An 82,826-nucleotide genomic window follows, 5' to 3' on the forward strand; every position below is an offset into this window, starting at 1 on the left:
GGTGCGAAGTCTCCGATCGTCGGCGCGGTCGAGGAGGCCGGGCATGGCGTCCGCGCAACGGTGGACGGCGTCGAGCTTCGTCTCGGCCGTCCGTCCTTCTGCGATGCCGAGACGCTGGTCGGCGGCACCACGCTCGATCCCGAGGCCTCCGTCGTGGCCTTCAGCAAGGGCAACGAGAAGTTCCTTCTTTCCGTCCGCCAGGGCCTTCGCCCGGATGCGCAGGCCGTGATTGCTGCGCTGAAGGCGCGCGACATCGGTATCGAGATTCTCTCCGGCGACCGCGAGCAGGCGGTGAAGGCGACAGCGCATGCGCTCGGCATTCCCGAATGGCGCGCCGGTGTCACACCGGCCGACAAGATCGCGCGGATCGAGGAATTGAAGCGGCGCGGCGCCAGGGTGCTGATGGTGGGTGACGGCATGAACGACGCGCCTTCGCTGGCGGCAGCCCATGTCTCGATGTCGCCGATCTCGGCCGCGCATCTCAGCCAGGCCACTGCCGATCTCGTCTTCCTGGGCCGGCCGCTGGCGCCCGTCGTCGCCGCCATCGACGCTTCGCGCAAGGCGCTGCGCTTGATGCGGCAGAACCTCTGGCTTGCGATCGGTTACAACGTCCTGGCAGTGCCGGTTGCCATCAGCGGCATCGTGACGCCCCTGATTGCGGCGGCCGCCATGAGCGGATCGTCGATCCTGGTCATGCTGAACTCGCTGCGCGCCCGCAGCGCCTCGCGGGAGATCGTGTGATGGAGATCCTGGTCATCCTGGTCCCGCTGGCTTTGATGCTCGGAGGTGCCGGTCTCGTGGCTTTCCTCTGGTCGCTCAGGAGCGGCCAATACGACGATCTCGACGGCGCCGCCTGGCGCGCCATCGCCGACGATGAGCCGCCGCAGGAAGCGCCGGTCAAGCACTAAGGCCTCAGGCGGCACGCAAGCAAGGCCGCTAACACGAGCGCTGCGCCCACCCCGGCGACGCAAGTCTGCCAGCCGAAGGCATCGAACAGACGGCCGAGCACGGCCGTGCCAATGAGCCCGCCGCAGAAATAGCAGGCGAGATAGGTGCCGCTGGCGACGCCGCGGTTGTCGGCTGCCGCCTGTCCGACAAAGCCGGTCGCCGCCGCCTGTGCGAAGAAGGTCCCGACTGCGACCAGCACCATTCCGATGAGCACTTCGGCGAGCTGCGTCGTCAGCATCAGCGGCAGGCCGATGCCTGCAACGACGAGCGAACCCCAGATCGTTGGACGTGTTCCGAAGCGCGAGGCGACCCGCCCCGCCAGCAGCGTCGTCGCGATCGAGGGCAGGAACACGAGATAGACGAGGCCGAGGTCCATCATGCCGAGCGACAGCGGCGGCCGCACCAGGACGAAATTGACGAAGGTGAAGGTGCCGATGAAGGCAAACAGAATGCAGAAGCCGATGCCATAGGCGGCGCGCAGCGGCGGATTGCGCCAATGCGCGATGCTGGCGGCCAGCGGAGATGCCGCGGGCCTCATCTCGTGCATCGGCGGCATGCGTCCGATGGTGAAATAGACCAACACCGCGCCGGCCAGGTTCAGCGCTGCGAACAGATAGAAATTCCAGGCAAGGCCGAAGCCATCGGCGACAGCCGCCGAGATCAGCCGGCCGACGAGATTGCTGGCGACATTGCCGGTGATGTAGGCGGCAAAGGCACCGCCGGCGTCCATGGCGCTGCATTGCTCGCCGAGATGCGCGAGGGTGAGCGCAAAGGCGGAAGCCATGCAGAGGCCCTGGATGACCCGCAAGGCAGTGAAGACGGCAAGATTTGGCGCGGACGCCAGCAGGCTGGTGGGGATCGCCAGCAGAGCCAGGCTGAGCAGGATGCCGGTTCGCCGGTTGATGTGCGGGCTGAAGAAGCCGACGACCAGCCCGGCGACTGCCATGCCGAAGGTGCTGGCGTTGACCGCAAAGCCCATCGCAGCCGGCGTGACGCCGTAGTGCCGCGTCAGCGAGGGCAGGATCGCCTGCGTCGCGAAGAGGTCGACGACGGTCAGGAATGCGGTGAGGCCGATCACGAGCGAGCGAAGCACGGGACCAGGGGAATGCGCCTCCATCGTCACCGAGCCCGGTTTGATGGCGGAAAGATCGGTCATGGTGTGGCGCTCCTTCATGCCTGAAGTCATTCCGGGTGCGGCTTCGCGACTCGGAATGACGCAGTGCCATCGCATCTCGCGTCTTGTCCGTCCCGAGCGCGCGCCTCGTCCTTCGAGACGACCGCTTCGCGGTCTCCTCAGGATGAGGCTAAGCGAGATTAGCGCCCGCTGAGGCTGCTGCCGCGCACTCCGTCCTCATCCTGAGGAGCCCGCTCAAAGCGGGCGTCTCGAAGGATGGCCGCAGCGAGTTACATGTGATGGTCGTTCGGGTCCTTGCGGACGTCGCCGACATAGAGAATGACGGTCTCCTTGCCGAGGTTCTTCCACCAATGCGAGGTGCCGAACACTTCGGGGCGGATGTCGCCGGCCTTGTGCACGATCGGTTCGGCGCAGTTGGAGGCGTATTCGACTATCTCGCCCTGCTGCACGAAGATCAGGGCGGGGCGATCGTCGTGGCTGTGCCGGGGCACGATGCCGCCGGGCGCGATGGTCAGCTTGCGGAAGCGAAGCTCGCGACCCTCGATATGCGCCGGCTGCTTGCCGAGGTCGATCGCCCCGAGCGTGACGTCGGTGACGCCGACGGCTTTGTGGTCGACCATCTGCTGTGCATTCGGCTTGATCTTGCCGGCCGGGCATTCGCCGGCGACGACCTGCTGCGCCGGAAGCGTCAGTGCGCCGAGGACCGCAAGGCCGGGCCAGACCGCCCGGGATAACGTGCGATGCTTGAACATTGAATTCTCCTGTGTTGGCCGCAACCGCGGTGGTCGCCGGCTGTGGCCGAAGTGTCTTCGAGGCGCTGCTTGTCCTCAAATGCCCTTTCGCTCTCGGTGCGATAGCCCGGGACTATGCCGATAGGCGGCGGCTATCGAACCGATCGTGGATCGGCATTTCCGATCGCGTCGCTTCCATCGTTCGATGGCAAGGCGCCCATTGGCGGGCGTTCACGTCAATCCGGAGGAGCATCCCATGACATCACTGTCCAAGACCCTGATCGCCACCGCCGCGTTTGCGGTCATCGCCACTTCGGCCCTCTCGGAGGCCGCCTGGGATTTCAAGGCCGGCATGGCCTACGTCTATGGCGGACCTGGCAAGATGTCGGCGATGGCGATGGCGCCGGCCGAGAAGAACCACGAGGCCATGATGAAGAACGCGAAGAAGGTGCCGGAGAACACGGTGTTCTTCATGGACAAGGGTACGCTGTACTCCGCCTCGGGGCGGCTGGACCCGACCGGCAATTTCTACGTGAACTGATGACGTGCGCACGACGGCCGCCCCCTTGCGGGCGGCCCGACCGGGCAACTACTATTCGTTCCTCGAACGCCGGAGCAGAAGATGACGTCTCTTGCGGAAGCCGACGCCGAACAGCTCAGGCTTGCCTTTCAGCGCTGCCGCGACATGGACGGAACGCTGAGCGAACAGCTCCGCGCCTATGCCGATGCCAGCCGCAAGGTCTTCCCCGCCTATGGCGAGGCCGTCGATCGCCTGGTCGCGCGATTGAACGGAAACGGCGGTGGCGAGACGGCGCCGCGTCCGGGCGATCCGATGCCGCCGTTCATGCTGCCCGACGAAAGCGGGCGTCTCGTCGCGCTGAACGCGCTGCTGGAGAACGGCCCGGCCGCGGTGATGTTCTTCCGCGGCCATTGGTGTCCCTATTGCCGGCTGAATGTCCGCGCGGTGGTCCAGGCGCTGGATCGCATCAAGGCGATGGGGGCGCAGGTCGTGGCCATCATGCCGGAGATGCAGGAATATACGCGGCAGCTCAAGTCAGATGCCGGCGCGGCGTTTCCGATCCTGACCGATCTCGACAATGGCTATGCGCTGTCGCTCAATCTCGCGATCTGGCTCGGCGCCGAGATTCAGCAATTGTTGTCCCATCAGGATATGGCGAAATTCCACGGCAATGACGGCTGGATGCTGCCGATCCCCGCCGTGTTCGTGGTCGGCCGCGACGGCATCGTCAAAGCCCGCTTCGTCGATCCGGACTTTCGTAAACGCATGGAGATCGACGACCTGATCGCAGCGCTGGCGAGCGCCAGCCGGGAACGCTAGGTCTGCGCGCGGGCTGCTCGTCTTTCTCCCCTTGTTGTCGAACAGATAAATGATGCTCTTGCAAGCAGCGAGATGCATATTGAAGTGCCCTCGCCCCTTGTGGGAGAGGGCGCCGACGCCGGCTGACACGAACTCATTTGGGTGAGGGGTATGCCTCCAAGCTTTCCGTGTGGAGAGATACCCCTCATCCGGCACTTCGCGCCACCTTCTCCCGCAAGGGGAGAAGGAAGGCGCCGTCCGCGCTATCCCGCGATCTCCCGCCAGTCGGCGCCGCGCAGCATGCGCATCACGGCATTGCCGACGGCCGTGCGTTGCCGGCCGGCGACTCCATAAAGGTTGACGGTACGGCGGGCGTCCAGCCCCGTGACTGCGGCGCGCGTCAGCCGCTCCGGCACGGGCGAAGTGTGCGGCACCATGGCGACGCCCATGTCGGCTTCGACCAGCTCGATCAAATCGCGCTCGTTCGAGACCTCGTGGCCGTGCTCGATATCGATGCCGTGTTCGCGCAGGCTGGCGGCGATGCGGCGCGCGTGCTCGCAGAAGGTCCGGCTCAACAGCTGCTCCGATCGCAAATCGTCCAGTTCGATCGAACTGCGGCCGGCCAGCCGGTGTCCGTCGCCGACCACGAGCTCGAAGCTTTCGGTGAACAGCGGCCAGACGTCGAGACGGTCCCAGGCCTCGTCGATCTCGGCCGCGATGCCGAGCTCGGCTTCGCCCTTCTTCAGGAAATCGCCGACCTCCCGGCTGGTGCCGCGCAGGAAGCGAAACTCGAGCCGGTTGAACTGCCGCTTGATCTCGTTGAGGTGCGGAATGAGCAAGGCGAGGTCGATCGAATGTGTCAGCGCAATGCGGAGCGCACCGATCTCGCCGCTCTTGAACGAGGAGGCGAGCGAGCGTGCGCCGACGGCGGCGTCATAGCATTGCTTCAGAAGCGGATGCATGCGCTGACCGAGCTCGGTCAGTTGCGCTGCCGGCCGTTCGCGGCGGAACAGGTCGCCGCCGAGCTCGGCCTCAAGCTGCTTGATCGCGCGCGTCAGCGACGGCTGCGTGACGTTGCATTCCTCGGCCGCGCGCGTGAAATTCAAGAGCTGCGCCACCGCGAGGAAATAGCGGACCTGGTGCATTTCCATGGATCGGCTCCCAGCAAGATCCGCTCAAATCTAGCCGATCGGGGCGGGAAATGACATGTTAGGCACGATAGCGCGGACGTATGGACTCGGAAGCCAAACGGCATTCCAAAAGGCCCCGCGATCTCCTAGAACGATCGGGCGTAACGATACCGCCGCGTCCGACGAAAGCTCGACCGGTGCAGGCTCACCAGGAGCGAACCATGAACGGCATCAAGGGCACAGGTGCGGAAATCCCGGGGCAGGTCGTGCTCGTTCTCCAGGGCGGCGGCGCGCTCGGATCGTACCAGGCAGGCGTCTACCAGGCGCTGCACGAGGCCGGCATAGAGCCGGACTGGGTCATCGGCACCTCGATCGGCGCGATCAATGCGAGCCTGATCGCGGGCAACGCGCCGGCGCAACGGCTCGCGCGCTTGAGGGAGTTCTGGAAGCGGATGGAGCAGCAGCCGGTCTGGGACTGGCGCGCCGCGTTCCCCGGCTTCAACGAGAAGCTGGCCTATTGGTCGACCGTCACCCACGGCATTCCAGGTTTCTTCCGGCCCAATCCGCTGGCGCATGCCGGAGATTCCTTTCCGCTGGGTGCCGATCACGCCGGCTATTATTCGACCGCTCCGCTGGAGAAGACGCTGAGCGAGCTCGTCGATTTCGATCTGGCCAATCGCTGCGCGCCGCGCCTGACCGTTGGTGCGGCTCATGTCGGCACCAGCGAAATGCGCTATTTCGACAGCCGCGACGGTGAGCTGACGGTGAAGCACGTGATGGCTTCGGGCGCACTGCCACCGGCTTTCCCCGCCGTGCGCATCGACGGTGAGCTCTATTGGGACGGAGGCATCCTGTCGAACACGCCGACGGAAGCGGTGTTCGACGACAATCCACGCAGGGATTCGCTGATCTTCTCCGTGCATCTGTGGAATCCCGTCGGGCCCGAACCGACCACGATGGCGGAGGTGCTGAACCGGCACAAGGACGTGCAATATTCCAGCCGTATCGCGAGCCAGATCGTGCGGCAGCAGCAGGCCCATCGCCTGCGCCATGTGATCAACCAGCTCGCGGCGCGGCTACCCGAGAGCGAGCGCAACGATCCCGCCGTGCGTGAGCTGACGAGCTACGGTTGCCCGACCCGTATGCATGTGGTGCGGCTGCTGACACCGCAGCTCGAGCGCGAGACCCACACCAAGGATATCGATTTCAGTCCGTCCGGGATCACGCGGCGGTGGCATGCTGGCTATGCCCATACGAAGGCGGTGCTGGCGCGCAAGCCGTGGATCGGCGAATTCGATCCGCTCGCCGGCGTGGTGCTGCACGAGCATATGGACGAGATGCCGATGGCGGCGGAGTAGGGACCGCGTCCCTCTTCATCGAATTGCCACAGGCCTCCCGGATCGTTCATCGTCCGCCACAGTCCAGGGCCGTACAATGGTGTCCGGGAATGATCTCGAAGCCGCTCTCGATCAGGTCCGTGCTCATGCGGCAGGACCGGTTGCCGGCGTGTTCGGCCCGGGCTCGGTGACGTGGCGGATCGACCGTGAGGCCGTGATATTTCTTGGCGCCGGTCGCGCGCTATTGCTGCAATTGGCTCACCCCTGGGTCGCCGCGGCGATCGCCGAGCATTCCAGGACCTTGGCCGATCCGATCGGGCGCTTCCATCGCACCTTCGGCATCGTCTTCGCCATGGTGTTCGGCTCGCTCGATGGGGCGCTGTCGTCGTCGCGGCAATTGCACCGGCGGCATGACATGATCGTCGGCGAGATGCCCGAGACCGTCGGCCCGTTCGCGGCAGGCTCACGCTATTGCGCCAATGACATCCCGTCGCTGCGCTGGGTCCACGCCACGCTGGTCGAGACCGCGTTGATGGCGCACGACCTCGTTCTGGCACCGCTCTCGGCGGAAGAGCGCGAGCGCTACTGGGCCGAGAGCCGGATGTACGGTGCGCTGTTCGGGCTGACGGCGGATGATCTGCCCGCGGACTGGACCGGCTTTGCCGCCTACACCGCGGAGATGACGCAGTCGGAGACGCTGACGGTCAGCACGGCGGCACGCGAGATCGCCACGCAGATTTTCACGGGGGCGCGTCCCTGGTTGCGGCCACCGCGATGGTATCGCGCGCTCACGGCGAGGATGCTGCCCGAGCGCTTGCGCGCAGGCTTTGGTTTCGAGCTTGACGCGCGGGATATCCGGTCCGCGGACAATGCACTGCGATGGATCAGGCGCGTCTATCCGAAATTGCCGGATCGTCTGCGCTATGTCGGCCCCTACCAGGAAGCGCAGGCGCGGCTGCGGGGCGAACCGCAGCCCGACTGGATGACCCGCTGCCTCAACAGGGCCTGGATCGGACGGCCGCAGATGGAGGGGCGCGGGAAGTAGAGTCTTGGAAGTCGGTTGTCCGTGCAGTTGACGGCCCGCCGTCATTCCTCGGTCATTCCGGGGCGCGCGCAGCGCGAGCCCGGAATCCATTTCTCGGAGCATTCCGGCGGCACGATGGATTCCGGGCTCGCGCCAAGCGGCGCGCCCCGGAATGACAGCAGCGCCTCACACCGACGCCAGCTTGCGGTACAGTGCGCTGTAGCTGCCGGCCGAGATGTTTTCCAGGAGAACGATCGTCCCATGGCGCTGCGGCGCATGGTGTCGAGCTGGTCGTGCGCCATGAAGGCCGAGAAGGCCCGGCGGACGCCGCCGAGGAAAGATTCGCGCGAAGGTTTGGAGAACAGGAAGCCGGTCTCCCCGTCGGTGATCGTCTCGGCGAGGCCGCCGGTCTGGTGCCCGATCGGCAGCATGATCCTAAGTCGATGCCCGTTGTATTCAATCTCTTCAGCGCCGCTCATCCCGCTCTTTCTATCGAGGAGGACGTGAGGCTTCGGCCCTTTGGCAGCCTCTGCGCCAACATCGTACCGAACTGGTGACAAGCAAATGCAATGTCGTCGAAGTCGATCGCACTTATCGTGAGCCTCTCGCCTAACCTGAAGATGCGCTCGCGAACATCCAGTCGAAAAGAGAGTTCCGTTCGCGCTTCCACATAGAAGTTCTCGTACAGTTCGACTTCTTCACCATCCTTCATCACGAAGAATTTCATGCGTGGAAAGCGAAGTTTCAACACCCCATCGGCATCGACATCTCGAGTTCCGACTTGTCCATCGGCGTGCTCAAGGCAGTTTCGGGCATTCTGCATCGATTGATAAGCCTCGGCGAACGCTAGAGGTTCGTCTAAGCGCTTGTTCACCGAAGCAAGAAGATCTGGAAATTTCATCTTTCGAGCCCGCCGAAAAGGCTCCAGTACAGCGGCGATCGTTGAATCCGTCTCGGCTCGCAAACGTTCTGTGGACAATAGCTCAATGAAGAAATGCGCCTCCCGGAGTGAGGTCATGACTCCTCTCATTAAATCCTGGAAGCACCTGGCCAGCAGCCAGTTTTCGTGAAGGGCGCGCCTCTGCTCGGCAGTAATTTCGGGCCGGCCCGTAATCCGAAATCGTAAGAATGCAGTCCGAGCTTCTGGTGGAGGCCTGGAGAGGTCAGTCTTCGATAGTGCGTCGAAATACAAGTCGACGATCTCTTTGCAGACGAGTGCAGCTCTTTGCGCGGGAGCAGCGACGCCGTCCGGGTGAAGCGCGAGAGTGATTGTGGGTGGTTCAGCCTCGGTCATATCGATTTCATGAGTAATTAGGCAAACGATGGGTCCTGCGACCAAATGGACAGGTCGGCCCAAATCCCATTGATATAGTGAATGGCCTTCCCCTCACAGGCATTGAACCGCAACCTTAGAGAGAGCGCAAGTCAGGACGCATCAATAGAGCTTTCTCCTCCAACTATGCTGCGCTATGCTTCGCAGGCAAATTGGCAAGGATATTGGCCGGGCAGAATGAAAGCTCAAGATCGCGGACCTTACTCGGAAAAGGAAGCGGAGATCGCGCGCTTAAAGCGCCTGCACCGGAGGTTGGGGGGCGAGACCATCGATGTTAAAGGGTATCGCTTTCGGAAGGCGGCCGATCGTGAAGGCGCTGCCGGCAATCCGTCCTGCCTCGTCTGCTTACAGAAAGACCGCTTACTCTTTGAGACGACCGATACGCAATTGTCCGGTAGGCCCCTGCGGCGTCCAAGCTGTTCTGCTTTTTACTCCAACGTTCCTAATTTTACAGATTAGCAAACAGCACGGATCCTCTTTGAGTGCATGACGGAATCGAGCCACTCTCATAACGACAGGCCAATTGCCGATCCGGCACAGGACAGGTTCGGTATTGATCCATTTGCGCAAGCATTGGCCAAGAGTATCCGCGGGATTAAGTCCCCGGAAGGGACTGTGATCGCACTGAATGGCCCGTGGGGATCCGGTAAGAGTAGCGCAGTGAACCTGGTGCTCCATCATCTCAAGGACGCCACTGACAAAGAGGAATTAACGGTTGTCAATTTTGCGTGCTGGTGGTTTCGAGGTGAAGAAGCCCTCGCTCTTGCGTTCTTCCGTGAACTCTACGCCGGGATAGGCCCGACCCTCGGAGACAAATTCAAGAAGGCGCTCCCAAAGATCGGAGCGCGCCTCTTGAAGGCTGGGTCGGTTGTCAGCGCCGGATCAGACCTTGCCGGAGTTACGGCTGGTGTTGGCAACCTAGCGTCGAGCGCGATGTCATGGGTCGCCGACTTTATCAAGACGGATGACACGGTCGAGAAGCTACAAGGGGAGCTTACCAGGGCACTTGCTGAGCAAGATAAGCGATTTCTGATCGTGATCGACGATATCGACCGACTCGCGCCTGACGAAGCGTTGCTCATCTTTCGCCTCGTCAAGTCGGTTGGGCGGCTTCCAAACGTCGTTTATCTTTTGGTGTTCGACCGCGAGTTAGCAGAGGCGATTGTTTCTGAGCGTTATCCGTCGGAAGGGCCGCACTATTTGGAGAAGATCATTCAGGCAGGCTTCGACATTCCTCGTCCTCGTCAAGTTGACCTCAATAACGAGTTGCTGCGACAGATTTGGGCTATCTGCGGCTCGCCTCCTGAAGAGGCAATTGTGCGTTTTATGAACATCTTCTATGAGGTTATTGCGCCTGAGATTACCACGCCCCGTGACCTCATTAGGATCACCAACGCTCTTTCCGTTACATGGCCCGCTGTAGGCGGCGAGGTTGATCGCGCCGATTTTGTCGGCATGGAAATACTCCGTCTGTTTCGGCCATCGTTGTATCGAAATCTGCGCTCCAGCAAGGATCATCTATGCGGGACGGGCGACAGGTATGGCCGCTCTGGTCGCGACAGTGAAGGCGAGATGAACATGCGGTTCCTCGACGCCGTGCCAGAAAAGGATAAAGAGCGTGTGAAGCGGTCGTTGATGCGACTGTTTCCGAGACTTGAATCAACCTGGAGTAACCTGAGCTATGGAGGAGACTCTGCTACGAAGTGGAGCCGCGACCGCTTGGTTTGCGCCGAAGATCACTTTGACTCGTATTTCCGCTTCTCGATCGGCGATGAGGTTCTATCGCGGGCGGAGCTAGACGAACTCATTTCCAAGGCCTCAAACGAGACTTTCGTGAAATCGTCAATGCGCGCCGCGCTTGGCGTCATAAGGCGTGATGGCAGCACCAAGGCTAAGTTGATCTTGGATGAATTGAACCTGCATGCCACGAGAGTTGCAGAAAGCGATGTCGGTCCGCTGTTGAAAGTTCTCTTTGAGATCGCCAACGAGCTAGACGTTGAATCTGATAAGGAGCACGGATTTTCGTTCGGCGACAACGAGATACGCATTCACTGGCTTCTGCGAAGCCTCACGCGAGGCCGATTCGACCTTACAGCACGCTCGAAGTTGTTCGTGGCGGCCAGCAGGACGGCAGACTTGACGTGGTTTGTCGATTTCGCGAGGTCAGCATACAACGATTATCACCCACGAGAGGGCAAACAGCCGTCCGCGGAAGCGGATTGCCTGACCACAAGGTCAGATGCTGAGACTTTGAATGCTCTCGCATTGAAACGCATCCGCGCCGCAAGCAAGTCAACTGAATTGGCATCGTCAAAGCGCCTTGCGTATCTCATGTTTCGCTGGCGCGATCTCGCCGCTGATGAGGGGCTAGAGGTCAAGAAGTGGGCGAACACGCAAATGAAACTCGACGCCATGATTGCCGTCTTTGCCAAGGCTTTTACGTCTGACTCGTGGTCGCAAAGCTTCGGCGATATAGTGGCCAAGCGAAATATCAACGCGAACGTGGACTCGCTGGACAAGGTGCTCAATCGCGAACAACTTCGCAAGCGCGTCGAGGAGGTGGCGGCCAAAGGGGGCGCAGACGAAGCCGCAAGAGCAGTGTCCGAATTTCTGATTGCTTGGAAGAAGAGGGATGCGGGTGACAATGACTGAAGTGGCGACCTCGGCTTCCCTGGGTGCGAACGGGAAGATCGAAGATGGGCGTGATGTCCGTGGGGTGCCTAGGTAAGCATAAGTCTGTGCCTGCGCGCTTGACCCACAGCGTAGTGCGTCGGCCAGTGGCTCTGTTGCGCAGTCCGTCGCTCTAGACCGACGCCAGCTTGCGGTACAGTGCGCTGTAGCTGCCGGCCGAGATGTTCCAGGAGAACGATCGTCCCATGGCGCTGCGGCGCATGGTGTCGAGCTGGTCGTGCGCCATGAAGGCCGAGAAGGCCCGGCGGACGCCGCCGAGGAAAGATTCGCGCGAGGGTTTGGAGAACAGGAAGCCGGTCTCGCCGTCGGTAATCGTCTCGGCGAGGCCGCCGGTCTGGTGCCCGATCGGCAGCGAGCCGAAGCGCTGGGCATACATCTGGCTGAGGCCGCACGGCTCGAAGCGCGACGGCATCAGCGTGAAGTCGCTGCCGGCGAAGATGCGGCGAGCCTGGGCCTCGTTGAAGCCGATCGCGACGCCGATGGCGTCGGGGCGGCGGCGATGCGCCTCGATCAGGGCCTGCTCGAGTGCCGGCTCGCCAGAGCCGGTGACCACGATCTGCCCGCCGGCGTCGACGATCTCGTCCGCCGCCGAAAGCACGAGGTCGATGCCCTTCTGGTGCACGAGTCGCGCGACGATGCCGAACATGGGGCCGCGCGAGACCGCAAGCCCGAACTGCTTGCGCACATAATCCGCATTGGCCCGCTTGCCGGCCCAGTCGCCGGCGCCGAACTGCTGGGCGAGCTGGGCGCAGGAGCGCGGGTCCCAGCTCTCGTCGATGCCGTTGAGGATGCCGGTGAGCTCGGCCGCATCCGAGCGCAGGCGGAGCAGGCCTTCCAGGCCACAGCCGAATTCGGCCGTGGTGATCTCGCGCGCATAGGTGCCGCTGACGGTGGTGAGGTGCGAGGCGTAGACGAGGCCCGCCTTGAGGAAGGAGACCTGGTCGTAGAATTCGACGCCGTCGATGTGGAAGGAGCTCTCGGGGGCGCCGATCCGCCGCAGCGCGTCCTTCGGGAAGAGGCCCTGATAGGCGAGGTTGTGAATGGTCAGGATCGACGGCAGCTTGGCGCCGCGCCAAGCGAGATAGGCCGGTACGAGCGAGGCCGGCCAGTCATTGGCATGGATCAGGTCCGCTGCCCAATTCGTGTCCAACGTGCCCATTGCGAGCTCAGCCGCCGCCGAGGCAAAGCGCGCGAAGCGGATGTCGTTGTCCGGCCAGTCGCGCCCGGACTCGTCGCCATAGGGGTTGCCTGGCCGGTCGTAGAGCTGTGAGCACAACAGCACATAGACGGGCAGGCCGTCCTTGGTCGCAGCCCGGCCGAGCGAGCAGGCCGGCATTTCCGCGAATGCAGGACAGCGGCCGACGATCTGGATATGCGTGAGTTGCTCGATGATGTCGCGATAGCCGGGCAGCATGATCCGGATATCGGCGAAGGATCGAAGTGCACGGGGAAGGGCGGCGGAAACGGCGCCCAGTCCACCGACGCGGACGAAGTCGTCCATCTCTGTAGTGACGAACAAGACCCTCAAGAACAGCCGCCCTCTTCCGATCCCGTTCACTGCTATGCAAGAACGGGTCCAGTTTCCTGGAATTCCCAAGCCCGCCCATGCGGTGCGCCTGTTCGGTAAATACTTTCCTACTCAGCCGCCGCCCTCTAGGGTCGCCGCTTCAACAAGAAAGAACATTGAAGGTTCCAAAGGGTGGGGCTTCAAGCATGCAGCTAGCAGATGAGCATCACGACACGACGACAAAGGCCTTCGCGGGCCTGCGGGTCCTGGATTTTTCGACCACGATCGCCGGTCCCCATTGCACGCGGATACTCGCCGACATGGGCGCCGAGGTCATCAAGATCGAGACCGACGGCGGGGAGACGATGCGGACCCGGCCTCCCTTGCGCAAGGGATGCAGCACCGTGTTCGGCCAGCTCAATGTCGGCAAGAAGAGCGTGGTCCTCGACCTCAAGTCCGAGCATGGCCAGGAGGCGGTGCGCCGGCTGGCCGCGACGGCCGACATCCTCGTGGAGAACTTCCGCCCTGGCGTGATGCACCGGCTGCGGCTCGACTATGACAGGCTGCGCCCGGTCAACCCGAGGCTGATCTACTGCTCGATCTCCGGCTACGGCCAGACCGGCCCCTCGGCCGAGTTGCCGGCCTACGCCCCGGTGATCCATGCGGCTTCCGGCTACGACATGGCGCATCTCGCCTACCAGCCGGGCCGCAACCGTCCCGACTATTGCGGCATCTACCAGGCCGACGTCGTCACCGGCACCTACGGCTTCGGGGCCATCGCTTCCGCCCTCTATCAACGGACGGTCACCGGGCTCGGTCAGCACATCGACGTCTCCATGCTGGAATCCATGCTGACCTTGACCGTCATCGAACTTCAGAACTCACAATTCGCCGTGAAGCCGCCGCCACGTCCGATGTTCGGCCCGACGGAGACGGGAAACGGCTATGTCATGATCACGATCGCCAGCGAGAAGACGTTTCAGGGCTTGATGGGGGTGATCGGCCGGCCCGAATGGATCTCCGATCCACGCTTTTCCACCTACGCGGCGCGCCGCGAGAACTGGGCGGACCTGATGGACGACGTCGAAGTCTGGTCGCGTCAGCTCACGACCGATGCATGCCTCCTCGCGCTTGGTGCCGCCGGGGTGCCGGCCTCGGCCTATCGCACCGTGTCCGAGGCGCTGGCCGATCCGCAACTGGCGCATCGGCAGGCGCTCTCCGAGGTGCGGGACGAGGGTGGCTCCTTCCGGGTGCTCAACGTGCCGTTCCGGATGTCCGGCGCCGATACGGCGCCGGGCAAGACGATAGCCGTACTTGGCGAGCATACGGATGCGCTCCGCGACGAGATCGGCCTCGCCAGCGATGCGGCAATTCCGACAGGCAAAACAGCTGCGACAGGCTGAGCAGCATTGCGCCGCCGCATGCGGAGGTTGAAACTTCCCCTGCGTGCCTCTTGCCGCGGCCCGCTTTTGTGGTCAATCTCGCCCGGTCATTCAACGATCCGAAACATCGGACGAGGGATCCGGGAGGGACCATGACGAACGCGGCTGCAGCGGCGCGCAAGCGCGCACCGATTTTCCTTGTCGCGGCATTTGCTCTGGCTGCGCCGGCGCAGGCGCAGAAGCCGGGCGGGAGCATCACCGTCGGCCAGGAGCTGGAGATTTCAGGCTTTGACCCGCTCAAGGTCGGCGTCTACGACACCTCCACCTTCACCGCCGCGGCCGCGATCTTCGACACGCTGACGACGCTCGACGACAAGGGCGAGGCCGCGCCAAAGCTCGCGGTGTCCTGGACCCATTCCGACGATTACAAGAGCTGGACCTTCAAGCTGCGCCAGGGCGTGAAGTTTCACGACGGCACGCCCTTCAATGCGCAGGCCTTCAAGGAGAATTTCGACCGGCAGAAGGACCCTGCCAACAAGTGCCGCTGCGCCTTCTACATCACCAACGTCAAGGAAGTGCTGGCCCCCGACGAATACACCCTCGTCTACAACCTCACCGACCCCGCGGTGAACCTGCCGGCGGTGATCAGCATCCAGAGCCAGAACAATGTGGTGCATTCTCCGACGGCCTGGAAGACCAAGGGCGACGACTACAACCGCAATCCCGTCGGCACCGGTCCCTACGTTCTGAAATCCTGGACCGCCGGCGACCGCATGGTGCTGGAGAAGAATCCCAATTACTGGGACAAGGGCCGTCCCTATCTCGATCGCATCATCCTGAAGCCGCTCCCGGACGCGCAGTCGCGCTTCGCCTCGCTGCAATCCGGCGAGGCCGACATCATCTGGGACGACGAGAACGACGCCGACAACATCATGAAGGCGCAGAAGGACCCCAAGCTCACCGTGCACACCTACAAGGGCTCGGGCGCGGCGGTCTACGCCTTCAACACCAAGGTCGCTCCATTCGACGACGTCCGCGTGCGACAGGCGCTGGTAATGGCGATCGACCGTCCGAAAATGTCGCAGGCCATCAGCAACGGTCTGAGCCGGCCGGCGACCAATCCCTATGGCGACGGCTCCTGGGTCAAGTGCAAGGACGACGGTGCGCTGCCCTTCGACGTCGAGAAGGCCAAGGCGCTGATCAAGGATTACGGCAAGCCGGTCGAGTTCAAGATGCTGGTGACCGCGACGCCGCGCGGCCGCATGGTCGGCCAAGTGCTGCAGCAATTCTGGAAGCGCGTCGGTGCCAACATGGAGATCGAGCAGGTTGACCAGGCCACCATTCCGTCGCGCGCCTTCACCCGCCAATTCCAGCTGACGCCGTGGCGCATCGTCGATCTGGCCGATCCCGATCCGCAGATGTACGCGAACTTCCGCAGCGGCAGCCCGCTGGCGCTCGCCGGATTCTCGAATCCCGAGCTCGACAGGCTTCTCGACCACGCTCGCGTCACCGCCGATCCGCGCCAGCGCATCGAAGACTATTGCGCGATCAGCCGGCTGATCAACAAGGAGGCGATCTGGTTCTGGACGTTCCAGAACACCTATTACGCGCTGTCGAGCGCCAGGCTGAAGGGCTTTCCGAAAATCTACAACGGCGTGATCGACGTCTCGAGCACCTGGCTGGAATGACCGCGCGATGCTGAACTTCGTCGTTCGGCGGCTCCTTGCCATCCTGCCGGTTCTGCTTGCCGTCTCCCTGCTGACCTTCCTGATCGCTTCGCTGCTGCCGGGCGATCTCGCTTTGGTCATCCTCGGCGATCAGGCGACGCCGGAGAATGTTGCGGCGCTGCGACGCGACATGGGGCTCGATCAGCCGCTGTGGTGGCGTTACCTGAGCTGGCTCGGTCATGTGCTGCAGGGCGATCTCGGCCGCTCGTTTCGCACCGGTCAGACGGTGCTCCAGGCGGTCGCCGAGCGCATTCCGGTTTCGCTCCAGCTGATGCTGATGGCGGAGTTGATCGGGCTCTTGATCGGCGTGCCGCTCGCGATCGCCTGTGCCGCGCGCGCCGGCGGCGCGTTCGACCGCTTCATGACCGGCGGCGCCTTCGCCATGTTGTCGATGCCGTCTTTCCTGACCGCGATCCTCTTGATCTACCTGTTCGCGGTCGAGCTGCGCTGGCTGCCGGCGACCGGCTATGTGCCGTTCACCGAGGCGCCGCTGGCGAATTTGCGCTTCTTCGTCCTGCCGGCGCTGACATTGGCGCTGGCGGAATGGCCGGGCATCATGCGGGTCCTGCGCTCCGACATGATCGCGACCTTGCAGGAGGACTATATCGCGCTGGCCAAGGCCAAAGGCCTCAAGCCATCGCGCATCCTGTTCGTGCATGCGCTCAAGCCTTCGTCGCTGACGCTGGTGACGGTGACAGGCATCAATATCGGGCGCCTGCTCGGCGGCACGCTGATCGTGGAATCGATCTTCGCACTGCCCGGTATCGGCCGGCTGCTGGTCGGCGCGATCTACACCCGCGACCTCGTCATCCTCCAGGGCGTGGTGCTGCTGGTCGCCTGCGGCTTCGTCATCGTGAACTTCATCGTCGACATGCTCTACGCCGTGCTCGATCCGAGGATCCGCCATGGCCACGCTTGAGCTGTCAATTCAGGACGAGGCAGCGTCCGCGCCCGTTCGCGGCAAGCGCAAGCTCGGCTTCCTGTTCTGGCTCGCGAGCGGCTGGGTCGCGATCATCCTGGCGCTCGCAATCCTCGCTCCGCTGCTGCCGCTCCAGAACCCTGTAGACATGGACATGCTGGAGCGCCGCGCCGCGTTCTCTTGGGAGCACTGGCTCGGCACCGATAGCCTGGGCCGCGATGAGCTCGCCCGCCTGATTTTTGGCGCCCGCGTATCGCTGACCGTCGGTCTGATCGCGCCGATGATCGGCCTCATCGTCGGCGGCGCGCTCGGGCTGCTCGCCGGCTATTTCCGCGGCCGGTTCGAGACGCTGGTGGTCGGCAGCATGGACGTTCTGCTCGCCTTTCCGCCGCTGATCTTCGCGCTCGCCGTGACGGCCTATCTCGGCCAATCGGTCCCCAATCTCACCTTGATCCTCGGCGTGCTCGGCATCCCTGCCTTCATGCGCGTGGCGCGGGCGGCGACGTTGACGCTGGCGCGGCGCGAGTTCGTGATCGCGGCGGAGGCGTTGGGTGCCAGCCATGCGCGCATCCTCTTGCGCGAGCTGCTGCCGAACGTGACCCTGCCGCTGCTCGCCTTCTTCCTGCTCGGCGTTGCCGTCACCATCGTGGTCGAGGGGGCACTGTCCTTTCTCGGCCTCGGTGTGCCGCCACCGATGGCGAGCTGGGGCAGCATGATCGGGGAGGGACGCGACAGCCTCGACGTCGCGCCGCGGCTCGCCTTCCTGCCGGCGGCCGCGCTGTTCCTGACCGTGCTGGCCTTCAACCTCGTCGGCGACACCTTGCGGGCGCTGACGGATCCGCGTCAGGGGGCGCTGTGAGCGCACCGCTGTTGACCATCGAGGATGTCGCGGTCGAGCTGCCGACCCCGCGAGGCAATTTGCGCGCCGTCGATCATGTCGACCTGACGCTGGACGCCGGCCGCACGCTCGGCATCGTCGGCGAATCCGGTTGCGGCAAGACCATGCTGTCGCGCGCGGTGCTTCAGCTGCTGCCGAAAAAGGCAAGGCTCACCGGCCGCGTGATGTTCGACGGCGAGGATCTGGTGCGGCTCGATGCGGAACGCTTGCGGCGCTTGCGCGGGCGCGATCTCGCGGTCGTGTTCCAGGATCCCATGACGTCGCTCAATCCGGTGCTGACCATCGGCACCCAATTGATGGAGACGATCCAGGAGCATCTCGAGCTCGACGCGCCGGCGGCGCGAAAGCGCAGCATTGAGCTGCTCGCTGCCGTCGGCATCCCGGCGCCGGAGCAGCGGCTCGCGCAATATCCGCATCAATGTTCCGGCGGCATGCGCCAGCGCATAGCAATTGCGATCGCGCTGTCTTGCGAGCCGAAACTGCTGATCGCGGACGAGCCGACGACGGCGCTCGACGTCACCATCCAGGCGCAGATTCTCGATCTGCTGGCGCGAGAGCAGCGCCGCCGCCACATGGCGATGATCATCATCACCCACGACCTCGGCGTCGTCGCCGGCCGTGCCGACGAGGTCGCCGTGATGTATGCGGGCCGTGTGGTGGAGCGCGCACCGACGCATGCGTTGTTCAAGCGTATGCACATGCCCTACACCGAGGCTCTGCTGGCGGCGATCCCGAAGCTGGAGACGGCACCGCATACTCCGCTGCCCGCCATCTCCGGCCGCCCACCCGATCCGACGCGACCGATGAAGGGCTGCTCCTTTGCGCCGCGCTGCCGCTATGTCGGGGAGCGCTGCCATGAGGGCAAGCCCGAGCTGAAGAGCGCCGAGATGCCCGGGCATCTCTATGCCTGCTTCCATCCGATCCGGATGGCCGAGGGAATCGGCGCATGATGCAGCTTGCCGTGCGGCCCGAGCCGCTTCTGAATGTCGAGGATCTCGTCGTCGAATATGGTCTCGGCAACAAAACGGTGCACGCCGTCTCCGGCGTCAGCCTTCAGGTCGCGCGCGGCGAGACATTGGGGCTGGTCGGCGAGTCCGGGTGCGGCAAGTCGACGCTGGGACGTGCGATCCTGCAATTGCGTCGCGCCAAATCCGGCCGTGTGCTGTTCGATGGCGAGGATCTCACGGCCATGAAGGGCGAGTTGCTGCGGAGAATGCGGCGCCGCGTCCAGCTGATCTTCCAGGACCCGATTGCGTCCCTCAATCCGCGCCGCCGCATCGGCGACATCGTGGCCGAGCCGCTGATCATCGCCGGCGTCAAGGATATCGCCGAGCGGAAGCGGCGCGTGCGCGAGGTGCTCTCTGCGGTCGGGCTCGACCCTGATATCGTGGCGGGTCGCCTGCCGCATGAATTCTCCGGCGGGCAGTGCCAGCGCATCTGCATTGCACGTGCGCTCGTGCTCGATCCGGAGTTCATCGTCTGCGACGAGCCGGTCTCGGCGCTTGACGTCTCCATTCGTGCGCAGATCCTCAATCTGCTGGAGGAGATGAAGGCGCGCTTCGGCCTGACCCTTCTGTTCATCGCGCATGATCTCGCAGTGGTCAAAGCGGTCAGCGACCGCGTCGCGGTGATGTATCTCGGCCGGCTCTGCGAGGTCGGGCCGTCCGAGCAATTGTTCGCGAGGCCAGCGCACCCTTATACCGGGCTGTTGTTGCAGGCGATCCCGGTGCCCGATCCGGACGTTCGTCCCGCCGAAAGCGTGGCGCCCGGCGAGCCGCCATCGCCGATTGCACCGCCGTCCGGTTGCCGCTTCCGCACCCGCTGCCCGCGCGCGGATCAGCGATGCAGCGCGGAGATACCGGAGTTGCGCGAGGTCACAATCGGCCGGTTCGCGGCTTGCCACCATCCGCTGGCCTGAACTAAGACCCTTCCCGGGTTTGTCTCGCCTCGCCGGCCATGGCATGGTGCGGGACAACGAGAAACATGCCGGAGGACGCCGATGAAGAGTTTCAAAGTCGCCGATTTCAAGGCGCCGCTGCAGGAGGTCGACGAAGCGACGCCGCAGCCGTCGGGCACGCAGGTGCTGATCAAGGTAAAGGCGGCCGGCGTCTGCCACAGCGACCTGCATATCTGGGAAGGCGGCTACGATCTCGGCCACGGCCGCAAGCCGCTGTCGCTGAAGGACCGCGGCATCAACCTGCCGTTGACCATGGGCCACGAGACGGTCGGCGAGATCCTGGCCTTCGGTCCCGACGTGAAGCCGACCGATCAGGGCGATCTCAAGCTCGGCGACGTCGGTCTCGTCTATCCCTGGATCGGCTGCGGCAAATGCGCCACGTGCCTGGCCGGCGACGAGAACATGTGCCTGACGCCGCGCTCGCTCGGCGTCTATTGCGACGGCGGCTATTCCGATCACATGCTGGTGCCGCATCCGCGCTATCTGCTCAATCTGAAGGGGCTCGATCCCGCGACGACCGCGCCTTATGCCTGCTCCGGCGTCACGACCTACAGCGCGCTGAAGAAGGTCGAGCAGTATTTCGACACACCGATCGTGATGTTCGGCGCCGGCGGGCTCGGCCTGATGGCGCTGTCGCTGTTGAAGGCGATGGGCGGCAAGGGCGCCATCATGGTCGACATCGACGCGAAGAAGCGCGAGGCGGCGGAGAAGGCCGGCGCGCTCGCGACCGTCGATCCCAAGGCGCCGGATGCGCTGGAGCAGCTTGCCAAGAAGGCAGGCGGCCCGATCCGCGCCGTGATCGACCTCGTCGGCAATGCCGCCACGACGCAGCTCGGCTTCGACTGCCTGACCAAGGGTGGCAAGCTCGTCATCGTCGGCCTGTTCGGCGGCGGCGCGACCTGGGCGCTGCCGCTGATTCCGATCAAGGCGGTGACGATCCAGGGCAGCTATGTCGGCAATCTGCGTGAGACGCAGGAATTGCTCGAGCTCGTGCGAAGCAAGAAGGTGCCGCCGATCCCGGTGACGCGGCAACCGCTCGCCAAGGCCAACGAGGCGCTGCTGCAGCTGCAGCAGGGCGCGGTGGTCGGACGCACGGTGCTGACGCCGTAAGCAGGTCTCTCTCCACCGTCATTGCGAGCGTAGCGAAGCAATCCAGTCTGTCTCCGCAGATGCAAGTTTGGATTGCTTCGTCGCAAGGGCTCCTCGCAATGATGAGGCAATACTTCCCTTCACGCAGGAAACCCATGTCCGCAAACAACGCCTTCCACATTGCCGTGCTCGCCGGTGACGGCATCGGCCCCGAAGTTATGGCGCCGGCCATCGAGGTGCTGCGCAAGGTCGAGCAGAAGTCCGGCCTGAGTTTCCGCTTCACCGAGGCGCCGGCCGGCGCCAACAATTATCTCGCCACCGGCAAATCGATGCCGGACAGCACGATCAAGCTGTGCGAGGAGGCGGATGCGATTCTGCTGGGCGCCTGCGGCCTGCCGTCGGTGCGCTATCCCGACAATACCGAGATCGCGCCGCAGATCGAGCTGCGCTTCATCTTCGATCTCTATGCCGGCGTGCGTCCGGCGCGCCTCATTCCCGGCGTGCCGAGCCCGATCGTCGGTGCCGACCAGCGGGGCATCGATCTCGTCGTGATCCGGGAATCCACCGAGGGCCTGTTCGCCTCGATGGGCAAGGGCGTCGTCACCCATGAGGATGCGCGCGAGACCATGGTGATCACGCGCAAGACGTCCGAGCGCCTGTTCGAGTTCTCGTTCCGCCTCGCCGAGCGGCGCAAGGCGCGTGGCAAGCCGGGCGCACTCACCTGTGTCGACAAGGCGAACGTGTTCAAGGCGTTCGCGTTCTTCCGTGGCATCTTCGACGAGATCGCCAAGAAGCATCCCGAGGTGAAGACCGACCGGCTCTATGTCGATGCCTGCTCGGCGATGCTGGTGAAGCGTCCCTGGGATTTCGACGTGATGGTGATGGAGAACATGTTCGGCGACATCGTCTCCGACATCACCGCGAGCCTGATCGGCGGCCTCGGCATGGCACCGTCGGCCGATATCGGCGACAAGTACGCGGTGTTCCAGCCGTGCCACGGCACCGCGCCGGACATCATGGGGCAGGGCAAGGCCAATCCGACCGGCATGATCCTGTCCGCGGCGATGATGCTGGACTGGCTCGCCGACAAGCACGGCGTGGAGAGCGCGGCCGAGGCGGGCGAAACCATAGAGCGCGCTGTGGACAAGATCTACGCTGCCGGCATCAAGCCGATGGAATTCGGCGGCAGCAACGGCACCGCCGACATCGCGAAAGCGGTGCTTGGGGCGCTCTGAGAGTAATCGCACGGCTCCCTCGCCCCGTCAGAACGGGCGAGGGATGGCCCCGATCCAGACGGAGCTTGGGCGCCCGCCAAGTGCGGTTATCGGGCATCAGAGAGTGCGCGACACTGATATTTAAGCTCCGAACGCTATATGGTCGAGGCAGCCGGCAGGGGCTGTTTCTATTTGTGTAGATTGTTTCTAGGAGAAACAAATGTCGGTCTCTGGAGCGAGTTCTTCGACCACAGCGAGCGCGCTGATCTCGCTGCTAAAAACGAGCGCGACGGCAAGCGACACATCGGCCGCGCAAAGCGCAAGCGATGCATCCTCGGGAATGGCAGCCAGCGCGAAAACGGAAGCCAGCGCAAGCTCATCTGGAGCCAGCTCGTCGGGTCAGGTCAGCAGCGGTGTGATGAGTGTGTTGATCGACGCTCAGGCGTCCAGCACGGGAGGCGGCGCATCCTCGGATAGCTCTACTGCATCAACTACCGACAGCGGTGCGGTATCCAGCGGCTCAACATCCGGCGGGTCTTCGTCGTCTAGCAGTGGCAGTAAGACCTATGACAGTGCCGATGCCAACGAGGACGGCAAGGTTTCAGCGGCGGAGCAAGATGCGTATGACGCCAAACGCAAGGTTCACGTCGACAAGACGTCCGCTGGCGGGGTTGCTGCCTAGTCGCAGCCTGGAAGCTATTTCCCCGTAAACTGCGGCTTGCGCTTCTCCATGAAGGCCTGCCGGCCCTCGCGGAAATCCTCCGAGTCCATGCAGGCATTGCCGATCGCCTTGATCGCCTCCATGTCGCGCGCGCCTTCGTCCCTCAGCACCTGAGCGATGGTGATCTTTGCGGCCTTGATCGCGAGTGGGGCGTTCTGCGAGATCGTCTCGGCGATCGTCATGGTCTCGCCCCAGAGCTCGTCGACCGGGAACAGGCGCTCGACGAGGCCAATGCGCAGCGCTTCCGTCGCATCGATGCGCATGCCGGTGTACATCAGAAGCCGGGCCCAGGACGGGCCGACCAGCGACACCAGATGCCGCAGGCCGTCATAGCCATAGGCAATGCCGAGCTTGGCTGCGGGGATGCCGAACTGGCTACCATGCGAGGCAAGGCGGATGTCAGCGAGCATCGCGACCTGCATGCCGCCGCCGAGGCAGTAGCCGTCGATGCAGGCGATGGTCGGCTTGGGATAGTCGGCGAGCAACGCGCGCTGGGCAGCGCTGCGCCTCCCGTACTCCTCGGACGCCGCTGCATTGTGCCGCGTCTTTTCGAACTGGCTGATGTCGGCGCCCGACACGAACGCCTTGCCGCCGGCGCCGCGCAGGATGACGACGCGCACGGTGTCGTCGTCGCGCAAGGCCGTCAGCGCTTCGCCAAATCCCTCCCACATCTCCAGCGACATCGCGTTGCGCTTGTCGGGATTGTTGAAGGTGACCACGCCGACGCCGCCGGCCGCGTGCTTGAGGATCTTGCCGTCGGCGTAAGGTGTTCCGGTCGTGCTGAGAATGTCGGGCATCGCGCGCTCGCTGGTCGTTGGCGAGGCGCAATGTGCGGCGTCGCCGCCGCCGCGGTCAACCGGCGCAGGGGAGGCGAGCTTGCATCCGCCCGTGCTGCGATTGCATGGCGCGGGGGCTCAACGGATTGCGGCAAGCTGCCAAGACGAAGGGGCGGCCAGGCCGCCTCCGGGACAGACCGCGCGCAAGCGCGCGGGCACAGATACAACTCATCCGATTCGTTCAATCCGGCTGCGCCCCCGTGACGCAGCGGATTGAACATCGGCCGTAAAGGCCAGGCCGTCGATCGGCCTCAGCTCTCGTTCGCCGCGATCGATTCCATCAGCGAGACGAGCTGACGCTGCACCGTCTGGTCCTTGATCTTGCTGTAGGCGCGCAGCAGGCGCAGGCTGAACGCCGAGTCCAGGAAGAGCAGGCTCTCGACCTCGCGGGCCTTGTTGTCGCCGTCGTAGAAGAAGGTCACGGGCACATCGAGGGCGGAGGCAATCTGCTGAAGCCGTGCAGCGCCGACGCGATTGACGCCCTTCTCGTATTTCTGAACCTGCTGGAAGCTGACGCCGAGCTTCTCACCGAGTTCGGCCTGCGAGATCTTCATCTCGACGCGCCGCAGACGGATTCGCTTGCCAAGCTCGATGTCCGGCTTCCCGGCGCTGCGCTGCTTCATTCTTTTCGCCGCTGCTTTCATCTCTGTCTTCACCTTTGTTCTTCGGTTGAAAATCCCCCGAAGAGCTGGGTCAGGGGTTCGCCCATGTACGAGTCCTTGAATTCATGCGGGTGCACGAACTCTTCCTTAAACCACGGGAAGCGGGCCGGATTGAAAGCCTCGATCAGCCAGTCAATCATGTGCCGCACGCGCGGAATTCGGCCGCTACCGGGGTGGTAGGACAACCAGATATCCAGCGGCCGGTTGAGCTCGACCTCCAGTGGAATCAGTTTCCCGCCAAGCGCAATGGCGTAGCTCGGGAATACGCCGATGCCGGCGCCATTCGCGACGGCCCAATAGTTGGCGCTCGAGACGTTCGTCTTCATGACCAGAAGGTCACGTTCCGAAACGCCCGGGAAGAAGCTCTCGAAGGATTCCTTGGCGGCGATCTGGTCGGCGAATTGCAGCACCAGGCGATGCTTGATCAATTCCGCGGCCGAGCGCGACGCGCCATGCTTCGCGATGTATTTCTCGGAGGCCCAGAACATCAGGTGCATGCGGCCGAGCCGCACCAATTTGATGTCCAGCGCGGAGGGACGCGACAGATGGATGGCGACGTCGGCTTCGTGGCGCGAGACGTCGGCCGAGCGCATCGCGCAATGCAGGTCGACCAGGATCTTCGGATAGGCCTGCTGGAATTCGACGAGGCGCGGAGCCAGCCAGAACGTGCCGAGCCCCTCGGTGACGGCGACGCGGACCTCGCCGGACAGGGCGTTGGCCATCGAATCGCTGGCGCGCAGCACGTCGAAGGTGGCCGCTTCCATGCGCTCGACGGCGGAGACCACCAGGGCGCCCTCATCGGTCAGATGGGTGCCGTGAACGTCGCGGGTGAACAGCGTGGTGCCGGTCTGGCGCTCGAAATCGTCGATCCGCCGGCGCACGGCGTTGATCGACAGCGACAAGCGCTCGGCCGCCGAGCGGAAACTACCGCATCGGACGACTTCCAGAAATATGCGGGCCGCATCCCAATCCGAGAGGCCGCTGAGATTTGTCTTTGGGCGTTCCGCCAGAGGAACGCCCCTTTCCGCCAAGGAGTGCATACAAGTCCCTTCGGATTGCTAAACTGGCAGAATCTGGCGCAAACCACAACCTCGACGGGTTGGGGAATGACGAGTTTTGAACGTCATCCTTACTGCTTGTGGGGCGGTATTGGGATGCTGTCGCGGGTTGGGAATCGGGCAGACTATCGGCTCGGCTAAGGGGGGTGTGGCGTGAGTTCCGTTGCGAGCCGTGGAATTACTGCGGAGTTGCCGGCGCTGGCCGCATTGAAAGTTTCTCGACGAGAGCGGATGCCATCGCTCTTGATGGATCAATCGCACCGCGTGGGGCGTTTGCTCCCGGACCATTTCGGCAACCCCCATGGTCGCTGCGCGGCAGCGGCCGGAGCTGCGATTTCACGGCAGAAGCACACTGAAATCAGGTTCGGAGGCGAAGTACCCTCATGCTATCTTTGGCCCTTCATGGGGACCGAAGAGGGCGTCAACCATACGTCTCGCAGGCCGAATTAACGGAAAGAACGCCGGTGTCGCATTCAGACGAACAGTTGCAGTCCGTGCTGGAAACGCTCGAGGAGTGCCGCAGGGTTCTCAACGAGTGCAACAGCCGTGAGTCGGCCGAGATGCTGTCCATCGTCATCCTGGACGTGCGGATGAAACTCAAAGGAATTGACAGTGCCGATCTGAAGGCGCTGTGCGACGAAATGCTGCGGAGCGCTGCGAGCGTTCCGCCGACCCCTTCCAAGCAGACGCAGGACCAGCCCCGGCGTCCGCTGCTCCGCGTGGTGAAGTAGCCGCGCCGCCGAATCTCGCTTTTTGGCGAGGTTTGTGCGCGTCCCGATGCCGCATCTGTGATCACGGATGGCATCGGGAGGAGCCTTGGTTTTGTGCGCCTCTGTTGCGCATTCCCAGCCATCGGCTACACCAGAGCCGGTTCGGCTCCGGGCCGCGGGCGCATTCCAGCGCGCCGCACCGGTGCCTGAGATGGCTCCGACTGCATCATGCAAAACGTTTCGATCCCGGCGGCGCTGATTGCCGGACTCGTCAGCTTCCTCTCGCCTTGCGTCCTGCCTCTGGTTCCGCCCTATCTGATTTACCTGACGGGCGCCACGATCGAGCATGTCGAAAGCGACGAGCCGGTCGCTGCCTCCAAGCGCGCGATCCTGATGTCGGCGCTCCTGTTCGTGCTCGGGTTTTCGACGATCTTCGTGGCGCTCGGCGCCAGTGCCTCGCTGATCGGCGGGCTGATCCGGGCCTGGTCGGCGGAACTGTCGATCCTCGCCGGCATCGTCATCATCATCATGGGCCTGCATTTCCTCGGCCTGACGCGCGTCGGCCTGCTGATGCGCGAGGGACGGCTGCCGATCCCGAAGCCGGTCGGCCTCTGGGGCGCCTATATCATGGGCCTCGCTTTTGCCTTCGGCTGGACACCTTGCATCGGCCCGATCCTCGCCGCGATCCTCTCGATCGCCGCGGCGGAAGCCACGGTGGCGAAGGGCGCCGGCCTGCTCGCGGTCTATTCCGCGGGCCTCGGCATCCCGTTCCTGATTGCCGCGCTGATGATCGAACAGTTCTCCGCGCTGTTCGCGCGCATGAAGGGCCACCTCGTCAATGTCGAGCGCGCGATGGGCGTCCTGATGGTGATCACGGGCATCGGCTTTCTCACCGGCGCCGTGACCAATGTGAGCATCTGGCTGCTCGAGACCTTTCCGGCGCTGCAGACGATCGGTTAGACCGGCGCGCTGAGCGCGCCGGTCCCCGTTTGCAGCCGGCTCAAGGCTTGAACACGTAGCCCGGCGTTATAGCCGCCGTCTCCGGGATCGGCGGCAGATCGGCGAACAGTTCGGGACGGTCCTTCATGACCTTGAGAATGTGCTTCGGCTCGATATGCGCATTGACGTCGAAGGTGGACTTGAGGATGCCGAGCCGCGAGAGCCGTTCCTCGGCGCTCCAGAGCGCGCGGTAGTTGTTAGCCGACAGGCGGCGGTCCGCCTGCTGGATGTTGAACTGCATCGCAGCCTCGGCGACCTCCTGCTTGAGTCCCGGAATCCAGCGCGTGGCAACCTGCGCCGCCTGTTTCGGGTTCTTGCGCATCCATTGGTCGGCCTCGGAGACGGCCGCGAGGAATTTCTCGATCGTCTCGCCATTGGCCTGCACCCAGGGCCGGAGCGCGACGTTGAAGCCGATATAGGAGATCACGTCTCCGCCACGGATGATCTCGACGGCGCCCGGCACGTCCTTGCCCGCGACGATCGGCCAGGGATCCCAGCCCGAGAACGCATCGATGCCCTTGGCGAGCAGGGCCACGGTCATGTCCGGCGGCGGCGTATTGACCAGCGTCACGTCGTCGGGCTTCAGCCCGGCTTTCTCCAGCGTCGCCAGGATGTAGAGATGGTTGATCGTGCCGAAGGAGGCCGCGATCTTCTTGCCCTTCAGCGTCGACAGGTCGCCCTTGACGATGCCTGAACCTTCGCGCGCGATGATCGCCATCGTCGCGTCGGAGCCGGCCTTGGTGGCATTGCCGCTGTAATTGCCGAGCGCGACGAGGTCCATGCCGCGCAGGACGGCGCCGATCATGGGCACGCCGACCTGCACGATTTCGCTCTCGCCGGCCTGCAATGCGTTCAGCGCGTCGACGCCGGTGGCGTAGGGGCGCGCGATCGTGACATCGAGCCCGTACTTTTCGAAGAAGCCGCGCTCGAGTGCGATCGGCAGGCCGATCTGGTCGATGCCGGTGACCATGCCGGCCTTGAGTTTCGTCGGGGTCTGGGCGCTTGCCGGCACCATGCCGGCCAGAAGCGCTAATCCAAGCAACATGAGTCGTTTCATATCTCAGCCTCCCTCTTTTATCGGCCCCACCGCCGTCACCCAGTAGGGGCGGGCCACGGCGTTGAGGTCCGTTCTTTTGACACCGCGTAGTTCGATCGAATGCTCGTCCGTTCCCGAGACGCGTCCATATTGCTGGAACGCAAGCACGTGGAAGCGCTCCGGCGTGAACGGCAGCTCGATCTGCACGTTCACCTTTTCCGACGTGCCGGTGAGCTCCGGCGAAATCTTTCCCGGCGCCGCGATCGTCAGCCAGAGCTGAAACAGCGCCCATGCGGCAATGACGCCGAGCACGACGCGGCCCTTGGACGAGCGCAAGACGTCGGAAGCGATGCTCATGCTGCGCGCACCATCTGCAGCACGCGCGCGGAGAGCTGTTTGAAGTGGTCGTCCTTGACGAGGTCGTCCCAGACGCGGGGGCGCGGAAGATCAACCGCGATCTGGTCGAGAACGCGTCCTTTCGACAGCACGACGACGCGGTTGGCGAGAAACACCGCTTCCGGCACGTCATGGGTGATGAAGATCACCGTCGGCTTGCGCTCCTGCCAGATGCGCGTCAGTTCCTCCTGGAGAGTCATGCGCGTCTGCGCGTCGACGCTGGCGAAGGGCTCGTCCATCAGCAGGACGTCGGGGTTGTTGGCGAGCGCGCGCACCACGCCGACGCGCTGCTGCATGCCGCCGGAGAGCTCGTTCGGATAGCGGTGCGCCGCGTGCGAGAGTCCGGCGAGCGCCAGATATTCGCGTGCGATGCGGTCGCGCTCGGCCTTCGGCACGCCGCGCATCTTCGGGCCGAAGCCGACATTGTCGAGCACCGTCTTCCATGGAAACAGCGCGAACGACTGGAACACGACGCCGCGCTCGGGGCCGGGCCCGTGCACCGGCTTGCCGTCGAGCAGGATGTCCCCCTTCGAATAGGGGATGAAGCCGGCGATCATGTTCAGAATCGTCGTCTTGCCGCAGCCGGAGGGACCGACCACCGAAATGAATTCGCCGGGCTCGACGTCGAGCGAGACGTCGTGGACGGCAGTGACATGCGCGCCCGCATAGGGATCGAAATAGGTCTTGCCGAGATTGCGCAGCGAAAGCGTCTTCATGATGTCACCAATCCCCAACGCTGGCCGGTCGCACGCTCGAGAGGTGCGAGGATCCAGGCGTCCACGATGTACCAGAGCAATCCGAGAATGATCATGCCGAGCAGGATCTCGACGGTCGAGCCGGCGCGGCGGGCATCGAACATCATGAAGCCGATGCCCGAGGTGCCGACGATCATCTCGACCGCAATCAGCGCGCGCCAGCCATAGCCGAGCCCGTTGCGCAGGCCCGTGATGATGTTGGGCAGTGCGCCAGGCAGCGTCACCTCCCACAAGACGCGAGCGCGCGAGGCGCCGAGGCTCAAGGCGGCGCGCGCCATGTCGCGCGGCACGGATTCGACGCCGAGCACGGTGTTGAGCACGACCGGGAACAGCACGGTGTAGACGATGACGAAGGTCATCGTCGTCAGTCCGAAGCCGAACCAGATCAGAAGGATCGGCAGCCAGGCGATGTCGCCGATGGCCTGGAAGAACAGCAGCACCGGCCAGCAGATGCGGTGCGCCCAGCGGCTGGTGCCGATCAGGATCCCTAAGGGAATGCCGAGCGCCATGCCGACCGCGGCGCCGGTCGCGAGCCGGATCAGGCTGTCCTGGAGATAGTCGGGCAGGATACCCTTGTAGGTGAGCGTGAAGAACGCGCGTACGACGTCGGCCGGGCCCGGGAAGAACGCGCGTGGAAACAATCCGGCTTCGCTGACCGCCGTCCACAGCGCCAGCACCGGGATGAAGGGAATGATCGCGGCGATCCCCGGCCAGCGCCGGGTCAGGCGGGTATAGCCGGCCCAGATTTGCAGCATCAGATTCATGCGCGCCTCACCATGCCCCAACGCTCGATGGTCGCGCGTTCCAGCGGGACCAGCAGCAGGCGGTCGATCAGAAGCCAGAGCACGCCGATCACGATCATGCCGAACACGATCACCTCGGTGCGATAGAAGTCGCGTGCGACGAACAGCATGTAGCCGAGCCCGACATTGGTCGCGATCATCTCGGCGGCGATCAGCCCGCGCCAGGCGAAGCCCAGGCCGGTCCGAATGCCGGTGACGATATTGGGGAGCGCGCCCGGCAGCAGCACTTCGGTCAGCAGTGCCCAGCGGCCGGCGCCGAGCGAGGCGGCAGCATTGCGCAGCGTGTGTGGAATGGTCCTGACGCCGAGCAGGGTGTTGTAGGCGACGACGAAGAACACGGCGTTGAAGATCACGAAGACGATCGCGCCAAAACCGTACCCGAACCACAGCGTCGCGATCGGGATCCAGGCAATGCCGGCGAGCACCGAGAAGAAGCGGAACAGCGGCGTCAGGAAGGCCGCGACCGTCGGGCTGACCCCCATGGCGATGCCAAGCGGCACGGCGGTGGCGATGCCGATCAGCGTGCCCAGGCCGACGCGCAAGAGGCTTGCGCCGACATGGGCGAACAACGTGCCGTCGCGGATCGAATCCAGCGCGGCGGCGCCGACCGAACCGACCGAGGGAAACACGCGTGGATTGACGTTGAACAGCGGGACGACGATCGCCCAGATCGCGACCAGCGCAAGCAGCGGCGCGACGAACATCGCAGCTCCCGCCAGCGTATTGACGCTGCGGATCAGCCGCGAGGACCGCCCCTTCAGACTGCCCGTCACCTGCATTTGACCTCCCTGACGCTCAGCTATGCCTGTGCCGGCATTTCACGCTGATCATTCCCGACATGGTAACCACGTCTCGCGCGATCGCATATCTCCGTCGGTGTGCGATCCTCGCGGTTCCGGCGGAGCTAGTATCTGGGCCGAGCCCTGCGTGTCACGGTCCATGGCGTCTTCTCTTGCTCTTGGGACTCGCTTTCCTGGGTGAGCGCAGGGCCGATCCGTCCGCTTTGCGGGTCGCCGCGGCGATGGGCGTCTTCCGGTTCGAAAGCTTCAATCGGGTGTAGCCCAGCAGCCGTTCCATCGCGGCGCGCGCCTTCTCCGGGTTGCCGCTCTCGATGGCGCGCGCCGCCGCCACGTGGTTCGGCAGATTATCCCTGAACCAGCCGCCGGGGCTGACGACGGCGACGGTGAAGACGGTGCTCAGGATGGTATCGATTGCACCGCGAAAGCCCTGAAGGACAGGGTTGTGGGTCGCGTCCAGGATGGCGAGATGGAATGCCTTGTCAGCTGCGAGGGCGCTGGCCTGGTCCTTTGCAGTCTGCATCGCGGCCAAGGCGGTGTCGATCCGCCAGCGGTCGTTCCTGGTGGCGCGTTCGGCGGCGAGAGCTGCGGCTGCAGGTTCAATGATCGAGCGCACCTCCTGGATCGCCAGCAGAAGGCCGCGGTCCGGCTCGTCCTGGCCGACGAGCCAGCTCAGCACGTCGCGGTCGAGCAGGCTCCATTCGTGGCGAGGCAGCACCTGCGTGCCGTGGCGCGGCCGCACGCTGACGAGGCCTTTGGCGGCAAGCGTCTTGATGGCCTCGCGCACCACGCCGCGCCCGACGCCGAAGCGGGCTTCGAGCTCAGGCTCCGGCGGCAGGGTCGTCCCGACGGGGATGAGATCCTGGGCGATCTCGCGGCCGAGCGTGGTCAGCACGGCGCGAATGCGGCCGGGCTTGATCAGTTTGTCGACGGGGCTCGGGCGCGCTCTTGCCACTCGTACGTTTCTCCCGTCCGGCCTGTCGCGGCCGGTTCATTTGTCTTGGCTGCCACGCCCGGCAGCTGCAATCATCCGATGTTTAACATCGGATGATTGGCGAAGGGCAAGCGCAATTGTCGCAGGATGCTCGTGCTGCGTTGCGATATATGTTTTTGAAGGCTCGGATCAGGGCGCTTCGTCCAGCGTGCAGATCACCGTGCAGACCACGCCGCGCGGCAGGAAGTCGACGGTTGCCTCACCGTCGAGCTGGTCGCGCGCGCTGCGCTCGATCAGGCGCGAGCCGAAGCCGCGTTGTACCGGTGCCGTCACCGGCGGCCCGCCGGTCTCGGTCCAGATCAGCCGCAGTCGCGGCTTCGGCGCATCCGCGATGACCTCCCAGTCCAGCGTCACCCGGCCGGTCTCGTTGGACAGCGCACCGTATTTTGCGGCGTTGGTGGCAATCTCGTGCACGATCATCGACAGCACCACGGCGAGCCGCGGCGACAGCGGCACGGCCGGTCCGGCCATGCGGATGCGGTCGGGATTGCTCAGCAGGAACGGCCGAAGCGCGCGGGCGATCACGTCCCGGAGCTCCGAGCCGGCCCATTTTTCCTGACTCAGCAGATTATGCGCTTCGGCCAGCGCGCCGAGCCGGCCCTCGAACTTGATCCGCTCGTCCCGGCTGGCGCTGCGGAAGGTCTGCACCGCGATCGCCTGCATCAGGGCCAGCGTGTTCTTGACGCGATGGTTGAGCTCCTCGATCAGGAGATCGTGCAGCATCTCGCCGCGCGCGATCGTGGTCGCCATCCTGACTGCAAAGGTGAGGCCGACCAGCAGCAGGATGCCGCCGATCAGGCTCGTGATCGCGATGTCGCGCCAGAGCGGCGCGATCAGCGAGCTCTCGCTGACGCCGGCCACGACCGTCCATCCGGTCAGCTGCGATCTGGTAAAAGCGGACGAGAGCGCGACGCCGTCGAGCGAAACGGTCGAAAGCGCGGCCTCCGGCGTGCGGGACATCGCATCGTAGAGTGCGCCGGAAGCCTGCTTGCCGAACGTTTCGGCAGGGTTGGGTGTGCGTGCGAACACGCGAGCCTTGGTATCCAGCAGCGACACCGTCCATTGATCGTTTGGCCGCTGCTGCTCGACCAATTTCTGGAATATCGCGATCGGCGGACTGAAGGAGAGCGCATAGGCGACGTCGCCATTCCGAAGCACGGGAACTTCCACGGTCACGATCGGCCGTTTCTCGGTCGAACCGACGAACAGGTCGGAATATTGCGGCGCCCTGCTTGTAAATACCCGCTCGACGATCTCTCGATTGTTGCGCGGCGGCAGACTCGCTGTTGCCGTCGTAACGGTCGAAAACAGCTGCTTGCCTGATCTGTCGGCCAGCAGAAGAACGCTGTCCTCGCCATACTGGCTGATGAATCCCGCCGCCAGCCGGCGGAAGCCGTCGAAATCACCGCTTTGCAGGGATTCGCTGAGCGCGAGCACCTGCAAGCCACCCGTCACCCGCTGCACTTCGGAATCGAGCACGACGCGGACACTTCGCACCGTCTCCAGCACCCGGCGCGTTGCCTCGCTGCGATCGTGGCGATAGTTGGAATAGGCGAGGCCAACGGCAAAGACGATCAGCGGCAACATCGTTCCCGCCACGAGGAGAGCGAGCCGGACGGGCAAAGTGAGCTTGGGCAAACGTGGGCGTCCCGGTTCCAGCGCAACGGCGCCGGACAGTGATTTTGCAGGACCATAAGGGCAGTAGTTGTCCGGCGCCACGATTTTCGCGGCCAAAGCGATCCGGCGAAAATTCTGCGACGCAGTCTGGAGTGGCGTCAGATCATCGAGATCGCGGCAGTGCAGCAGGCGGCTCGGGCGGATCTCTGCGACGAAGAGGACGTCCAGCCCAAGCGAAATGACTTCCGTCCCGCCGCAGTTTTTCATACGCTCCATGAATGCTGGCCGTAGACCGGCTGCGCTCACGCCCCGGCGACAGGGGCGGAGCATCAAAGGGAGGGGAGACGATGAAGCGAAGGACATTTCTCGCTGGTATCGGTGCGGCCAGCGCGGCGGCTACGATCGGAATGCCGTCGATCCTCAGGGCGCAAGCCCCGATCACGCTGAACGGCGCTGTCCAGTTCAATGACGACCATGCCTTCAACCGCGCACTGATCCGGTTCGAGGAACTGGTGAAGAAGTACTACGGCAAGCCCGTCAATTTCACCCTGCACAAGAATTCGTCGCTCGGCCTCGAGAAGCAGTATTTCGAGTACATGTCGCAGGGCAAGGCGGTCGACTACGGCATCGTCTCGCCGGCTCACATGTCGACCTTCGCCAAGGCCGCTCCGTTCATCGATGCGCCCTTTGTGTTCAAGGGCATCGAGCACATGAACAAGGTCGTCGAAGCCAACATCCTGGCGCCGGTCGCCGACGAGGTCGCGGCCAAGGCTGAGGTCGTTCTGATCGGTTATGCCGGCGGTGGCATCCGCAACATCTTCGCCAACAAGCCGCTCAAGAACCTCGCCGACCTCAAGGGGCTCAAGGTTCGCGTGCAGGGCGCGCCGATCTGGTCGAAGACCTTTGCGGCCGTCGGCATGAGCCCGACCGTGATCGCCTACAACGAAATCTACAACGCGATCCAGAACGGCGTGATCTCGGCCGGCGAGAACGAGGCGGCTGGCGTCGAGGCGATGAAGTTCTACGAAGTCGCCCCGCATCTCAACCTGACCCAGCATGCCGTCTCGATCCGGCCGATCTGCTTCTCGGTGAAGACGCTGAAGACCTTGCCGAAGGATTTGCAGGACGCGATCATGAAGGCCGGCAAGGAGGCCGGCGATTACGGCCGTCAGCTCGAGTCGAGCGAAGAGGTCGTCAAGCTCGACACGCTCGAGAAGGCCGGCAAGCTCAAGCGCGTTCCCGTCGAGGAACGGGACGCCATGAAGAAGCTCGCCGACCCCGTGATAGCCACCTACGCCAAGGAAATTGGCGCGGAAGGCATCTTCGAGAAGATCAACGTCGCCTGAGGTCGCTCTGTCCGTCGACAGCATGCCGGGCAGGCCCCGCTTCCTGCCCGGGCGTCGCGGATGCCGCACGGAGTCCCAATGTCTGACATGCCCGTCCCGTCCACACTCTCGCTGTGGCGTCGCGTCACGGCGGCCTACGCGAAACTGCTGGAATTCCTGCTGGCCGCCTGTGTCGGCATCCTCATAGTCCCGGTCACGCTGCAGATCATCTCGCGCTATACGCCGTTCATTCCGTCCTACATCTGGACCGAGGAAATGGCACGCTTCCTGTTCATCTGGACGATCATGATCGGGGCCATGGTCGGCATCCGGGAGGCGCAGCATTTCGAGGTCGACGTGTGGCCCGACCTGTCGCGACGGTCGGAGGCCGCGGTGCGGATCCTCGCCCGACTCGGCGTGCTGGCGCTGGCGCTGGTATTCGTGCTCGCCGGCATCGAGTTCACCCGTTTTGCCTGGAACAGGACGTCGGAATTGGCCGATCTGCCGCTCTGGCTGATTCACGTCGCCTGGCCGGTTGCCGGTCTGACGTGGATCGTCTTTGCCGGTGAACAGATCGTCGATGAAATGCGCGTTCTGGTCGGGGCACAGAGATGAGCGGCAGCGTACTTTCCGCCGGACAGGCCGCAATGGTGCTGTTCGGCGGCTTCATCGGTCTGCTCATCGTGCGCGTGCCGGTCGCTTTTGCGCTCGGCCTTGCCTGTGTGCCGATCCTGCTGATCGAGCCGCGCCTGTCGCTGATGATGCTCGCGCAGGAGACATTCAATGCGTACAATTCGTTCATCCTGCTCGCGGTGCCGTTCTTCCTGCTGACAGCGAACCTGATGAGCATCGGCGGCATCACCGATCGCCTCGTGACGCTGTCGCGCTCGATGGTCGGGCACTGGCCGGGATCCCTGGCGCAGATCAACGTCGTGCTGTCGGTGTTCTTTGCCGGCATCTCAGGCTCCTCCACCGCCGATGCGGCGAGCCAATCCAAGATCTTCATCGATGCGCAGAACAAGGAGGGCTACGACCTTTCGTTCTCCATCGCGATCACCGCGGTGTCGGCGGTGCTTGCAGTCATCATTCCGCCGTCGATCCTGATGATTGTGTGGGGCGGGCTGATCTCGACCTCGATTGCGGCGATGTATCTGGCCGGCATCGTGCCGGGCCTGCTGATCGCGGGCGCTCAGATGGCGACGGTGCACATCTATGCCGTGCGCCGGGGCTACCCCACCTATCCGAAATCAAGCTGGGCCGAGATGCGATGCGCTATCTGGCGCTCGATACCGGCGCTGATGACGCCCTTCATCGTCGTAGGCGGCATTCTGCTCGGCTGGTTCACCGCGACCGAGTCCGCCTGCGTCGCGGTGCTCTATTCCGTCGCGCTCTCGACATTCTTCTACCGCGAGACGGGGCCACGCGAATTGTACAAGGCCTTGCTCGACACCGGGCGTCTCGCCGGCGTGGCGCTGTTCTGCGTCGGCACCGCAAGTGCGTTCGGCTGGCTGCTCGCCTATTACAAGATCCCGCAAGAGCTGCTGGCCAACGTCTCGACTTGGGGCATGGGCGCCGTTGCGGCCGGCTTCTTCATCGCCTTCTGCTTTCTGGTGGTGGGATGCTTCCTCGACGCCATACCGGCGATCATCATCGTCGGCACCGTGCTGGAGCCGCTCGCCAAGTCGGTCGATCTCCATCCGGTCCAGTTCGCGATCATTTCCATCGTATCGCTGGCCTTCGGACTGGTGACGCCACCCTACGGCCTCTGTCTGATGATCGCCTGCTCGATCGCCGGCGTGCGGCTGCGCTATGCGCTGAAGGACACGGTGATCATGCTGATCCCGATGCTGCTCGTGCTGGCGGCGGTCATCGTCTGGCCAAGCGTGTCGCTGTTCCTGCCGCGTCTGATCGTGCCGGAAATGCTGAAATGAACTGCTGACGTCGCGATCCCGCGGCGGACGGCCGCGGGATCGATCCCACCGCTTACAGATTGCTCTCGGTGATGGCCGCGTAGACCATGCTGCGCAGCTCGCGGCGGATCGGATAGGCGCTCGACGGCAGCACCTGAGTCATGAAGATCGTGATCAGCTCCTCGGCCGGATCGATCCAGAACGAGGTCGTGGCCGCGCCGCCCCAATTGTATTCGCCGGGGCTGCCGGCGATCAGCGTCTCGGCCGGACGCATGGTCACGGCGAAGCCGAGGCCGAAGCCGATGCCGTTATAGGTGGCTTCGGAGAACAGCGAGCGCGACACCTCCGGCAGCGCGCGGCCGCCCGGGATGTGGTTCGTCGTCATCAGCGCCAGCGTCTTCGGCCCGATCAGCCTGACACCGCCGAGCTCACCACCATTGAGCAGGCCGCGGCAGAAGGTGAGATAGTCGGCGACCGTCGAGCACAGCCCGCCGCCGCCGGAGATGAAGGAGGGTGGTGACAGGAACGAGCTCGTCGTCGGATCGTCCTGCAGTGTGAGGCCCTCGCGACGCTGGCCGGCATGGAAAGTCATGCCGCCGCCGGGGTCCGCCGAGTAGCAGGCGGCGAAGCGATGCGCCTTCGAGGCCGGCACGTGGAAATCGGTGTCGGTCATGCCGAGCGGTTCGAGAATTCGCTGCTTGAGAAACTGCTCGAACGGCATCCCCGAGATCTTGCCGACGAGGTAGCCGATCACGTCGGTTGAGACGGAGTAGTTCCAGGATTCGCCCGGCGAGAATTCCAGCGGGATCTTTGCCAGGCCTTCGATCATGGTCTGGAGCGTGCCTGATTTCTCGACCTCGCCGATCTTCTCACTGCGATAGGCGGCATCGACGTTGGAGCGCTGCTGGAAGCCGTAGGTCAGGCCGGAAGTGTGGCGCAGCAGGTCGACGATCAACATCGGCCGGGATGGCGGCCGGGTCAGGAAGGCCGGGTAGGTGCCGGCGACGAATACGCCGAGATCCTTCCATTCCGGAATGTATTTGGCGACGGGCTCGTCGATCGCGACGAGGCCTTCCTCGACCAGCATCATGAAGGCGACGCTGGTGAGCGGCTTGGTCATGGAGTAGATTCGGTAGATGGTGTCGTCCTTCACCGGCACCTTGCGCTCGATGTCGGCAAAGCCATGCACCGAGTTGTGAACGATCTTGCCGCGGCGGTAGACGAGAAGCTGCGTCCCCGGAAAGCGGCCGGCATCGATGTACCGGTTCTTCAGATGCGCATCGACGCGGTCGAGCGCGGCCTTGGACATGCCGACGGATTCGGGCGAGGCGGGGGTGGGGGCGAGCATCAGTTCCTCCGGGGCGTTTTGTCGGAAAGTTGATACCGAAATGGCAGCCCCATTCCAAGTCGGTTGCGCTTAACGCGGCCGGGCCGACTGGTGTAGGCTCGGCCGCGGAACGCCTCCAGGAAGCCCGCCCGGGCCGACGAGAAAAACGCGAGGGCAACGCATCATGACCCAGTTCAACGAGACCGAACTCACCGAAGCCGTCATCAGGAGCTTCGACCAGACGCCGAACCCGCGGGCAAAATTCCTGCTGCAGGAACTGGTGAAGTCGCTGCACGATTACGTGAGCAAGACCGGCCTGACCTTCGAGGAATGGGAATACGCCATCGATTTCCTGACCCGGACGGGGCAGAAATGCACCGACACCCGCCAGGAGTTCATCCTGTTGTCCGACGTGCTCGGCGTCTCCATGCTGGTCGACGCCGTCAACCACCGCGACCGCGAGGGTGCCACACAGACCACCGTGCTCGGCCCGTTCTATGTCGGCGAGCACAAGGTGACCGCGCACGGCACCGACATTTCGCCGCACAATCTCACCGGCGAGAAGATGTTCGTGCAGAGCCGCGTGACCGACCTCCACGGCAAGCCGCTTGCCGGCGTGCCTGTCGACGTCTGGCATGCCGACGATGACGGCTTCTACGATTCCCAGAAGCCGAACTATGACGAGGTCGGCGCCTCGGCGCGGGCGCGCTTCATCACCGATGACGACGGCCGCTTCTTCTTCCGCACCATTCTGCCGTGCAGTTACCCGATCCCGACCGACGGTCCGGTCGGCGAGATGATCGTGCAGACGGGGCGTCACCCGATGCGCCCGGCGCATGTGCATTTTCTGGTCAATGCCAAGGGCTACGAGCCGCTGATCACGCACGTCTTCATCGGTGGCGACAAATATCTGGATTCCGACGTGGTGTTCGGCGTCAAGGACGACCTCATCGCCAGGGTCGAGCCGCGCAACGATCTCGAAATGCCCGACGGCACCAAGGCGAACGGGCAGTGGCACCTGATGACCTACGAATTCCACCTCAAGCCGGGTGGCGGCATGGCGCCGAAACCGCTGGGGGTGAAGGCGGCGGAGCCGGCGTGAGGGCTCCCCGCCGGCGCGCGTGATAACAAGCTGGCAGCCAAGAGCGGCGATCGCCGCTCGCGTGAACCGGCGCGGAGTGCTTAGTCGGCCTGTGCTGGATGATGCACGGCTTCCTCCCGTCTCTGGGCAACCGAGGTCCGTTGGTCGGCGCTCCATTTGCGGCCCCATCCGATGAGCGGCGCCTCAATGATGATGTGCAAGACCCAGGCGAGACCGATGGAGAGCAGAATGCTGGCGACGATTGTCGCGGCCGTAGACAACAGCCACACTTCGGTAAAGTTGATCATCCATTTTATCACCAGGTAATGGACGATATACAGCGAGTACGAAATCTTGCCGAACCATTGCAGGATCGACGAAAAGGACCGCCCTTCGATCTCCGCAGACACCACGGCATGGATGAGCAATCCCGCAGCGAGGCCATAGGTTGGCACGCGCGCGAATTGCGGATCGGCCGATCCGGACACGAATATCCAGTACCAGCCGACAGCGAACAGGCCGGCTGAAGTTGCCAGAACATGGCGCGAAAAGAGCAATCGACCGTTCCTGTGGAGATAGGCGATGCCGACGCCGGCGCCGAATTCCAGGACCAGAGGATGGGAATAGATGCCAAGCTGCAGGCGGAGTACGAGGGCAATAACGACCATGCCGAGCCCCGCGAACAGCAGTTCGAACAACCGGTTCGGCGCGATGGCGAGGATGGCCGCAACTGCGGCATAGAAATGCAATTCGAAGGCAATCGACCAGGCCGGGCCAAGGTACCAGTTCGGATATGTCCACGCGAAGATGAGGCCAAGGTCGAGCGGCGGACGTTTCTCCGGCGACAGATCGATCCAGGACGAGCTGGCGAGCGCCGCGAGCAACACAAGCCAGTAGACCGGATAAATTCGAAGCGCTCGTCTGAAGATGAAGCTCAACGGGTCGCGGTGCGCCGCCGCCGTGGTTGCGATGATGAAGCCGGAAATGACAAAGAAGATGTCGACGCCGCTTGCAAGAATCGTGAGGACGCCTTCGGCAATGCCCGGGCCGACCATGTCGGGTCGCGCGCTGACTGCGTGTCCGCAGACCACCGACAGCGCAGCGACGCCGCGCATTGCCTCTACACCCGCGAAGACGCGCAAAACGCCCCTGCACAATCAATTACAAGTTGAATGCTATCTGCACGCAAGGATACTAATAAATGGTTGCGTATGGCCGACGAACTCTACGCTAGGATGTATTAAGTGGGCTGGGGCGGGACGGCACCTTGCCATGACCGCTCGGAGGTAAGGAGCGACTGTGCGCCGACCCAGCCGCAGATGTCCGTTTAGCCGCCAGACGCTTACGTGTGCGCCTCATGAGCGCACACTAGCGCGCATGCAGCATAGCCAGCAGCACGATGACCGCGCAGGCGAGCGCCGCCGACGTCACCTTCCAGAACATCAGCGGGTTGCGCTCCAGGAGCGGCGTCATTCGCGTGTCGAGATAGGCCGGGTTGGGCGTGCGAAGCTCGAAGACGAATTCGGACAGGTCCTCGTGTCGCTTGTAGGGATCGGGATGCAGCGCGCGCCTGAGCGCGCCGTCGACCCAGGCCGGCACGCTACGGTTCTCGTCCGCCGGGCGATACTGGAGCCTTCGCACGTCCGCCTTGCGCCGGATCCTGGCGATCTGTGTGCCGTAGGGCAGCTTTCCCGTCAGCATCTGGTAGCAGATCACGGCCAGCGAAAACATGTCGGAGCGCGGCGAGCCGCCCTGTCCAAGAAAATACTCCGGCGCCGTGTACTGCATCGTTCCCAGGATTTCGTCGACCTCGTCCGGCGGCGCCGCTTCGGCGACCCCTGCCACCCTGACCGATCCGAAGTCGATGATCTTGGCGGTGCCGGTCTTGTCGATCAGGATGTTGTCGGGCCTGAGGTCCTGGTGCAGCATCTCCATGCGATGGAAGGCGCGCAGGCCCGCCGCGATCTGCTCGACCAACCCGCGGACGGTTTCGAGATCGGGGCGCGGATTGTCGACCATCCACTGCTTCAGGGTCTGCCCCTCGACGAATTCGGTCGCGACGTAGAGATAGCCGCGCCGCCTCGACTGTGACAGCGGCTTCAGCACGTGCGGACTGTCGATGCGGCGCGCGATCCACTCCTCCATCAAAAAGCGCTTCAGGTACGCGGCATTGTCGCGCAGGTCGACCGACGGCAGCTTGAGCGCGACCGGCTCTCCCGTCTCCACATCGACGGCAAGATAGATGTGGCTGCGGCTGCTGCCGTGAATTTCGCGAACGATCCGGTAGCCGTCGAAGATCGCACGCGGCTCAGGTAGCGGCGGAAGCGGCAATTGTGCGGTTTGATTGAAGATGCCAGCCGGCTCGCGCTGCGGCACCGCATCGATGCGCAGGACCTGGACGGTGATGTTGTCGTCGCTGCCGCGCCGGTAGGCTTCCTCGACGATGGCCTTCGCCGCCGCGTCGAGATCGCCCGCATGCTCATTCAGCGCGCTCGTGACGAAGCGTGCGTCGACGAATTCGTACGCGCCGTCGGTTGCCAGCAGAAAGATGTCGCCGGCCTCGACCTCGAACGCCTGGTAGTCGATCTCGAGCTGCGGATTGATGCCGAGCGCGCGGCCGAGATAGGTCTGCTCGGACGACACGATGATGCGGTGATCGTCGGTCAGCTGCTCGAGCGCCTTGCCCGCGACGCGGTAGATGCGGCAATCGCCGACATGGAAGATGTGCGCGGTGGTCGCCTTGATGACCATGGCGCTGAGGGTGCAGACATAGCCCTTGTCGCGGTCATAGGCATATTGGCTCTTGCGCGTCTGCGCGTGCAGCCAGGAATTGGTCGCGTCCAGCACGCGGCGGGCGGAGGTCTTCACCGTCCAGGATTCCGACGTGCAGTAATAGTCCATCAGGAAGCTCTTGACCGCCGACTCGCTGGCGATCTGGCTCACCGTGCTGGAGGAGATGCCGTCGGCGAGGACGGCGGCGACGCCCTTCAGGCTGAGCAGCGGCTCCTGCGGAATCAGGACGCCGTGAAAATCCTGGTTGATGGGCTTGCGACCCTTGTCGGAATGCTGGCCGACCGAGATCTGGAGACCGGGGCTCATCGTCATAACCAGGAGACGGGAGCCTCACCCTGGCCGGGCGAGGCTCCCCTGTCGAGACGGGTTTGATCAGGCCGCAACGCGCGGCCGCGTCGTCTTGCCGGCCTGGCGCTTCGGCAGGGTCATCACGTGCGTGGCATAGAGCGTCATGCCGGTGAAGGCGAGGCCGCCGACGAGATTGCCGAGCACGGTCGGGATCTCGTTCCAGATCAGATAATCCATGATCGAGAACTTCGCGCCGAGCAGCAGCCCGGAGGGGAACAGGAACATGTTCACGACGGAATGCTCGAACACCATGTAGAAGAAAACCAGGATCGGCATCCACATCGCGATGACCTTGCCGGGGACCGAGGTCGAGATCATGGCGCCGACGACGCCGGTCGAGACCATCCAGTTGCAGAGCATGCCGCGCATGAACAACGTCGCCATGCCGGCCGCGCCGTGCGCGGCATAGCCGAGCGTCCGGCCTTCACCGATGTTGCCGATCGCCGCTCCGACCTTGTCGGGGGCCTGGGTGAAGCCGAAGGTTGTGACGAAGGCCATCATGAAGGCCACGGTGAAGGCGCCGGCGAAGTTGCCGACGAAGACGAGGCCCCAGTTGCGCAGCACGCCGCCGACCGTGACGCCCGGACGCTTGTCGATCAGGGCGAGCGGCGAGAGCACGAACACGCCGGTCAGGAGGTCGAAGCCCAGCAGATAGAGCATACAGAAGCCGACCGGGAACAGCAGCGCGCCGACCAGCGGCTGGCCCGTGTTCACCGTGATGGTGACGGCGAACCAGGCCGCCAGGGCCAGGATGGCACCCGCCATGTAGGCTCGGATGATGGTATCCCGGGTGGACATGAAAATCTTGGACTCGCCCGCATCCACCATCTTGGTGACGAATTCCGAAGGCGCGAGATACGACATCGATGCTTCCTTTTGCTTCATAGGTGAGAGTTTCGACACGCTCCGGAGAGCGCGGCGAACGTCATCGGCTGTGCGGGCAGCCCTGCCGCGCACGGGTTATGGAAAGTCTGGAAGCCTTGGGAATCGCGTCACGAGGACTTTAAAGCCGGGAAGGCCGCGAAGCATTTGAGCTTCCGGGGTGCAGCCGCCAGAGGCTGCAACAATGCGGCAAGCCGCAGTCTTCGTTGACGGTGAGTACGATGCAAATTGCGTGCCGATGCGACTCGTCAAAAATATGAATAAGTTCAATATGATGGCATTTCATCAGATGCGATTTGAGCGCCATCGCGGCCTGTTGCTTGAGCTTCTGCACAAGCTTTGTGCGCCGCACAAGCAATGTGCAAGTCGCAAATTTTGCATGCGGAACTCGCCTGCGACAATCTGGTGCGCCTCGCTTAATCGATTGATTCATTGAGCCTTTTTTTAGCGCCTGGCTTGGCATGAAGCTTGAATGGTTCCAAGCCGACGCCATTGAAGCCGTCCCGCGAGAATTCTCATCCGATTTGCTGACGCCGCCAGACGGGGGTCCCCCCGTCGCGCGTTCGCATGCGCCAAAACGGCGCCACGGACGGACGGGCCGCTCGCGCGCACAGCCGCAAATCATTCCGCACAGACGCAAAGGACGACACAGCCTATGACCAAGCGCACCCGCCGGCCCTCGGAAACGACTGGCCTCAGCCGCCGTCAACTGTTGAAAGCCACCGGCTCCACCGCCGCGCTTCTCGCCGCAGCAAAACTGAACTTCCCCGCCGGCGCCTTCGCGCAGGACGCAGGTCCCGAAGTCAAGGGCGCCAAGCTCGGCTTCATTGCGCTGAGCGATGCTGGCCCGCTGTTCGTCGCCAAGGACAAGGGCCTGTTCGCCAAATACGGCATGCCCGACACCGACGTGCAGAAGCAGGCCTCCTGGGGCACCACGCGCGACAACCTCGTGCTCGGCTCCGAAGGCAACGGCATCGACGGCGCGCATATCCTCACCCCGATGCCTTATCTGATCTCGGCCGGCAAGGTGACGCAGAACAACCAGCCGACCCCGATGTACATCCTGGCGCGGCTCAATCTCGATGCTCAATGCATCTCGGTCGCCAAGGAATATGCCGACCTCAAGGTCGGCGCGGATGCCTCGGCGCTCAAGGCCGCCTTCGAGAAGAAGAAGGCCGACGGCAAGTCAGTGAAAGTCGCGATGACCTTTCCTGGCGGCACGCATGACCTCTGGATCCGCTATTGGCTCGCCGCCGGCGGAATCGATCCCGACAAGGACGTCGAGACCATCACGGTGCCGCCGCCTCAGATGGTGGCCAACATGAAGGTCGGCACCATGGACGCCTTCTGCGTCGGCGAACCATGGCCCGGGCAGCTTGTCCATCAGGGCATCGGCTACACCGCCGTCAACACCGGCGAAATCTGGAGCAAGCACCCAGAGAAGTCGCTCGGCATGCGCGCGGCCTGGGTCGACAAGAATCCCAAGGCCGCGAAAGCGATCCTCATGGCCGTGATGGAGGCCCAACAATGGGCCGACAAGATGGAGAACAAGGCAGAGCTCGCCACCATCATGGCGAAGCGCCAGTGGATCAACTGTCCGGTCGAAGACATCGCCGACCGCGCCAAAGGCAAGTTCGACTACGGCATTCCCGGCAAGATCGTCGAGAACTCGCCGCACATCATGAAGTACTGGCGCGATCATGCTTCCTATCCGTTCCGGAGTCATGACCTCTGGTTCATGACCGAGGACATCCGTTGGGGCAAATATGAAGCCGGCTTCGACAGCAAGGCACTGATCGGGAAGGTCAATCGCGAGGACATGTGGCGCGACGCGGCCAAGACCCTCGGTGTTGCGGCTGCCGACATCCCGGCCTCCACCTCGCGCGGCAAGGAGACCTTCTTCGACGGCAAGGTGTTCGATCCGGAAAATCCGGCTGCCTATCTCAAGTCGCTCGCGATCAAGCGCGTCGAAGTCTGATGGAGCCAGCGGCCGCCTGTGGGCGGCCGCATCGTCCCTTGAAGCCGGAGAGAGATTGCGATGAACATGACTGCCGCCAAGATCGAGATTGAAACCGCGAAGCCCGCGGCCAGCTCCGCGCCGGTCGTCGCGATGACGCCAAGGCGTCCCCCACGCGCCGAAGCCTATGCGCGCATGGCACGGGAGACGGCCGTGCGCGTGATCCCGCCGCTGGTCGTGATCGCGCTGCTCACGCTGGTGTGGGAGTTGGTCTGCCGCCGCGCCGGCTCGGCGCTGCCGCCGCCGTCGAAGGTGTTCACGGACACCAGGGAGCTGATCCTCGATCCGTTCTTCGACAATGGCGGCATCGACAAGGGCCTGTTCTGGCACCTTTCCGCCAGTCTCCAGCGCGTCGCCTTCGGCTATTCCCTCTCGGCCATCGCGGGCATCGCGCTCGGCGTGCTGGTCGGGCAGTCGGTCTGGGCGATGCGCGGGCTCGATCCGTTGTTCCAGGTGCTGCGCACCATTCCGCCGCTCGCCTGGCTGCCGCTGTCGCTCGCGGCGTTCCGCGACGGCCAGCCCTCGGCGATCTTCGTCATCTTCATCACCTCGATCTGGCCGATCATCATCAACACCGCTGTCGGCATCCGCAACATTCCGCAGGATTACCGCAACGTCGCGGCCGTCGTGCAACTCAATCCGCTCGAATTCTTCGCAAAGATCATGATCCCGGCGGCGGCGCCCTACATCTTCACGGGCCTTCGCATCGGCATCGGTCTGTCGTGGCTTGCGATCGTCGCGGCGGAAATGCTGATCGGCGGCGTCGGCATCGGCTTCTTCATCTGGGACGCCTGGAACTCCTCGCATATCAGCGAGATCGTCCTGGCGCTGTTCTATGTCGGCATCGTCGGCTTCGTGCTGGACCGCATGATCGCGGGCCTCGGCAAGATCGTCACCCGCGGCACCGCGCAGAATTGAGGGAGCAGATCACATGACCGCCTATCTGAAGCTCGACCACATCGACAAGGTCTTCACCCGCGGCGCCGCCACCACGGAGGTGCTGAAGGACATCAACCTCACGATCGAGAAGGGCGAATACGTCTCCATCATCGGTCATTCCGGCTGCGGCAAGTCGACCCTGCTCAACATCATCGCAGGGCTGACGGGCGCCACCACCGGGGGCGTGCTGCTGGAGAACCGGGAGGTGAACTCGCCGGGGCCCGACCGTGCCGTGGTGTTCCAGAACCACAGCCTGCTGCCGTGGCTGACCGTCTACGAGAACGTCAAGCTCGGCGTCGACAAGGTTTTCGCCAGGACCAAGTCCCGCGCCGAACGCGACGCCTGGGTGATGCACAATCTCAACCTCGTGCAGATGGCCCATGCCAGGGACAAGCGTCCTTCCGAGATCTCCGGCGGCATGAAGCAGCGCGTCGGCATCGCGCGGGCGCTCGCCATGGAGCCGAAAGTGCTGCTGCTCGATGAGCCGTTCGGTGCGCTCGACGCGCTGACCCGCGCCCACTTGCAGGACTCCGTGATGGCGCTGCACCAGAAGCTCGGCAACACCATTCTGATGATCACCCACGACGTCGACGAGGCCGTGTTGCTGTCCGACCGCATCGTGATGATGACGAACGGGCCGAGCGCGCGCATCGGCGAGGTGCTGGAGGTGCCGCTGGCGCGGCCGCGCAAGCGGCTCGAGCTCGCGACCAACGGCACCTATCTGAAGTGCCGCCAGCGCGTGCTCGAATTCCTCTACGAGCGTCACCGCTTCGTCGAGGCCGCGTAAACGAAGCTTTCGACGCAAACAACATGCACGTGCCCCGATGATCGACGGCGTGAAGTCGCGCCAAGCCTCACCGAGGCGCGTGTGTGAACGTGACCACTTGGCACGAATGTCGCTTTTCCCCGTACGCGGGGAGAAGTCTCTCTGATGACGTTTGACTCATGAACTTTTTCCGCAATGGCGCGGACAAAGGCAGACCGAAACAGACAGGAGAACATCATGACGCCAGAACAGGTCACCCTCATCCAGCAGAGCTTTTCCAAGGTTGCGCCGATATCGGAGCAGGCTGCGGTGATGTTCTACGATCGCCTTTTCGAGGTGGCGCCGTCGGTACGCGCGATGTTTCCCGAGGACATGACCGAGCAGCGCAAGAAGCTGATGGGGATGCTCGCTGCCGTCGTCGGCGGTCTCTCGAACCTGAACTCGGTTCTTCCCGCAGCCTCCGCGCTCGCCAAGCGCCACGTCGCCTACGGCGCCAAGGCCGAGCACTACCCCGTCGTCGGCGCCGCCTTGCTCTGGACCCTGGAGAAGGGTCTTGGCGATGCCTGGACGCCCGAACTCGCCAAGGCCTGGACCGACGCATACGGCGTGCTGTCCGGCTACATGATTTCCGAGGCCTATGGCGCACAGTCGCAGGCCGCCGAATAGGAGATGCCTTGTGAGTGAACCGCTCGTCATCGTCGGTAACGGTATGGCGGCCGCGCGTCTGGTCGACGAGCTCGCGAAGACCGCGCTCGGCCGCTACGCCGTCGCCGTGATCGGCGAAGAGCCGCGGCTCGCTTACAACCGCGTGCTGCTCTCCTCCGTGCTGGCCGGCGAGACCGGCTCGCACGAGATCGAGCTCCGGCCCGCCGAGTGGTGGCGCCACCGCGGCGTCACGGTCCGCTACGGCTATCGCGTCACCGAGATCGACACCGGTCGCCGCGAGCTGAAGATCGAAGGCGAGGAGAGCATGGAGTATTCCAAGCTCATCCTCGCCACCGGCTCGACGCCGCTGCGGCTCAACGTGCCGGGCGCCGATCTTGCCGGCGTGCACACCTTCCGCGATACCCGCGACGTCGACCTGCTGCTGACGCTCGCGGCGGCGAAGAAGCGCGTCGTCGTGGTCGGGGGCGGCCTGCTTGGCCTTGAAGCGGCCTACGGTCTCGCCAAGGCCGGCGCGACGGTGACGCTGCTGCATCTCATGGACCGGCTGATGGAGCGCCAGCTCGATGCACCCGCCGCCGATCTGCTGAAGACGCTGGTCGAACGCAAGGGCATCCGCATCCTGCTCAACGCCTCGACTGCCCGCATCCATGGCGATGGTCACGTCGAGGCCGTCGAGCTCGCCGACGGCAGCCGGATCGAGGCCGACGCCGTGATCTTCGCTGCCGGCATCAAGCCGAACGTCTCGCTGGCGAAAGAAGCGGGAATTGCGGTCAATCGCGGCGTCGTGGTCAACGACGTCATGCAGACCTCCTCGTCCGACATCTTCGCTCTCGGCGAATGCGCCGAACATCGCGGTACCTGCTATGGCCTGGTCGAGCCGGCCTATGAGCAGGCGCGCGTGCTGGCGCGGCATCTCGCCGGCCGTTCTGCCGCCTATCAAGGAAGCGTGGTCTCGACCAACCTGAAGGTTTCGGGCGTCAGCGTGTTCTCCGCCGGCGACTTCATGGGCGGGGAGGGCAGCGAGAGTCTCGTGCTGTCGGACCGCAGGCGCGGCACTTACAAGAAGCTCGTGATCGCCGACGGCCGGCTCACAGGTGCCGTGCTGATCGGCGATACCGTCGATGCGCTCTGGTACCTCGAACTGATCCGCAATCGCGACAAGGTCGCGGCGATCCGCACCGACATGATGTTCGGCCGCGCGCTCGTGCAGTCTTCGAAAGCTGCTTGATATGACGGCGATCGATCCAAACCTCCGCACCACCAAGACGACGTGCCCCTATTGCGGCGTCGGCTGCGGCGTGCTGGCGACGCCCGACGGCAAGGGCGGCGCGGCGATCGCGGGCGATCCCGATCATCCCGCCAATTTTGGCCGGCTCTGCTCCAAGGGTTCGGCGCTCGGCGAGACCGTCGGGCTCGAAGGCCGGCTGCTTTATCCGATGATACGCTGCAAGGGCGTGCTCGAACGCGTCGCCTGGAGCGACGCGCTCGATCATGTCGCCCATCGCATGCAGCACATCGTGGCGCGCGATGGCGCCGACGCGGTGGCGTTCTATCTCTCGGGCCAGCTCCTGACCGAGGACTATTACGTCGCCAACAAGCTGCTGAAGGGGTTTGTCGGCACGGCCAATGTCGATACCAATTCGCGGCTCTGCATGTCCTCCTCGGTCGCGGGCCATCGGCGCGCTTTCGGCGCCGACACCGTGCCCGGCTGCTACGAGGATCTCGACCAGGCTGACTTGCTCGTCTTCGTCGGCTCGAATGCGGCTTGGTGCCATCCCGTGCTGTTCCAGCGCATGCTGAAGAACCGGCAGGAGCGCGGCGCCCGCATGATCGTGGTCGACCCGCGCCGTACCGACACGGCCAGCGACGTCGATCTCTTCCTCGGCCTCAAGCCCGGCACCGATACGGCGCTGTTCTGCGGCCTGTTCGTTCATCTCGCCGATAATGGCGCGCTGGATCGGGACTACGTCGCCTCCAACACGTCGGGATTCGACGACGCGCTGGTCCGTGCGCGCAACATCGCCGGCAGCGTCGGCGCGACCGCGCTTGCCACGGGCCTGTCCGAGCAGGACGTCGCCACCTTCTTCAGGATGTTCCGTGACACCGAGAAGGTCGTCACGCTCTATTCGCAAGGGGTCAACCAGTCGGCGCAGGGGACCGACAAGGTCAACGCCATCCTGAACTGCCATCTTGCGACGGGGCGCATCGGCAAGCCCGGTGCCTCGCCGTTCTCGCTCACCGGCCAGCCCAATGCGATGGGCGGTCGCGAGGTCGGCGGCCTCGCCAATATGCTCGCGGCTCATATGGGTTTCACGCCACCCGACATCGATCGCGTCAGGCGGTTCTGGAGGGCGCCGCGCATCGCCACCCATGAGGGGCTGAAGGCGGTGCAATTGTTCGAGGCCATCAACCGCGGCGAGGTCAAGGCGCTGTGGGTGATGGGCACCAACCCGGCGGTGTCGCTGCCGGACGCCGACATGGTCCGAGAAGCCCTCAAGAAGCTCGAACTGTTCGTGGTCTCCGAGAACGTGCTCTCCAACGACACGGTCGAGGCTGGTCCGCATGTGCTGCTGCCGGCGCTGGCCTGGGGCGAGAAGTCAGGCACGGTGACCAATTCCGAGCGGCGTATCTCGCGCCAGCGGGCGTTCCTGCCTGCGCCGGGCGAGGCGCGCCCCGATTGGTGGATTTTGAGCGAGACCGCAAAGCGCCTCGGCTTCGGCGGAAGCTTCAACTACAAATCCGCCGCCGATATCTTTCGCGAGCATGCGGCGCTCTCGGCGTTCGAGAACGGCGGCAGCCGCGATTTCGACATCGGCGCGCTGATGTCGCTGACCGACGACGCGTTCGACGCCTTGGAGCCGGTGCAGTGGCCCGCGCGCGAGGGGCAGACGCCCGACGAGCGCTTCTTTGCGCAAGGCGGCTTCTTCACCAATGATGGCAAGGGCCGCTTCGTCGCGCCGGAAGTGCCGGCGCTGCGCGGCGAGACCGGTCCGTCGCGTCCCTTGCGGCTCAACACCGGGCGCATCCGCGACCAGTGGCACACCATGACACGCACGGGGATGAGCCAGCGGCTGGGCGCGCATCTGCCCGAGCCGTTCGTCGAGATCCATCCTGATGATGCCAGCAAATACGGGATCGTGCACGACGGCTATGCCCGCATCACCACCGATTACGGCCGGTGCATCCTGAAGGCCGTCGTGAGCGAACGGCAGCAGCGCGGCGTGTTGTTCGCGCCGATCCACTGGAGCGCGATGAATGCCTCACACGGCCGCGTCGGCGCGCTGGTGCAGTCCTTCACCGATCCGTTCTCGGGCCAGCCGGAGGCGAAAGCGACGCCGGCCGCGATCGCTCCTTACGAATTCGTCTTCCGCGGCTTCGCGCTGTCGCGAAAGCAGGTCGATCTGCCGCAGAGCCTGTTGTGGACCCGCGTCACGGTCGCCGGCGGCTTCGGTTATCTCTTCGCGGACAACGGCGATCTTGCGCGCTGGCCCGCCTGGCTCGAGAACGTCGCGGGCGAAGACGTCGCCGAATATCGCGATTTCGGCGGTGGGGTCTATCGCGCCGCCTCGTTCGCAGGCGACCGGATCGAGACCTGCCTGTTCGTCGGACCCGCGCACGATGCCGGCGATTGGGAGGTGGTGAAGAGTGCATTCGCCGCCGACCAGGTCACCGACGAGCAGCGCCGCATGCTGCTGTCAGGCAAGTCCAGCGAAGGCGCGGGTTCGACCGGCCCGGTCGTCTGCGCCTGCTTCGGTGTCGGCCGTGGCACCATCTGCGACGCGATTGAAACTGGCGCGCGCACGGCCGCCGAGATCGGCGAGAAGCTCAAGGCCGGCACCAATTGCGGCTCCTGCATCCCGGAGCTGAAGCGGCTGATCGCGACGACGGGGGCGGTGTCGATCCAGCAGGTGAAGGTCGCTGGCGCAGCGGGGTAGGCCGGCTCTCTCCAAAGCCATTGCCAGCGTACCGATGCAGTTCAGAGCCTTGCCATTGAGAGATTCTGGATTGCTTCGCTACGCTCGCAACCAATCGACGCGCCTTCAATTGTCCCCTATGGTGCCGCGCGCTCCTCCTCAGCGATCTCTAAAGTGGAGCATCTGAGGGATAAACATGAACACGCACCCCTTCGGCAAGACCGACGCCAACGTTTCCGTCATCGGGCAGGGCACGTGGTACCTCGACCATGGCGACCGCAAGCGCGCGATCGCGGCGCTTCAGCGCGGGCTCGATCTCGGCATGACCCATATCGACACCGCCGAGATGTATGGCGATGCCGAGCTCGTCATTGCTGATGCGATCGCGGGCCGGCGCGACGAGGTGTTCCTCGTCTCGAAAGTGCTGCCCAGCAACGCCTCGCGGAACGGAACCATCACCGCTTGCGAGCGCTCGCTGAAGCGGCTCAAGACCGACCGGCTCGACTGCTATCTCTTGCACTGGCGCGGCTCCTATCCACTGGAGGACACCGTCGCTGCGTTCGAGGAACTGGTGAAATCAGGCAAGATCAAATCCTGGGGCGTCTCCAACTTCGACGCGGACGATCTCGACGAAATTCTCGACGTTGCGGGCGAGGGTCGGATCGCGTGCAACCAGGTGCTCTATCATCTCAAGGAACGCGCGATCGAGCATGCCGTGATCCCGTGGTGCGAGCGGCACGGCGTCGCCGTCGTTGCCTACTCGCCGTTCGGTCATGATGATTTCCCCGCAAGCAGCAGCAAGGGCGGCGCCGTGCTGGCCCGTATCGCGGAGGCGCGTCGTGTGACGCCGCGTCAGGTCGCGCTGAGCTTCCTCACCCGTGCGACTACGGTGTTCGCGATCCCGAAGGCCTCGTCTGCGGAGCATGCCGCCGAGAATGCGGCAGCCGGCGATCTCGTGCTGACGAAGGACGAGATTGCTGCGCTGGATGCCGCGTTCCCCCGCGGGCCGAAGCCGCGCGGCCTGCCCATGCTGTAGTGCACAACGGGCAACATTAACGGAGCATTGACGCGCGCGGCGGCCCGCGCATATCGGCCTCCTGTTTTCTGAAGTTGTGAACGCGGCGCATTTGTCGTTTGTTGCCGGCGTTCTCGATTCGCATTTGCCCGGGTTCCAGCCGTGACACCGCCGCCCGCCGCAGCCGCAAGGCTCGACAGTATTCCCATGCCCATTCCGGAGAAGAAGCAGGAGGCTCGCCGCGCGCCTGCGCGCGTCGATCATCCCTTCAGAGGGATTGCACTGGTCCTGCTGTCGACGATATTCCTCGGCTGTTCCGACGTCACCGCGAAGTATCTGTCGACCAGCCTGCCGTCGATCGAGATCACCTGGATCCGCTTCCTCACCTTCACGCTGCTGTTCACGCCGGTGATGCTGCCCGCCTCGCCGCTCTATGCGATGCGCACGAAGCGTCCCGGCCTTCACGTGATGCGCGGCGCGGCGCTGCTTGGCTCCTCGCTGTTCTTCATCACGGGTCTCGGCTTCCTGCCGATCGCGGAGGCATCCGCCACCGGCTTCGTTGCGCCGCTGTTCGTCACGGCGCTTTCGATCGTCTTCCTCGGCGAGAAGGTCGGCATGCGCCGCTGGCTCGCGACCGCGCTCGGCCTCATCGGCGTGCTGATCATCCTGCGTCCGGGCACCAGCGCGTTTCACCCCGCCGCATTCTTTCCGTTGGTCTCGGCGGCATGCTGGGCCGGCACCCTGATCCTCACGCGCATGATGAGCGGGCGGGAAGCCGTCGTCACCACCATGGCCTACTCCTCGCTGACGGGGCTCGCGATCCTGACCGCGCTGGTGCCGTTCGTCTGGGTCACGCCATCCTGGACCGCGGTCGCGCTCGGCATCTTCATCGGCGTCGCCTCGACCGCAGGCCAGTGGATCGTCGTTCTCGCCTATCGCTATGGCGATGCCTCGGTGCTGGCACCTTTCTCCTACACGCAGTTGCTCTGGGTCAGCATCCTCGGCTTCTTCATCTTCGGTGAAGTGCCCGACGTCTTCACCATCACCGGCGCGGCCTTCATTGTCGCCAGCGGCCTCTACATCGCCCATCGCGAGCGTGTTCGTCGCGCCCAACTCCTGGTGCTGGAAGAGCGCTCCCCGAACGCCTGACGCAAGTTCGCCCCTCGGGCGTCGTGGTATCAGCGCTCCAAACAAGACGGGAGGAGCCGGATGCGAGCCGCGATTTTCAGGAACGGAGAGATCGTCGTCGACCGGATCGCGGAGCCGAAGCCGGGCCCCGGCCAGGTGCTGGTCAGGACGCTCGCCTGCGGCATCTGCGGCTCCGACCTGCACGCGCGCCAGCACGCCCATCGCATGGTGGAAATGACGCGGAAGACCGGGCGTAAGCCGATGGACCTCAGCCGCGACGTCGTGTTCGGCCACGAGTTCTGCTGCGAAATCGTCGACTACGGCGCCGGCACCGAGCGCAAGCTCAAGCCCAGCACCCGCGTCTGCTCGCTGCCGGCGCTGCTGACGCCGCAGGGCATCGAAGGCATCGGCTATTCCAACGACAATATCGGCGGCTATGCCGAGGCGATGCTGCTGAGCGAAGCGCTGCTGCTCGAAGTGCCCAACGGTCTTGCGCCGGAGCATGCCGCGCTCACCGAGCCGCTGGCGGTCGGCGTCCACGCCGTCGCGAAAGCCAATATCAGCGGCGGCGAGGTGCCGCTCGTGATCGGCTGCGGTCCGGTCGGCCTCGCGGTGATCGCTGCGCTGAAGCTCAGGAGCCTGCACCCGATCGTCGCCGCGGACTATTCGCCGGCCCGGCGCGCGCTCGCGGCGAAGCTGGGCGCGGACGTCGTGGTGGATCCCCGGGTCTCGCAGCCCTATGCGACCTGGGCCGAGCACGCGCAGATGTCGGAGGCGGAGAAGGCGGCGCGACCGCCGTTCCGGGCCATGCTGCCGGCGCTGAAGCCGGCGATCATCTTCGAATGCGTTGGCGTGCCCGGCCTGCTGCAGCAGGTGTTCGAAGGCGCGCCGCGGGACGCGCGCATCGTCGTGGTCGGCGTCTGCATGGAGACCGACAGAACCGAGCCCATGCTCGGCATCATGAAGGAGCTCAATGTCCAGTACGTGCTAGGCTACACGCCGGACGAGTTTGCGGCGTCACTGCGGCTGATCGCGGAAGGGCAGGTGGATGCCGCGGCGATGGTGACGGCCGAGATTGGCCTCGACGGCGTCGCCAAGGCCTTCGCCGATCTCGCCAATCCGGAGATGCACACCAAGATCATCGTGCAGCCATGGCGTTGACGGCCGCGTAGGGTGGGCAAAGCGCAGCGTGCCCACCATTCTCACCGCAAACACGGACGCATGGTGGGCACGGCGCCACGCGCCTTTGCCCGACCTGCGAGACCGCCGTCAATATTTCGCCGGCACGTACATCTCCGGCGGCACCGGGCCTCGCTGATAGTCGGGGTTGCGCACGCGCGGCGGCAGCGTCACCGGAGCCCGCGCGACCTCCTGGTACGGGATCTGAGTCAATAGATGCGCGATGCAGTTGAGCCGGGCGCGCTTCTTGTCCACGGCATCGACGATCCACCATGGGCTATCCGGCAGATGCGTGTGCTCCAGCATCGTCTCCTTGGCCTTGGTGTACGCCTCCCAGCGACTGCGGGACTCGACGTCCATCGGGCTCAGCTTCCACTGCTTCAGGGGATCCTTGATGCGCATGGTGAAGCGGAACTGCTGCTCGTCGTCGGTGATCGAGAACCAGTACTTGACCATGATGATGCCGGAGCGGATCAGCATGCGCTCGAATTCCGGCACTGACTTGAAGAACTCCTGATATTCGTCCTCCAAGCAGAACCCCATCACGCGCTCGACGCCGGCGCGGTTGTACCAGCTGCGGTCGAACAGCACGATCTCGCCGCCGGCCGGCAGGTGCGCGACGTAGCGCTGGAAATACCATTGCGTGCGCTCGCGTTCGTTCGGCGCCGGAAGCGCCGCGACGCGGCAGATGCGGGGATTGAGTCGCTGGGTGATGCGCTTGATCACGCCGCCCTTGCCGGCGGAGTCGCGGCCCTCGAACAGCACCACGACCTTCTTCTTCTCGCTCTGCACCCAGTCCTGGAGCTTGACGAGCTCACCCTGGAGGCGAAGCAGTTCCCGGAAATAGAGCCTGCGATCAACCGTCGCTTTCAGCGTTCCGGCCTCGTCGAGGAGCTCGTCGAGACGGGTATCATCCAGCTCCATCTCCAGTTCCTCGTCGAGATCGTCTGCCATTTCCCGGATGATGCGCTCGCGCTTGGAGGCCTGGGATTTTCGATCGGATGCGGTCATGGGTCCTTCTCTCGGCTCGGATACCAGTCACAACGACCATCGGCGGGGTTTGTTGCGTCCATGTGACATGCGATCCCGTTGACGCAGGTCACACCGGCAGCGCGATCGAATACTTCACCTGGCTCAGCGCAAAGCTCGACTCGATCGAGGCGATGCCGTCGAGCCGGGTCAGCTTGGTCTTGAGGAACGTCTCGTAGGAGGCGAGGTCGGCGGCGACGACGCGGAGCAGGTAGTCGCGATTGCCGGTCATCAGATAGCATTCCAGCACCTCGTCCCATTTCGAGATCGCGCGGGCGAAGCGGTTGAGGTCCTCCTCCTTCTGCCGCGCCAGCTTGATCGAGATGAACACGCTGACATGCAGGCCGAGTGCCTTCTGGTCCACGGTCGCGATATAGCGCGAGATCACGCCGCGCTCTTCCAGCAGCTTGACCCGGCGATGGCAGGGTGAGACGGAGAGTCCGACCTTGTCGGCAAGCTCCTGCATGGTCATCCGGCTGTCGTTCTGGAGGTGGCTGAGGATTTTGCGGTCGATGGCGTCGAGCTCTGGCATTGGGATGGAACCTGGGTCAGGAAGGGTCTGATTGGTAAAATATCCCAATCCTGGCCGGTATGGCGCGAAAAATTGAGAAGTTTGGCGCGGCCCGCAGGGGTATGATCGGGGCTTGTTTCCCGGAGCATCGCCATGCCCGTTGACCCCGCTCGCCTCGACACCCTGACTGCGCTCGCCCGCAAGGCGCTGTGGCTGTCGTCCTGGACCATCCACCACGCCAACCACATTCGCGCCAATGCGGACGGCCTCAAGGTCGGCGGCCACCAGGCCTCCTCCGCCTCGCTCGCGACCATCATGTCCGCGCTGTACTTCCACGTGCTGCGCCCCGAGGATCGCGTTGCGGTGAAGCCGCATGCGAGCCCGGTCTTCCACGCCATCCAGTATCTGTTCGGCCGGCAGAGTCGCGAGAAGCTGGAGAACTTTCGCGGCTTCAAGGGCGCGCAGTCCTATCCCTCGCGCACCAAGGACGTCGACGACGTCGATTTCTCCACCGGCTCGGTCGGCCTCGGCGTCGCGCAGACGCTGTTCTCTTCGCTTGTGCAGGACTACGTCAAGGCGCATGGCTGGATGAAGGACCGCCGCGAAGGGCGGATGATTGCGCTCGTCGGCGACGCCGAGATGGACGAGGGCAACATCTTCGAGGCCCTGGCGGAGGGCTGGAAGCACGGCCTGCGCAACACCTGGTGGGTGGTCGACTATAACAGGCAGTCGCTCGACGCCGTCGTTCGCGAGGGGCTCTGGGAAAAGTTCGAGACCATGTTCCGCAATTTCGGCTGGGACGTGGTGATCGTGAAATACGGCCGCCTGATGCGCGAAGCGTTTGCGGAAGCGGGCGGCGAGGCGCTCAAGCGCTGGATCGACAATTGCCCGAACGCACTCTATGCGGCGCTGTGCTTCCAGGGCGGTGCGGCCTTCCGCAAGCATCTGCACGACGAGATCGGCGACCAGGGCCCGATCACGAAGCTGATCGACAGGCGCAACGACGAGGAGCTGCTCGCGTTGATGTCGAACCTCGGCGGCCACGATATGGCGAGCATGCTCGAGGCGTTCGATTCCATCGATCACGATCGCCCGGTCTGCTTCATCGCCTATACCATCAAGGGTGTCGGCCTGCCGTTCCAGGGCCACAAGGACAACCACGCCGGCCTGATGACGGTCGCGCAGATGGAGAAGTATCGCGACAGCCAGAACATCCGGCTCGGACATGAATGGGACAAGTTCGAAGGGTTGTCGCAGGATGCGGCCGAGCTCGAGGCTTTCCTCTCGCGTGTGCCGTTCAACCAGGACGGCCGCCGGCTGACGGCGCCCGTCGTTGAGGTGCCGCAGCAGCTGGCCTTCAAGCCGTCGCCGCAGATGTCGACCCAACAGGGCTTTGGCCTCGTGCTGAACGAGATCGCCCGCAGCGACAGCGAGCTGGCGAGGCGTATCGTCACGACCTCGCCCGACGTCACTGTTTCCACCAATCTCGGTCCCTGGGTGAACCGCCGCGGCCTGTTCGCGCGCGCCGAGAAGGCGGATTTATTCCGCAGCGAGAAAATTCCGTCCACTTACAATTGGGACGCCTCGCCCAAGGGCCAGCATCTCGAGCTCGGCATCGCCGAGATGAACCTGTTCATCATGCTCTCCGCGCTCGGCCTGTCGCACCAGATCAACGGCGAGCGGCTGCTGCCCGTCGGCACGCTCTACGATCCCTTCATCGAGCGCGGGCTCGATGCGCTGAACTATGCCTGCTACCAGGACGCCCGCTTCATGGTGGCGGCGACGCCATCAGGCATCACGCTCGCGCCGGAGGGCGGCGCGCACCAGTCGATCGCGACGCCGCTGATCGGCATGGCGCAGGACGGGCTCGCCTCGTTCGAGCCGGCCTTCGTGGACGAGCTCGCCGTGATCATGGCGTTCGGTTTTGAGCACATGCAGCGCGAGGCGGGCGAGGGCGGCTCGGTTTATTTGCGCCTTTCCACGCGCAGCATCGAGCAGGCGCAGCGGATCATGACGCCGGAACTGAGGCAGGGCATCACCGACGGCGCCTATTGGCTGCGCAAGCCGGGCCCGAATGCCGAAGTCGTGATCGCCTATACCGGCGCAGTCGCGCCGGAGGCGATCGAGGCCACCGGCTTCATCGGCGAGAGCCGCCGCGACGTCGGCCTGCTCGCGATCACCTCGGCGGATCGTCTCCACGCCGGTTGGACCGCCGCGCGAAAATTGCGGCGCGACCGCCGCGGCGTGCAGCATCTCAGCCACATCGAAAAGCTGCTGGCGCCGCTGGCGCGCGACTGCGGCATCGTGACCGTGATCGACGGTCATCCCTCCGCGCTGGGCTGGCTCGGCAGCGTCCGCGGCCACCGCGTCGAGGCACTCGGCGTCGAGCAGTTCGGCCAGACCGGCAGCATCGCGGACCTTTATCGGCACTACGGCATCGATGCGAATGCGATCATCGATGCGGCCGAAAGCCTCACCACCGGCGCGCCCGTGCTGCACCGGAAGATGGCGGTGTAGCTGAGGTAACCCCGCTGTCATTCCGGGGCGCGCGAAGCGCGAGCCCGGAATCCATCGGGCGTCAGGCCACGTGGTGAAATGGATTCCGGGCTCGCGACTTTGTCGCGCCCCGGAATGACGGCCGTGAGAGCCTTGCCACGCTCCCGCCATCGGCTCATATAACCTCCGTCCGCCGCAACGCTGGCCCCGCATATGGCGGGTTCAATTGCCGGCGCTTTCGTGCAAGGATGCCTGCCGAAACGCCCCCTCCAAGCCCCAAGAAGAGGTTAATGATGGTCAATCGCATGCAATTCTACATCGACGGCGCCTGGGTCGATCCCGCCGTCAAGAAGTCCACCGCCGTGGTCAATCCGGCGACGGAAGAGGCGATGTACGAGGTTGCGCTGGGCTCCAAGGCCGACGTGGACAAGGCCGTCGCCGCCGCCAAGCGCGCCTTTGCCACCTTCTCACAGACCAGCCGCGACGAGCGCGTCGCGCTGCTGTCGAAGATCATCGAGATCTACAAGGGCCGTCTCAAGGAGATCGGCGCCGCCGTCTCCGACGAAATGGGCGCACCGCTGCCGATGGCGGAAAAGCTGCAGGCCGGCGCCGGCCTCGGCCATCTCATGACCACGCTCGACGTGCTCAAGAACTATCATTTCGAGGAGCCGGTCGGCACCGCCATGGTGCTGCGCGAGCCGATCGGCGTGGTCGGCATGATCACGCCCTGGAACTGGCCGCTGAACCAGATCGCCTGCAAGGTCGCGCCCGCGCTCGCCGCCGGCTGCACCATGATCCTCAAGCCGTCGGAGTTCACCCCGACCTCGGCGCTGATCTTCGCCGAGATCCTGCATGAAGCCGGCGTGCCCAAGGGCGTGTTCAACCTCGTCAACGGCCTCGGGCCCGAGGTCGGTGCCGCCATGAGCGAGCATCCCGATATCGACATGATCTCCTTCACCGGCTCGACCCGCGCCGGCATCGACGTGGCCAAGCGCGCCGCGCCGACCGTCAAGCGCGTCAGCCAGGAGCTCGGCGGCAAGTCGCCGAACGTCATCCTCGAAGGCGCCGACCTCCAGAAGGCGGTGACCGGCGGCGTGATGCACATGTTCAACAACTCCGGCCAGTCCTGCAACGCGCCCTCGCGCATGATCGTGCCGGCCTCGAAGATGAAGGAAGTCGCCGCGATCGCGAAAGCCGTCGCCGACAAGACCAAGGCCGGCGATCCCCGCGCCGAAGGCACCACCATCGGCCCGGTGGTGAACCGCGGTCAGTGGGACAAGATCCAGGGCCTGATCAAGAAGGGCATCGACGAGGGCGCTACGCTCGTCGCCGGTGGCCCGGGCCTGCCCGAAGGCGTCAACAAGGGCTTCTATGTCCGCCCGACCATCTTCGCCGACGTCACCCCTGACATGACGATCGCGCGCGAGGAAATCTTCGGACCGGTGCTGACGATCATCGGCGCCAAGGACGAGGCCGACGCGGTCAAGATCGCCAACGACACGCCTTATGGCCTCGCCGGTTATGTCTATGGTCCGTCGGTCGAGGATGCCAAGCGCGTCGGTCGCCAGATCCGCGCCGGCAACGTCAACCTTCAGGGCGTGCCCAACGACCGTACCGCGCCGTTCGGCGGCTACAAGCAGTCCGGCAACGGCCGCGAGTGGGGCAAGTTCGGCCTCGAGGACTTCCTCGAAGTGAAGGCCGTCGCCGGCTTCAACGCGGCGTAAGCATCATCGCGTGAACGACCATGACGCCGGAGCGGGCAACCGCTCCGGCGTTTTTGTCTGCCCGGCGTCATTTGCTAGGAGCGAACTTCGTAGGGTGGGTTAGCGAAGCGTAACCCACCACGTCTGTCACCGCGGACACCAAAGAGGTGGGTTACGCCTTCGGCTAACCCACCCTACGAAGCGGTCGTTTGCGGAGAGACTATCCCCCCACCGCGCCTTGCGTGTTCACATACAGCGCATAGATCGACTGGCTCGCTGCCATGAACAGGCGGTTGCGCTTGAGGCCGCCGAAGCAGAGGTTGGCGCAGCGCTCGGGCAGGGCAATGCGGCCGATCATGACGCCGTCAGGCGCGAACACGACCACGCCGTCGAGCTCGGGATCGCCCATGCCCCAGCCGCACCAGAGATTGCCGTCGATGTCGCAGCGCATGCCGTCGGGCGTGCCTGGACCGGCATCGATGTGGACGCGCTTGTTGGAAATCGTGGTGCCGTCGGCCGAGACGTCATAGGCGAGGATCTTGCGGTTCGGCACCCCGCGCGATTCCACGACGTAGAGGATCTTCTCATCCGGCGAGAAGCACAGCCCGTTCGGACCGAGCACGCCTTCGGCGACGATCGTCGCCTTGCCGGTCGCGGGATCGAACCGGTAGACGTTCGGCTCGATCTCGGGCTCGGCCTTGTAGCCCTCGTAATTGCCGAGCAGGCCGAAGGTCGGATCGGTGAACCAGATCGAGCCGTCGGATTTCACGACGACGTCGTTCGGCGAGTTCAGCCGCTTGCCGTCGAACGAGTCCATCAGCACGGTGATGCTGCCGTCATATTCTGTGCGAACAACGCGTCGCCCGCCATGCTCGCAGGTGATCAGCCGTCCCTGCCGGTCGCGCGTGTTGCCATTGGCGAAATTCGAGGGCTTGCGGAACACGCTCACGGTGCCGGTCTCTTCCTCCCATTTGAGGATGCGCTGGTTCGGAATATCGCTGCACAGCAGATAACGCCCATCGCCAAACCACACCGGGCCTTCCGCCCAGCGCAGGCCCGTTGCCAGCCGTTCCACCGCCGACAGTTTCAGCCAGTATTTTTCGAAGCGGGGATCGAGTGCCTTGATTGCGGGATCGGGGTAATAGGTCGCCGGCCGCCAGCCCTGGTCATGGGACGATGCATCGTTCATGTGCAGTTCTCGTTCTTGCGTTCCCTCTGTCCAAGTCTGCTAGCATCAGATATCTAGCACCGCAAATCGGTCACCACAGGCGAGGGAAGACATGCCGCGTATTCTGATGACGGGAGCTTCGGGCGGAATCGGCACGCGTCTGCGCAAACTGCTGCCGCCGATCTATCCTGATCTCCTGCTCTCCGACATCAAGCCGCCGGCCGATCTCGGAGCCAGCGAAAAATTCAAGGCGGCGGACCTCGCCGATCTCGCGCAGTGCGAGGCGATTTGCGAGGGCGTCGACGGCATCCTCCATTTCGGCGGCTATTCGGTCGAAGGCACCTGGGATCAAATCCTCCAGGCCAACATCATCGGCGGCTACAATCTGTTCGAGGCCGCCTACCGCAAGGGCGTCAAGCGCGTGGTGTTCGCCTCGTCCAATCATGCCGTCGGCTTCTATCCGCGCCACCACAAGATCGGCACCGACGTCACCCCGCGCCCCGACGGCCGCTATGGCGTCAGCAAGGTGTTCGGCGAAGCCGTCGGCGCGCTCTACGCCGACAAGCATGGCCTCAAGGTGACTTGCCTGCGCATCGGCAATTTCGGCGACATGCCGCTGGACCAGCGCCGGCTCGCGATCTGGCTCAAGCCCGACGACCTCGTGCAGCTCTGCCGCATCGGACTCGAGCATCCCGACATCCATTTCGAGGTCTTCTATGGCGCCTCCTTCAACGAGCGCGCCTGGTGGGATAATCACAGGGCCTACGAATTCGGTTATCGCCCGACCGGCCGCGCCGAAGATTTCCGCGAGCACGCGATGGCCGAGCAGGCCAAGCTGAAGCCGGACCCGGTCGGCGATTACTTCCAGGGCGGCACGTTCTGCAGCATGGAGTTCGATGCCGACCCGGGCCAAGTGATCGACTGGAATAAGCGGTAGTCCTCGCCAGGGCATCATCGTCATTGCGAACGCAGCGAAGCAATCCAGAATCCCTCCGCGGGAACGACTCTTGATTGTTTCGCTGCGCTCGCAATGACGCGTTGGGGGAGCATGACTCGCCAGCGGACAAAGCACGCGCGGCGCTCCCCTTGATCTAGGTCAACACCGCTCGGAAATCGTCTGGTTCTCGATATGCGCGACCGCAATTCGAGTACCACGACAATGAGAATCAAAATGTCGGATGTCGCGGTGCTCGCGACGATGTTGCCGGGACTCGTGCTTGGACCGGCGCGAGCCGCAACGCTCAGCGATGCCGAGGCGACGTTCCTCGACCAACTCGTCACCGCGTCCGCGGTGCTCGAGCAGCGATGCGTCGGCTATGAAGTCGATGGTGCCGGCAGCGTTCAGCTCGGCGCGCGGCTGCTCGGCAGCCCTGATGCGGCGATGGCCATGATCAACGCCTATGCTGCGGCCATCAAGGCCCGCGATGGCCAGACTTACGATCCCGGCGACTTTCGCGTGGAGGTGTCCGACGCGGCCGGCAAAACATTCAGGCGCGTCCGGGCAGACTTGATCAAGGACCCGACAAGAGCCTGCCCCGACTATGGCGAGGCCGGCGTAGGGCGCGGCCTGCTGAGACGGTACTGAACAGTCTTCAACGTCCGGCTTGCTACCGCGCGCAGATCGGTAGAGCGGAGCAAGCCCAACTTGCGTCAAGCGACAATGGTCGCGCTGACAAGCGCATGGGCTCCGCAAGAACGCAACTCATCCGAAGTCCGACATCAGAAATGGAGGTTGAGACGCAACAGCGCCTGGTGCCGTTCGAACTGCTCCAGGTTGAGGCTGCGGCCGTCGCCGACCGCGCTGCCTGCAACCTGCATCTGCCAGGTGCCGGAGATGCCGACTTCCTTCGAGATGGTGTAGGAGAAAGTCGGGCCGGCGAAGACGGCATCGCCGACGAAGCGGTCGAGTGCGCCGCCGTCATACGCCCGTGCGTAGCGAATGCCGAGGCCGAGCACGAGTTCGGGCTGCACTGCGTACGAGATCGCTGCCTGGAGCTGCATCTCGGAATCGTGTCGCCAAAGATTGGAGACGATCTCGCGGGTTCCGCCGGTCCCGTACCAGACGTTGAAGGCCGCAAACAGCCTGTCCTTGACCAGCTCGCGATCGAAGAGCGCGGCAAACTCTGCGCCATATTGCTGGATATGCATGCCGCTGGCGTCGTCGATCCGGCTCCAGCCGGGCTGTGCGTGGAGGGTCAGCCCAAAGGGCGCGACGGCACGATCGACCAGCTTGTAGCGCAGTTCGAGCGCGGCCCCGCCGAAAGAGACATCCGAATGATCGGCAAGTCCCGGAACGCCGTTGATGCGCTGTCCGCTCAATGCGAATCCGGGTGCGATCCGGAAATTGTCCGAGACCGTGTATTTGGCCTGATTGAGATTGGCCCAGGCTGCGTAGCTGCCGGAGCGCTTGCCGAACGCGCCGACATTCTCGAACTCGATCTCGATCTCGCCGGGCTTGCCAATGTCGGAGCCCATGCTGAAGCCGAAAATGTGCTCGGTGTCGATCTCCGCGTGAGCTGACGGAAGGCCGCCCGGCAGCTTGACGCCGAGACCGGGTGCGGAGCCGGGCCATGGAGCGGCATAAGCGAGGCCGCGTGCGCCCTCGTCAGCGAGGGCGGAGACGCAGCTCGCAAGATAACCGGCGACGATGGTTGCCGCCGCTATTGCGCCCGGGAAGCTCGATTTTCTAACCACGACAATCCACCAACCCACGCAAACCAAGGCACCGATCGACGCAGGGGGCTTTGGGTTCGTGCAATCCCCCTGCGATTGCAAGTCATTCGCAATAGGATTCCATGAAATGGCCGGGAATGCAACTACTTGCTAATCATTCTTAGTTGCGTTCGAGATGGTTGTCCGTATCGGCTGTCCTTAAGAGCAGGGAAGTCGGGCCGTGGCGCACCTTCCGGTGATCCACGAGGTTCAGATGCTTGCTCCATGAAATTGCAGCGGCGCCCAGTTCCACCGAACCCGCGCGGGAGAAGCTGAGAACCGGAGCACTAGCGCTCATTCGGGAGCGTCGAGAATCGGCAAACCAGATGTAGGATCACCTTCGGGAGTTGAACCTGCGACGAGCCGTGCTGTGAGATGCTCGCTTGAGGGGGCCCGGCCACCAAGCGTCAGGCCTGCAACCCGGCTTATTGACAATCAGGGGGCTGGCCTTACGACGACGACAAAGCCGAAGGGAGCGACCTGATGACGAGTGGCCTGCGCAAGGGTTTGACGAGCTATGGCGATGCCGGCTTCTCGCTGTTCCTGCGCAAGGCGTTCATCAAGGCGATGGGCTATTCCGATGACGCGCTGGAGCGCCCGATCGTCGGGATCACCAACACCTATAGCGACTACAATCCTTGTCACGGCAACGTCCCGCAGATCATCGAAGCCGCGAAGCGCGGCGTGATGCTGTCCGGCGCGATGCCGTTCGTGTTCCCGACCATCTCGATCGCGGAGAGCTTTGCGCATCCGACCTCGATGTATCTGCGCAATCTGATGGCGATGGACACCGAGGAGATGATCCGCGCCCAGCCGATGGATGCGGTGATCGTGATCGGCGGCTGCGACAAGACCCTGCCGGCGCAGGTGATGGCTGCGATCAGTGCGGATCTGCCGACGGTGGTGATCCCCGTAGGGCCCATGGTGGTCGGCCATCACAAGGGCGAGGCGCTGGGTGCCTGCACGGACTGCCGCCGCCTCTGGGCCAAATATCGCGCCGGCGACATGGACGATGCCGAAATCGAAGCGGTGAACGGGCGCCTCGCGCCGTCGGTCGGCACCTGCATGGTGATGGGCACGGCCTCGACCATGGCCTGCATGATCGAAGCCATGGGCCTGTCGCTGCCGATGAGCGCGACGATCCCGGCGCCGCATGCCGAGCGTTTCCGTCTTGCCGAGGCGAGCGGCAAGGTGGCCGCCGAGATGGCGAAGACGAAGGGGCCGAAGCCGAGCGAGTTGCTGACGCCTGCCTCTTTCAGGAATGCGCAGGTCGTTCTCCAGGCGATCGGCGGCTCGACCAACGGCCTGATCCATCTGACCGCGATGGCGCATCGTTCGCCGCATAGGCTCGATCTCGAAGTGTTCGACCAGATCGGCCGCGAGGTGCCGGTGCTGGTCGATCTCAAGCCGTCGGGCGAGCATTACATGGAGCATTTCCATCACGCCGGCGGCGTGCCGAAACTGCTGGCGCAGCTCGGCGATCTCATCGATCTCGACGCCCGGACGATCTCGGGCCAGACGCTGCGCGATGTTGTGGCGAATGCGGAGGACGTGCCCGGCCAGGACGCGATCCGCCCGCGCGACAATCCGATCAAGAAGGAGGGCGGCCTCGCCATCCTGCACGGCAATCTCGCCCCGCGCGGCGCCGTCATCAAGCAGTCGGCCGCGAGCCCGAAGCTGCTGCAGCACACCGGGCGCGCGGTGGTGTTCGAATCCGTCGAGGACATGACCTTGCGGGTCGACGATCCCGATCTCGACGTCACCGCCGACGACGTGCTGGTGCTGCGCAATGCCGGCCCGAAGGGGGCGCCGGGCATGCCCGAGGCGGGCTATCTGCCGATCCCGAAGAAGCTCGCGCGCGGCGGCACCAAGGACATGGTGCGCATCTCGGACGCACGCATGAGCGGCACCGCGTTCGGCACCATCGTGCTGCACATCACGCCGGAATCCGCAGTGGGCGGGCCGCTGGCCCTGGTGCAGAACGGCGACATGATCAGCCTCGACGTGGCCAAGCGCAGCATCGAGCTGCTGGTCGACGCGGCCGAACTGGAGCGGCGGCGCGCCGCCTTGAAGCCGGCCGCAGCGCCTGAGGAGGCGCGGCGCGGCTACGCTTGGCTGTTCAACGAGACCATCATGCAGGCCGACGAGGGCTGCGATTTCGATTTCATGCAGAGGACCGGGCCCGGAGCCGCAAAGGGCTGAGCGACCGCGCCGCTATTTGCTCTTGCTCGTGAACTTCTTCACGGCGGTGCGAAACTCCTCCGTGTTCATCGCCATGATGATCTTGTGCTCCTCGGCATCGAGCTGCTGCTTCACCGGCGTCGTCGCAGCCTGGTAGACCAGCTGCTTGGTGCCGGCGATCGCGGCCGGCGGGTTCTGCGCGAGGCGTTCGGCGAGCTGCCGCGTTGCCGCCTTCAGCTCGGTGGCGGGAACGGTCCTGGCGACAAGGCCCCATTCATAGGCCTGCTGCGCAGTAAAATTGTCCTCGGCGAGAAAGATCTGCAGCGCGCGGCGCGAGCCGACCGTGCCGACGATGCCGACCGTCGAGCCGCCGTCCGGCGACACCCCGATCTTGGCATAGGCCGGCGTGAACCTGGCATCGTCAGCGGCAATGCAGAGATCGGTGACGAAAGCGAGGCCCATGCCGGCGCCGGCCGCCGAGCCGTGCACGCTCGACAGCGAGATCTTCGGCATGCGGCGGATGATCTCGATGAAGGCGTGATAGTGCTTCAGGAGCTCGCCGACGACGGGCGTCACCGTGCCGGCTTCGGCGGCGGCCCCGATCGTCTGCAGATCGCCGCCGGCCGAGAAGGCGCGGCCTTCGCCTTCGAGGACGACGACGCGGATGTCGTCCGCGCCTTCGAGATAGGCCGCGAGCTGCTCGAGCTTCTGTGCGATCGCGAGATTGATCGAGTTGTACGCGGCAGGACGGTTGAGGGTGATGGTGGCGATCGGGCCGTCGATCCGGAGCAGGGCAGGATCGTCGGGCTTTGAAACGGGAGCTGGCATCTTGAAATCCCCGGCATGAGGTGATTACCGCAACTAAATCGCAGAAGCCGTGGGGTGACAATCCCCGGGCCGCCAGTGCCCCGCCCGCCGCTCTTGCACTGGGCCGAACGATAGGCTCAAATGGGCTGGCCTTCGCCAAGAGACGGACACGAGCGCCGGCTCCTCCAAAGGCCAGCAAACCAAAATCAGCGATCGAGGAGACGACATGGGTCACGCTCGTGTCTTGCGGAAGTGGACTGTCCAATGACCGGCGGTCCGGTGATCATCGTCGGTGCCGGCCATGGCGGCTACCAGGTCGCGGCATCGCTGCGCCAGGCGGGTTTTTCAGAGCGCATTTGCCTGATCAATGACGAGGCGCATCTGCCCTATCAGCGCCCGCCGCTGTCGAAGGCCTACATCAAGGGCTCGGCGGGGCCGGAGAGCCTGATGTTCCGGCCGGAGAAATTCTACCAGGACCAGAAGATCGAGTTGCTCGCGGGCCGCGCCGTCTCGATCGACCGCGCCGGCCACAAGGTCCTGCTCGCCTCGGGCGAGACGCTGCCTTACGGCCATCTCGTGCTGGCGACGGGCGCGCGCAATCGCCTGCTGGATCTCCCCAACGCCAACCTGCCCGACGTGAAATATCTGCGCATCCTCGACGACAGCGAGGCGCTGCGGCAGATCATGCCCACCCGGAAGCGCGCCGTCATCATCGGCGCCGGCTTCATCGGCCTCGAATTCGCGTCCACTGCGCGGATCAAGGGCCTCGAGGTCGACGTGCTCGAGCTCGCCCCGCGCGTGATGGCGCGCGCCGTGACGGCCGAGGTCTCGGAGTATTTTCAAGAGCGCCATCGTGAGGCCGGCATCCGCATCCATCTCGGCGTGCAGGCCACCTCGATCGAGGCCGAGGGCGGCAAGGTCACCGGCGTATCTCTCAGCGATGGCCGTCATCTGCCCGCCGACCTCGTCGTGGTCGGGGTTGGCGTGCTGCCGAACATCGAACTCGCGGCCGAGGCCGGGCTGCCGGTCGCTGCCGGCATCATCGTCGACGAATATCTTGCGACGGCCGATCCTGATATCTCCGCGATCGGCGATTGCGCGCTGTTTGCGAGCCCGCGCTTCGGCGGATCGCTGCGGCTGGAATCGGTGCAGAACGCCACCGACCACGCCCGCTGCCTCGCGGCCCGCCTGACCGGCGACAAGAAGCCCTACGACAGCCATCCCTGGTTCTGGAGCGACCAGGGCGACGACAAGCTCCAGATCGCAGGGCTCACCACCGGCTACGACCGCGTCGTGCTGCGCGGAGACCCCGCCAAGAAGGCGTTCTCGGCATTCTGCTACAAGGGCGACAAGCTGCTCGGCATCGAATCGATCAACCGCGCCGGCGATCACATGTTCGGCCGCCGCCTGCAGGCCATGGATCGCTCGATCACGCCGGAGCAGGCCGCGGACGAGACTTTTGACCTGAAGAGCGCGCTGGCCTGAGCGTTTGGCGCTACAAAACCGCCGCCACCTCCGCGGCCGTCGGCATCGACGGCCCGGCGCCCATCCGCTGCACGCTGATCGAGGCGGCGGCATTGGCGAAGGCGAGGGCGGCGCGCAAGGGCACATCGTCGGCCAGTTGCGCGGCCAGCGCGCCGACGAAGCAGTCGCCGGCGCCGGTGGTGTCGACCGCCTTCACCGAGCGTCCCGGCACGGCAATCTCCTCGCGCCCCGCCAGCGCGAGCACCCCGCGCTTGCCGAGCGTGACGCAGATGGTCTGGTCCTCGCGTGCCTGAAGCTGCCGCGCCACGGCAATGATCTTGGCCGCCTCGTCGTTCTCGGAGACCTCGCTGCCGGCGAGGAAGCCGAGCTCGGTCTCGTTCAGCACGAGGATGTCGACGAGCGCGAGCAACTCGCGGGACATGGCCTGCGCCGGCGCCGGGTTGAGCAGGGTCGTGGCCCCGGCGGCGCGGGCGCGCCGGAAGAACGCGGCGATGGCCGGCAGCGGGATCTCGAACTGGCTGACGGCGACGTCGCCCGCCAGCAGCGGCACGACCTCGACGTCGTCAGCGCCGACCAGCCCGTTCGCCCCGGGAACGACGACGATGGTGTTATCGGCCTGCGCCACCGTGATGATCGCGGTGCCGGTGTGGGCGTCCGCCGTCTCCACGACATAGCCGAGATCGATGCCCTGATCGCACAGGAATGCCTTCAGCTCGGCTCCGAACGAATCCTTGCCCAGCCGTCCGATCAGCGTGGTTCGCGCGCCAAGCCGGGACGCCGCGACCGCCTGGTTGGCACCCTTGCCACCCGGAAAATACAGCACCTGGCGGCCGGCGACGGTCTCGCCAACTTTCGGATGGCGATCGGCGGTCGCCACCACATCCATGTTGATGCTGCCGGCGACGAAAACGCGCCCCATCCTGATCCCTGCGACGGTTAGACCCTGACCTCGAACTCGTGCCTGACCTTGGCGATGTCGACGAGTGTCGGCAAGCCGGCCTCGTTGCCGAGGCGCTGGATCTTGAAGGTCGAGGCCGCGCGCGCGAAATCGAAATGCTCGCGCCAGCTTTTGCCGGGATGGGCGAGGTAGGAATAGACGTAAGCGCCGTGGAAGACGTCGCCGGCGCCGTTGGTGTCGATCACGCGCTCGCGCGGGATCGGCATCGCCGGCATCACCTGCACCGTTCCTGTCTCGTCGTACCAGAGCAGGCCCTTCTCGCCCATGGTGACGCCGCCGATCTTGCAGCCGCGGCCCTTGAGATAGTCGAGCATCTTCTCCGGCGTCAGGTCCATCTGCTCGCACAGCCGCTCGGCGACGATCGCGACGTCGATATATTCGAGCAGCTCGTGGGTGTTGGTGCGCAGCCCGCCGCCGTCGAGCGAGGTCAGGACGCCCGCCTCGCGGCAGACTTTTGCGTAGTGGATCGCGGCATCCGGCTGGTGGCCGTCGACATGCAGCGCGCGGCAGCCGCCGAGATTGAGCATCGGGAAGGGGTGGATATGCTCGTCGTCGCGGCAGCGGACGATGGCGCGCTTGCCGTCCTTGGGCATGATGAAGGAGAGCGAGGATTGGTTGACCTTGCGGCCATGCAGCGAGATGCCGTACTTCGCGCACATGTCCTGGAACATGCGCCCCAGCCAGTCATTGGCCGCGGTGGCGATGAGATCGGGCACGATGCCGAGCTTGGCGCAGCAGAACGCCGCCGTCACCGCATTGCCGCCGAAGGAGACCGCGTAGTCCGAGGCCACGTGCTTCTCGTCGCCGGTCGGCATGTGGTCGGTGATGAAGACGACGTCGATATAGGTCTGTCCGATGAAGAGAGCCTGCATTGATTGTCCGTGATGCGCTTGTGGTCCCGGCCGGCGGGATTACTCTAGCACCGGTTCCGCTCCGGAGGGACGCTGAAATTATTCGCAAAACTGCCGCCCGAAGCGCTTGAGGTCAGCATGTTGCCGGAATACGACCAAGTCGGGCCAATGCCAAGCCCGGACAAACGCCGTCTTTCGGTCCGTAAGTTCCAGGTCGATCAAAAGGGTGCAGGATGATCACCGGTCTCGATCACATCGTCGTTCTGGTGAGCGATATCGGTGCGGCCAAGGCGGCCTATCAGACCCTGCTCGCCCGCGCGCCGGCCTGGCAGAATTCCGGCGAGGGCGCTGACCGGGTGCTGTTCACCCTCGACAACATGACGATCGAGCTGATGGCCCCTCACGGCTTCAGCGTCACCGCCGACCGCATGCGCGCGCTGCTCGACGACCAGGAGGGCATGCTCGCCAGCCTGTGCTTTCGTGTCGCGGACATCGGCAAGATGCACCGGCGGCTGGAGCGGGTGGCCTTGAGGCCGGATCCGGTTGCGGAGGTCGAAAGCAGCGACGCGGTCACCGACGCCGTGCTGCACTGGAAGCGCACGCGGGCGGCCACAGAACTCACGCGCGGCGTGCGCATGTTCTTCCTCGAGCTGGCCTCCGAGCGTCCGAAGTCGGTCGCGACAGATATCGCGCCGATCGACGCGCTCGACCACGTCGTCATCACCACCGAAGATTCCGAGCGCGCCGCCGCGCTCTATGGTGCGCGGCTCGGGCTCGATCTGGCGCTCGACCGCTCGCACCAGGACTGGGGCCAGCTGATGTTCTTCCGCTGCGGCGACCTCATCGTCGAGGTGGTGCGCCGGCCCGTCGCCGGCGGTGACCTCGCGCATGACCGGCTCTGGGGCCTGAGCTGGCGGGTCGCCGATATCGACGCCACCCGCGCCCGCCTGATCGCTGCCGGCCTCGACGTCAGCGAAGTCCGCAACGGCCGCAAGCCGGGCACGCGGATCATGACGGTGCGGAACGGGACCTGTGGAATCCAGACCGTCTTGCTGGAGCGCTCGCCGAAGCCGGTGGAGTGATTGTCATTCCGGGGCGTCGCGAAGCGACGAGCCCGGAATCTATTCATCCACCGCCCCTGCCGCACAATGGATTCCGGGCTCGCGCCCAAGAGGGCGCGCCCCGGAATGACGGAGCCAACCAGCAACCTTGCGTTCTCAAACGCCTGCCCGCGTGTTACACGCGTCTTGTAAGCACCCAGCGAGCACCCGGTTTGGCGAAGGCGAAGGCAAAGCGAACTCTGAAATGGCAGCGCGATCCCGAGGGAATGCGGCTGCGCATTCTCGAAGCGGCCAAGCAGGAGTTTTCCGCCCATGGGCTCGCCGGCGCGCGCGTCGACCGCATCGCGGCGAAGGCCGGGGCGAACAAGCGCATGCTCTATTATCACGTCGGCAACAAGGACGAACTCTATCTCGCGGTCCTCGAAGGCGCCTATGACAAGATCCGCAGCGAGGAGCGCGGGCTCGATCTCGAACATCTCGAACCGCCTGAGGCCATCAGGCGGCTGATCGAGTTCACCTGGAACTACTTCCTGCGCAATCCCGAGTTCCTGTCGCTGCTTCAGACCGAGAACCTCGCGCGCGCCAAACACCTGAAGAAATCGACCAAGGTCAAGTCGATGCACTCGCCCTTCGTCGAGATGATCCGAACCGTGGTGCGGCGCGGCGTCGACAGCGGCGATTTCCAGGTCGCGGTCGATCCGGTGCAGCTCTACATCTCCATCGCGGCGCTGAGCTTCTTCTATCTCTCCAACTCGGCAACGCTCAGCGTGATCTTCGGCCGCGATCTCCTGGACAAGAAAGCCAAGGACGAACGGCTCGCGCATATGGTCGGCCTGGTCCTGGCCGCGCTGACAGGGCAGTCCGTGGCGCTGTTCGAGATCGCGAAAGCGCCGAAGGCCCGCGGCAGCGTGGTGCAGACGGCGTAGTCTGCGAGTCGCAGGCTTTGGCGGATTTGGTATCCGCCTTTTCCTCAATCTCCGCCGTCATTGCCCGCGCAGGCGGGCAATCCAGTATTCCAGAGGCGTCGGCGGGATACGCAGAAGCCGCGGCGTACTGGATTCCCCGCCTGCGCGGGGAATGACACCGAGGGTGGGCCGGTCTCGTGCCCCGGACGCAGCGCAGCAACGCTTCGCGTTGCAGCGCGTCCGGGACACGGGAGGCGATAGTCCTTCCCCACAAAGCCTGGAACCGTCGCAAAACGTCACACGGAAAGCTCTGGACAGTATTTATCCAACGGGTTAATTTCTCCCCACAACGAAAAAAATGCCGGGAGTGAAAATTGGCCGAGCCGAAGCCGCAAAATGCGGTGTCCAAGATGCTGAATGCGGCCTGGGTTCGGCCGTTCTTGTTCCTCGTCTTCATCGTTGTCGCCTGGGATCTCGCGATCCGTCTGTTCGGAATCCCCGCCTACCAGATCCCGTCGCCGCTCGATGTCGTCGCGGTGCTCCGCACCGAATGGCCGGAGCTGCTGCGCCAGTCATGGCCAACGACCTATGCGACCGTCTGCGGCTTCCTGCTGTCGGCGCTGTTCGGCATTCCCGTGGCGATGCTGATCGCGGGCTCGAAGACGGTGGAGAGCTACGTCTATCCGCTGCTGGTGTTCTCGCAATCCGTGCCGAAGATCGCGATCGCGCCGCTGTTCGTGGTCTGGTTCGGCTTCGGCATCATTCCCAAAGTGATTTCCGCGTTCCTGCTCGGCTTCTTCCCTGTGGTCGTGTCCGCCGTGCAGGGCTTCAAATCGGTCGATCCTGACATGGTCGATCTCGCCCGCGCCATGCAGGGCAGTCGCTTCCAGGTGTTCCGCGCGGTGAACCTGCCGCATGCTCTGCCGGCGATCTTCTCAGGGCTGAAAGTGTCGGTGACGCTGGCCGTGGTCGGCGCCGTCGTCGGAGAGTTCGTCGGCTCCAATTCCGGCATCGGCTACGTGATGCAGCGTTCGATCGGCACGTTCGATCTGCCGACGATGTTCGCGGCCCTCGTCATTCTCGCGCTGCTCGGCGTGGTCCTGTTCTGGATCGTCGACCGCATCGAGAAGCTTGTGATTCCCTGGCATGTCAGCCAGCGCGAGGACGTGATTTTCGCCGCTTGAGTATTTGCGGCTCTGACGTGAAGCGACGAGCGGCCACCAACGGCCGACGCAACAAGGGCAAGGGAGAGTGACGATGAAGCGCTTGATTGGGGTTGTCTCGGCGGTGCTGATGACCTTCGCGGCCATGCCGGCTCATGCGGCCGACAAGGTCGTGCTGATGCTCAACTGGTACGTCTATGGCGAGCACGCACCGTTCTATTACGGCAAGGCCAAGGGCATCTACGCGGCCGAAGGCATCGAGCTCGAGATCCAGGAAGGCCGCGGCTCGGCGGCGACCACGCAGGCCGTCGCCGCCAAGACGGCAGATTTCGGCTATGTCGACGTCCCCACCATGATGCGCGCCGCGATCAAGGGCGCGCCCGTGGTTGCGACCGGCGTGCTGCTTCAGACCTCGCCGATGTCCGCCATGGGCTTCGCCGACAAGAACATCAGGAAGCCCGAAGACATCAAGGGCAAGACGGTGGCGATCACGCCGGCCGACTCCATGACTCAGATCTGGCCACTGTTCCTGAAGAAGACCGGCCTGAAGGAAAGCGACTTCAAGACCGTTGCGGGCGACGGCCAGACCAAGCTCAACGCCGTCATCAACGGCCAGGCTGATCTTCTGCTCGGTTACGTCATGGACCAGTCGATGAAGATCAAGGACGCGACCGGCAAGGACGTCTATCCGATCAAGTTCGCGGACTACGGCATCAACATGGTGTCGTCGGGCATCATCGCCAACGCCGATTATGTGAAGGCCAATGCCGATCTCGTCCGCCGCTTCATGTCGGCGACGACCAAGGCGGTCGAGGCCGCCGAGAAGGAGCCGAAGGCCGCGGCGCAGGCGATCCTCGACGCCAACCCCAAGGGCGGCAAGATCGATACGCTGACGCAGGGTTTCGAGCTGACCATTCCGCTCTACCGGACTGCGGAGACCAAGAGCAAGCGACCGTTCCAGGTCACCGACCAGAACATGACTGATACGGTCAATCTGATGGTCGAATATGGCGGCCTCGATGCGAAGGCCAAGGAGAACCCGAAGGCCTTCTACACCAACGATTATCTGCCGAAGAGCGGCTCGTGAAACCAGCGACTGTCATGAGTGAAACCGCGCAGCCGGCCGCGCATCTGAGACTGGTGAGCGACCGGGCTGCCGGCGACGCGTCGGGCATCAAGCTGTCGGGCGTGTCGAAGACCTACCGGACGCGCGACGGCGACGTGCCGTCGCTGCGTCCGCTCGACTTCCACATCAACGACGGCGAGTTCTTCGTCGTGGTCGGCCCAAGCGGCTGCGGCAAGTCCACGCTGCTCAAGCTGATATCGGGCCTGCTGCCGCCGACGACGGGCGAGATCCTGGTCGAGGGCGAGAAGGTGACGACGCCGCACGGCAATGTCGGCATCGTCTTCCAGAACGCGCTGCTCCTGCCATGGCGCAACATCCTCAACAACGTGATGCTGCCGATCGACATGAAGCGGCTGCCGCGGCAGAAATATCTTGAACGCGCCCAGTCGCTGTTGAAGCTGGTCGGGCTCGAAGGCTTCGAGAAGAAGCTGCCCTGGCAGCTCTCCGGCGGCATGCAGCAGCGCGCCTCGATCTGCCGCGCGCTGGTGCACGATCCCAGGATCATGCTGATGGACGAGCCGTTCGGCGCGCTGGACGCGCTGACGCGCGAACGCATGAATGTCGAGCTGATGCGGATCCAGCGCGAGACCAGGAAGACGGTGCTGCTGATCACGCATTCCATTCCCGAAGCCGTGTTCCTCGCCGACCGCGTTCTGGTCATGACCGAGCGCCCCGGCGCGATCGCCGCGATCTACGACGTGCCGCTGCCGCGCCCGCGCTCGCTCGATGCGATGGCCGATCCTGTCTTCACCGAGCTCGTGCAGCGCATCCGCAAGCACTTCTTCTCGCAAGGGGCGCTGGACTAGGGCGATGCTGTTCTCTGAAGCCACCACATGCACGGTGCGCTCCCTCCCCCGCCTGCGGGGGAGGGTTGGGGAGAGGGTGTCTCCGCTGGAAAGACTCCCCAAGAGGATAGAACCCTCACCCGGCACGGGACGATGCTTCGCATCGCCCGGAACGTGCCGACCCCCGCAAGCGGGAGAGGTGCACCGCCTCCGCGGCCAGCTTTGTGGGGCCAACTAGCATCATGTCCCCGCGCCTGAAGCTGCGAGACATCGCCTTCTTCGAACGTCCCGTGCGATTCGCGCGGCCGTTCCGCTTTGGCGCGATCACCATCACCGCGACGCCGCAGCTGTTCGTGCGGGTCGAGATCGAGGTCGAGGGCAGGGGCGTTGCCGTCGGCGCCAGTGCCGAGTTGCTGGTGCCGAAATGGTTCGACAAGCGACCGGAGCTGTCGCCGGCGCAGACGGTCGATGGCTTGCGTCGCTCGCTGGAGATCGCGCGCGGTCTCTACCTGGCACGGACCGGATACCAGACCGCGTTCGATCTGCATGCCTCGTGCATCGGTGCCCAGGTCGCGACCTGCGCGAAGAAGAACATTCCGTCGCTCGCAGCAAGCTACGGCCCGGCCGAGATCGACAAGGCCATCCTCGACGCGCTGCTCCGCGCCGCCGAGACCAATTTCTTCGACGGGATGGCCGGCAACATTGCGGGCATCGATGCGCGGCTTTCTCCTGACCTGAGCGAGAGGGACATCAGGACGTTCCTCTCCCTCCGGGTGCCGCTGGAGCGTGTTGCCATCAGGCACACCGTCGGTCTTGACGATGCCGTCGAGGGCGAGGGCGGCGTTGCCGGTCCAAGGGAGAACGCAGGTGCGCGCTATTTCAAGCTCAAGCTGTCGGGCGATCCGGCTGCCGATGCGTCGCGGCTGGCGCGGATCGGTAAGGAGCTCGACACGCTGGGACGTGACTACAAGGTTACGCTCGACGCCAATGAGCAGTATGCCGACCTTGCGGCGTTGCATGAACTGATGGACCGGATCGATCATGACGCCGCGCTACGCGCGATCACGGCGCGGTTGCTCTATGTCGAACAGCCGATGCCGCGCGACTTCACCTGGCAATCGCCGCTGGGCGCGCTGGCCGCGCACGGCTTCATCATCGACGAAGCCGACGATTCCTACGATGCGTTCCCGACAGCGCGGGGGCTCGGCTATCGCGGCATCTCCTCCAAATCCTGCAAGGGTCTCTACAAATCCATCGTCAACGCGACCCGCGCGGCGAAATGGAGCGCGGACGGCGAGAGGTTCTTCGTGACCGGCGAGGACCTCACCTGCCAGGCCGGTCTCGCTGTGCAGCAGGACCTCGCGCTCGGCGCCTTCATCGGCGTCACCCACGCCGAGCGCAACGGCCATCATTACGTCGACGGTTTTGGCGAGACGCCGGCCACCGAAGCGCAGGCCTTCGCCGCCGCGCATCCCGATCTCTATGCCGACACCGGGCAGGGCATCCGCCTCTCGATTCACGACGGCGATCTCCTGACGGGATCGCTCCACACAACGGGCTTTGCGACGTCGGTCCATCCGGACTGGTTGGCGCTTCGCCCGCTCGAACAGCCGACATCACTTCAGGAGTATCCGGCATGACTACCCAACGCCTCGGCCTCATCATGAACGGCGTCACCGGCCGCATGGGGCTCAACCAGCATCTGATCCGCTCGATCGTGGCGATCCGCGACCAGGGAGGCGTCCGCCTGAAGAACGGCGACCGCATCATGCCTGACCCGATCCTGGTCGGCCGCAGCGCGGAGAAGGTCGAGGCGCTGGCGAAGCGCTTCAACATCACGCGCTGGACCACCGATCTCGATGCGGCGCTCGCCGACAAGAACGACACCATGTTCTTCGATGCCGCGACCACGCAGGCAAGGCCCGGCCTGCTGACCCAGGCCATCAATGCCGGCAAGCACGTCTATTGCGAGAAGCCGATCGCGACGAATTTCGAGGAGGCCGTCGAGGTCGTGAAGCTTGCGAACGCCAAGGGTGTCAAGCATGGCACGGTGCAGGACAAGCTGTTCCTGCCGGGCCTGAAGAAGATCGCCTTCCTGCGCGATTCCGGCTTCTTCGGCCGCATTCTCTCGGTGCGTGGCGAATTCGGCTATTGGGTGTTCGAAGGCGGCTGGCAGGAGGCGCAACGGCCATCCTGGAACTATCGCGACGAGGACGGCGGCGGCATCATTCTCGACATGGTCTGCCACTGGCGTTACGTGCTCGACAATCTCTTCGGCAACGTCCAGAGCGTGGTCTGCATCGGCAACACCGACATTCCCGAGCGCTTCGACGAGCAGGGCAAGAAGTACAAGGCGACCGCGGACGATTCCGCCTACGCCACGTTCCAGCTCGAAGGCGGCGTCATCGCCCACATCAACATGTCCTGGGTGACGCGCGTCTATCGCGACGACCTCGTCACCTTCCAGGTCGACGGCACCCACGGCTCGGCGGTCGCGGGTCTCACCGACTGCATGATCCAGGCGCGGCAGGCCACCCCAAGGCCGGTGTGGAATCCCGACGAGAAGCGGCTGCACGATTTCTACGGCGATTGGCAGAAGCTGCCCGACAACGTCACCTACGACAACGGCTTCAAGGAGCAGTGGGAAATGTTCATCCGTCACGTCTACGAGGATGCGCCCTACAAGTTCACGCTGCTCGAAGGCGCCAAGGGCGTGCAGCTCGCCGAATGCGCGCTCAAGAGCTGGAAGGAGCGGCGCTGGATCGACGTCGCTCCGATCAAGGCGTGAGATTGATCGGATAAACCCCGATGTCCACCAAGCCGTCATTGCGAGCGGAGCGAAGCAATCCAGTCTGTCCCCGCGGAAAGACTCTGGATTGCTTCGTCGCTTCGCTCCTCGCAATGACGGAGGAGAGGTCTGAGTCATGAATAAACCCGTCCAGCCGATGTCGTCATTGTCGCTCAAGCTGCCGAAAGCCGATCGATCGATCGAGACTTACCGGCTCGCGGCCTCCCGCACGTTCCCCGCAAAGCTCGAAGGGGCGCTCAACCGCATCGCCTTCTCGGCCGTGCATACGGTCGCCGATCCCTTCGCCGACAACGATCCCTGGCTTTCGGTCTCCGTCGATTGGGACAAGACCATCGCTTTCCGCGAGCACGTCTGGGATCTCGGCCTCGGCGTTGCCGAAGCCATGGACACGGCCCAGCGCGGCATGGGGCTGGATTGGCCGACCTCGCTGGAGCTGATCAAGCGTTCGGTCGCAGCCGCCAAGCGCCGCAACGCGCTGGTGTTTTCCGGCGCAGGTACAGACCATCTTGCGGTCGAAGATGCCAAGAGCCTCGACGACGTGATCCGCGCCTATGAGGAGCAGGTCTCCGCAGTCGAGAAGGTCGGCGGCCGCATCATCCTGATGGCGTCGCGGGCGCTCGCAAAACTCGGCCGCAACGCCGACGATTACGCCAAGGTCTATGACCGCGTGCTGTCGCAGGTCCGTGAGCCCGTGATCATCCACTGGCTCGGCGACATGTTCGATCCGGCCCTGACGGGCTATTGGGGCACCAAGGAACTCGACAAGGCGATGGACATTGCTGTCGCCATCATCAACGGCAACGCCGCCAAGGTCGACGGCGTCAAAGTCTCGCTTTTGGACAAGCAGCGCGAGATCGACATGCGCCGCCGCCTCGACAAGCGCATCAGGATGTACACGGGGGACGACTTCAATTACGCCGAGCTGATCGCCGGCGACGAGCAGGGTTTCTCGCATGCGCTGCTCGGCATCTTCGATGCGATCGCGCCGGCGGCCTCCTACGCGCTGTCGCGGTTGGCGGCCGGGGACGAGGCCGGCTTTCACGACGTGCTCGGCCCGACCGTGCCGTTGTCGCGTCACATCTTCAAGGCGCCGACGCGCTTCTACAAGACCGGCGTGGTGTTCATGGCCTATCTCAACGGCCATCAGGATCATTTCACCATGGTCGGCGGCCAGGAGAGCACGCGCTCGACGCTGCATCTGGCCGAGCTGTTCCGTCTGGCTGACAAGGCCGGCCTGCTCGCCAACCCCGAACTCGCGATGCAGCGGATGAAGACCGTGCTCGCCACCCACGGTATCGAATCCTGATGCGCGACTTTTCGTCCGACCACCGCTGGCTGTCGTTGAACACGGCAACCGTCCGCAAGCAGGGTGACCTCGTCGCGATCGTCGATGCCTGTGCGAAGCACGGCATCCGCGCCATCGATCCCTGGCGCGACCAGGTTGCCGCCGTCGGCCTCGAGCGCGCCGCGCGCGCGGTCCGCGAGGCAGGCCTCGATCTGTCGGGCTATTGCCGCGGCGGCATGTTCACCTCGGACGCCTCGCGCCGGGGCGAGGTGCGCGACGACAACAGGCGCTGCGTCGATGAAGCCAAGGCGCTGGGCGCGCCCTGCATCGTCCTCGTCGTCGGCGGCCTGCCGCAATATTCGCGGCCGGGCAGCGAGTCCTCGAAGGACATCGCGGCGGCGCGTGGACAGGTCGAGGACGCGCTTGCCGAGATGCTCGACTACGCCAGACAGGCGAAGCTGCCGCTGGCGATCGAGCCGCTGCACCCGGCCTATGCAGCCGACCGCGCCTGCGTGAACACCACGAAGCAGGCGCTCGATATCTGCGACCGGCTCGATCCTGGTCGCACCGGCATGCTCGGTGTCGCGCTCGACGTCTATCACATCTGGTGGGACCCGGAGCTGATGGGGCAGATCGCGCGCGCCGGCCAGGATCGCCTGCTCGCGTTCCATGTCTGCGACTGGCTGGTGCCGACGAAAGATATTCTCAACGACCGCGGCATGATGGGCGACGGCGTCATCGACATCAAATCGGTGCGCCGAGCGGTCGAAGCGCAGGGCTTTGCCGGCTATTCCGAGATCGAGATCTTCTCCAACGATTGGTGGGGCAAGCCGATGGACGAGGTGCTGCGCACCTGCATCGCGCGGCATCAGACAGCGGTGTAGGTCAATCGCGCGTTGCCCTCACGGGCTTGCGACCTGTTGCAGCGTGTTGAAGCGTGCCTTCTGCTCGCTGCTCAGCGTGGCATAGAACTCGTCCAGGGCGGGTTCGACCAGCTTGGCGGCCGTCAGCATGGCCTCGAGCCGGTGCTGCATCGCCTCCAGGCGCCCGACGGGCGTCAGCGGCACATCGTTCGGACAGGCCGCCTGCAGGCCCTCAACGCCCTTGGCCGTCGCTTCGCTGAGACGGTCGAGCGCCTCCTTCTGTTTGCCTGCGGGGCGCAGCACAGCCTCGACCCTCTGGATCGGCAACTGCGTCAGGCTGGATTTCGGATCGCCGCAGCCCTCTGCACTGGCTTCCTGCGGCTGTGATGATCGCTCGGCGACATTGGGGCCGAGCGCGTTGAAGCGGGCCTGCTGTTCGTCACTGAGTGAGTTGTACAAATTCTCCAGTGCCGGTCGCACGATCTTGACGGCTTCCAGCGTCGCGCCGATGCGGTTCATCATCGCGCGCAAGCGGCCAGGGGGTGTCAGGGCATAGGTCTCCGCGCAGGAGTCCTTGAACACGCCGGCAGCGTTGGCCGCGGCGGTCTTCAACTCGTCGAGCAGTGCGCGTTGCTCCGGCGTCGGCTGCACCGCGCGCGCGATATCGGCAAGCGGCCAGGCGGTCACGCCCTTGTCCGGTGCGCCGCACAATTGCTGGAGCGTTTGTCGGCTCACGCTGGCGCGTGGACGCGTGCGGTCACCGCGGGCTTGCGGATAGTCATACGGGTTGGTGCTGGCATAGGCGGAATAGGGGCTATCGCCACCCCAGAACACGGTATCGACGAAATCGTCATAGGCGTAGGCCCAGTAGCCGGGTTCGTAGGCATAGGACCAGAACGTGTAGTTGAAAATGTCAGAATAAGCGTAAGGCCAGAACACTGGCCCAAGCCATGCCACGAACACCGCGGGATGACGGTGGCGCCAGGCCTGCCGGGGCGCCCAGGCGCTCTGGCGAGCAACGAGGGCCGCCTGGGTCTGCGAAGTGGCCTGCTCGCGGAAGCGCGCCGCGAACCGCCCGCGCTCGGCCGCCTGCACGGCGGCCGCAGTCGCCGCGGCGCGCCCGGCCGGAGCCTGCAGTCCGAGCCGCTGCTGGCGAGCCAGGTCAAGTTGCTGCGCGCGCTGTTCACGACCGAGCAAGCGGTTCTGGGTCTGGAGCATCCGTTGCTGCTCGCGTTGCGCTCGCGCGCCTTCCACCTTTTGCGATTGCAATTGCTGAACGCGCTGCTGCAGGCGATCGATGCGGGTCTGGCGCTCCGTCGTCTGGCGCGACAGCATCTCGCGCTGCCGCTGCTCGACCTGCTGCACGCGTTGTTGGGCACGTTGCTCGCGCTCAAGCAGGCGGCTCTGCGACTGCAGCAACCGCTGCTGCTCCCGTTGCGCCCCTGCGCCTTCCGGCTTTTGCGACTGCAATTGCTGCACGCGCTGCTGCAAGCGGTCGACGCGGCCTTGGCGTTCCGCCGATTGGCGCGAAAGCATCTCGGCCGGCCGTGCCGGCCGATCGCTTACGGCCGGCGGCGCGCTCGGGCGTGAGGGAGCGGCGATGTGCGGCGCCGGCCGCGGTGCTAGGGCCGGTCGTTGCGGCGCTGCCGGCGCCCGATGGACGTCAGGCCGCGGGGCCGCCACGTGTGGGGCCGCCCGCGGCGGCGCTGCAACATGCGGGGCGGGGCGGGGTGGCGGCGAGGCGACACGCGGCGCCGGATGTGGCGCCATGGCCGGTCGCTGCGGCATCGAAGGAGGATGGGATGTCGGTGCGGCGGGGCGAGCCATCGCGGGCGGCGGCGCCATCGCAGGTGGCGCCGGACGGGCCATGGCGGGCGGTGCTGCCGGCGCTGCGGCTGGCCCCGGTGGTCCGCC

General features: G+C 64.5%; 74 protein-coding genes and 1 pseudogene. 47 read left to right on the forward strand and 28 right to left on the reverse strand.

What is annotated here, in order from left to right:
* Nucleotides 1–741 (forward strand): HAD-IC family P-type ATPase (locus AX729_RS27555; RefSeq protein ID WP_156457241.1); only part of this gene is annotated, 741 nt, incomplete at its 5' end.
* Entirely contained in the window at nucleotides 741–908 is a 168-nt protein-coding gene (gene ccoS / locus AX729_RS27560; protein ID WP_061027365.1) for a cbb3-type cytochrome oxidase assembly protein CcoS, read from the forward strand. The genes AX729_RS27555 and ccoS, both read left to right, overlap by 1 nt.
* Here ccoS and AX729_RS27565 read toward each other — a convergent pair.
* Nucleotides 905–2,104: an MFS transporter gene (locus AX729_RS27565; protein WP_061027427.1), complete on the reverse strand. Its 1,200-nt coding sequence runs from the start codon at nucleotides 2,102–2,104 to the stop codon at nucleotides 905–907. The genes ccoS and AX729_RS27565 overlap by 4 nt on opposite strands.
* Before the next feature lie 248 nt (nucleotides 2,105–2,352).
* Nucleotides 2,353–2,835 carry a cupin domain-containing protein gene (locus AX729_RS27570; RefSeq protein WP_061027366.1) on the reverse strand — a complete coding sequence of 161 codons (483 nt, stop codon included), beginning with the start codon at nucleotides 2,833–2,835 and terminating at the stop codon, nucleotides 2,353–2,355.
* Between the two features lie 235 nt (nucleotides 2,836–3,070).
* Between AX729_RS27570 and AX729_RS27575 the strand changes: the two genes are divergently transcribed.
* Nucleotides 3,071–3,355 carry a hypothetical protein gene (locus tag AX729_RS27575; RefSeq protein WP_061027428.1) on the forward strand — a complete coding sequence of 95 codons (285 nt, stop codon included), beginning with the start codon at nucleotides 3,071–3,073 and terminating at the stop codon, nucleotides 3,353–3,355.
* A gap of 81 nt (nucleotides 3,356–3,436) precedes the next feature.
* Complete coding sequence (locus tag AX729_RS27580; protein ID WP_061027367.1) at nucleotides 3,437–4,153, forward strand: peroxiredoxin-like family protein; 717 nt, start codon at nucleotides 3,437–3,439, stop codon at nucleotides 4,151–4,153.
* Between the two features lie 242 nt (nucleotides 4,154–4,395).
* Here the strand turns inward: AX729_RS27580 and AX729_RS27585 are convergent, their stop codons facing one another.
* The gene (locus AX729_RS27585) at nucleotides 4,396–5,283 is read right to left on the reverse strand and encodes a LysR family transcriptional regulator (RefSeq protein ID WP_061027368.1); all 888 of its coding nucleotides are present in this window, start codon (nucleotides 5,281–5,283) and stop codon (nucleotides 4,396–4,398) included.
* Between the two features lie 200 nt (nucleotides 5,284–5,483).
* On the opposite strand from AX729_RS27585, the gene AX729_RS27590 reads away from it, so the two are divergent.
* On the forward strand, nucleotides 5,484–6,620 hold the full coding sequence (locus AX729_RS27590) for a patatin-like phospholipase family protein (RefSeq protein WP_061027369.1): 1,137 nt from the start codon (nucleotides 5,484–5,486) through the stop codon (nucleotides 6,618–6,620).
* A 76-nt stretch (nucleotides 6,621–6,696) separates the two neighbouring features.
* On the forward strand, nucleotides 6,697–7,644 hold the full coding sequence (locus AX729_RS27595) for an oxygenase MpaB family protein (RefSeq protein ID WP_061027370.1): 948 nt from the start codon (nucleotides 6,697–6,699) through the stop codon (nucleotides 7,642–7,644).
* A 165-nt stretch (nucleotides 7,645–7,809) separates the two neighbouring features.
* On the opposite strand, the pseudogene AX729_RS27600 reads toward AX729_RS27595, so the two are convergent.
* Both AX729_RS27600 and AX729_RS27605 read right to left on the reverse strand, forming a co-directional pair.
* Nucleotides 7,810–8,051 (reverse strand): annotated as a pseudogene (locus AX729_RS27600) (glycogen synthase GlgA); the annotation flags it as partial.
* A gap of 47 nt (nucleotides 8,052–8,098) precedes the next feature.
* The gene (locus tag AX729_RS27605) at nucleotides 8,099–8,917 is read right to left on the reverse strand and encodes a hypothetical protein (RefSeq protein ID WP_061027372.1); all 819 of its coding nucleotides are present in this window, start codon (nucleotides 8,915–8,917) and stop codon (nucleotides 8,099–8,101) included.
* An 81-nt stretch (nucleotides 8,918–8,998) separates the two neighbouring features.
* Between AX729_RS27605 and AX729_RS40020 the strand changes: the two genes are divergently transcribed.
* Both AX729_RS40020 and AX729_RS27610 read left to right on the forward strand, forming a co-directional pair.
* On the forward strand, nucleotides 8,999–9,415 hold the full coding sequence (locus AX729_RS40020; RefSeq protein WP_156457242.1) for a hypothetical protein: 417 nt from the start codon (nucleotides 8,999–9,001) through the stop codon (nucleotides 9,413–9,415).
* Nucleotides 9,416–9,442: 27 nt separating this feature from the next.
* Nucleotides 9,443–11,608, forward strand: a complete 2,166-nt coding sequence (locus AX729_RS27610) for a KAP family P-loop NTPase fold protein (RefSeq protein WP_061027373.1) — start codon at nucleotides 9,443–9,445, stop codon at nucleotides 11,606–11,608.
* Nucleotides 11,609–11,759: 151 nt separating this feature from the next.
* On the opposite strand, the gene glgA is transcribed toward AX729_RS27610, so the two are convergent.
* The gene (gene glgA, locus AX729_RS27615) at nucleotides 11,760–13,175 is read right to left on the reverse strand and encodes a glycogen synthase GlgA (RefSeq protein ID WP_061027374.1); all 1,416 of its coding nucleotides are present in this window, start codon (nucleotides 13,173–13,175) and stop codon (nucleotides 11,760–11,762) included.
* Nucleotides 13,176–13,360: 185 nt separating this feature from the next.
* Between glgA and AX729_RS27620 the strand changes: the two genes are divergently transcribed.
* From AX729_RS27620 to AX729_RS40025, 9 genes are all read left to right on the forward strand, one after another.
* Nucleotides 13,361–14,557: a CaiB/BaiF CoA transferase family protein gene (locus AX729_RS27620; RefSeq protein WP_061027375.1), complete on the forward strand. Its 1,197-nt coding sequence runs from the start codon at nucleotides 13,361–13,363 to the stop codon at nucleotides 14,555–14,557.
* 131 nt (nucleotides 14,558–14,688) lie between these two features.
* Nucleotides 14,689–16,224: an ABC transporter substrate-binding protein gene (locus AX729_RS27625; protein WP_061027376.1), complete on the forward strand. Its 1,536-nt coding sequence runs from the start codon at nucleotides 14,689–14,691 to the stop codon at nucleotides 16,222–16,224.
* A 7-nt stretch (nucleotides 16,225–16,231) separates the two neighbouring features.
* On the forward strand, nucleotides 16,232–17,182 hold the full coding sequence (locus tag AX729_RS27630; protein ID WP_061027377.1) for an ABC transporter permease: 951 nt from the start codon (nucleotides 16,232–16,234) through the stop codon (nucleotides 17,180–17,182).
* Nucleotides 17,169–18,041 carry an ABC transporter permease gene (locus AX729_RS27635; RefSeq protein WP_061027378.1) on the forward strand — a complete coding sequence of 291 codons (873 nt, stop codon included), beginning with the start codon at nucleotides 17,169–17,171 and terminating at the stop codon, nucleotides 18,039–18,041. Before AX729_RS27630 ends, AX729_RS27635 begins: the two co-directional genes overlap by 14 nt.
* The gene (locus AX729_RS27640; RefSeq protein WP_061027379.1) at nucleotides 18,038–19,030 is read left to right on the forward strand and encodes an ABC transporter ATP-binding protein; all 993 of its coding nucleotides are present in this window, start codon (nucleotides 18,038–18,040) and stop codon (nucleotides 19,028–19,030) included. The genes AX729_RS27635 and AX729_RS27640 overlap by 4 nt, the downstream gene beginning before the upstream one ends.
* Nucleotides 19,031–19,041: 11 nt before the next feature.
* Nucleotides 19,042–19,998: an ABC transporter ATP-binding protein gene (locus AX729_RS27645; RefSeq protein ID WP_502686925.1), complete on the forward strand. Its 957-nt coding sequence runs from the start codon at nucleotides 19,042–19,044 to the stop codon at nucleotides 19,996–19,998.
* 81 nt (nucleotides 19,999–20,079) lie between these two features.
* Nucleotides 20,080–21,147, forward strand: coding sequence for an alcohol dehydrogenase (locus tag AX729_RS27650; protein WP_061027381.1), 1,068 nt, complete (start codon nucleotides 20,080–20,082; stop codon nucleotides 21,145–21,147).
* A gap of 134 nt (nucleotides 21,148–21,281) precedes the next feature.
* Complete coding sequence (locus AX729_RS27655) at nucleotides 21,282–22,361, forward strand: isocitrate/isopropylmalate dehydrogenase family protein (RefSeq protein ID WP_061027382.1); 1,080 nt, start codon at nucleotides 21,282–21,284, stop codon at nucleotides 22,359–22,361.
* A gap of 199 nt (nucleotides 22,362–22,560) precedes the next feature.
* Nucleotides 22,561–23,022, forward strand: a complete 462-nt coding sequence (locus AX729_RS40025) for a hypothetical protein (RefSeq protein ID WP_156457243.1) — start codon at nucleotides 22,561–22,563, stop codon at nucleotides 23,020–23,022.
* Nucleotides 23,023–23,036: 14 nt separating this feature from the next.
* Here the strand turns inward: AX729_RS40025 and AX729_RS27665 are convergent, their stop codons facing one another.
* From AX729_RS27665 to AX729_RS27675, 3 genes are all read right to left on the reverse strand, one after another.
* Nucleotides 23,037–23,858 carry an enoyl-CoA hydratase gene (locus AX729_RS27665; protein ID WP_061027384.1) on the reverse strand — a complete coding sequence of 274 codons (822 nt, stop codon included), beginning with the start codon at nucleotides 23,856–23,858 and terminating at the stop codon, nucleotides 23,037–23,039.
* Between the two features lie 290 nt (nucleotides 23,859–24,148).
* Nucleotides 24,149–24,520 (reverse strand): helix-turn-helix domain-containing protein, encoded by a 372-nt coding sequence (locus AX729_RS27670; RefSeq protein ID WP_020608151.1) that lies wholly within the window; start codon nucleotides 24,518–24,520, stop codon nucleotides 24,149–24,151.
* 29 nt (nucleotides 24,521–24,549) lie between these two features.
* Nucleotides 24,550–25,599 carry a LysR family transcriptional regulator gene (locus AX729_RS27675; protein WP_061027385.1) on the reverse strand — a complete coding sequence of 350 codons (1,050 nt, stop codon included), beginning with the start codon at nucleotides 25,597–25,599 and terminating at the stop codon, nucleotides 24,550–24,552.
* Nucleotides 25,600–26,111: 512 nt separating this feature from the next.
* Here AX729_RS27675 and AX729_RS27680 point away from each other — a divergent pair.
* Nucleotides 26,112–26,348 carry a hypothetical protein gene (locus AX729_RS27680; protein WP_245325423.1) on the forward strand — a complete coding sequence of 79 codons (237 nt, stop codon included), beginning with the start codon at nucleotides 26,112–26,114 and terminating at the stop codon, nucleotides 26,346–26,348.
* 207 nt (nucleotides 26,349–26,555) lie between these two features.
* Nucleotides 26,556–27,287, forward strand: a complete 732-nt coding sequence (locus tag AX729_RS27685; protein WP_061027387.1) for a cytochrome c biogenesis CcdA family protein — start codon at nucleotides 26,556–26,558, stop codon at nucleotides 27,285–27,287.
* A gap of 40 nt (nucleotides 27,288–27,327) precedes the next feature.
* Here AX729_RS27685 and AX729_RS27690 read toward each other — a convergent pair whose 3' ends face one another.
* The 7 genes from AX729_RS27690 to AX729_RS27720 form a co-directional block, all read right to left on the reverse strand.
* A complete protein-coding gene (locus AX729_RS27690) occupies nucleotides 27,328–28,371 on the reverse strand; it encodes an ABC transporter substrate-binding protein (protein WP_197433684.1) in 1,044 nt (347 codons plus the stop codon).
* 15 nt (nucleotides 28,372–28,386) lie between these two features.
* Entirely contained in the window at nucleotides 28,387–28,719 is a 333-nt protein-coding gene (locus tag AX729_RS27695) for a hypothetical protein (RefSeq protein ID WP_061027389.1), read from the reverse strand.
* Complete coding sequence (locus tag AX729_RS27700; protein WP_061027390.1) at nucleotides 28,716–29,474, reverse strand: ABC transporter ATP-binding protein; 759 nt, start codon at nucleotides 29,472–29,474, stop codon at nucleotides 28,716–28,718. Before AX729_RS27700 ends, AX729_RS27695 begins: the two co-directional genes overlap by 4 nt.
* Nucleotides 29,471–30,277: an ABC transporter permease gene (locus tag AX729_RS27705; RefSeq protein ID WP_082770552.1), complete on the reverse strand. Its 807-nt coding sequence runs from the start codon at nucleotides 30,275–30,277 to the stop codon at nucleotides 29,471–29,473. The genes AX729_RS27700 and AX729_RS27705 overlap by 4 nt, the downstream gene beginning before the upstream one ends.
* Nucleotides 30,274–31,095, reverse strand: a complete 822-nt coding sequence (locus tag AX729_RS27710; protein ID WP_061027391.1) for an ABC transporter permease — start codon at nucleotides 31,093–31,095, stop codon at nucleotides 30,274–30,276. Before AX729_RS27710 ends, AX729_RS27705 begins: the two co-directional genes overlap by 4 nt.
* A 151-nt stretch (nucleotides 31,096–31,246) precedes the next feature.
* On the reverse strand, nucleotides 31,247–32,068 hold the full coding sequence (locus tag AX729_RS27715; protein WP_061027392.1) for a FadR/GntR family transcriptional regulator: 822 nt from the start codon (nucleotides 32,066–32,068) through the stop codon (nucleotides 31,247–31,249).
* Nucleotides 32,069–32,236: 168 nt separating this feature from the next.
* Nucleotides 32,237–33,694 (reverse strand): sensor histidine kinase, encoded by a 1,458-nt coding sequence (locus AX729_RS27720; RefSeq protein ID WP_061027430.1) that lies wholly within the window; start codon nucleotides 33,692–33,694, stop codon nucleotides 32,237–32,239.
* Between the two features lie 377 nt (nucleotides 33,695–34,071).
* Between AX729_RS27720 and AX729_RS27725 the strand changes: the two genes are divergently transcribed.
* From AX729_RS27725 to AX729_RS27735, 3 genes are all read left to right on the forward strand, one after another.
* Nucleotides 34,072–35,070, forward strand: a complete 999-nt coding sequence (locus AX729_RS27725) for a TRAP transporter substrate-binding protein (protein ID WP_061027393.1) — start codon at nucleotides 34,072–34,074, stop codon at nucleotides 35,068–35,070.
* Nucleotides 35,071–35,148: 78 nt separating this feature from the next.
* Nucleotides 35,149–35,664, forward strand: coding sequence for a TRAP transporter small permease (locus tag AX729_RS27730; RefSeq protein WP_061027394.1), 516 nt, complete (start codon nucleotides 35,149–35,151; stop codon nucleotides 35,662–35,664).
* Nucleotides 35,661–36,980, forward strand: coding sequence for a TRAP transporter large permease (locus AX729_RS27735; protein ID WP_061027395.1), 1,320 nt, complete (start codon nucleotides 35,661–35,663; stop codon nucleotides 36,978–36,980). Before AX729_RS27730 ends, AX729_RS27735 begins: the two co-directional genes overlap by 4 nt.
* A gap of 52 nt (nucleotides 36,981–37,032) precedes the next feature.
* On the opposite strand, the gene AX729_RS27740 is transcribed toward AX729_RS27735, so the two are convergent.
* On the reverse strand, nucleotides 37,033–38,307 hold the full coding sequence (locus tag AX729_RS27740; protein WP_061027396.1) for a serine hydrolase domain-containing protein: 1,275 nt from the start codon (nucleotides 38,305–38,307) through the stop codon (nucleotides 37,033–37,035).
* Between the two features lie 163 nt (nucleotides 38,308–38,470).
* On the opposite strand from AX729_RS27740, the gene AX729_RS27745 reads away from it, so the two are divergent.
* Entirely contained in the window at nucleotides 38,471–39,388 is a 918-nt protein-coding gene (locus AX729_RS27745) for an intradiol ring-cleavage dioxygenase (RefSeq protein ID WP_061027397.1), read from the forward strand.
* An 80-nt stretch (nucleotides 39,389–39,468) separates the two neighbouring features.
* Here the strand turns inward: AX729_RS27745 and AX729_RS27750 are convergent, their stop codons facing one another.
* From AX729_RS27750 to AX729_RS27760, 3 genes are all read right to left on the reverse strand, one after another.
* Nucleotides 39,469–40,524 carry an acyltransferase family protein gene (locus tag AX729_RS27750; RefSeq protein ID WP_349643771.1) on the reverse strand — a complete coding sequence of 352 codons (1,056 nt, stop codon included), beginning with the start codon at nucleotides 40,522–40,524 and terminating at the stop codon, nucleotides 39,469–39,471.
* A gap of 211 nt (nucleotides 40,525–40,735) precedes the next feature.
* The gene (locus AX729_RS27755) at nucleotides 40,736–42,472 is read right to left on the reverse strand and encodes a bifunctional protein-serine/threonine kinase/phosphatase (protein ID WP_061027399.1); all 1,737 of its coding nucleotides are present in this window, start codon (nucleotides 42,470–42,472) and stop codon (nucleotides 40,736–40,738) included.
* A 60-nt stretch (nucleotides 42,473–42,532) separates the two neighbouring features.
* On the reverse strand, nucleotides 42,533–43,372 hold the full coding sequence (locus tag AX729_RS27760) for a formate/nitrite transporter family protein (RefSeq protein ID WP_061027431.1): 840 nt from the start codon (nucleotides 43,370–43,372) through the stop codon (nucleotides 42,533–42,535).
* A 673-nt stretch (nucleotides 43,373–44,045) separates the two neighbouring features.
* On the opposite strand from AX729_RS27760, the gene AX729_RS27765 reads away from it, so the two are divergent.
* The 9 genes from AX729_RS27765 to AX729_RS27805 all read left to right on the forward strand — a co-directional run bounded on the left by AX729_RS27765 (nucleotide 44,046) and on the right by AX729_RS27805 (nucleotide 54,996).
* Nucleotides 44,046–45,368: a CmpA/NrtA family ABC transporter substrate-binding protein gene (locus AX729_RS27765; RefSeq protein WP_061027400.1), complete on the forward strand. Its 1,323-nt coding sequence runs from the start codon at nucleotides 44,046–44,048 to the stop codon at nucleotides 45,366–45,368.
* Between the two features lie 60 nt (nucleotides 45,369–45,428).
* The gene (ntrB, locus tag AX729_RS27770; RefSeq protein ID WP_061027401.1) at nucleotides 45,429–46,325 is read left to right on the forward strand and encodes a nitrate ABC transporter permease; all 897 of its coding nucleotides are present in this window, start codon (nucleotides 45,429–45,431) and stop codon (nucleotides 46,323–46,325) included.
* Nucleotides 46,326–46,338: 13 nt separating this feature from the next.
* Nucleotides 46,339–47,133, forward strand: coding sequence for an ABC transporter ATP-binding protein (locus AX729_RS27775; protein WP_061027402.1), 795 nt, complete (start codon nucleotides 46,339–46,341; stop codon nucleotides 47,131–47,133).
* Between the two features lie 216 nt (nucleotides 47,134–47,349).
* Nucleotides 47,350–47,778: a globin family protein gene (locus AX729_RS27780; RefSeq protein ID WP_061027432.1), complete on the forward strand. Its 429-nt coding sequence runs from the start codon at nucleotides 47,350–47,352 to the stop codon at nucleotides 47,776–47,778.
* A 10-nt stretch (nucleotides 47,779–47,788) separates the two neighbouring features.
* A complete protein-coding gene (locus AX729_RS27785) occupies nucleotides 47,789–49,006 on the forward strand; it encodes an NAD(P)/FAD-dependent oxidoreductase (protein WP_197433685.1) in 1,218 nt (405 codons plus the stop codon).
* Nucleotide 49,007: 1 nt separating this feature from the next.
* Nucleotides 49,008–51,713: a nitrate reductase gene (locus tag AX729_RS27790; RefSeq protein ID WP_061027404.1), complete on the forward strand. Its 2,706-nt coding sequence runs from the start codon at nucleotides 49,008–49,010 to the stop codon at nucleotides 51,711–51,713.
* 175 nt (nucleotides 51,714–51,888) lie between these two features.
* Nucleotides 51,889–52,728, forward strand: a complete 840-nt coding sequence (locus tag AX729_RS27795; RefSeq protein WP_061027405.1) for an aldo/keto reductase — start codon at nucleotides 51,889–51,891, stop codon at nucleotides 52,726–52,728.
* Between the two features lie 186 nt (nucleotides 52,729–52,914).
* Entirely contained in the window at nucleotides 52,915–53,856 is a 942-nt protein-coding gene (locus AX729_RS27800; RefSeq protein WP_061027406.1) for a DMT family transporter, read from the forward strand.
* A gap of 60 nt (nucleotides 53,857–53,916) precedes the next feature.
* Complete coding sequence (locus AX729_RS27805; RefSeq protein WP_061027407.1) at nucleotides 53,917–54,996, forward strand: zinc-binding dehydrogenase; 1,080 nt, start codon at nucleotides 53,917–53,919, stop codon at nucleotides 54,994–54,996.
* A 108-nt stretch (nucleotides 54,997–55,104) separates the two neighbouring features.
* On the opposite strand, the gene ppk2 is transcribed toward AX729_RS27805, so the two are convergent.
* Nucleotides 55,105–56,025: a polyphosphate kinase 2 gene (gene ppk2 / locus AX729_RS27810; protein ID WP_061027408.1), complete on the reverse strand. Its 921-nt coding sequence runs from the start codon at nucleotides 56,023–56,025 to the stop codon at nucleotides 55,105–55,107.
* Between the two features lie 88 nt (nucleotides 56,026–56,113).
* Complete coding sequence (locus AX729_RS27815) at nucleotides 56,114–56,575, reverse strand: Lrp/AsnC family transcriptional regulator (RefSeq protein WP_028177825.1); 462 nt, start codon at nucleotides 56,573–56,575, stop codon at nucleotides 56,114–56,116.
* Between the two features lie 132 nt (nucleotides 56,576–56,707).
* Here AX729_RS27815 and AX729_RS27820 point away from each other — a divergent pair, with 132 nt between their 5' ends.
* A complete protein-coding gene (locus AX729_RS27820) occupies nucleotides 56,708–59,071 on the forward strand; it encodes a thiamine pyrophosphate-binding protein (protein ID WP_061027409.1) in 2,364 nt (787 codons plus the stop codon).
* 272 nt (nucleotides 59,072–59,343) lie between these two features.
* Nucleotides 59,344–60,774 (forward strand): aldehyde dehydrogenase family protein, encoded by a 1,431-nt coding sequence (locus AX729_RS27825; protein WP_061027433.1) that lies wholly within the window; start codon nucleotides 59,344–59,346, stop codon nucleotides 60,772–60,774.
* A 199-nt stretch (nucleotides 60,775–60,973) separates the two neighbouring features.
* On the opposite strand, the gene AX729_RS27830 is transcribed toward AX729_RS27825, so the two are convergent.
* Nucleotides 60,974–61,942: an SMP-30/gluconolactonase/LRE family protein gene (locus AX729_RS27830; RefSeq protein WP_061027410.1), complete on the reverse strand. Its 969-nt coding sequence runs from the start codon at nucleotides 61,940–61,942 to the stop codon at nucleotides 60,974–60,976.
* A 91-nt stretch (nucleotides 61,943–62,033) separates the two neighbouring features.
* On the opposite strand from AX729_RS27830, the gene AX729_RS27835 reads away from it, so the two are divergent.
* Nucleotides 62,034–62,858, forward strand: a complete 825-nt coding sequence (locus AX729_RS27835) for an NAD-dependent epimerase/dehydratase family protein (RefSeq protein ID WP_061027411.1) — start codon at nucleotides 62,034–62,036, stop codon at nucleotides 62,856–62,858.
* Nucleotides 62,859–63,080: 222 nt separating this feature from the next.
* A complete protein-coding gene (locus AX729_RS27840) occupies nucleotides 63,081–63,506 on the forward strand; it encodes a hypothetical protein (RefSeq protein ID WP_061027434.1) in 426 nt (141 codons plus the stop codon).
* Between the two features lie 134 nt (nucleotides 63,507–63,640).
* Here AX729_RS27840 and AX729_RS27845 read toward each other — a convergent pair whose 3' ends face one another.
* The gene (locus tag AX729_RS27845; RefSeq protein ID WP_245325422.1) at nucleotides 63,641–64,615 is read right to left on the reverse strand and encodes a DUF6662 family protein; all 975 of its coding nucleotides are present in this window, start codon (nucleotides 64,613–64,615) and stop codon (nucleotides 63,641–63,643) included.
* A 501-nt stretch (nucleotides 64,616–65,116) separates the two neighbouring features.
* On the opposite strand from AX729_RS27845, the gene AX729_RS27850 reads away from it, so the two are divergent.
* Nucleotides 65,117–66,835, forward strand: coding sequence for an IlvD/Edd family dehydratase (locus AX729_RS27850; RefSeq protein WP_061027413.1), 1,719 nt, complete (start codon nucleotides 65,117–65,119; stop codon nucleotides 66,833–66,835).
* Nucleotides 66,836–66,847: 12 nt separating this feature from the next.
* Here the strand turns inward: AX729_RS27850 and AX729_RS27855 are convergent, their stop codons facing one another.
* On the reverse strand, nucleotides 66,848–67,642 hold the full coding sequence (locus AX729_RS27855; RefSeq protein ID WP_061027414.1) for an enoyl-CoA hydratase/isomerase family protein: 795 nt from the start codon (nucleotides 67,640–67,642) through the stop codon (nucleotides 66,848–66,850).
* A 243-nt stretch (nucleotides 67,643–67,885) separates the two neighbouring features.
* On the opposite strand from AX729_RS27855, the gene AX729_RS27860 reads away from it, so the two are divergent.
* Complete coding sequence (locus tag AX729_RS27860; RefSeq protein WP_061027415.1) at nucleotides 67,886–69,106, forward strand: NAD(P)/FAD-dependent oxidoreductase; 1,221 nt, start codon at nucleotides 67,886–67,888, stop codon at nucleotides 69,104–69,106.
* A 10-nt stretch (nucleotides 69,107–69,116) separates the two neighbouring features.
* On the opposite strand, the gene rbsK is transcribed toward AX729_RS27860, so the two are convergent.
* Nucleotides 69,117–70,025: a ribokinase gene (rbsK, locus tag AX729_RS27865; protein WP_061027416.1), complete on the reverse strand. Its 909-nt coding sequence runs from the start codon at nucleotides 70,023–70,025 to the stop codon at nucleotides 69,117–69,119.
* A 17-nt stretch (nucleotides 70,026–70,042) separates the two neighbouring features.
* Nucleotides 70,043–70,936: a sugar kinase gene (locus tag AX729_RS27870; protein ID WP_061027417.1), complete on the reverse strand. Its 894-nt coding sequence runs from the start codon at nucleotides 70,934–70,936 to the stop codon at nucleotides 70,043–70,045.
* Between the two features lie 212 nt (nucleotides 70,937–71,148).
* Between AX729_RS27870 and AX729_RS27875 the strand changes: the two genes are divergently transcribed.
* The 9 genes from AX729_RS27875 to AX729_RS27915 all read left to right on the forward strand — a co-directional run bounded on the left by AX729_RS27875 (nucleotide 71,149) and on the right by AX729_RS27915 (nucleotide 80,933).
* Nucleotides 71,149–71,997, forward strand: a complete 849-nt coding sequence (locus AX729_RS27875; RefSeq protein ID WP_061027418.1) for a VOC family protein — start codon at nucleotides 71,149–71,151, stop codon at nucleotides 71,995–71,997.
* A gap of 245 nt (nucleotides 71,998–72,242) precedes the next feature.
* Nucleotides 72,243–72,902, forward strand: coding sequence for a TetR/AcrR family transcriptional regulator (locus tag AX729_RS27880; RefSeq protein WP_061027419.1), 660 nt, complete (start codon nucleotides 72,243–72,245; stop codon nucleotides 72,900–72,902).
* A gap of 353 nt (nucleotides 72,903–73,255) precedes the next feature.
* Nucleotides 73,256–74,065 carry an ABC transporter permease gene (locus tag AX729_RS27885; RefSeq protein WP_061027420.1) on the forward strand — a complete coding sequence of 270 codons (810 nt, stop codon included), beginning with the start codon at nucleotides 73,256–73,258 and terminating at the stop codon, nucleotides 74,063–74,065.
* 73 nt (nucleotides 74,066–74,138) lie between these two features.
* Nucleotides 74,139–75,131 (forward strand): ABC transporter substrate-binding protein, encoded by a 993-nt coding sequence (locus AX729_RS27890; RefSeq protein WP_061027421.1) that lies wholly within the window; start codon nucleotides 74,139–74,141, stop codon nucleotides 75,129–75,131.
* 14 nt (nucleotides 75,132–75,145) lie between these two features.
* Complete coding sequence (locus AX729_RS27895) at nucleotides 75,146–75,976, forward strand: ABC transporter ATP-binding protein (protein ID WP_197433687.1); 831 nt, start codon at nucleotides 75,146–75,148, stop codon at nucleotides 75,974–75,976.
* A gap of 221 nt (nucleotides 75,977–76,197) precedes the next feature.
* Entirely contained in the window at nucleotides 76,198–77,595 is a 1,398-nt protein-coding gene (locus AX729_RS27900; RefSeq protein WP_061027423.1) for an enolase-like domain-containing protein, read from the forward strand.
* Nucleotides 77,592–78,743, forward strand: a complete 1,152-nt coding sequence (locus AX729_RS27905; protein ID WP_061027424.1) for a Gfo/Idh/MocA family protein — start codon at nucleotides 77,592–77,594, stop codon at nucleotides 78,741–78,743. Before AX729_RS27900 ends, AX729_RS27905 begins: the two co-directional genes overlap by 4 nt.
* A gap of 136 nt (nucleotides 78,744–78,879) precedes the next feature.
* Nucleotides 78,880–80,070 carry a dihydrodipicolinate synthase family protein gene (locus AX729_RS27910; RefSeq protein ID WP_061027425.1) on the forward strand — a complete coding sequence of 397 codons (1,191 nt, stop codon included), beginning with the start codon at nucleotides 78,880–78,882 and terminating at the stop codon, nucleotides 80,068–80,070.
* Nucleotides 80,070–80,933: a sugar phosphate isomerase/epimerase family protein gene (locus tag AX729_RS27915; RefSeq protein ID WP_061027426.1), complete on the forward strand. Its 864-nt coding sequence runs from the start codon at nucleotides 80,070–80,072 to the stop codon at nucleotides 80,931–80,933. The genes AX729_RS27910 and AX729_RS27915 overlap by 1 nt, the downstream gene beginning before the upstream one ends.
* 18 nt (nucleotides 80,934–80,951) lie before the next feature.
* On the opposite strand, the gene AX729_RS27920 is transcribed toward AX729_RS27915, so the two are convergent.
* Entirely contained in the window at nucleotides 80,952–82,403 is a 1,452-nt protein-coding gene (locus AX729_RS27920; RefSeq protein ID WP_063817298.1) for a Spy/CpxP family protein refolding chaperone, read from the reverse strand.
* Between the last annotated feature and the right edge of the window lie 423 nt (nucleotides 82,404–82,826).

It is taken from the genome of Bradyrhizobium sp. CCH5-F6 (genome assembly GCF_001556045.1).
GTDB lineage: Bacteria > Pseudomonadota > Alphaproteobacteria > Rhizobiales > Xanthobacteraceae > Bradyrhizobium.

What these genes read in the sequence shown, in the direction of transcription:
- AX729_RS27590 (WP_061027369.1), top strand. Translation starts at nt 5,484, where the DNA reads ATGAACGGCATCAAGGGCACAGGTGCGGAAATCCCGGGGCAGGTCGTG.
- AX729_RS27575 (WP_061027428.1), top strand. Translation starts at nt 3,071, where the DNA reads ATGACATCACTGTCCAAGACCCTGATCGCCACCGCCGCGTTTGCGGTC.
- AX729_RS27830 (WP_061027410.1), bottom strand. Translation starts at nt 61,942, where the DNA reads ATGAACGATGCATCGTCCCATGACCAGGGCTGGCGGCCGGCGACCTAT.
- AX729_RS27605 (WP_061027372.1), bottom strand. Translation starts at nt 8,917, where the DNA reads ATGACCGAGGCTGAACCACCCACAATCACTCTCGCGCTTCACCCGGAC.
- AX729_RS27840 (WP_061027434.1), top strand. Translation starts at nt 63,081, where the DNA reads ATGAGAATCAAAATGTCGGATGTCGCGGTGCTCGCGACGATGTTGCCG.
- AX729_RS27630 (WP_061027377.1), top strand. Translation starts at nt 16,232, where the DNA reads ATGCTGAACTTCGTCGTTCGGCGGCTCCTTGCCATCCTGCCGGTTCTG.
- AX729_RS27705 (WP_082770552.1), bottom strand. Translation starts at nt 30,277, where the DNA reads ATGAATCTGATGCTGCAAATCTGGGCCGGCTATACCCGCCTGACCCGG.
- AX729_RS27760 (WP_061027431.1), bottom strand. Translation starts at nt 43,372, where the DNA reads ATGTCGTATCTCGCGCCTTCGGAATTCGTCACCAAGATGGTGGATGCG.
- AX729_RS27860 (WP_061027415.1), top strand. Translation starts at nt 67,886, where the DNA reads ATGACCGGCGGTCCGGTGATCATCGTCGGTGCCGGCCATGGCGGCTAC.
- AX729_RS27780 (WP_061027432.1), top strand. Translation starts at nt 47,350, where the DNA reads ATGACGCCAGAACAGGTCACCCTCATCCAGCAGAGCTTTTCCAAGGTT.
- AX729_RS27825 (WP_061027433.1), top strand. Translation starts at nt 59,344, where the DNA reads ATGGTCAATCGCATGCAATTCTACATCGACGGCGCCTGGGTCGATCCC.
- AX729_RS27690 (WP_197433684.1), bottom strand. Translation starts at nt 28,371, where the DNA reads ATGTTGCTTGGATTAGCGCTTCTGGCCGGCATGGTGCCGGCAAGCGCC.
- AX729_RS27670 (WP_020608151.1), bottom strand. Translation starts at nt 24,520, where the DNA reads ATGAAGCAGCGCAGCGCCGGGAAGCCGGACATCGAGCTTGGCAAGCGA.
- AX729_RS27805 (WP_061027407.1), top strand. Translation starts at nt 53,917, where the DNA reads ATGCGAGCCGCGATTTTCAGGAACGGAGAGATCGTCGTCGACCGGATC.
- AX729_RS40025 (WP_156457243.1), top strand. Translation starts at nt 22,561, where the DNA reads ATGTCGGTCTCTGGAGCGAGTTCTTCGACCACAGCGAGCGCGCTGATC.
- ppk2 (WP_061027408.1), bottom strand. Translation starts at nt 56,025, where the DNA reads ATGACCGCATCCGATCGAAAATCCCAGGCCTCCAAGCGCGAGCGCATC.
- AX729_RS27700 (WP_061027390.1), bottom strand. Translation starts at nt 29,474, where the DNA reads ATGAAGACGCTTTCGCTGCGCAATCTCGGCAAGACCTATTTCGATCCC.
- AX729_RS27740 (WP_061027396.1), bottom strand. Translation starts at nt 38,307, where the DNA reads ATGCTCGCCCCCACCCCCGCCTCGCCCGAATCCGTCGGCATGTCCAAG.
- AX729_RS27755 (WP_061027399.1), bottom strand. Translation starts at nt 42,472, where the DNA reads ATGACGATGAGCCCCGGTCTCCAGATCTCGGTCGGCCAGCATTCCGAC.
- AX729_RS27880 (WP_061027419.1), top strand. Translation starts at nt 72,243, where the DNA reads ATGCGGCTGCGCATTCTCGAAGCGGCCAAGCAGGAGTTTTCCGCCCAT.
- AX729_RS27585 (WP_061027368.1), bottom strand. Translation starts at nt 5,283, where the DNA reads ATGGAAATGCACCAGGTCCGCTATTTCCTCGCGGTGGCGCAGCTCTTG.
- AX729_RS27580 (WP_061027367.1), top strand. Translation starts at nt 3,437, where the DNA reads ATGACGTCTCTTGCGGAAGCCGACGCCGAACAGCTCAGGCTTGCCTTT.
- AX729_RS27890 (WP_061027421.1), top strand. Translation starts at nt 74,139, where the DNA reads ATGAAGCGCTTGATTGGGGTTGTCTCGGCGGTGCTGATGACCTTCGCG.
- AX729_RS27675 (WP_061027385.1), bottom strand. Translation starts at nt 25,599, where the DNA reads ATGCACTCCTTGGCGGAAAGGGGCGTTCCTCTGGCGGAACGCCCAAAG.
- AX729_RS27685 (WP_061027387.1), top strand. Translation starts at nt 26,556, where the DNA reads ATGCAAAACGTTTCGATCCCGGCGGCGCTGATTGCCGGACTCGTCAGC.
- AX729_RS27650 (WP_061027381.1), top strand. Translation starts at nt 20,080, where the DNA reads ATGAAGAGTTTCAAAGTCGCCGATTTCAAGGCGCCGCTGCAGGAGGTC.
- AX729_RS27900 (WP_061027423.1), top strand. Translation starts at nt 76,198, where the DNA reads ATGTCCCCGCGCCTGAAGCTGCGAGACATCGCCTTCTTCGAACGTCCC.
- AX729_RS27910 (WP_061027425.1), top strand. Translation starts at nt 78,880, where the DNA reads ATGAATAAACCCGTCCAGCCGATGTCGTCATTGTCGCTCAAGCTGCCG.
- AX729_RS27775 (WP_061027402.1), top strand. Translation starts at nt 46,339, where the DNA reads ATGACCGCCTATCTGAAGCTCGACCACATCGACAAGGTCTTCACCCGC.
- AX729_RS27725 (WP_061027393.1), top strand. Translation starts at nt 34,072, where the DNA reads ATGAAGCGAAGGACATTTCTCGCTGGTATCGGTGCGGCCAGCGCGGCG.
- AX729_RS27710 (WP_061027391.1), bottom strand. Translation starts at nt 31,095, where the DNA reads ATGCAGGTGACGGGCAGTCTGAAGGGGCGGTCCTCGCGGCTGATCCGC.
- AX729_RS27835 (WP_061027411.1), top strand. Translation starts at nt 62,034, where the DNA reads ATGCCGCGTATTCTGATGACGGGAGCTTCGGGCGGAATCGGCACGCGT.
- AX729_RS27720 (WP_061027430.1), bottom strand. Translation starts at nt 33,694, where the DNA reads ATGTTGCCGCTGATCGTCTTTGCCGTTGGCCTCGCCTATTCCAACTAT.
- AX729_RS27815 (WP_028177825.1), bottom strand. Translation starts at nt 56,575, where the DNA reads ATGCCAGAGCTCGACGCCATCGACCGCAAAATCCTCAGCCACCTCCAG.
- AX729_RS27735 (WP_061027395.1), top strand. Translation starts at nt 35,661, where the DNA reads ATGAGCGGCAGCGTACTTTCCGCCGGACAGGCCGCAATGGTGCTGTTC.
- AX729_RS27915 (WP_061027426.1), top strand. Translation starts at nt 80,070, where the DNA reads ATGCGCGACTTTTCGTCCGACCACCGCTGGCTGTCGTTGAACACGGCA.
- AX729_RS27905 (WP_061027424.1), top strand. Translation starts at nt 77,592, where the DNA reads ATGACTACCCAACGCCTCGGCCTCATCATGAACGGCGTCACCGGCCGC.
- AX729_RS27800 (WP_061027406.1), top strand. Translation starts at nt 52,915, where the DNA reads ATGCCCATTCCGGAGAAGAAGCAGGAGGCTCGCCGCGCGCCTGCGCGC.
- AX729_RS27875 (WP_061027418.1), top strand. Translation starts at nt 71,149, where the DNA reads ATGATCACCGGTCTCGATCACATCGTCGTTCTGGTGAGCGATATCGGT.
- AX729_RS27790 (WP_061027404.1), top strand. Translation starts at nt 49,008, where the DNA reads ATGACGGCGATCGATCCAAACCTCCGCACCACCAAGACGACGTGCCCC.
- AX729_RS27855 (WP_061027414.1), bottom strand. Translation starts at nt 67,642, where the DNA reads ATGCCAGCTCCCGTTTCAAAGCCCGACGATCCTGCCCTGCTCCGGATC.
- ccoS (WP_061027365.1), top strand. Translation starts at nt 741, where the DNA reads ATGGAGATCCTGGTCATCCTGGTCCCGCTGGCTTTGATGCTCGGAGGT.
- AX729_RS27730 (WP_061027394.1), top strand. Translation starts at nt 35,149, where the DNA reads ATGTCTGACATGCCCGTCCCGTCCACACTCTCGCTGTGGCGTCGCGTC.
- ntrB (WP_061027401.1), top strand. Translation starts at nt 45,429, where the DNA reads ATGAACATGACTGCCGCCAAGATCGAGATTGAAACCGCGAAGCCCGCG.
- AX729_RS27695 (WP_061027389.1), bottom strand. Translation starts at nt 28,719, where the DNA reads ATGAGCATCGCTTCCGACGTCTTGCGCTCGTCCAAGGGCCGCGTCGTG.
- rbsK (WP_061027416.1), bottom strand. Translation starts at nt 70,025, where the DNA reads ATGGGGCGCGTTTTCGTCGCCGGCAGCATCAACATGGATGTGGTGGCG.
- AX729_RS27745 (WP_061027397.1), top strand. Translation starts at nt 38,471, where the DNA reads ATGACCCAGTTCAACGAGACCGAACTCACCGAAGCCGTCATCAGGAGC.
- AX729_RS40020 (WP_156457242.1), top strand. Translation starts at nt 8,999, where the DNA reads ATGGCCTTCCCCTCACAGGCATTGAACCGCAACCTTAGAGAGAGCGCA.
- AX729_RS27820 (WP_061027409.1), top strand. Translation starts at nt 56,708, where the DNA reads ATGCCCGTTGACCCCGCTCGCCTCGACACCCTGACTGCGCTCGCCCGC.
- AX729_RS27850 (WP_061027413.1), top strand. Translation starts at nt 65,117, where the DNA reads ATGACGAGTGGCCTGCGCAAGGGTTTGACGAGCTATGGCGATGCCGGC.
- AX729_RS27655 (WP_061027382.1), top strand. Translation starts at nt 21,282, where the DNA reads ATGTCCGCAAACAACGCCTTCCACATTGCCGTGCTCGCCGGTGACGGC.
- AX729_RS27665 (WP_061027384.1), bottom strand. Translation starts at nt 23,858, where the DNA reads ATGCCCGACATTCTCAGCACGACCGGAACACCTTACGCCGACGGCAAG.
- AX729_RS27765 (WP_061027400.1), top strand. Translation starts at nt 44,046, where the DNA reads ATGACCAAGCGCACCCGCCGGCCCTCGGAAACGACTGGCCTCAGCCGC.
- AX729_RS27610 (WP_061027373.1), top strand. Translation starts at nt 9,443, where the DNA reads ATGACGGAATCGAGCCACTCTCATAACGACAGGCCAATTGCCGATCCG.
- AX729_RS27570 (WP_061027366.1), bottom strand. Translation starts at nt 2,835, where the DNA reads ATGTTCAAGCATCGCACGTTATCCCGGGCGGTCTGGCCCGGCCTTGCG.
- AX729_RS27595 (WP_061027370.1), top strand. Translation starts at nt 6,697, where the DNA reads ATGGTGTCCGGGAATGATCTCGAAGCCGCTCTCGATCAGGTCCGTGCT.
- AX729_RS27895 (WP_197433687.1), top strand. Translation starts at nt 75,146, where the DNA reads ATGAGTGAAACCGCGCAGCCGGCCGCGCATCTGAGACTGGTGAGCGAC.
- AX729_RS27625 (WP_061027376.1), top strand. Translation starts at nt 14,689, where the DNA reads ATGACGAACGCGGCTGCAGCGGCGCGCAAGCGCGCACCGATTTTCCTT.
- AX729_RS27870 (WP_061027417.1), bottom strand. Translation starts at nt 70,936, where the DNA reads ATGCAGGCTCTCTTCATCGGACAGACCTATATCGACGTCGTCTTCATC.
- AX729_RS27565 (WP_061027427.1), bottom strand. Translation starts at nt 2,104, where the DNA reads ATGACCGATCTTTCCGCCATCAAACCGGGCTCGGTGACGATGGAGGCG.
- AX729_RS27635 (WP_061027378.1), top strand. Translation starts at nt 17,169, where the DNA reads ATGGCCACGCTTGAGCTGTCAATTCAGGACGAGGCAGCGTCCGCGCCC.
- AX729_RS27620 (WP_061027375.1), top strand. Translation starts at nt 13,361, where the DNA reads ATGCAGCTAGCAGATGAGCATCACGACACGACGACAAAGGCCTTCGCG.
- AX729_RS27795 (WP_061027405.1), top strand. Translation starts at nt 51,889, where the DNA reads ATGAACACGCACCCCTTCGGCAAGACCGACGCCAACGTTTCCGTCATC.